101 protein-coding genes (2 of these 101 cut by a window edge) are annotated in these 113,971 nt (G+C 65.7%); 51 read left to right on the forward strand and 50 right to left on the reverse strand.

The annotated features are described in order from the left end of the window. From ABNK63_RS03960 to ABNK63_RS03995, 8 genes are all read left to right on the forward strand, one after another. Positions 1-1,314, forward strand: the 3' portion of a protein-coding gene (locus ABNK63_RS03960) for an ATP-binding protein (RefSeq protein WP_350016758.1). It extends 72 nt beyond the left edge of the window; only the last 1,314 of its 1,386 coding nucleotides appear in the window; its start codon lies off the left edge, out of view; it ends in the stop codon at positions 1,312-1,314. Positions 1,315-1,448: 134 nt separating this feature from the next. Then, the gene (locus ABNK63_RS03965) at positions 1,449-1,925 is read left to right on the forward strand and encodes a hypothetical protein (protein WP_350016759.1); all 477 of its coding nucleotides are present in this window, start codon (positions 1,449-1,451) and stop codon (positions 1,923-1,925) included. A gap of 206 nt (positions 1,926-2,131) precedes the next feature. Then, positions 2,132-3,283, forward strand: a complete 1,152-nt coding sequence (locus tag ABNK63_RS03970; protein WP_350017187.1) for a TolC family protein — start codon at positions 2,132-2,134, stop codon at positions 3,281-3,283. Continuing rightward, positions 3,280-4,377 carry an efflux RND transporter periplasmic adaptor subunit gene (locus ABNK63_RS03975; protein WP_350016760.1) on the forward strand — a complete coding sequence of 366 codons (1,098 nt, stop codon included), beginning with the start codon at positions 3,280-3,282 and terminating at the stop codon, positions 4,375-4,377. Before ABNK63_RS03970 ends, ABNK63_RS03975 begins: the two co-directional genes overlap by 4 nt. Next, complete coding sequence (locus ABNK63_RS03980) at positions 4,377-7,481, forward strand: CusA/CzcA family heavy metal efflux RND transporter (protein ID WP_350016761.1); 3,105 nt, start codon at positions 4,377-4,379, stop codon at positions 7,479-7,481. The genes ABNK63_RS03975 and ABNK63_RS03980 overlap by 1 nt, the downstream gene beginning before the upstream one ends. Before the next feature lie 100 nt (positions 7,482-7,581). Further along, positions 7,582-8,532 (forward strand): SPFH domain-containing protein, encoded by a 951-nt coding sequence (locus tag ABNK63_RS03985; RefSeq protein ID WP_007810059.1) that lies wholly within the window; start codon positions 7,582-7,584, stop codon positions 8,530-8,532. Positions 8,533-8,542: 10 nt separating this feature from the next. Continuing rightward, positions 8,543-8,989 carry an NfeD family protein gene (locus ABNK63_RS03990; RefSeq protein ID WP_350016762.1) on the forward strand — a complete coding sequence of 149 codons (447 nt, stop codon included), beginning with the start codon at positions 8,543-8,545 and terminating at the stop codon, positions 8,987-8,989. Next, positions 8,986-10,269 carry a threonine/serine exporter family protein gene (locus tag ABNK63_RS03995; RefSeq protein WP_007810055.1) on the forward strand — a complete coding sequence of 428 codons (1,284 nt, stop codon included), beginning with the start codon at positions 8,986-8,988 and terminating at the stop codon, positions 10,267-10,269. The genes ABNK63_RS03990 and ABNK63_RS03995 overlap by 4 nt, the downstream gene beginning before the upstream one ends. A 281-nt stretch (positions 10,270-10,550) precedes the next feature. On the opposite strand, the gene ABNK63_RS04000 is transcribed toward ABNK63_RS03995, so the two are convergent. The 3 genes from ABNK63_RS04000 to ABNK63_RS04010 form a co-directional block, all read right to left on the reverse strand. Beyond that, positions 10,551-10,874, reverse strand: coding sequence for an H-NS histone family protein (locus ABNK63_RS04000; RefSeq protein WP_007810053.1), 324 nt, complete (start codon positions 10,872-10,874; stop codon positions 10,551-10,553). A 270-nt stretch (positions 10,875-11,144) separates the two neighbouring features. Continuing rightward, positions 11,145-12,842, reverse strand: coding sequence for a proline--tRNA ligase (locus ABNK63_RS04005; protein WP_350016763.1), 1,698 nt, complete (start codon positions 12,840-12,842; stop codon positions 11,145-11,147). 112 nt (positions 12,843-12,954) lie between these two features. Next, a complete protein-coding gene (locus ABNK63_RS04010) occupies positions 12,955-13,377 on the reverse strand; it encodes a DUF4124 domain-containing protein (protein WP_350016764.1) in 423 nt (140 codons plus the stop codon). A 111-nt stretch (positions 13,378-13,488) separates the two neighbouring features. Here ABNK63_RS04010 and ABNK63_RS04015 point away from each other — a divergent pair, with 111 nt between their 5' ends. The 3 genes from ABNK63_RS04015 to rimI are packed head-to-tail and all read left to right on the forward strand — an operon-like array spanning position 13,489 to position 15,241. Then, positions 13,489-14,268 carry a phosphatidylcholine/phosphatidylserine synthase gene (locus ABNK63_RS04015; RefSeq protein ID WP_007810047.1) on the forward strand — a complete coding sequence of 260 codons (780 nt, stop codon included), beginning with the start codon at positions 13,489-13,491 and terminating at the stop codon, positions 14,266-14,268. After that, a complete protein-coding gene (locus ABNK63_RS04020; RefSeq protein WP_007810046.1) occupies positions 14,265-14,756 on the forward strand; it encodes a hypothetical protein in 492 nt (163 codons plus the stop codon). Before ABNK63_RS04015 ends, ABNK63_RS04020 begins: the two co-directional genes overlap by 4 nt. A gap of 2 nt (positions 14,757-14,758) precedes the next feature. Then, positions 14,759-15,241, forward strand: a complete 483-nt coding sequence (rimI, locus tag ABNK63_RS04025; RefSeq protein WP_350016765.1) for a ribosomal protein S18-alanine N-acetyltransferase — start codon at positions 14,759-14,761, stop codon at positions 15,239-15,241. A gap of 96 nt (positions 15,242-15,337) precedes the next feature. Here the strand turns inward: rimI and ABNK63_RS04030 are convergent, their stop codons facing one another. The 6 genes from ABNK63_RS04030 to ABNK63_RS04055 form a co-directional block, all read right to left on the reverse strand. Beyond that, entirely contained in the window at positions 15,338-18,193 is a 2,856-nt protein-coding gene (locus ABNK63_RS04030) for a valine--tRNA ligase (protein ID WP_350016766.1), read from the reverse strand. A 105-nt stretch (positions 18,194-18,298) separates the two neighbouring features. Further along, complete coding sequence (locus ABNK63_RS04035; RefSeq protein ID WP_007810040.1) at positions 18,299-18,649, reverse strand: DUF3147 family protein; 351 nt, start codon at positions 18,647-18,649, stop codon at positions 18,299-18,301. Between the two features lie 23 nt (positions 18,650-18,672). Further along, a complete protein-coding gene (gene hemE, locus ABNK63_RS04040) occupies positions 18,673-19,740 on the reverse strand; it encodes a uroporphyrinogen decarboxylase (protein WP_007810037.1) in 1,068 nt (355 codons plus the stop codon). A 1-nt stretch (position 19,741) separates the two neighbouring features. Then, positions 19,742-20,002, reverse strand: coding sequence for a WGR domain-containing protein (locus ABNK63_RS04045; protein ID WP_007810035.1), 261 nt, complete (start codon positions 20,000-20,002; stop codon positions 19,742-19,744). Positions 20,003-20,125: 123 nt separating this feature from the next. Further along, complete coding sequence (gene aroB, locus ABNK63_RS04050) at positions 20,126-21,214, reverse strand: 3-dehydroquinate synthase (protein WP_007810033.1); 1,089 nt, start codon at positions 21,212-21,214, stop codon at positions 20,126-20,128. Beyond that, positions 21,211-21,765, reverse strand: coding sequence for a shikimate kinase (locus tag ABNK63_RS04055; RefSeq protein ID WP_007810031.1), 555 nt, complete (start codon positions 21,763-21,765; stop codon positions 21,211-21,213). Before ABNK63_RS04055 ends, aroB begins: the two co-directional genes overlap by 4 nt. 134 nt (positions 21,766-21,899) lie before the next feature. Between ABNK63_RS04055 and ABNK63_RS04060 the strand changes: the two genes are divergently transcribed. From ABNK63_RS04060 to ABNK63_RS04070, 3 genes are all read left to right on the forward strand, one after another. Beyond that, positions 21,900-22,733: an SDR family oxidoreductase gene (locus ABNK63_RS04060; protein ID WP_007810029.1), complete on the forward strand. Its 834-nt coding sequence runs from the start codon at positions 21,900-21,902 to the stop codon at positions 22,731-22,733. A gap of 17 nt (positions 22,734-22,750) precedes the next feature. After that, positions 22,751-23,095 carry a YbjQ family protein gene (locus ABNK63_RS04065; protein WP_007810027.1) on the forward strand — a complete coding sequence of 115 codons (345 nt, stop codon included), beginning with the start codon at positions 22,751-22,753 and terminating at the stop codon, positions 23,093-23,095. Between the two features lie 111 nt (positions 23,096-23,206). Continuing rightward, positions 23,207-23,410: a dodecin family protein gene (locus tag ABNK63_RS04070; RefSeq protein ID WP_007810026.1), complete on the forward strand. Its 204-nt coding sequence runs from the start codon at positions 23,207-23,209 to the stop codon at positions 23,408-23,410. Between the two features lie 72 nt (positions 23,411-23,482). Here the strand turns inward: ABNK63_RS04070 and ABNK63_RS04075 are convergent, their stop codons facing one another. Continuing rightward, positions 23,483-24,313: a hypothetical protein gene (locus tag ABNK63_RS04075; RefSeq protein WP_007810025.1), complete on the reverse strand. Its 831-nt coding sequence runs from the start codon at positions 24,311-24,313 to the stop codon at positions 23,483-23,485. A 232-nt stretch (positions 24,314-24,545) separates the two neighbouring features. On the opposite strand from ABNK63_RS04075, the gene pdxH reads away from it, so the two are divergent. From pdxH to ABNK63_RS04090, 3 genes are read left to right on the forward strand one after another with little or no spacing between them, the layout of a single operon-like run. After that, entirely contained in the window at positions 24,546-25,133 is a 588-nt protein-coding gene (pdxH, locus tag ABNK63_RS04080; protein WP_040673604.1) for a pyridoxamine 5'-phosphate oxidase, read from the forward strand. Beyond that, the gene (locus tag ABNK63_RS04085; protein WP_007810023.1) at positions 25,130-25,570 is read left to right on the forward strand and encodes a secondary thiamine-phosphate synthase enzyme YjbQ; all 441 of its coding nucleotides are present in this window, start codon (positions 25,130-25,132) and stop codon (positions 25,568-25,570) included. The genes pdxH and ABNK63_RS04085 overlap by 4 nt, the downstream gene beginning before the upstream one ends. Positions 25,571-25,574: 4 nt before the next feature. Continuing rightward, on the forward strand, positions 25,575-26,384 hold the full coding sequence (locus ABNK63_RS04090) for a cobalamin-binding protein (RefSeq protein ID WP_350016767.1): 810 nt from the start codon (positions 25,575-25,577) through the stop codon (positions 26,382-26,384). A gap of 891 nt (positions 26,385-27,275) precedes the next feature. Here the strand turns inward: ABNK63_RS04090 and ABNK63_RS04095 are convergent. Beyond that, entirely contained in the window at positions 27,276-27,851 is a 576-nt protein-coding gene (locus tag ABNK63_RS04095) for a YggT family protein (RefSeq protein WP_350016768.1), read from the reverse strand. Continuing rightward, a complete protein-coding gene (gene proC / locus ABNK63_RS04100; protein ID WP_350016769.1) occupies positions 27,848-28,672 on the reverse strand; it encodes a pyrroline-5-carboxylate reductase in 825 nt (274 codons plus the stop codon). Before proC ends, ABNK63_RS04095 begins: the two co-directional genes overlap by 4 nt. A gap of 381 nt (positions 28,673-29,053) precedes the next feature. On the opposite strand from proC, the gene ABNK63_RS04105 reads away from it, so the two are divergent. Continuing rightward, positions 29,054-30,091, forward strand: coding sequence for a type IV pilus twitching motility protein PilT (locus ABNK63_RS04105; RefSeq protein ID WP_007809667.1), 1,038 nt, complete (start codon positions 29,054-29,056; stop codon positions 30,089-30,091). Between the two features lie 153 nt (positions 30,092-30,244). Continuing rightward, complete coding sequence (locus ABNK63_RS04110) at positions 30,245-31,414, forward strand: PilT/PilU family type 4a pilus ATPase (protein ID WP_204110692.1); 1,170 nt, start codon at positions 30,245-30,247, stop codon at positions 31,412-31,414. 83 nt (positions 31,415-31,497) lie between these two features. On the opposite strand, the gene ABNK63_RS04115 is transcribed toward ABNK63_RS04110, so the two are convergent. From ABNK63_RS04115 to gshB, 7 genes are all read right to left on the reverse strand, one after another. After that, complete coding sequence (locus tag ABNK63_RS04115) at positions 31,498-31,866, reverse strand: BON domain-containing protein (protein WP_007809653.1); 369 nt, start codon at positions 31,864-31,866, stop codon at positions 31,498-31,500. Between the two features lie 235 nt (positions 31,867-32,101). Next, the gene (locus ABNK63_RS04120) at positions 32,102-33,883 is read right to left on the reverse strand and encodes a hypothetical protein (protein WP_350016770.1); all 1,782 of its coding nucleotides are present in this window, start codon (positions 33,881-33,883) and stop codon (positions 32,102-32,104) included. Positions 33,884-33,967: 84 nt separating this feature from the next. Beyond that, complete coding sequence (locus tag ABNK63_RS04125) at positions 33,968-34,894, reverse strand: aspartate carbamoyltransferase catalytic subunit (RefSeq protein ID WP_007809648.1); 927 nt, start codon at positions 34,892-34,894, stop codon at positions 33,968-33,970. A gap of 29 nt (positions 34,895-34,923) precedes the next feature. Then, complete coding sequence (gene ruvX, locus ABNK63_RS04130; protein ID WP_007809646.1) at positions 34,924-35,373, reverse strand: Holliday junction resolvase RuvX; 450 nt, start codon at positions 35,371-35,373, stop codon at positions 34,924-34,926. Beyond that, positions 35,370-35,939: a YqgE/AlgH family protein gene (locus ABNK63_RS04135; protein ID WP_007809643.1), complete on the reverse strand. Its 570-nt coding sequence runs from the start codon at positions 35,937-35,939 to the stop codon at positions 35,370-35,372. Before ABNK63_RS04135 ends, ruvX begins: the two co-directional genes overlap by 4 nt. Positions 35,940-35,992: 53 nt before the next feature. After that, positions 35,993-36,862, reverse strand: coding sequence for an energy transducer TonB (locus ABNK63_RS04140; RefSeq protein WP_350016771.1), 870 nt, complete (start codon positions 36,860-36,862; stop codon positions 35,993-35,995). Further along, positions 36,859-37,836, reverse strand: a complete 978-nt coding sequence (gene gshB / locus ABNK63_RS04145) for a glutathione synthase (RefSeq protein WP_007809639.1) — start codon at positions 37,834-37,836, stop codon at positions 36,859-36,861. The genes ABNK63_RS04140 and gshB overlap by 4 nt, the downstream gene beginning before the upstream one ends. A 355-nt stretch (positions 37,837-38,191) precedes the next feature. On the opposite strand from gshB, the gene ABNK63_RS04150 reads away from it, so the two are divergent. From ABNK63_RS04150 to ABNK63_RS04180, 7 genes are all read left to right on the forward strand, one after another. After that, positions 38,192-38,602, forward strand: a complete 411-nt coding sequence (locus tag ABNK63_RS04150; protein WP_274378300.1) for a response regulator — start codon at positions 38,192-38,194, stop codon at positions 38,600-38,602. 22 nt (positions 38,603-38,624) lie between these two features. Then, positions 38,625-38,996, forward strand: coding sequence for a response regulator (locus ABNK63_RS04155; RefSeq protein ID WP_007809635.1), 372 nt, complete (start codon positions 38,625-38,627; stop codon positions 38,994-38,996). Continuing rightward, positions 38,993-39,532: a chemotaxis protein CheW gene (locus ABNK63_RS04160; RefSeq protein ID WP_007809622.1), complete on the forward strand. Its 540-nt coding sequence runs from the start codon at positions 38,993-38,995 to the stop codon at positions 39,530-39,532. Before ABNK63_RS04155 ends, ABNK63_RS04160 begins: the two co-directional genes overlap by 4 nt. A gap of 128 nt (positions 39,533-39,660) precedes the next feature. Then, positions 39,661-41,691 (forward strand): methyl-accepting chemotaxis protein, encoded by a 2,031-nt coding sequence (locus tag ABNK63_RS04165; RefSeq protein ID WP_007809620.1) that lies wholly within the window; start codon positions 39,661-39,663, stop codon positions 41,689-41,691. A 103-nt stretch (positions 41,692-41,794) separates the two neighbouring features. After that, positions 41,795-47,983, forward strand: coding sequence for an Hpt domain-containing protein (locus ABNK63_RS04170; RefSeq protein ID WP_350016772.1), 6,189 nt, complete (start codon positions 41,795-41,797; stop codon positions 47,981-47,983). Next, entirely contained in the window at positions 47,976-49,724 is a 1,749-nt protein-coding gene (locus tag ABNK63_RS04175; protein ID WP_007809616.1) for a chemotaxis protein CheB, read from the forward strand. Before ABNK63_RS04170 ends, ABNK63_RS04175 begins: the two co-directional genes overlap by 8 nt. Beyond that, complete coding sequence (locus tag ABNK63_RS04180) at positions 49,721-50,245, forward strand: chemotaxis protein CheW (RefSeq protein ID WP_007809614.1); 525 nt, start codon at positions 49,721-49,723, stop codon at positions 50,243-50,245. Before ABNK63_RS04175 ends, ABNK63_RS04180 begins: the two co-directional genes overlap by 4 nt. A gap of 62 nt (positions 50,246-50,307) precedes the next feature. Here ABNK63_RS04180 and ABNK63_RS04185 read toward each other — a convergent pair whose 3' ends face one another. Further along, on the reverse strand, positions 50,308-51,042 hold the full coding sequence (locus ABNK63_RS04185; protein WP_350016773.1) for a 16S rRNA (uracil(1498)-N(3))-methyltransferase: 735 nt from the start codon (positions 51,040-51,042) through the stop codon (positions 50,308-50,310). A gap of 72 nt (positions 51,043-51,114) precedes the next feature. Continuing rightward, positions 51,115-52,518 carry an adenosylmethionine--8-amino-7-oxononanoate transaminase gene (locus ABNK63_RS04190; RefSeq protein ID WP_350016774.1) on the reverse strand — a complete coding sequence of 468 codons (1,404 nt, stop codon included), beginning with the start codon at positions 52,516-52,518 and terminating at the stop codon, positions 51,115-51,117. A 67-nt stretch (positions 52,519-52,585) separates the two neighbouring features. On the opposite strand from ABNK63_RS04190, the gene ABNK63_RS04195 reads away from it, so the two are divergent. The 5 genes from ABNK63_RS04195 (at position 52,586) to mazG (ending at position 56,463) form a co-directional block, all read left to right on the forward strand. Further along, positions 52,586-53,371: a type II secretion system protein N gene (locus tag ABNK63_RS04195; RefSeq protein ID WP_350016775.1), complete on the forward strand. Its 786-nt coding sequence runs from the start codon at positions 52,586-52,588 to the stop codon at positions 53,369-53,371. Between the two features lie 15 nt (positions 53,372-53,386). Beyond that, a complete protein-coding gene (locus ABNK63_RS04200; protein WP_350016776.1) occupies positions 53,387-54,163 on the forward strand; it encodes an inositol monophosphatase family protein in 777 nt (258 codons plus the stop codon). A gap of 23 nt (positions 54,164-54,186) precedes the next feature. Continuing rightward, positions 54,187-54,744: an ADP compounds hydrolase NudE gene (gene nudE / locus ABNK63_RS04205; protein ID WP_350016777.1), complete on the forward strand. Its 558-nt coding sequence runs from the start codon at positions 54,187-54,189 to the stop codon at positions 54,742-54,744. Next, entirely contained in the window at positions 54,741-55,553 is an 813-nt protein-coding gene (gene cysQ, locus ABNK63_RS04210) for a 3'(2'),5'-bisphosphate nucleotidase CysQ (RefSeq protein ID WP_350016778.1), read from the forward strand. The genes nudE and cysQ overlap by 4 nt, the downstream gene beginning before the upstream one ends. A gap of 106 nt (positions 55,554-55,659) precedes the next feature. Continuing rightward, positions 55,660-56,463, forward strand: a complete 804-nt coding sequence (gene mazG / locus ABNK63_RS04215) for a nucleoside triphosphate pyrophosphohydrolase (protein ID WP_350016779.1) — start codon at positions 55,660-55,662, stop codon at positions 56,461-56,463. A 50-nt stretch (positions 56,464-56,513) separates the two neighbouring features. Here the strand turns inward: mazG and ABNK63_RS04220 are convergent, their stop codons facing one another. Next, entirely contained in the window at positions 56,514-57,023 is a 510-nt protein-coding gene (locus tag ABNK63_RS04220) for a hypothetical protein (RefSeq protein WP_350016780.1), read from the reverse strand. Positions 57,024-57,173: 150 nt separating this feature from the next. Between ABNK63_RS04220 and ABNK63_RS04225 the strand changes: the two genes are divergently transcribed. Further along, on the forward strand, positions 57,174-57,959 hold the full coding sequence (locus ABNK63_RS04225; protein WP_350016781.1) for a DUF4097 family beta strand repeat-containing protein: 786 nt from the start codon (positions 57,174-57,176) through the stop codon (positions 57,957-57,959). A 162-nt stretch (positions 57,960-58,121) separates the two neighbouring features. On the opposite strand, the gene ABNK63_RS04230 is transcribed toward ABNK63_RS04225, so the two are convergent. The 3 genes from ABNK63_RS04230 to ABNK63_RS04240 form a co-directional block, all read right to left on the reverse strand. Beyond that, complete coding sequence (locus ABNK63_RS04230) at positions 58,122-59,261, reverse strand: SLC13 family permease (protein ID WP_350016782.1); 1,140 nt, start codon at positions 59,259-59,261, stop codon at positions 58,122-58,124. A gap of 126 nt (positions 59,262-59,387) precedes the next feature. After that, positions 59,388-61,865, reverse strand: coding sequence for an FtsX-like permease family protein (locus ABNK63_RS04235; protein ID WP_350016783.1), 2,478 nt, complete (start codon positions 61,863-61,865; stop codon positions 59,388-59,390). A gap of 85 nt (positions 61,866-61,950) precedes the next feature. After that, the gene (locus ABNK63_RS04240; RefSeq protein WP_007809590.1) at positions 61,951-62,649 is read right to left on the reverse strand and encodes an ATP-binding cassette domain-containing protein; all 699 of its coding nucleotides are present in this window, start codon (positions 62,647-62,649) and stop codon (positions 61,951-61,953) included. Between ABNK63_RS04240 and ABNK63_RS04245 the strand changes: the two genes are divergently transcribed. From ABNK63_RS04245 to ABNK63_RS04255, 3 genes are all read left to right on the forward strand, one after another. Then, on the forward strand, positions 62,648-63,295 hold the full coding sequence (locus ABNK63_RS04245; RefSeq protein WP_350016784.1) for an arylesterase: 648 nt from the start codon (positions 62,648-62,650) through the stop codon (positions 63,293-63,295). The genes ABNK63_RS04240 and ABNK63_RS04245 overlap by 2 nt on opposite strands. An 85-nt stretch (positions 63,296-63,380) precedes the next feature. Continuing rightward, entirely contained in the window at positions 63,381-64,112 is a 732-nt protein-coding gene (locus ABNK63_RS04250) for a response regulator transcription factor (RefSeq protein ID WP_007809585.1), read from the forward strand. 70 nt (positions 64,113-64,182) lie between these two features. Further along, the gene (locus ABNK63_RS04255; protein WP_350016785.1) at positions 64,183-65,178 is read left to right on the forward strand and encodes a HAMP domain-containing sensor histidine kinase; all 996 of its coding nucleotides are present in this window, start codon (positions 64,183-64,185) and stop codon (positions 65,176-65,178) included. A gap of 56 nt (positions 65,179-65,234) precedes the next feature. Here ABNK63_RS04255 and ABNK63_RS04260 read toward each other — a convergent pair whose 3' ends face one another. Continuing rightward, positions 65,235-66,590 (reverse strand): 3-oxoacid CoA-transferase, encoded by a 1,356-nt coding sequence (locus ABNK63_RS04260; RefSeq protein WP_350016786.1) that lies wholly within the window; start codon positions 66,588-66,590, stop codon positions 65,235-65,237. 234 nt (positions 66,591-66,824) lie between these two features. Here ABNK63_RS04260 and ABNK63_RS04265 point away from each other — a divergent pair, with 234 nt between their 5' ends. From ABNK63_RS04265 to ABNK63_RS04275, 3 genes are all read left to right on the forward strand, one after another. Then, entirely contained in the window at positions 66,825-67,193 is a 369-nt protein-coding gene (locus tag ABNK63_RS04265) for a BlaI/MecI/CopY family transcriptional regulator (protein ID WP_350016787.1), read from the forward strand. Next, a complete protein-coding gene (locus tag ABNK63_RS04270) occupies positions 67,183-68,715 on the forward strand; it encodes a M56 family metallopeptidase (protein WP_350016788.1) in 1,533 nt (510 codons plus the stop codon). The genes ABNK63_RS04265 and ABNK63_RS04270 overlap by 11 nt, the downstream gene beginning before the upstream one ends. Before the next feature lie 98 nt (positions 68,716-68,813). Further along, the gene (locus ABNK63_RS04275; protein WP_350016789.1) at positions 68,814-69,815 is read left to right on the forward strand and encodes an isoaspartyl peptidase/L-asparaginase; all 1,002 of its coding nucleotides are present in this window, start codon (positions 68,814-68,816) and stop codon (positions 69,813-69,815) included. A 32-nt stretch (positions 69,816-69,847) separates the two neighbouring features. On the opposite strand, the gene ABNK63_RS04280 is transcribed toward ABNK63_RS04275, so the two are convergent. From ABNK63_RS04280 to ABNK63_RS04305, 6 genes are all read right to left on the reverse strand, one after another. Then, complete coding sequence (locus ABNK63_RS04280; protein ID WP_350016790.1) at positions 69,848-70,306, reverse strand: hypothetical protein; 459 nt, start codon at positions 70,304-70,306, stop codon at positions 69,848-69,850. After that, positions 70,303-71,469: a sialidase family protein gene (locus ABNK63_RS04285; RefSeq protein WP_350016791.1), complete on the reverse strand. Its 1,167-nt coding sequence runs from the start codon at positions 71,467-71,469 to the stop codon at positions 70,303-70,305. Before ABNK63_RS04285 ends, ABNK63_RS04280 begins: the two co-directional genes overlap by 4 nt. A 147-nt stretch (positions 71,470-71,616) precedes the next feature. Next, on the reverse strand, positions 71,617-73,872 hold the full coding sequence (locus tag ABNK63_RS04290; protein ID WP_350016792.1) for a TonB-dependent receptor: 2,256 nt from the start codon (positions 73,870-73,872) through the stop codon (positions 71,617-71,619). Positions 73,873-74,112: 240 nt separating this feature from the next. After that, the gene (locus ABNK63_RS04295) at positions 74,113-74,697 is read right to left on the reverse strand and encodes a response regulator transcription factor (RefSeq protein WP_007809567.1); all 585 of its coding nucleotides are present in this window, start codon (positions 74,695-74,697) and stop codon (positions 74,113-74,115) included. A 70-nt stretch (positions 74,698-74,767) separates the two neighbouring features. Continuing rightward, the gene (locus ABNK63_RS04300; RefSeq protein WP_007809566.1) at positions 74,768-76,042 is read right to left on the reverse strand and encodes an ATP-binding protein; all 1,275 of its coding nucleotides are present in this window, start codon (positions 76,040-76,042) and stop codon (positions 74,768-74,770) included. 69 nt (positions 76,043-76,111) lie between these two features. Further along, positions 76,112-77,662, reverse strand: coding sequence for an oligopeptide:H+ symporter (locus ABNK63_RS04305; protein ID WP_007809564.1), 1,551 nt, complete (start codon positions 77,660-77,662; stop codon positions 76,112-76,114). 298 nt (positions 77,663-77,960) lie between these two features. Here ABNK63_RS04305 and ABNK63_RS04310 point away from each other — a divergent pair, with 298 nt between their 5' ends. The 4 genes from ABNK63_RS04310 (at position 77,961) to ABNK63_RS04325 (ending at position 80,417) form a co-directional block, all read left to right on the forward strand. Beyond that, positions 77,961-78,335 carry a diacylglycerol kinase gene (locus ABNK63_RS04310; RefSeq protein ID WP_083846007.1) on the forward strand — a complete coding sequence of 125 codons (375 nt, stop codon included), beginning with the start codon at positions 77,961-77,963 and terminating at the stop codon, positions 78,333-78,335. 83 nt (positions 78,336-78,418) lie between these two features. Next, on the forward strand, positions 78,419-79,036 hold the full coding sequence (locus ABNK63_RS04315) for a LemA family protein (RefSeq protein ID WP_350016793.1): 618 nt from the start codon (positions 78,419-78,421) through the stop codon (positions 79,034-79,036). Next, a complete protein-coding gene (locus tag ABNK63_RS04320) occupies positions 79,036-79,914 on the forward strand; it encodes a TPM domain-containing protein (protein WP_350016794.1) in 879 nt (292 codons plus the stop codon). The genes ABNK63_RS04315 and ABNK63_RS04320 overlap by 1 nt, the downstream gene beginning before the upstream one ends. Continuing rightward, on the forward strand, positions 79,914-80,417 hold the full coding sequence (locus tag ABNK63_RS04325) for a TPM domain-containing protein (protein ID WP_007809557.1): 504 nt from the start codon (positions 79,914-79,916) through the stop codon (positions 80,415-80,417). The genes ABNK63_RS04320 and ABNK63_RS04325 overlap by 1 nt, the downstream gene beginning before the upstream one ends. A gap of 51 nt (positions 80,418-80,468) precedes the next feature. Here the strand turns inward: ABNK63_RS04325 and ABNK63_RS04330 are convergent, their stop codons facing one another. The 4 genes from ABNK63_RS04330 to ABNK63_RS04345 all read right to left on the reverse strand — a co-directional run bounded on the left by ABNK63_RS04330 (position 80,469) and on the right by ABNK63_RS04345 (position 88,577). Then, positions 80,469-81,266, reverse strand: coding sequence for a sel1 repeat family protein (locus tag ABNK63_RS04330; RefSeq protein ID WP_007809555.1), 798 nt, complete (start codon positions 81,264-81,266; stop codon positions 80,469-80,471). A gap of 120 nt (positions 81,267-81,386) precedes the next feature. Then, positions 81,387-84,323 carry a TonB-dependent receptor gene (locus ABNK63_RS04335; protein ID WP_350016795.1) on the reverse strand — a complete coding sequence of 979 codons (2,937 nt, stop codon included), beginning with the start codon at positions 84,321-84,323 and terminating at the stop codon, positions 81,387-81,389. 256 nt (positions 84,324-84,579) lie between these two features. After that, a complete protein-coding gene (locus ABNK63_RS04340; RefSeq protein ID WP_350016796.1) occupies positions 84,580-86,571 on the reverse strand; it encodes a prolyl oligopeptidase family serine peptidase in 1,992 nt (663 codons plus the stop codon). Positions 86,572-86,609: 38 nt separating this feature from the next. Then, positions 86,610-88,577, reverse strand: coding sequence for a S9 family peptidase (locus tag ABNK63_RS04345; RefSeq protein WP_050981464.1), 1,968 nt, complete (start codon positions 88,575-88,577; stop codon positions 86,610-86,612). Between the two features lie 235 nt (positions 88,578-88,812). Between ABNK63_RS04345 and lgt the strand changes: the two genes are divergently transcribed. Further along, positions 88,813-89,631, forward strand: coding sequence for a prolipoprotein diacylglyceryl transferase (gene lgt / locus ABNK63_RS04350; protein ID WP_007809548.1), 819 nt, complete (start codon positions 88,813-88,815; stop codon positions 89,629-89,631). A 34-nt stretch (positions 89,632-89,665) separates the two neighbouring features. Here the strand turns inward: lgt and ABNK63_RS04355 are convergent, their stop codons facing one another. Beyond that, entirely contained in the window at positions 89,666-90,676 is a 1,011-nt protein-coding gene (locus ABNK63_RS04355; RefSeq protein WP_007809546.1) for a TIGR00266 family protein, read from the reverse strand. A gap of 92 nt (positions 90,677-90,768) precedes the next feature. On the opposite strand from ABNK63_RS04355, the gene ABNK63_RS04360 reads away from it, so the two are divergent. From ABNK63_RS04360 to ABNK63_RS04370, 3 genes are all read left to right on the forward strand, one after another. Then, positions 90,769-91,563, forward strand: a complete 795-nt coding sequence (locus ABNK63_RS04360) for a thymidylate synthase (protein WP_007809544.1) — start codon at positions 90,769-90,771, stop codon at positions 91,561-91,563. 146 nt (positions 91,564-91,709) lie between these two features. Next, on the forward strand, positions 91,710-92,198 hold the full coding sequence (locus ABNK63_RS04365; RefSeq protein WP_350016797.1) for a dihydrofolate reductase: 489 nt from the start codon (positions 91,710-91,712) through the stop codon (positions 92,196-92,198). A gap of 29 nt (positions 92,199-92,227) precedes the next feature. Further along, on the forward strand, positions 92,228-93,160 hold the full coding sequence (locus ABNK63_RS04370; RefSeq protein ID WP_007809540.1) for a Nudix family hydrolase: 933 nt from the start codon (positions 92,228-92,230) through the stop codon (positions 93,158-93,160). Between the two features lie 40 nt (positions 93,161-93,200). On the opposite strand, the gene coaE is transcribed toward ABNK63_RS04370, so the two are convergent. The 5 genes from coaE to pilB all read right to left on the reverse strand — a co-directional run bounded on the left by coaE (position 93,201) and on the right by pilB (position 98,281). Further along, the gene (coaE, locus tag ABNK63_RS04375; RefSeq protein ID WP_350016798.1) at positions 93,201-93,824 is read right to left on the reverse strand and encodes a dephospho-CoA kinase; all 624 of its coding nucleotides are present in this window, start codon (positions 93,822-93,824) and stop codon (positions 93,201-93,203) included. Next, the gene (locus ABNK63_RS04380) at positions 93,821-94,678 is read right to left on the reverse strand and encodes an A24 family peptidase (RefSeq protein WP_007809538.1); all 858 of its coding nucleotides are present in this window, start codon (positions 94,676-94,678) and stop codon (positions 93,821-93,823) included. Before ABNK63_RS04380 ends, coaE begins: the two co-directional genes overlap by 4 nt. Positions 94,679-94,693: 15 nt before the next feature. Continuing rightward, the gene (locus ABNK63_RS04385) at positions 94,694-95,086 is read right to left on the reverse strand and encodes an endonuclease domain-containing protein (protein WP_007809537.1); all 393 of its coding nucleotides are present in this window, start codon (positions 95,084-95,086) and stop codon (positions 94,694-94,696) included. A 56-nt stretch (positions 95,087-95,142) separates the two neighbouring features. Then, positions 95,143-96,414: a type II secretion system F family protein gene (locus ABNK63_RS04390; protein WP_007809536.1), complete on the reverse strand. Its 1,272-nt coding sequence runs from the start codon at positions 96,412-96,414 to the stop codon at positions 95,143-95,145. Between the two features lie 142 nt (positions 96,415-96,556). Beyond that, positions 96,557-98,281 (reverse strand): type IV-A pilus assembly ATPase PilB, encoded by a 1,725-nt coding sequence (gene pilB / locus ABNK63_RS04395; protein WP_350016799.1) that lies wholly within the window; start codon positions 98,279-98,281, stop codon positions 96,557-96,559. A gap of 347 nt (positions 98,282-98,628) precedes the next feature. On the opposite strand from pilB, the gene ABNK63_RS04400 reads away from it, so the two are divergent. The 5 genes from ABNK63_RS04400 to ABNK63_RS04420 all read left to right on the forward strand — a co-directional run bounded on the left by ABNK63_RS04400 (position 98,629) and on the right by ABNK63_RS04420 (position 102,558). Continuing rightward, positions 98,629-98,871 carry an AbrB/MazE/SpoVT family DNA-binding domain-containing protein gene (locus tag ABNK63_RS04400; protein WP_007809534.1) on the forward strand — a complete coding sequence of 81 codons (243 nt, stop codon included), beginning with the start codon at positions 98,629-98,631 and terminating at the stop codon, positions 98,869-98,871. After that, positions 98,868-99,263, forward strand: coding sequence for a type II toxin-antitoxin system VapC family toxin (locus tag ABNK63_RS04405; protein ID WP_007809533.1), 396 nt, complete (start codon positions 98,868-98,870; stop codon positions 99,261-99,263). Before ABNK63_RS04400 ends, ABNK63_RS04405 begins: the two co-directional genes overlap by 4 nt. A 331-nt stretch (positions 99,264-99,594) precedes the next feature. Beyond that, a complete protein-coding gene (locus tag ABNK63_RS04410; protein WP_350016800.1) occupies positions 99,595-100,449 on the forward strand; it encodes a glycosyltransferase family 2 protein in 855 nt (284 codons plus the stop codon). After that, the gene (locus ABNK63_RS04415; protein ID WP_350016801.1) at positions 100,442-101,668 is read left to right on the forward strand and encodes a glycosyltransferase; all 1,227 of its coding nucleotides are present in this window, start codon (positions 100,442-100,444) and stop codon (positions 101,666-101,668) included. Before ABNK63_RS04410 ends, ABNK63_RS04415 begins: the two co-directional genes overlap by 8 nt. A gap of 191 nt (positions 101,669-101,859) precedes the next feature. Next, positions 101,860-102,558, forward strand: coding sequence for a class I SAM-dependent methyltransferase (locus tag ABNK63_RS04420; RefSeq protein WP_350016802.1), 699 nt, complete (start codon positions 101,860-101,862; stop codon positions 102,556-102,558). Between the two features lie 136 nt (positions 102,559-102,694). Here the strand turns inward: ABNK63_RS04420 and ABNK63_RS04425 are convergent, their stop codons facing one another. The 8 genes from ABNK63_RS04425 to ABNK63_RS04460 all read right to left on the reverse strand — a co-directional run. Further along, complete coding sequence (locus ABNK63_RS04425) at positions 102,695-103,624, reverse strand: glycosyltransferase (RefSeq protein ID WP_350016803.1); 930 nt, start codon at positions 103,622-103,624, stop codon at positions 102,695-102,697. 5 nt (positions 103,625-103,629) lie between these two features. Next, the gene (locus tag ABNK63_RS04430) at positions 103,630-104,775 is read right to left on the reverse strand and encodes a glycosyltransferase family 4 protein (RefSeq protein WP_350016804.1); all 1,146 of its coding nucleotides are present in this window, start codon (positions 104,773-104,775) and stop codon (positions 103,630-103,632) included. Then, positions 104,775-106,712 (reverse strand): asparagine synthase (glutamine-hydrolyzing), encoded by a 1,938-nt coding sequence (gene asnB / locus ABNK63_RS04435; protein WP_350016805.1) that lies wholly within the window; start codon positions 106,710-106,712, stop codon positions 104,775-104,777. Before asnB ends, ABNK63_RS04430 begins: the two co-directional genes overlap by 1 nt. Before the next feature lie 2 nt (positions 106,713-106,714). Further along, entirely contained in the window at positions 106,715-107,812 is a 1,098-nt protein-coding gene (locus tag ABNK63_RS04440; protein ID WP_350016806.1) for a glycosyltransferase, read from the reverse strand. Further along, positions 107,809-108,615 carry a methyltransferase domain-containing protein gene (locus ABNK63_RS04445; RefSeq protein ID WP_350016807.1) on the reverse strand — a complete coding sequence of 269 codons (807 nt, stop codon included), beginning with the start codon at positions 108,613-108,615 and terminating at the stop codon, positions 107,809-107,811. Before ABNK63_RS04445 ends, ABNK63_RS04440 begins: the two co-directional genes overlap by 4 nt. After that, positions 108,605-109,765, reverse strand: a complete 1,161-nt coding sequence (locus tag ABNK63_RS04450; protein WP_350016808.1) for an oligosaccharide flippase family protein — start codon at positions 109,763-109,765, stop codon at positions 108,605-108,607. The genes ABNK63_RS04445 and ABNK63_RS04450 overlap by 11 nt, the downstream gene beginning before the upstream one ends. Before the next feature lie 286 nt (positions 109,766-110,051). Continuing rightward, complete coding sequence (locus ABNK63_RS04455; protein WP_350016809.1) at positions 110,052-112,160, reverse strand: hypothetical protein; 2,109 nt, start codon at positions 112,158-112,160, stop codon at positions 110,052-110,054. A 232-nt stretch (positions 112,161-112,392) separates the two neighbouring features. Continuing rightward, a protein-coding gene (locus tag ABNK63_RS04460; protein ID WP_350016810.1) for a hypothetical protein crosses the window boundary here: on the reverse strand, positions 112,393-113,971 show its 3' portion. The gene runs 377 nt beyond the window's last position; 1,579 of the gene's 1,956 nt are visible here — the last part of the coding sequence; its start codon lies beyond the right edge, outside the window; it ends in the stop codon at positions 112,393-112,395.

Here is a 113,971-nt window from a genome sequence, read left to right on the forward strand (position 1 = left end):
GCGATCTACGCGGGCGTGACCCAGTGGCCGCTGCCACAACTGCTGGTGTGGATGCGCAAGGACCTGGCCTTGTCCATCCGCGCGCCGATGCAGCTGGGCATCTATGGCGGCCTGCTGGCCAGCGCGATCGTGCTGTTGCCACTGGCGTTCTGGCTGGCCGGTCGGGTGATGGCGCCGGTCAGCCGCCTGCTGCGCGCGCTGGAAGGCGCGGTGGCCAGTTATCGCGACGGCGACTTCAGCTTCTCCATCGCGATCGATCGGCGCGACGAACTCGGTGAGCTGATCCGCATGCACAACGCGTTGGGACAGACGCTGCGCGAGCAGCGCCAGCACCTGGTGCAGCGCGAATTGCTGCTGGACACGGTGGTGCAGAACACCCCGGTGGCCCTGGTGCTGACCGATTCGTCCGGTCGGGTCGCCTACGCCAACATCGCGTCGCGACATCTTTTCAACGATGGCCGCAGCCTGCACGGACTGGATTTCGCTGCGTTGCTCGTGGATGCCCCGGAGACCCTGCGCAAGGCCGTGGAGAGCGGCGAAGATGCCCTGCTCAGCGTGGAGATGGAAGGCAGCGAGGAAATCTTCCACCTGTCGCAGCGTGCGTTTCGTCTGCAGGGGCGCCCGCATCGGCTGCACCTGTTTCGGCGCATGACGCGTGAGTTGTCGCGGCAGGAAGTGGCGACGTGGAAGCGGGTGATCCGGGTGATCAGCCACGAACTCAACAATTCGCTGGCGCCGATCACCTCGCTGTCGCACTCCGGTGCGGAACTGGCCCGGCGCGGCCAGCTCGATCGCTTGCCCGGCGTGTTCGCCACCATCGGCGAACGCGCGCTGCACCTGCATCGTTTCATCGCCGGCTACGCCAGCTTCGCCAAGCTGCCCACGCCGCAGCCGGTGAGCGTGGTCTGGCAGCCGTTCCTGGATGGCCTGGCGCTGCATTGCCGCTACCGCCTGGCCACCGCCGTGCCCGAGCAACCCGGGCATTTCGATGCGGTACAGATCGAACAGGTGCTGATCAACCTGATCAAGAACGCGCACGAGTCCGGCGGCCCGGAAGACGAAGTCACGCTGTCGCTGCTGGAAGTCGGCAACGAGCTGCGCATCGAGGTGGCCGATCGCGGCCCCGGCATGAGCGAGACGGTGCTGGCCCAGGCACTGCTGCCGTTCTACTCGACCAAGCGTTCCGGCACCGGCCTGGGCCTGGCGCTGGCCCGCGAGATCGCGGAGGCGCACGGTGGCCGCGTGCTGCTGGCCAACCGCGAGGGCGGTGGCCTGCGGGTGAGCCTGCGCCTGCCGCAGCTCGTGTCGAAATGACGCAAGGCCCCTGTTGAAGGCACCGCCGGACACGATGTCGCGGCCGGCCGGACGGCGGGCGAGGACGCCGGGCGTCCCCGGGCATTGCCGGTTGCGGGCGCAGCCCGGCCTCCGGGAAAAGCGCGGCTTTCCCTTTGACTGCCTTCCGTCACCTGCCCGGGGTCATTGCGGTCGAGCCGCTTCTGAAATTGTCTAACAGCGCGTTGGCTCGCTACCATCGCGCCATGTCCTGTGCTTCGTCCCCGCTGCTTGCCCGTCTGCGCCGCCATCGCGGCCTGTGGACGCTGGCCTTGGCGGTCATGCTGATCAAGCTGGCGACCGGCACCATCTGTCTGGCCGATGGTCCCGACCTGCGATCTGCTTCCACCGCAGCTGCCGAGGTGCCGGCGCTGGTGGCGACGATGGCCGAGGCATCGGCCCATGACGATTCGAGCCATTGCGTGCTTGGCGAAGCCGGTGGCTGTCATTGCACGTGTGCGCACGCGTTGACCCTGCCGATGACCGCATGGTTGCCCACCGGCACCATGGATGCCCGGTTCGTCGCGCCGGCGATCTCCCCGCAACACATGCCGGCCCTTGCCGGTTCCCTGATACGCCCTCCAATCGCCTGAAACGCGCATGACCCCACGATGTGGCCGCCATGGCGGCGCATCGCTCTGCGACCGTTTCAGGAGATCGTTTCATGTCCGTTTTTCGATCGGTGCCCGCGGGCGCCGCATGCATGCTGTTTGCCACCGCACTGGGCGCCGTGCCGGGGCCGATGCCCACACCCGCATCACCATCTGCAGGCAGGGCTCCCCCATCCCTGCAAGCCGCGGTGCAACGGCTCTGGGATACCAACCCGGAAATACGGGCCGCCAGGGCGCAACGGGATGCGGCGAGCGCACGCGCCGATGCCGCGGCGCAGCCGCTGTACAACCCCGAGCTGGTGCTGGATGCCGAACACGCCGACGTCAACCGGCGCACCGCCGGGCTCAGCCTGACGCTGGACCTGTCCGGCAAGCGACGCGCCCGGGCCGGCCAGGGCAGTGCCGAGCTGCGCGTCAGCGAAGCCCGTTACACCCTGGTCCGCCGCGACATGGCGGCTCGCTGGCTGAAGGCCTGGTCGGTCGCCGCGCTGGCCGAACGCCGGAGCGTCCTGGGCCAGCGTCGGCTGGCGCTGATGCGGCGTTTCGACGAACTCGCGGCGCAGCGATTGAAGGTGGGCGACATCAGCAGTCCGGAGCGTGACCTGGCCGGTCTGGCGCTGGGCGAGGCACAGCTGCAACAAGCCGTGCTGGTGGCGGACGAAGCCGCGGCGCGCGCCGGGCTGCAGGCGATCGGCGCCGGTCGGGTCGCCAGCCTGCCGCCGTTGCCGGACGGCTTGCCGCCGGCGTTGGCGGAGGCTCCCCCGGCCCGGGCCAGCGAGGAACTGCCGGAGCTGGTGCAGGCACGCGCGGAACAGGACAGCGCCGAGGCTGGCCTGCGCATGGCCCGACGCGCCCGCATCCCCGACCCCACCATCAGCCTGACCGGCGGCCAGGTGCGCAATGGCCCGGTCAGTGATCGGGTGGTCGGCCTCGGCATATCGATCCCGTTGCCGGTACTCAACACGGGGCGCGCCGAGGTGGCGGCCGCCCAGGCGCAAGCCGAGGCTGTGGCAGCCAATGCGCGTTCGCGTCGGCTGGGCCTGGAGGCCGCACGGGTCGAGGCACGCACGCGCCATGAAGCGATGCGCAGCGCAGCCGTGGCCTTCCGCGCCGGCCGCGCCGCTGCCTTCGAGGACCGCACGGCACTGCTGGAAAAACTCTGGCGTGCCGGCGAAATCGGGACCTCCGACTACCTCATGCAGCTCAAGCAAAGCCTGGACACCGCGCTGTCCGGCCTCGAGCTGGAAAGCCGGGCCTGGCAGGCCTGGTTCGACTACCTCACCGCCGCGGGCCGGCTGACCGATTGGGTCGATGGCCGCAGCCAGGAGATTTCTCCATGAAGACGTTTCCCCTGGGCCGAGCCCTGCTCGGCTTCGCCTTGCTTGTCGTACTGCATGCGCCCGCGTTGGCACGGGAGCCGACAGCGGCCGATCCGCTGGCGTTGAGTGCGGCGGCGATCAGGGAGGCCGGTATCGTGATCGACAAGGCCGTCCCCCGCACGTTGAGCGACGAACTCAAGGCGCCCGGTGAAGTGAAGGCCGACGCCTATTCCACCGTGTTGGTGGCGCCTCGGGTGGAGTCACAGGTGCTGACCCGCAAGGCGAGGCTCGGTGACGTGGTGAAAGCCGGCCAGCCGCTGGTGGAACTCTCCAGCGTGGCCGTGGCCGAGACGCAGGGCGCGCTGATCGTCGCCGAGCAGGATTGGCAGCGAATTGCCGCGCTGGGTCCGCAAGCGGTCTCGGCGCGGCGCTACAACGAGGCCAGGGTGGCCCGCGACCAGGCTCGTGCCAAGCTGCGCGCCTACGGCTTGTCCGACCGGCAGATCGGCGCGCTGTTGCGCGCCGGCTCGATCAGGGCCGACGGCAGCTACGACCTGCTCGCGCCCACTGCCGGGCGCGTCAGCACCGACCAGTTCCTGGTCGGCGAGCGGGTGGCGGCGGGGCGCACCCTGTTCACGCTGGTGCAGGAGGATTCGGTGTGGGTGGAGGCGCAGCTCCCGCCCGCGGAGGCGGAGAGAGTTCGGCCGGACGATGCGGTGCGCGTGCTCGCGCACGACACGGCCCTGGCTGGTCGCGTGCTGCAGCGCTCGCACCAGACCGACGAGCGGACCCGCACGGTGCCGGTGCGCATCGAACTGAAAAACCGCGGGGATCTGCTGCACCCGGGCGAGCTGGTCGATGCCCGCATCGCCGTGGGCGCCGGCGCGCAGGCGCTGGCGGTGCCATCCGACGCGATCGTGTTGCTGCAGAACCAGCCCACCGTGTTCGTCGCCAGGAGCCGCGACCACTTCGAGGCTGTACCGGTCGTCACCGGCGATACCCGCAATGGCTGGACGGTGGTGAGCGCAGGGCTCGAGCCCGGCACGCCGTACGTGCGCAAGGGCGCTTTCGCGCTCAAGGCGCGTCTGCTGCGTTCGCAACTGGGGGAAGAGTGATGCTGGAACGACTGGTCGAACTCTCCCTGCGTTACAAGGTGCTGGTGCTGATCGCCTTCGCGGTGATCGGCTTCCTCGGCGTACAGGCCGTGCGCCAGCTGCCGATCGACGCGTTCCCCGACGTCACGCCGGTGCAGGTGAACGTGTACACCGAGGCTTCGGGCCTCGCCGCCGAGGACGTCGAGCAACTGCTGACCACGCCGGTGGAATCGGCGCTGGCCGGCTTGCCCAAGGTGCAGGAAATCCGCTCGGTGAGCCTGTTCGGGCTGTCCTACGTGTCGGTGTATTTCGACGACAGCATGGACATCTACTTCGCCCGGCAGCTGGTCAATGAGCGCCTGCAGCAGGTGGGTGACCGCCTGCCGGCCGGTTATGGCAAGCCCGAGATGGGGCCGAACACCTCGGGCCTGGGCCAGGTGTTCTGGTACACCGTCGAGCGCGCCGATGAAAAGCTCAGGCGGGCGCCCAGCGACATGGACCTGCGCACCCTGCAGGACTGGACCATCCGCCTCATCCTGCGCACCGCGCCGGGCGTGGACGATGTCACTTCCTGGGGCGGGCAGGAGACCCAGTACCAGGTGCGCATCGATCCGATGAAGCTGATCGCGCACCAGCTGGGCTTCAAGGACGTGATCGCGGCGCTGCAGGCGAACAATGCCCAGGTCGGTGGCAACTTCGTCGACGTGGGTCGCGAGCAGTACCTGGTGCGCGGCCTGGGGCTGGTGCGGGACGCGAAGGACATCGGCGACATCGTGCTCAAGACCGAAGACGGCACCCCGGTCTACGTGCGCGACGTGGCGAGCATCGCCGAAGCCGGCGCGCCGCGCACGGGCGCGGTCACCCGCGACGGCAGGGAAGTGGTGATGGGCCAGGCGCTGGCGCGCATCGGCGAGAACGCCAAGACCGTGGTGGATGCGGTGAAGGCCAGGTTGGAAACGGTCAAGCGGGCCTTGCCGCCAGGCACGGTGGTCAAGCCGGTTTACGAGCGCACCGAGTTGGTCAACGCAGCCGTCCAGACGGCCGTGCGCGCACTGGTGGAAGGTTCGATCCTGGTCGCCCTCGTGTTGTTCCTGTTCCTCGGCGAGCTGCGCAGCGCCCTGGTGGTGGTGGTCGCCTTGCCGCTGGCCATGCTGATCGCCTTTGTCTGCATGGACCAGGCGGGCCTGTCGGCCAACCTGATGTCGCTGGCCGGCCTGGCGATCGGCATCGGCATGATGGTGGACGGTGCGGTGGTGATGGTGGAGAACGCCTACCGCATCATGGCCGAGCGCAAGGCGCAGGGCTTGCCGGTGGATCGCACCGCGGCGGTGCTGGCGGCCGCGCGCGAGGTGGCCAATCCCATCGCCTTCGCCATCGGCATCATCATCGTGGTGTTCCTGCCGCTGTTCAGCCTGCAGGGGCTGGAAGGCAAGATGTTCAAGCCGATGGCCCTCAACATCAGCTTCGCGATGGCCGGCTCGCTGATCCTCGCCCTGACGCTGATCCCGGTGCTGGCCACGCTGGTGCTCAAGCCCGGCGAAGACAGGGACACGCGGCTGGTCGCCTTCATCAAGCGGCATTACGCGACGCTGCTGGCGTGGTCGCTTGCGCGGCGCAGGCGCGTGCTGGTCATCGCCATGGCGGTGCTGGCCGGCAGCCTCGCGCTGTTCCCGTTCCTCGGCAGGGAATTCATGCCCAACCTGAAGGAAGGCGCCGTCATGTGGCGCATCACCTCGATCCCGTCGGCCTCGCTGGACGAATCCATCGATATCTCCAGGCAGGTCGCGGCACTGGTCAAACAGAAGTTTCCCGAAGTGGAAACCACGCTGGCGATGATCGGTCGGGCCGAAAAGGGCGAGACCGCCGACGTGAACTACATGGAGGTGTACACCCCGCTGAAGCCAAGCTCGCAATGGCGCAAGGGGCAGACGCTGGAGACCATCGAGGTGGCGATGCGGCAGGAACTGTCGGCCGCGCTGCCCACCGCGGTGGTGAGCTACACCCAGCCGATCCAGATGCGCATCGAAGAGCTGATTTCCGGCGTGCGCGCCACGCTGGCCCTGAAGATCTACGGCGAGGATCTGGGCGAGCTGGATCGCTTGAGCGGCAGGATCAAGGACGTGCTGGCTGGCGTGCCCGGCGTGGCCGACCTGGCGCTGGAAGCCAATATCGGCAAGCCGCAGATCCGCATCCAGGTGGATCGCGCGGCGCTGGCGCGCTACGGCCTGAACGCCGACGACGTCCTGGCCGTGGTGAAGAACGGGATCGGCGGCGAGCCGGTCACGACGTTGCTCGACGGCGTGAAGCGCTTCGATATCGCGGTGCGGCTGGACCGGGCCGACAGGGACTCGCTGCCCGCGATCAGGCGCATCCCGATCCGCACGGCCAGCGGCGCGCTGGTGCAGTTGTCGCAGGTGGCCGAGGTCAGCGAGGCCGAAGGCTATTCGTTCATCCGCCGCGAGCAGCTGCAGCGCTACGCGGTGATCCAGATGGACGTGCAGGGCCGCGACATCGACGGCTTCGTCAGGGACGCCGGTGCCGCCATCGCCGGGAAGGTCAAGTTGCCGACCGGTTACTACACGGAGTGGGGTGGCGCGTTCGAGAACCAGCAGCGGGCGTTGAAGCGCCTGTCACTGATCGTGCCGGCCACGATCTTCTTCATCTTCGTGTTGCTCCATACCGCGTTCAATTCGGTGAAGTACGCCGTGCTGATCCTGGCCAACGTGCCGTTCGCCACCATCGGCGGCCTGGTGGGGCTGGCGCTCACCGGGCAGTACCTGTCGGTGCCATCGGCGATCGGTTTCATCGCGGTGTTCGGCGTGGCGATGCTCAACGGCATCGTGCTGGTGAGCTTCCTGAACGAGCAGCGCGAGCGGGGCCTGCCCGTGCGCGAAGCGGTGCTGCGCGGTACCGCCCTGCGGCTGCGTCCGGTGCTGATGACGGCAAGCGTGGCCATTCTCGGTCTGGTGCCGATGCTGCTCTCCGGCGGTGTCGGTGCGGAGACGCAGCGTCCGCTGGCGACGGTGGTGGTGGGCGGCCTGATCACCTCGACCCTGCTGACCCTGGTGCTGCTGCCGGTGCTGTACGACTGGATGGAGGGGCCGGCCGATGAAAGGAAGCGCTGATCGCGCCGCAGCTGCGGCGTGGCTGGTGCGAACCGGTTGATGCTTGCGGAGTGGTCCGCTCGCCTATACTCAGGCCTTCTTCGGGGACAAGGGGTGGGCAATGGGAATCGGACAGCTGCTTGCGCTGGTCATCGTGGCGGTCGTCATCATCGGCGTGGCCAAGCTGGTGCGCATCGTGCCGCAGGGCTTCGAGTGGACGGTGGAAACGTTCGGCAAATACACCCGCACGCTGAGTCCCGGGCTGCACTTCCTGATTCCGATCTACCAGGCGGTCGGGCGCAAGATCAACATGATGGAACAGGTGCTGGACGTGCCCAGCCAGGACGTCATCACCAAGGACAACGCGGTGGTGCGCGTCGACGGCGTGGTGTTCTACCAGGTGCTGGACGCGTCCAAGGCCGCGTATGAAGTGGCCAACCTGGAGGGCGCCGCGCTGGCGCTGATCATGACCAACATCCGCACCGTGCTGGGCTCGATGGATCTGGATGAGTCGCTGAGCCAGCGCGATGCGATCAACGCCAAGCTGCTGGGCGTGGTCGACGAGGCGACCCATCCGTGGGGCGTCAAGGTCAACCGCATCGAGATCAAGGACATCTCGCCGCCGCGCGACCTGGTCGACGCGATGGCGCGGCAGATGAAGGCCGAGCGCGAGAAACGCGCCAACATCCTCGACGCCGAGGGTTTCCGCCAGGCGGCGATCCTCAAGGCCGAGGGCGAGAAGCAGTCAGTGATCCTGGCCGCCGAGGGCGAGAAGGAGGCGGCTTTCCGTGCCGCCGAGGCGCGCGAGCGTTCCGCCGAGGCCGAGGCGAAGGCCACCTCGATGGTGTCCGAGTCGATCGCCAACGGCAACGTCAATGCGCTGAATTATTTCGTCGCCAACAACTACGTCGAGGCACTGAAGGAAATGGCCAAGTCGCCGAACCAGAAGATGCTGCTGCTGCCGATCGAGGCCACCGGCATCCTGGGCTCGCTGGCCGGCATCGCCGAGCTGGCGAAGGAGTCGCTGGGCCAGCAGCAGAAGCCCACCGTCGTCCAGCCGCCGCTGCGCTGAGGGCAAGACCATGTGGGAACTGTCGACGCATTACCTGTGGTGGATCCTCGCGCTGCTGCTGATCGGGGGCGAGCTGCTGTTGCCGGGCTACTTCCTGCTGTGGATCGGCCTGGCCGCCGCTGCGATGGGCGTGGTGCTGTGGGCCGACCCGATGCTGGGAGTGCTGGCCCAGGCGATCGTGTTCGGGCTGCTGGCGTTCGCCTTCTGCGTCGGTTATGCGCGCTGGCTGCGACCGCGGCTGGAGCGTCGCGTGTCCGGCGGCGAGCGTCTCAACCGGCGCGCGGAGCAACTGATCGGCCAGCGTTACCCGCTGATCGAGCCGATCGTCAACGGCCGCGGCAAGGCTCGGGTCGGTGACGGCCAGTGGCTGGTCAGCGGCCCCGACCTGCCCGCGGGCACGGTGGTGGAAGTGGTGGCGGTCGACGGCACCACCTTGCAGGTACGCGCGACGGCATGAGCGCGGGCGACGTCATCAGCCAGCAGCAGTTCGCCACCACGGCCATCACCACGCGCATCGCGTTCGCGCTGGAACTGGCGCGGCGCCTGCACCAGTACGGCACCACCGCGCCGCGGCTGGAGATGGCGGTGGCCGGGGTGGCCCAGCGCCTGGGGCTGTCGGCCGACGTCTGGTCCAGTCCCACCGCCATCATCATTTCCTTCTCCGACCTGGCCCAGGGCGGCGAGGAAGGCGTGGCCCAGACCACCCAGGTGATGCGGCTGGCGCCGGGCGAGGTGAACCTGGAACGGCTGTGCCAGGCCGACGACATCGCCGATCGGGCGATCGCCGGCGAGCTGGACCTGCGCGAGGGATTTCGCCTGATGCGCGAGCTGGGCCGGCCGGACACGCGGCGCGAGAAGATCGGCTCGATCGTCAGTTACGGCCTGTCGGCGGCCAGCATCGCGGCGCTGTTCCTGCACAGTTCCTGGGTCGATCTGGTGGTGGCGGCGGTGATCGGCGTGATCATCGGATGCATCACCCTGCTGGCCGGCAGTAGGCCGCAACTGGCGGTGGCCAGCGACGCCATCTGCGCCCTGGTGGCGACCACGGTGGCGATCGTGGTGAGCGCCTTCGTGGTGCCGCTGGCGATCAAGTCGGTGGTGCTGGCCAGCCTGATCATCCTGGTGCCGGGCATGTCGCTGACCACCGCGGTGCGCGAGATCTCCAGCCAGCACCTGGTCTCCGGCATGGCGCGCATGGGGGGCGCGATGTCGACCCTGCTCAAGCTCACCTTCGGCACCATCGCGGCGACCCAGTTGTGCGCCGCGTTCGGCATCAAGGCGCGCGACTTCGCCTTGCCGGCGCTGCCGACGTGGACCGATTACCCGGCCCTGCTGGTGGCGGCGATCGCCTTCGCGATCCTGTTCCGGGCGGCCAAACGCGACTGGCCGGTGGTGATCGTGGCGGTGGTGGTCGGCTACCTGGCCACGCGCTGGGGCGGCCAGATCTCAAGCTCGCTGTCCGGCGCGCCGGTGGGTGTGTTCCTGGGCGGCCTGCTGCTGGGCGCGATGGCCAACGTCTACGCCCGTTACGCGCAGCGGCCGGGCGCGGTCATCCGCGAGCCCGGCATCCTGCTGCTGGTACCCGGCAGCGTGGGCTTCCGCAGCGTGTCGTTCCTGATGGAGCGCGATACCACGCTGAGCCTCGACACCGGCCTGCTGCTGATCACCCTGCTGGTATCGCTGGTGGCGGGACTGATGTTCGGCGACCTGCTGATCTCGCCAAGACGCTCCCTATAAATCAAAAGTCGATCGAAGTCGCAAACATCGAAATGCCTGCGACCCACCCCGAAGACAAACCCGCACGGCACGATCGCCTCCTCCCCTGCGAGCAGGGGAGGATTGAGGTGGGGTAGCTCTTGCTGGCTCAAGCAAGATCAAGAACGCCCCCTCCTGACCTCCCCCGCGTTGCAGGGGGAGGGACCGCGGATATGCCCCGCGTGGTGAATCGACACCGCATTGTTCAGCACAAAAAAACGCCGGCCCAAGGCCGGCGTTTCGATTACCGCTGAAACCGGCGATCAGATCGCCAGATCCTTTTCCTTCTTGCCGGCCTTCAGCGCGTCGTTGAACCAGTGCGGACGCTTGCCACGGCCGGACCAGGTCTGCGCCGGATTGGCCGGGTTGCGATACTTCGGGGCGACCGTGCCGGTGCTGCGCTTGGCCTTGCCGCGCGGGCTGCCGAAAATGTCTTCGAAGGAATAACCCTCGGCCTTGATCATCGCGTGCACTTTCTCGCGCAGCTTGACCACCTTTTCCTTGCGCAGCTCGTTCTGGCGGACCTGCGCCTTGGAAATGAGGTCATTCAGCTGGTTGTGATTGAGGTTCTTGATATCGACGGCCATGAGTGACTCCCGGTTGAGCTTGTGAATAATGATCTGGTTATGTGCCGAACGCATTATGGGGAATGCGTCGGCGTGACTTGAAATTGTTGCAATTCTTATTCTCGCTTATTCGCCGAATCCTTGTAAAGCGCGCGGCTTTGTGAAACGTCCTTCACATTAACCGGTTAATCGTGCCGCACTCGAATAAGCGATTTGCGACCCGTTTCACCGTTGCGCACAAGGAAACGGCCGCGCAAGGCGGCCGTTCCGGTCGGTGTACCCGTGCCGTGGTCAGGCGAGCAGGGCAAACAGTTCGTCTTCGCCCAGCGAACGGCTTTCGCTGTCCTCGCGACCGCGATATTCCAGCGTGCCGGCAGCCAGCCCGCGCTCGCTGACGACCACCCGATGCGGAATGCCGATCAGCTCCATGTCGGCAAACATGCTGCCGGCGCGCACGCCGCGATCGTCGAGCACGGCCTCGATGCCGCGTTCGCCCAGCGCCTGATACAGCGCTTCGGCGGCCGCGCTGACGGCGGGCGAATGCTTCGGGTTGATCACGCAGACGGCGACGCGCCACGGCGCCATCGCCTCAGGCCAGACGATGCCGGCGTCGTCGTGACGCTGCTCGATCGCCGCGGCGACGATGCGGCTGACGCCGATGCCGTAGCAGCCCATGGTCATCACCTGCAGCTTGCCGGTTTCATCGACCACGCTGGCGTCCAGCGCCTCGGCGTACTTCGTGCCCAGCTGGAACACGTGGCCGACCTCGATGCCGCGGGCGATGTGCAGCACGCCATGACCGTCGGGCGACAGGTCGCCCTCGACCACGTTGCGCAGGTCGGCGATGCGGGTAATGCGGGCATCGCGTTCCCAGTTGGCGCCGCTGTAATGCGTGCGATCGGCATTGCCGCCGCAGACGAAGTCGGCCAGCACGGCGGCGTCGCGATCGACGATGACGGGGATGGATTCGGGCAGGCCGACCGGGCCGATGAAGCCGGGGCGCGTACCGGTGGCGGCGAGGATTTCCTCCTCGCTGGCCAGCACGGACTCATCGGGCAGCTCGGCCAGCTTGCCGGCCTTGACCTCGTTGATCTCGTGATCGCCGCGCAGGCACAGCGCGACCAGGCCGTCGCGACCGCGCACCAGCAAGGTCTTCACGCATTGCCGCGGGCTGACCTTGAGGAAGGCGGAGACGTCGTCGATGGTCTTCTGGGTCGGCGTGTCCACGCGCTGCAGCGTGGCCGCGGGAGCAGGGCGCGCGGCGGCGGGCGCCAGCGCCTCGGCCTTCTCCAGGTTGGCCGCGTAATCGGAGCCGTCGGAAAACGCGATGGCATCCTCGCCCGAATCGGCCAGCACCTGGAATTCATGGCTGGCGTTGCCGCCGATCGCGCCGGTATCGGCCTGCACCGCGCGGAAGGTCAGGCCGAGGCGGGTGAACACGCGCGAATACGCCTGGTACATCGCCGCGTAGGTTTCGGCCAGCGACTCCTGGGTGAGGTGGAAGGAGTAGGCGTCCTTCATCAGGAATTCGCGCGCGCGCATCACGCCGAAACGGGGGCGGATCTCGTCGCGGAACTTGGTCTGGATCTGGTAGAAGTTCACCGGCAGCTGCTTGTAGCTTTTCAGCTCGTTGCGGGCGTAATCGGTGATCACTTCCTCGGCGGTGGGCGCGTAGCAGAATTCCTGCTCCTTGCGATCCCGGATCTTCAGCAACTGCGGACCGAACTTCGCCCAGCGGCCGGTTTCCTCCCACAGCTCGCGGGGCTGGATGGTCGGCATCAGCAATTCGAGCGCCCCGGCGCGATCCATTTCCTCGCGCACGATGCGCTCGACCTTGCGCAGCACGCGCAGACCCAGCGGGCTCCAGGTGTACAGGCCGGAGGCGAGCTTGCGGATCATGCCGGCGCGCAGCATCAGCTGGTGGCTGGCGATTTCGGCGTCGGCAGGGACTTCCTTGACGGTGGCCAGATGGAATTGGCTGAGGCGCATGACGGGTGGTTCCGGCGTGGTGGAAACGCCTAGTGTAGCGGCCGGCCGCCAGTCACGCCCGAGGCGTCATGCCGGCCCGGCCGCCGATTCGCGGCGCCGGGCCGACCACGGCTCAGCGGGCCTGCTGGCAGAACTGGTCGTACTGCGCCTGGGCCGAGGCGACCTGCTGCTTGCGCTGGGCATCATCCAGCGCCACCGACTTGCCGTTCTGCTGCATCACCACCGGGCCGCCGCCCTGCAGTGCGCTGATGTTGGATTTCAGCGTGGTGCACAGGCTGGCCCGGTTTTCCGGGGTATCGGCCACCGGCTGGGCGGGCTGCGCCGGGGCTTCGCGCGCACCGGCCGTTTCGCTGGTCGGTGGCGGAGCCAGCGGCTGCGCGGTGCCGGTGGTGGTCACCTTTTCGAACCTGGTGCCCTGCGCCGGCGGTGCTTCGGAGTAATGCACGGTGCCGCTGGCATCGGTCCATTTGTAGACCTGAGCGGTGGCCAGTGGTGCCAACAGCAACAGCGCCACGGCAATCAGCGAACGACGCATGGTGTTCTCCATTTCCAGGGAATAATCAGGTTTACCTTGTTAACACTCCACCGGTCCGGACTCAAGCACCCGATGGTTTACACTGCGCGCATCCTGTCACGGTCCTGATTCATGAGCGAGCTTTCGCCCGTCCGGCCACCCCGCCACCGGGGTATTTACCTGCTGCCGAACCTGTTCACCACCGGGGCGATGTTCGCGGGTTTCTACGCGATCATCGCCAGCATCGGCGGCCGTTACACCGAGGCCGCCGTCGCCGTGTTCGTCGCCGCGCTGCTGGATGGCCTGGACGGCCGCGTCGCGCGGATGACCGGCACCCAGACCGAGTTCGGCGTGCAGTACGACTCGCTGTCGGACCTGGTCAGCTTCGGACTGGCGCCTTCGCTGGTGATGTATACGTGGTCGCTGTCGGCGCTGCGCGAGTTTGGCCCGCTGTGGGGCAAGCTGGGCTGGGCCGCGGCGTTCGTGTATGCCGCCTGCGCCGCGCTGCGGCTGGCCCGCTTCAACACCCAGGTGGGCGTGGCCGACAAGCGCTATTTCCAGGGGCTGGCCAGCCCGGCCGCGGCGGCGGTGTGCATGTCCTTCGTGTGGAGCGTGGACAAGTTCGGCCTGGCCGGCAGCGATTTCTGTTTCGTCACGCCGGTGATCGCGGTCGTGGTCGGCCTGCTGATGGTCAGCCGGTTCCGCTATTTCAGCTTCAAGTCGCTGCCGATGGGCAAGCACCAGCTGGTGCCGTTCGCCTGGATGGTGGTTGCCGTGCTGCTGATTGCCCTGCTGATCCTGGACACGGCGCGCGTGCTGTTCGCCGGCTTCACGATCTACCTGTTGTCGGGCCCGGTGTGGACGATCTGGGGGCTGGCCACGCATCGACGTGCAAGGCGCAACGCGGCATGAGTGGCCTGGCGCAACAGCCGGTCGACGCCAGCCATCGCGACCGCGTGCTGCGGGCGCTGGGCGTGACACCGTGGGTGCGCAAGGCGATGCCTGCGGCTGCCGTGCCGATGCCCGAAGCGGCGCAGGCGGGTTCCCCGGTCGGCCCGGTGGCGTGCGTGGTGATCCTGCCTCAGGGCTGCGACACGCGTGAGCTGGACCTGATCGGGCGCGCGCTGAATACCTGCGGCGCCGTGCTGGGGCGCGCCGCGCGCCTGGTCGTCAGCGACGGGCAACTCGCCGCGGACGTACCCGAGGCGCAGGCCTATCTGGTGTTCGGCGAGGCGCAGGCGCATGCGCTGGGACGGGCGCTGCCCGCCGCGGTGATGAATCGCGCGCAGATCGTGCTGGCGGACGAACCGGCCCTGGTGCTGGGTCGTGCCGACGCGAAGCGCCGGCTGTGGAATGCGCTGCGCAGCGTGCGCCGCGCGCTGGCCATGGCGGAGCACTGATCGTGGTGGCGGTGATCAAGCCGGCGATCCAGGTGCGTGGCATGCGCCTGGACGACCTGGACACGGTCAGTGCGCTGGAACAGGCCTCCTACGAATTCCCCTGGTCGCCGGGCATCTTCGGCGACTGCGTCAAGGCCGGTCACCCGTGCTGGGTGCTGTGCGTGGACGGGGGGATCGCCGGCTACGGCATCCTGTCGATGGGCGCCGGCGAGGCGCACGTGCTGAACCTCTGCATCGGACCGGACTGGCGCGGCCGCGGACTGGGCCGGCACCTGCTGGGTCGGCTGCTGGACATCGCTCGCTGGAATGGTGCCGAGCGGGTCTTCCTGGAAGTGCGGCCGTCCAATCCGCTGGCGAAGGCGCTGTACGAGTCGGTGGGCTTCAGCGAGATCGGCCGGCGCCCGCGCTATTACCCGGCCCGCGACGGGCGCGAGGATGCGATCGTGATGGCGCTCAATATCGTCAAGGACGATATTGAGAAATAGACGAGGGCACGTCCGCCAGATGCGTGAAGTCGCGTAGGGCGGGCACCAAGCCTGCTTCTCCGATCCGTCAGCGCGGACGCCGCTCTCCCTGGCGACTCATTTCTGCAGCTTCCCCGCCTGCTCGCGCAACGCCCCCAGCGTGGTGTTCCAGTCGGCGATGCGCTGACGCTCCTGCGCCACCACCTCGGCCGGCGCGTTGGCGACGAAGCTGGCATTGCCGAGCTTGCCTTCGCACTTCCTGATCTCGACTTCGATGCGGGCGATCTCCTTGGTCAGGCGGGCCTTTTCCGCGGCCACGTCGATCAGCCCGGCCAGCGGGATCATCACCCGCAGTGTGCCGACCACCGCCGCGGCCGCCGCCGGTTCGTCGGCGCCGGCCTCGATCCACTGCGGCGCTTCGGTGCGGGCCAGGAAGCTGATCTGCGCGGCGAACTTGGCCACCCGCGCGCGATCGCCGTCATCACCGTCGGCGAACAGCAAGGGAATCGTCTTGCCGGGCGAGATGTTCATTTCCGAGCGGATCTGACGCACCTTGCTTACGGTAGCTTTGAGCCAGCTGACTTCTCTGTCTGCCTCAATGCTGTCCAAACGAAGCTCGGCAATTGGATATGGCTGATCAAAGATCGACAGTGTTTCAAAACCGAGCCTTGGCGCGACTTGCTGCCAGATCTCTTCCGTAATGAAGGGAATGATCGGATGGAGAAGCCTGAGTGTGTGCTCCAAGACCTGCAGGGCCGTCTGTGAGACGAAGTCCTTGTTGCCTTCTTTGTCACCAGAAAAGTAGGGTTTACATAGTTCGATGTACCAATCGCAATACTCGTTCCACACAAATTCGTACAAGGTCTGCGCTGCAAGATCGAAGCGATAGGACCGAAAATGTTCTTCGACCTCTCTGATGGTGGCCTGCAACCGACTCAGAATCCAACGGTTGATCAAGAGTCCGCCATCCGAGAAATTCGAGCGCGCGTTGTTCCACTTCCGTTGGTCCGGTTCAACTTGATCAACATTCATCAATACGAAGCGTGAGGCATTCCACAACTTGTTGCAGAACGCCTTGTAGCCTTCGGCGCGCTTGAGGTCGAAGTTGATCGTGCGGCTGTAGCTGGCCAGCGCGGCGAAGGTGAAGCGCAGCGCGTCGGTGCCGATCGCGGGGATGCCGTCGGGGTAATCCTTGCGGATGCGCTTCTCGACCTTGGCGCGCACCTGCGGGATCAGCAGCGACCTGGTGGACTTCTCCACCAGCGGTTCCAGCGCGATGCCGTCGATCAGGTCCAGCGGGTCCAGCGTGTTGCCCTTGGATTTGGACATCTTCTGGCCTTCCGCATCACGCACGATCGCGTTGATGTAGACCTCGCGGAACGGAATCTGCCCGGTGAAATACTTGGTCGCCATCACCATGCGGGCGACCCAGAAGAAGATGATGTCGAAGCCGGTGACCAGCACCGCGCTGGGCAGGAAGATCTTGTCCTGCTCCCAGTTGGCGACGACTTCGCCGCGTTCGTTCTGCACCGGTCCATTGGCCGGCCAGCCGAGCGTGGAGAACGGCCACAGCGCGGAGGAGAACCAGGTGTCGAGCACGTCGTCGTCCTGGCGCAGCGCGCCGACCGGCGCGGTGGCGGCGCTGGCGCGCGCGTCGGCCTCGTCCTCGCCCACGAAGATGTTGCCGGCCTCGTCGTACCAGGCCGGGATGCGGTGGCCCCACCACAGCTGGCGGCTGATGCACCAGTCCTGGATGTTGTCCAGCCACTGCGTATAAGTGGTCGCCCAATTCTCCGGCACGAACCGGATCTCGCCCGAGCGCACGGCATCCAGCGCCGGTTCGGTGATCGCCTTGCGGCCACCGGGACGTCCATCCGCCTGGACATCCGAGGTGAGGTCGACGAACCACTGGTCGGTCAGCATCGGCTCGATCACCGCATCCGAACGCTGGCTCACCGGCACCTGCAGCTTGTGCGGCTTGGTCTCGACCAGCAGGCCGGACGCTTCGAGGTCGGCCAGCACGGCCTTGCGCGCGTCGTAGCGATCGAGCCCGCGGTACTTCTCCGGGGCGTTGTCGTTGACCTTGGCATCCAGCGTGAAGATGGTGATCGGCGCCAGCTTGTGGCGCTGGCCGATCGCGTAGTCGTTGAAGTCGTGCGCCGGGGTGATCTTCACGCAGCCGGTGCCGAACTCGCGGTCGACGTAGTCGTCGGCGATCACCGGGATCTGCCGGCCGGTCAACGGCAGGTGCAGCAGCTGGCCGATCAGGTGCGCGTAGCGTTCGTCCTCCGGATGCACCGCCACGGCCACGTCGCCCAGCATGGTTTCCGGACGCGTGGTGGCGACCACGAGGGAGGCGGCGCCGTCGGTGGTCATGTAGCGGATCGACCACATGTGGCCATCGCGCTCGACGTTGTTCACTTCGAGGTCCGACACCGCCGTGCCCAGCACCGGGTCCCAGTTCACCAGCCGGTTGCCGCGGTAGATCAAACCCGCGCGATACCAGTCGATGAACACCTTGCGCACCGCGGCAGAAAGGCCTTCGTCCATGGTGAAGCGTTCGCGCGACCAGTCGGCGGCGGCGCCGATGCGGCGCATCTGGTTGGTGATGGTGGAGCCGGATTCCTCCTTCCACTTCCATACCCGCTCGACGAATGCATCGCGGCCCAGGTCATGGCGGGTCTTCTGCTCGACCGCCAGCTGGTTTTCCACGATCTTCTGGGTGGCGATGCCGGCGTGGTCGGTGCCGACCTGCCACAGCGTGTTCATCCCGCGCATGCGCTGGTAGCGCACCAGCATGTCCATCACCGTCTGCTGGAACGCATGGCCCATGTGCAGCGTGCCGGTGACGTTCGGCGGCGGCAGCAGGATGCAGTACGGCTCGCCCTGGCCTGACGGCTTGAACGCGCCGCTGGCTTCCCAGCGGGCATACCAGGTGGACTCGATCTGGGCGGGTTCGAAGCTCTTTTCCATGGGGGCTCGCGATGGCGCGCCGCGGGGGCGCGCGGTATGAATGGACTACGGACGGGCCATTGTACGGGCGCGAGCCGGATGGCCCAAGCGCGTTCGGGCGTCCCGTTACAGCAGTTCGATCCCGAACCGCCGCACCAGCAGCGCGAACAGCCAGAAGCACGCCAGCGTGATCACCACGCAGGCCAGCAGGGTCGGCCAGAAGCCGATCCGCGGCAGCAGGACGGGGAAGGCCAGGAACATCGGCAGGGTCGGCACCACGTACCAGAACGTGTACCAGGCGTGGTTGGCGATCTTTACCTGCGGCTGGCGCTCCACCTGCAGCCAGATCAGCGCCAGCACGGTGACCAGCGGCAGCGCGGCGATCAGGCCGCCGAGGCGGTCGCTGCGCTTGGCGACTTCGGAGACGAGCACGACGACGGCTGCGGTGATCAGGTATTTCGTGACGAGCCAGAGCATCCGTCCACCCCCTGGAACATGATTCAGCTTTCGCGCAGCGTGCGCCCGTACGCGTGCACTTCGTCCACCAGCACCTTCACGTGCTCCGGATTCACCTCCGGCGTGATGCCGTGGCCGAGGTTGAACACGTGGCCGGGGTGGTTGCCGTAGGTGTCCAGCACGGCGCGGGCCTCGCGGCGGATCACCTCGGGACTGGCGCGCAGGATCGCCGGATCGAGGTTGCCCTGCAGGGCGACCTTGCCGGCCACGGCGCGGCGGGCGTCGGCCAGATCCATCGTCCAGTCGACGCCGAGCGCGGCGCAGCCGCTGTCGGCCATTTCGGCCAGATGCATGCCGGCGCCCTTGGAGAACAGGATCACCGGCAGCTCGCGCGCGGCAGGGTCGGCTTTCAGCGCAGTCACGATGCGCGTCATGTAGCGCAGCGAGAATTCGCGGAACGGCGCGGGGCCGAGCAGGCCGCCCCAGGTGTCGAAGATCATCAGCGCCTGGGCGCCGGCCTCGGCCTGGGCGATCAGGTAGGCGGCGACGGAGCGGGCCAATGTGTCGAGCAGCTGGTGCGCGAGCTGCGGTTCGTTCCAGCACATCGCCTTCAGCGTGGCGAAATCGCGCGAGCCGTGGCCCTCGACCATGTAGCAGGCCAGCGTCCACGGACTGCCGGAGAAACCGATCAGCGGCACGCGGCCGTGCAGCTCCCGACGGATCAGCCGAAGCGCATCCATTACGTAGCGCAGTTCGCCGTCCATGTCGGGCACGGCGAGTCTGGCGATGTCGGCGGCGGTGCGCAGCGGCCGCGCGAACTGCGGGCCTTCGCCCTGGGCGAACGACAGGCCCAGACCCATCGCATCGGGGATGGTGAGGATGTCGGAGAACAGGATCGCCGCGTCGAGGTCGAAGCGTTCCAGCGGCTGCAGGGTGACTTCGCAGGCGTATTCGGGGTTCTGCGCCAGGCCCATGAAGCTGCCGGCGCGCTCGCGGGTGGCGCGGTATTCGGGCAGGTAGCGACCCGCCTGGCGCATCACCCAGATCGGCGTGGTGTCGGTGGCTTCCCGGCGCAGTGCGCGCAGGAAGCGGTCGTTCTTCAACTCGGTCATTTCAACGTCCGTAAGGGCCTTCGAGGCCCTGGGCAAACATCAGGCGGAAACCGCGCTTGAGCTGGGCATCGCGCGCTTTCTCGAAGGCGCTCACGGCCTCGTCGCGCTCCAGGAACTGCTCGCGTTTCATGGTCGCGCGGCCGCCCTGGGTGCCGGACTCGCGATACAGCGTCCAGCCGCCGAGCAGGTCCTGCTCCAGCGTGATCTGGACGTAGCGGGGTGCTTCGGCAGCGCCGGGCACGGTTTGCAGGTAGAGGCGCATGGATTCCAGGGATCGAGCACGAACGGGCGCGTAGCCGGACGGCACAGTTTATAGGATTTGCGCCCGCGGACCCGCCGGATGGCCGGGGCATGTCGTCACACGCGGGGGCGGACGGCGTCTGCCCTAAGCGGCTTCGGTCAGGATCGCCATGACGTCGGCTTCGTCCACGCCGCCGACGATCTCGGCCCGGCCGATGCCGCGCCACAGGATCAGGCGCAGGCTGCCGGCGCTGTTCTTCTTGTCCAGCCGCATCAGCGCCAGCAGCTGTTGCGGGTCCATGCCGGGCGGAATCGTCACCGGCAGCCCGAGGGTTTCCAGCAGGCGCAGCATGCGGCGGGTGTCGTGCGCGTCGCTCATGTCCAGCCGTTCGGACAGGCGGGCGGCCAGCAGCATGCCGACCGCCACGCCTTCGCCATGCAGCAAGGTGGTGTAGTGGCCGGCGGTTTCCAGCGCATGGCCGAAGGTATGGCCGAGGTTGAGCAGGGCGCGTTCGCCCTGCTCGGTTTCGTCGCGGGCGACCACGCCGGCCTTGTAGGCGACCTTGCGCGCGATCGCCTCCTGCACGGTGGCGGGATCGCGGGCGGCCAGCGCGTCGGCGTGCTGCTCCAGCCAGGCGAAGAACGGCTCGTCGCCGATCGCCGCGCCCTTGATCACCTCGGCCAGGCCGGCGCGGTATTCGCGGTCGGGCAGGGTGGCCAGGGTGTCGATGTCGGCGATCACGGCGCGGGGCTGGTGGAACGCGCCGGCCAGGTTCTTGCCCACCGGCAGGTTCACGCCGGTCTTGCCGCCGACCGAGGAATCGACCATGGCCAGCAAGGTGGTCGGCATCTGGATGAAGTCGATGCCGCGCATCCAGCAGGCGGCGCTGAAACCGGCCAGGTCGCCGACCACGCCGCCGCCCAGCGCGATCACGCAGGCGTCGCGGGTGGCGCCGAGCTGGCCCAGCGCTTCCAGCGCGCGGCCGACGTTGGCAAAGGTCTTGTGCGCCTCGCCGTCGTCGAGCAGGAAGGACGACCAGTGCATGCCGTCCAGCCCCGCTTCGATCCGCGGCAGGTACAGCGGCGCCACCGTGGTGTTGCTGATCACCAGCGCGTGCCGGCCGCGCAGCGTCGCGCGCCAGCGCGCGTGGTCGTCGAGCAGGCCGCTGCCGATCCACACCGGATAGCTGCGCTGGCCCAGCGCGACGTGGAGCTGCTGGATTGCCGGGTTCATGCGGTCTGCCTGGGAAATGCGGAGGGACGTTGCCAGTGCTGGTCGATCAGCGCGATGCAGCGTTCGCTGGCGCTGGCGACGCTGCCATGTTCGCCGGGAACGGCCAGGTCGGCCAGTTCGCGGTAGAGCGGTTCGCGTACCCGGGCCATCGCCTGCAGTCGCTCTTGCCGGTCGGGCACGGCCAGCAATGGACGGCGATGGTCGCGTTCGAGCCGTTCGAGTTGCTGCGCGATCGTGGTCTGCAGCCACACCACGTAGCCGCGCTGGCCCAGTTGGCGACGATTGCCTTCGGCCAGCACCGCGCCGGCGCCGGTGGCCAGCAACACGTCATGCCGGCCGCTGATTTCCTCCAGCAGCGTGCTTTCGCGCTGGCGGAATCCCGCTTCGCCCTCGATCTCGAAAACCGTGTTCACGTCGACGCCGCAGTGCCGCTCGATTTCCTGGTCGAGATCGATGAAAGTCAGGCCATAATGCGCGGCAAGTCGTCGCCCGATCGATGTCTTGCCGGCGCCGGTCGGTCCGATGATGAAAAGGTTGTGCGACGGATTCATGACCGAATGCTAGCAGGCCGATCGGCGGGTCCGACTCGCCCGCCGCTTTCAATTTGCGATACTCGGTGCGCAAGCGCGGGCGTGATCCAGTCAGCCCGATCGATTCATCCCGACAGATCCATGGGAGGGTAGTGGTGAGCGAACGTATCCTGCTGGCCGGATGCGGTGACCTGGGCGAACGCGTGGCGCAGCTTCTGCGCGCGCGCGGCGACGACGTCTGGGCGTTGCGGCGGCATCCACCGGCGCGCGGCGCGTCGGGCGTCCACTGGCTGGGCGGTGACCTGACTGATCCCGCCAGCCTCGGCGTGTTGCCTCGCGGCATCACCCGCGTGGTCTACCTGCCGGCGCCGGATGGGCGGGACAGGGCCAGCTATCGGGCGGTCTTCGTGGATGGCCTGCGTCATCTGCTCGAAGCGCTGGATGGCAGTCGCCTGCAGCGATGCCTGTTCGTGTCATCCAGCGCGGTGTACGGCGAGCACGATGGCGACTGGGTGGATGAAGCCACTTCCGTCGGCCCGCTCGGTTTCAATGGTGCGGTGCTGTGCGAGGCCGAGCAGTGGCTGGCGGAACAGCCGGTGCCCGGCGTGGTGCTGCGACTGGCGGGCCTGTACGGGCCCGGGCGCCTGCAACTGGTGGAGAAGCTTCGCGCGGGGCAACTGCGGGTGCCCCGCGAAGTGCCGCACTGGGCCAACCGCATCCACGTCGACGATGCCGCCGCGGCCATCGTCCACCTGCTGCAGCTGGAGGCGCCGCAATCGCTGTACCTGGGCGTCGACGACACGCCGATGCCGCTGGACGAGTTGTACGACTTCCTGGCCGCGCTGATCGATGCGCCACCACCCGAGGAAGGCGCCGCGCCGGTGGGCGTGGGCAGCAAGCGGCTGAGCAATGCCCGCCTGCGTGCCAGTGGCTGGGCGCCGCAGTGGCCGGATTCGCGCGAAGGCTATGCCGCACTGATCGACAGTTGATTCCACGGAGCACCATCATGGCCAGAACCGTTCCGCACCATCAGGTGAGTACCGCCAACGAGATCCCCGGCTTCCGCATCGTCCGTTCGCTGGGCATCGTGCGGGGCATCACCGTGCGTTCGCGCAGCGTGGTGGGCAATCTCGGCGCGGCGCTGCAGACCATCGTCGGCGGCAACATCTCGATCTATACCGAGCTGTGCGAGAAGGCCCGCGGGGAAGCGTTCGAGCTGATGCTGCAACACGCCGCGGCGATGGGCGCCAATGGCGTAATCGCGATGCGCTACGACGCCAATGAAGTCGCCCAGGGCGTGACCGAGGTGCTCGCCTACGGCACGGCCGTGCAGGTCGAGGCGTCAACGTGACGTGATTTTGCACTGCGGCTTGTCCCTTCCGACAACGGCAGTCCAGACTGGCGCTTCGAACAGGGGAAGCGCATCGTGCCGCTCGCACGGACTCCATGGGAGAGTGACGTCATGTCAGTAGCCAAGGTCATCGAAATCAACGCCTCGTCCGCCAAGGGCGTCGAAGACGCCGTTCAGCACGGCCTGAAGAAAGCCGCCGAGTCGGTGAAGAACATCAAGGGCGCCTGGATCAACGAGATCAAGGTGGTCACCGCAGACGACGGCACGGTGACCGAGTGGCGCGTCAACATGAAGATCAACTTCGTGGTGGATTGATCGGTGCGGGAATCAGGGTCGGGGCAGTGCGATGCTTCCCCGATTCCCGATTCCCGATTCCCGATTCCCGCCTCAGCCGTGACTCAACCCCGTCACGTGCCGGTCGTCGTCGTACTCCACGCAGGTATCGGACAGCACCGGCAAGGTGGCCAGCGCGTGCCGGCTCAGTCGTTCGAAATGGGCGAGGAACCGCTCCATCGCCGCGGCGTCCATCGCCAGCGGCGCGTGGCGCGCCAGCAGATCCTGCTCCTGCTCGCCACGCCAGCGCCGCACGATTTCCCAGCCTGGCGCCTGCAACACGATCAGGGCATCGAACTTGCGCCACAGCGGCTGGTAGCCGCGCAACTGCTTGTTGACCCAATGCCGCCAGCTGCCGTCGGGGTCCTCGCGTCGCTCCAGCTCGTTGACCGGTTTGGCCAGCGCAGCCTGCAACTGCGGACGGATGCCCAGCGCCCAGCCCTCCACGATCACCAGCTTCGGCGGCCGGGTGATCCGCGGCCAGCGCGACGGCGGAAAGCGGGTGTCGCGGCCCTTGTCGAAACGCGGGTGCAGCACCGGCAACCGTTCCGAGGCATGCGGCAGCGCGGCCAGCACCGACATCAGCAACTCGATTTCGTGGGTGCCCGGCACGCCGCGCGTGCGCAGCAGCGGATGAACCTCGCGCGCCAGCGCCTCGCGTTCGCTGCGGGCATAGTAGAAATCGTCCAGCGACAGCACCTCGGTGGCCCAGCCGCGAGCCTCGGCCTGAGCCTTCATCACCCGCGCCAGCGTGCTCTTGCCGCTGCCCTGCAGGCCCGAAAGGCCAAGGATGTAGGGGCGGCGCGAGCGGGCGATGCGCCCTGCGTACTGGTCGAGCAGATGGCCGGCGAGGGCTTCGTTGTGCAGGTCGGCGTGGGACATCATCCGCAAGATACCTTGGTTCCCGGAGGCACTTCCGCCACAGGCAGGCGGTGATCGCCCAGTATCCCCCAAACGGGCGCGTCCCTGCCTGCTTCACGCCGGAAAGGGCAGGGCGGCGCCGTCAGCCGGGCCGGAAAGCTACTGGGGGGGCAGGACATTGCACTATCATCGCTCAGGTTCATCCGCGCCATGATGGCGCGTGTCGGCCACGATGCAAAAGGAAAGTTTCGACATCATGCTCAAACCCGAGATTCTGGACACCTTCCTGCGCCTGCTGGACGAAGCCAGGGCCAGCGGCGACCGCGAGCCGACGGCGATGAACCTTTCCACCGTCGACGCTTCCGGCCGGGTCGCCTCGCGCATCGTGCTGCTCAAGGGCGCCGACGAGCGGGGCTTCCGCTTCTACACCAACTACCAGAGCGACAAGGGCAACCAGCTGGACGCCCACCCGCAGGTGGCGTTGTGCTTCCACTGGAAGCAGCTGCGCGAAGGCGTGCAGGTTCGCGTCGAAGGCGCCGCCCGCAAGCTGCAGGAAGAGGAGTCCGATGCCTATTTCGCCAGCCGCCCGCGCGGCAGCCAGATCGGCGCCTGGGCCTCGCTGCAATCGCAGACCCTGCCCGATCGCGACACCTTCGAGCAGCGCGTGGCGCGCTACGAGCAGCAGTTCGAGGGTCGCGAGGTGAGCCGGCCGCCGCACTGGGGCGGCTTCGTGGTCGAGCCGGACACGCTGGAGTTCTGGTACGGCGCCGAGTTCCGCCTGCACGAGCGGGTGCGCTGGGACCGCCATGGCCAGACCTGGACCAGCCGGATGCTGTATCCGTGAGCCGGCCGCTGCCCGCGCAGCACGTGGCGCAGGGTGGCTTCATCGTGCATACCCGCGGGCGCGGTTTCAGCGACATCACCGCGCAGGTGGCGGATGCGCTGGCGGCCAGCCACGTCCAGCTCGGCATCGCCCATGTCTTCACTGCCCACACCAGTTGCTCCTTGCTGCTCGGCGAGAATGCCGACCCGGCGGTGGGCCGCGACCTGGAGCGCTGGTTCGCCCGCGCCGTGCCCGACGGCGACCCGCTCTTCGAACATGACGCGGAAGGCCCCGACGACATGCCGGCGCATGTCCGCTCGATCCTCACCGGGGTCAGCCTGGTCGTGCCGGTGCACGGGGGCAAGCTGCAGCTGGGTACCTGGCAAGGCATCTACCTGTGGGAACACCGGCTCGACCCGCACCAGCGCAAGGTCACCGTGACCGTGCTGGGGCATTGAACGGATGGTTCACCGCGTGTCCGACCACTGCCCGCAGCGCATCGTCTGCCTTACCGAAGAGCCGACCGAAGTGCTGTACGCACTGGGTGAAGAGCACCGCATCGTCGGCATCTCCGGCTTCACCGTGCGGCCACCACGCGCGCGCAAGGAGAAGCCGAAGGTCTCCGCGTTCACCAGCGCGAAGATCGGCGAGATCATGAAACTGGAACCCGATCTGGCGATCGGCTTCTCGGACATCCAGGCCGACATCGCGCGCGAGCTGATCAAGTGCGGCGTGGAGGTCTGGATCAGCAACCATCGCAGCGTCGACGGCATCCTTGCCTACATCCGGCGGCTGGGCGCGATGGTCGGCGCGCATGAAAAGGCCGAGGCGTACGCGCAACGCGCCGAGCGGCACATTGCCGACATCCGGGCCGCCGTGGCGCAACTGCCGCGGCGGCCGAAGGTGTATTTCGAGGAATGGGACGAGCCGATCATCACCGGCATCCGCTGGGTCGCCGAGATCATCGGCATCGCCGGTGGCGACGACTGTTTCCCCGAACTGGCCCGCGAACCGCTGGCCAAGCAGCGCATCCTGCCTAACGGCGACGAAGTGGTGCGGCGGGCGCCGGACATCATCCTGGGCTCCTGGTGCGGCAAGCGCTTCCGCCCCGGGAAGGTCGCGGCGCGACCGGGCTGGGACACGATCCCCGCGGTGCGCAACGGTGATCTTTACGAGATCAAGTCGCCGATCATCCTGCAGCCGGGACCGGCGACGTTGTTCGACGGACTGGACGAGATCCATCGAATCATCGCCGCGTGGGCGCTGCGCTGAGCTTTTCGCCGTTTGCTGGCTGTGGGTGCCGACGACCGCCAGTTCAGGTTGTCATGTCCGCGAAGGTTGCATTTGCTGTTGCGAGGGACGCTTTCACCTGCCCTTGTGCATCAGAGCGAAAAGCTTTCGTCTGCCTACGGCAGCCGAGCCACCTTTCTCTGTTTGGCCAGAGAAACGTGGCCCAAAGAGAGGCCACCCCGCTTCCGCGCCTTGCGGACATCCTGTCCGCAAGGTTCGCGAGTCGGTGCCGGGCTTTTCGACAGGGCATCCTGCCCTGGCGAAAAGGAGCCGACATCCCTGTCGGCTCCCGCTACGCGGCCTGTCGCTCCCGCCTCGCCGCTGCAGAGGGGCCCCGGGTAGAGCGACGCGCATCCTGCGCGTACTTTTCAGAAGAGCCGGATCAAGAGCAAAGCTGCGGCAACCGAAGCTTTTGCTTCGGCTCCGGCTTTTGCTTTTGGTTTTCAGCTTCATCACCGAGTGCGCGCTGGGAGCGCGCTGCTCTACCCGGGGCCCCTATGGCGCGGCGGGCGGGCGGAGGAAAGGCCCCGCAGGGGTGGCCGGCAGGGATGCCGGCCAGTTCGACGTCAGTCCAGGGATGGACTGTCGGCGAACCCCCGTAGCCCGCCCGCGCACCCGCAGGGCAGGATGCCCGGAGGGCGCGCCATCGGGGTGGCCTTTCTCTTGGGTTACTTTCTCTTTGGCCACTCAAAGAGAAAGTGACTCGGTCGCCGAAGGTGATCGACCGCTCTGCACTTGAAGCTTTTGAAGCTTTTGCTTCTAGGCACATCGAAGCAAGAGGCAGAAAGTGACTCGCCCTCCGAAGGAGGACGAAAGCTCTTGATCTATTTCTTACAGAAGACGGCGGCCAAAGTCACAGTCACAAGAGAAATCTCAAGCGCCCAGTGCCAACCGCACCCCCAGATCCAGCAGCGGTGCGGCGATCAGCAGGCGCGCCAGCAGCAACACGATCATCACCACCATCGGCCCGAAGTCGATCTGCCCGGCGACCAGCTTGCCGCGCAACGGGCGCAGCAGCGGTGCCACCAGGGTTCCGGCCAGTTTGAGCAACGGATGGCGCTGATCCACCGAGAACATGCTCAGCAGGGACCAGCCGAAGATCAGCACCAGATAGAACAGCAGGGTGAAGTCGAGCAGTTCGGCCAGCGCCAGCACGATCAGGCCGAGCGGGTTCGGCATCACCCCGAGCAGGGCGAACAGCAGCAGGCGCTTTAGCAGCATCGCCAGCCAGGCCAGCAGCAGGGCGGCCAGGTTGATCCGGCGCCAGTTCGGCAAGACGCGGCGAATCGGTGCCAGCACCGGGTTGGTGTAGCGGTAGATGAACTGGCTCAGCGGGTTGTGGAAGTCGGCGCGGCAGGCCTCGGCGGCCACGCGCAGCAGCAGCAGGGTGACGGCCGCCTCGAAGACCAGTTCGATCAGCATGGAGAGGGCGTTCAGCAGATAGCTCACGACAGCTTGTCCAGTTCGTTGGCCAGTTCCGCACCGCGCCGGGTGGCGGCGTGGACGGCATGGGCTACGATGCGTGGCAGCCCGTCGGCGGCAAGGCTTTCCAGCGCGGCCTGGGTGGTGCCGTTGGGCGAGGTGACGCGCTGGCGCAGCAGCGCGGGGTCTTCGCCGCCTTCGACCAGCATGCGACCGGCGCCAAGGCAGGTTTGCGCGGCCAGCGCCCGGGCAGTGTCGCGGGGCAGGCCCTGGGCCACGGCGGCCGCTTCCAGCGCCTCGACCAGGGCGAAGAAGTAGGCCGGGCCGGAGCCGGACAAGGCGGTGACGGTGTCCATCAACGCCTCGTCGTCGATCCAGCGGGTGATCCCCGCGGCGTCCAGGATGTGCTGGGCCTGCGCCTTCTGCGCCGGGCTGACCCGGCTGTTGGCGCACAGGCCGGTGGCGCCGGCGCCGATCAGGGCCGGCGTGTTGGGCATGCAGCGCACGATCGGCAAGCCGCTGCCGAACCAGCGTTCCAGCTGATCCAGCCTCACGCCGGCGGCGATCGAGATCAGCAGCGGGCGGTTGCGTTGCAGGGTGTCGCGCAGTTCGGCGTGGATCGCCGGCATGATCTGCGGCTTGACCGCCAGCACGATGACTTCGGCTTCCGCTGCGGCAAGCCGGTTCTCGGCGTAGCAGGCGATGCCGAATTCGCGACCCAGCGTCTGGCGCGCCTCGGCCAGCGGCTCGGCCACGCTCACCGTGGCCGGCGCCACGCCGGTCTTCAGCAGGCCGCCGATCAGGCTGCGCGCCATGTTGCCGCCGCCGATGAAGGCAAGTCGTGTCATGCAGGGTTCCTCGGGTGGGTCAGATGAATCGTCCAGACCGCGTACCTTACCGGAGCCGTCGCGCTACGGGCCGATTCCGCGCCGGGTGCGCCCGGCGACGGCCGCCATCGATTCGCCGGCGAAGGCCGGATCACGGTTTTACGACGGACCGCGCAAACGGGTCGACACTTTGCGCGCCGGTGGCCGGAAAGACTGGCCGCACAGCCGCTTGCGCGAGTAGTATCGACCCGGCTGCAAGGGGATTGGAACGGCTCGTCCGGGCTGCGGGGTGGCGCCAGGCAACATGCGTTGCGGCGCACCACGCCTGCGGACGATCTGCGGTCCCGGTTGCAGTACCCGAATTCATGCCATCCAGACGCTCGGTTTAGGGGAAACGACTTCATGGACATTGCCGAACTGCTTGCCTTCTCGGTAAAGAACAAGGCCTCGGACTTGCATCTGTCCGCCGGCCTGCCACCGATGATCCGCGTTGATGGCGATGTCCGTCGCATCAACATCCCTGCGCTGGAACACAAGCAGGTGCACTCGCTGATCTACGACATCATGTCGGACAAGCAGCGGCGCGACTACGAGGAGTTCTACGAGACCGACTTCTCGTTCGAGATTCCCGGGCTGGCCCGTTTCCGCGTCAACGCGTTCAACCAGAACCGGGGCGCCGGCGCGGTGTTCCGCACCATTCCGTCCGAAGTGCTGACCCTGGAAGACCTGGGTTGCCCCCGGGTGTTCAAGGAGCTGATCGAGCAGCCGCAGGGCCTGATCCTGGTGACCGGCCCGACCGGCTCGGGCAAGTCGACCACGCTGGCGGCGATGGTCGACCACATCAACAAGAACGAATACGGCCACATGCTCTCGGTCGAGGACCCGATCGAGTTCGTGCATACCTCGCAAAAGTGCCTGATCAACCAGCGCGAGGTGCATCGCGACACGCACGGCTTCAACGAGGCGCTGCGCTCGGCGCTGCGCGAGGACCCGGACTACATCCTGGTCGGCGAGTTGCGCGACCTGGAGACCATCCGCCTGGCGCTGACCGCCGCGGAAACCGGCCACCTGGTGTTCGCCACCGTGCACACCAGCTCGGCGGCGAAGACCATCGACCGCATCATCGATGTGTTCCCTGCCGGCGAGAAGCCGATGGTGCGCTCGATGCTGTCCGAGTCGCTGCGCGCGGTCATCTCGCAGTCGCTGCTGAAGAAGGTCGGTGGCGGCCGCGTCGCGGCGCACGAGATCATGGTCGGCATCCCGGCGATCCGCAACCTGATCCGCGAGGACAAGGTCGCGCAGATGTATTCGTCGATCCAGACCGGCCAGCAGTTCGGCATGCAGACGCTGGACCAGTGCCTGCAGGACCTGGTCAAGCGTGGCCTGGTGACCCGTCAGGAGGCCTCGATGTACGCCAAGAACAAGGACAGCTTCAAGTGATGCGGGAAGTCGGGAATGGGGAATCGGACATCGTTGAAAAGTCGCGAGTCCTGCGTGGCTGCGGTTTGAACGCTCGTCTCCCCGCACCGACTTGCGCCGGACATCACCGTTCCGATTCCCTATTCCCCATTCCCTATTCCCGGGGCTAGAGCCATGAGCGATTTTGATTTCACCTCCTTCCTGAAGCTGATGGTGCACAAGAAGGCGTCCGACCTGTTCATCACCGCGGGCGTGGCGCCGTCGATGAAGGTGCAGGGACGCATCGTGCCGATCACGCAGAGCCCGCTCAGCGTGCAGCAGGCACGCGACATGGTGCTCAACGTGATGACGCCGGGCCAGCGCGAGGAGTTCGAGAAGACCCACGAGTGCCAGTTCGCGATCTCCGCCCAGGGCGTGGGGCGCTTCCGCGTCTCGTGCTTCTACCAGCGCAACTGCGTCGGCATGGTGCTGCGCCGGATCGAGTCGAAGATTCCGTCGATCGAGGAGCTGACCCTGCCGCCGGTGCTCAAGCAGCTGGCGATGACCAAGCGCGGCATCATCGTCTTCGTGGGTGCCACCGGCTCGGGCAAATCGACCTCGCTGGCGGCGATGATCGGCTACCGCAACCAGAATTCGACCGGCCACATCATCACCATCGAGGACCCGATCGAATACGTGCACAAGCACGAGGGCTGCATCATCACCCAGCGCGAGGTCGGCATCGACACCGATAGCTGGGACAACGCCCTGAAGAACACCCTGCGCCAGGCGCCGGACGTGATCATGATCGGCGAGGTGCGTACCCGCGAGGGCATGGACCACGCGATTGCCTTTGCCGAAACGGGCCACCTGGTGCTGTGCACCCTGCACGCGAACAACGCGAACCAGGCGATGGACCGCATCCTGCACTTCTTCCCGGAAGACCGTCGCCAGCAGTTGTTGATGGACCTTTCGCTGAACCTGAAGGGCATCGTGGCGCAGATGCTGATCCCCACCCCGGACGGCAAGGCGCGCCGCGTGGCGGTGGAAGTGCTGCTGGGCACGCCGCTGGTGCAGGACTACATCCGCCAGGGCGAGATCCACAAGCTGAAGGAAGTGATGAAGGAGTCCACCCTGTTGGGCATGAAGACGTTCGACCAGGCCCTGGTCGAGCTCTATCACGCTGGCGAGATCAGCTACGAGGACGCGTTGCGTTACGCCGACAGCTCCAACGAGGTGCGCCTGCGCATCAAGCTGGCGCAGGGCGGCGATGCGCATACCCTGTCGCAGGGCCTGGACGGCGTGGAACTGGAGGAGACGCGCGACGGGAACAACCTTGGCGGTGCGAATTTCCTCAATCGCTGAGGCGTCTCCCGGATGAGGAAAAAGGCGCCCTGGGGGCGCCTTTTTCGTTTCAGCGAGGTGGCATCACCACCCTCATGCCGCGATCATTTTTCGGCGACGCCGACGGTCAGCCCACTGGCGTCGACACTCTTGACGCCCTTGACGCTCTTCGCAACGCGCTCGGCGCTGTCTTTCTCCGCGGCGCTGGAAACGGTGCCGCTGAGGGTCACCACCCCGTCATTGGTCGACACCGAGATGTCGGTCGCGGACACGCCCTTGGTGGTGCCGAACTCGGACTTCACCTTGGTGGTGATCCAGGCGTCGGCGGCCTTGTCGGGCACCGTCTGGTTGTCCGACGCCTTCTGCATCTGGCTGGCGTTGTCCTGGGCCATCACCTGGCCGAACGGAATGGCCGCGAAGCCGAACATCATGGCGGTGGCACAGAGGCTGGTGCGGATCTTGGGATGGCGCATATTCGATCTCCCTGACTGGCGGTGGGGGCCTGCCGGTGGCAGGCGGGATGCCATGCAGCGGCTTCCTGAGGACATGGCACCAGCCTCGGGGTGAAATGCATGTCGCCGCGACGCACTCCGTTCAGTGCTCGATCACGGATGCGAACGGGACGTCATCGACATGTTCGGCAGCTGTTCGTCGCAGGCACAAAAAAGCCGGGGCGCGAAGGCGCCCCGGCTTTTGCTCCCGTCGGGATTACTTCAGCACGGTCTGGCTGGTGATCACCATGCCGCTCTTGTCCACGTGCATCTCGGCATCGATGCTGTCGACCCGTTCGGCCTGGGCCTTCATCGCGGCGAACTGCGCCCTGGAACGGGCCAGTTCGTCGGCGGCGTTGGTGGCGTCGCTGCCGTCGTCGATCGACGGCTCGTCACTCTTGCCCAGCGTGGCGGTGGCAGCAGCCAGCGCGTCCAGTTTCTGTTCCATCAATTGCAGCCAGCTGACGTACATGGCGCCGCTGATGTGCATCCGCGTCATCTGGCCGGCGTCGCCGCCGGGCTCCTTCAGCGTGTCGGCCAGGTGGCTGTCTTCGCCGGCACCGACGCCGAGCGCGAGCGCCTTTTCACTCATCGCCACCCATGCAGGCTGGCCCAGCATGCCGACCATGTCCTTGGGCAGCGCCTGCGGCGCGCCGTCGTGGCCCAGCTTCAGCTGGGACAGCGCGGGCACCATCATCTGGCCCATCGCCAGCAGTCCTTCGGGATTGCTGGTGCCGAGCACCAGGCGCCCGGTGAACGAAGGCATGGCGGAATCCTTGCCGGCGCTCAGCGAATCCAGCGCGAGGCGCACTCCCAGCATGTCGCCGAACGGCGGGATCGCCGCCTTCTGCATCGCCGGGCCCAGCTTGGCGAAGCTGTCGTTGAGGTCGGTCAGCGAGGCACACGTGAACGGCTTGGCGGCGACCGCGTCGGCCTGGGCCATCCAGAAGCCGCGCATGCTGGCGATCGGCAGCGCGATGCTGAGGTCGAACGGCGCGCTGCCGGCCTTGCCCAGTCCGGGCAAGGCCACTTTCAGGCCGGCGAAGGCCTGGCTGATGTCGTCCGCCAGGGCGATGTCGACGCGGGCGTCCTGGTGCTTGGCATCGAGCTGCGTGTAGCCGAAGCTGATCGTGGGCACGCGAGCGGCGATGCGCGCCGCGTCCGCACTGCAGCTGGGCGAGGTCTGCAACTGGGTGGCCACCGGCTCGCCGGTCTTGGCCGACACCGCTTGGGCGCGGGCCTTCTGGATCGCATTCACCAGCGGGTCCTTGCCGCTCACCGCCAGCGGCAGCGCGCGGGTGAGGTCGAACTGGCCGACCAGCCACTTCTGGTAGCCCTTGGCCTTGGCCAGGGTGGCCAGGCGACCGTCGTCCTGCAGGCTCTTCTGCGGACGGTCCAGTCCCAGTGCCTGACGCAACAGCGCCGGCGAGGCGTCGCCGGGCAGCAGCGCGGCGACCGCCTGCTTGCCGACGGTGGCCAGGACCATCTGCGTGCCCGAGGCGGCGGAGGTGAAGCGGCGGTAGGACTGCTTGTCGATGCTGGCCACCTCCAGCTTCTTGCCGTAGGCGGTTTCCAGCCGGCCGACGAACGCGTCGAACGCGGCGGGGTCACTCAGGTCGAAGCGCGCGACCGGGGCCAGGCCCAGGCCATAGAACGCGGAGTAGCCCTTGAGATTGATGCCTGCGCCTTCGGCGAAGGTTTCGATGGTCTTGCCCTTGAACTCGGCGTGCAGCGCGCGCAGCAGGCGTGCACCCTCCGGGTCGTTCGCGGCCAGCCGATCGGCTGCGGCATCCAGTTGCGCCAGCTGGGACGGCAGTTGCGCATCGGCCTGCGCGAGCAGGGCGCCACGGGTGCTGTCGTCCATGGTGTCGAGATTGGCCATCACGTACGGCGTGTCCGCCGGAACGTAAGCCAGTGGTGCGTCCTTGTCCTTGTGCCCGCAGGCCGCCAGCATGATGCCGGCGAAGCCCAGCGCGATGTATCGCGTCGTCGATCGCATGATGATCCCCAGTGTGGTGAATGCCGCGCGGGATATTATGCCCGCTTGCCCGGGACCGTGCTGCGGTGCCGTAACCGCTGCGCTTCAGCGTGCCAGCACTTCGTTCAGCACGGCCATGCGCACGAACACGCCATTGCCCACCTGCTCGAGGATGCGCGACTGCGCGCCGTCGGCGACGTCGGAGGCGATTTCGATGCCGCGGTTGATCGGCCCCGGGTGCATCACCAGGCAGCCGGGGGCGGCCCGCGCCAGGCGTCGCCGGTCCAGGCCGTAGTGGGCAAAGTAGGCGGCCTCGTCGGGCAGCTCGATGCTGGCCATGCGCTCTTTCTGCAGGCGCAGCATGATCACCGCATCGGCGCCTTCGATGGCCTCGTCGAAATCGTCATGGCGCGAGCCCTTGGACACCTCGTCGGCATCCGGCATCAGCTCGGCGGGCCCGCACAGGCGGATCTCCTTCACGCCGAGCGCGCTCAAGGCATTGATGTCCGAGCGTGCCACCCGCGAGTGCCTGATGTCGCCGCAGATCACGACGCGCAGGTTCTCCAGGTCCGGCCGGTGCTGGCGGATGGTCAGCGCGTCCAGCAGGCCCTGGGTGGGATGGGCCCGGTTGCCGTCGCCCGCATTGATCACCGACACCCCGCTCATGGCGTGGCGAACCAGCTCGTCCGGCGTGCCGGACTGCTTGTGCCGCACGATGATGGCGTCCAGGTGCATCGCTTCCAGCGTGTGCAGCGTGTCGAACAACTCCTCGCCCTTGCTGGTCGATGACAGCCCGATGTCGAAGTTGACCACGTCGGCGCCCAGCCGCCGCGCCGCCAGCTCGAACGAGGTGCGGGTGCGCGTGGAGGGTTCGAAGAACAGGTTCAGCACCGTGCGCCCGGCCAGCACGTCGAGCTTGCGGGTGCCGTGGGCGCAGGCGTCGCGCAGCGCCTCGGCGCGGTCGAGCAGGCGCTCGATGGTCTCGCGCGGCAGGTTTTCCAGGGTGGTGAGGTGGCGCAGGCGAGGACTCATGGCGGGCGATCTGGAGGTGGAAGGGGGTTCTAGTGATCGGCGCCTGGCGCGCTGCTCGTCGTGGCCATGCCGAGCCAGCGCTCCAGCACGACCGCGGCGGCTTCGGCGTCGATGGCTGCCGCGTCGCGGCGTCGCTTCAGGCCCAGCGCGCGGGCGCCGGCAAAACGCTGGGCGGCTTCCTGCGAGCTGTGTCGCTCGTCGACCAGCACCACGGGCAACCCGTAGCGCTCCTGCAACAGCGCCGCGAAGCGGCGGGCGCGGCGGCTGGCCGGCTGCTCGGCGCCCTCGAGGGTCAGCGGCAGGCCGACCACGAGGGTGTCCGGTTGCCATTCGCGGCGCAGCGTGTCGAGCCGGTTCCAGTCCGGCGTGTCGTCGTGCACGGCCAGCGTGGCCAGCGCACGGGCGCTGGCGGTGAAGCTGTTGCCGATCGCCACGCCGGTGATCTTGCTGCCGACATCGAAGCCGAACGCGCAGCTCATGCGTGGCCCGCGTAACCGGACAGCTGGCGCGGATCGATGCCGACCAGTCCGGCTGCGGCACTCCAGCGCTCTTCCAGCGGCGTGTCGAACACTACTCGGTCGCTGGCTTCGGCGGTCAGCCAGGCATTGGCCATCAGCTCCTGTTCCAGCTGGCCGGCGTCCCAGCCCGCGTAGCCGAGCACCATGATCGCTTGGCGCGGGCCTTCACCGGCCGCCATGGCGACCAGGATGTCGCGCGAGGTGGTGACCGACCAGTGCTCGTTGATGCGGTAGCTGGAATCCCACGGCCCGGGTTCGCGATGCAGCACGAAGCCGCGCTCCTGTTGCACCGGGCCGCCGATCAGGACCGGCGCGTCGGCCAGTTCGCTGTCCGCGCACTCCAGCTTCATCTGGGCCAGCACGTCGCCGAAGCTGTACTCGGATAGCTGGTTGACCAGCAGGCCGACGGCGCCGTCCTCGTCGTGCTGGCACAGCAGGGCGACGCCGCGCGAGAACGGCGGATCGGCCAGGTTGGGCATGGCGATCAGGAAGTGTCCGGTGAGTGTCGATGGCTGCACGGCGGTCATGTGCGCATTGTAAGCGCAGTGCGGGCCGTTCGCCGAACCGCGTGTCGCGAGGTTCAGCGAGTCTGCAGCACGTTGTTAGGCTGGAAGCGCCAGGTGCGGGTGATGTTGAGCTGGTCAATGCGCTCGGCGCTTTTCGGGGCCGGCGGGAACGGGGCCGCCAGGCGCACGATGCGCTCGGCGGCGGCATCGAGCACTTTCTGGCCGGAGCTCTGGATCACTTCGATGGTCTTGATGCTGCCATCGAGGTTGAGCACCACGGTGAGCAGCACGTCGCCGTGCAAGCCCTGGCGGCGGGCTTCTTCCGGGTAGTTGAGGTTGCCCACCCGCTCCACCCGGTCGGACCAGCCCCGCATGTAGGCGGCGTAGGCGTATTCGCGGGTGCTGGCAGTGAGGTACTTCACCTTGGGGCGCTTGGCGTAGTCGACCTTCTTCTTGCGCAGCTCGGCGGCCAGTTGCGCGATGGCCTCGCGGCGCTTCAGCTCTTCCGCCGTCGGCGTCTGCTGCTGGGGGTCCACCTGATCCCGGGCGGTGTCGCTGGTCACCTGGAAGTCGCTGGCGCTGCTGGTGGTGACCATGCGGGTCGGGGTCGCCTCGCGCGGCAGCGGCGTGGTGGCGTCGACCGGTTGCGCCGCGATCCCGGGGTCGGGCTTGGGGATCGCGCCGGAGAACGGCGCCGACGGGCGCGCGGCACGATCGCTCTGGCCGCCGCCGGTGTTGTTGGCCTGGGCCAGGAAGTCCGCCTTGTCCGGCGCCTGCCGGTTGGCCACGTTGACCAGGGTGACGTCGAGCGTGGGCAGGCTCGGCGAGGGCTTCACGAAGTGGAAGGTGATGCCCAGCAGCAACACGCCATGCAGCAGCAGCGAAAACAGGAAAGTGGCGCCGATCGGATCGGCCGGGGAGTTGACGCTTGCAGTGTGGCTCACGCGGCGCGGTTTCCGAAAACGTGCTGCTCGATGACGTCGAACAGCTGACCGGCAATGTTAAGCCCGAACTGGGCATCGAGTTCACGCACACAGGTCGGGGATGTGACGTTGATCTCGGTCAGGTAATCCCCGATCACGTCGAGGCCGACGAACAGCAGGCCGCGCCGGCGCAGTTCCGGCGCCACCTGTTCGACGATCCAGCGGTCGCGATCGGACAGCGGAACCCCTTCGCCCCGCCCGCCGGCGGCGAGGTTGCCGCGGAACTCGTTGCCCTGGGGGATTCGCGCCAGGGCGTAGGGGACCGGTTCGCCGTCGATCACCAGGATGCGCTTGTCGCCTGCGGTGATTTCCGGGATGTACTTCTGGGCGATCGCGAACTGGCGCCCTTCGCCGTGGGCGTCACCGCCCAGCAGCGTCTCCAGCATCGAGTTGAGGTTGCTGTCGCCCGCCCGCGCCCGGAAGATGCCGCGGCCACCCATGCCATCCAGCGGCTTCAGCACCACTTCGCCGTGCTCGGCGGCGAATCGGCGCAATTCGCCGGCATCGCGCGCCACCAGGGTCGGCGCGATGCATTGCCCGAATTGCAGGGCAAACAGCTTTTCATTGCAGTCGCGCAGCGAGCGCGGGTCGTTGACCACCGCCACGCCGCCTTGCCGGGCGACTTCCAGCACCATGGTGTCGTAAATGAACTGCGCATCGACCGGCGGGTCCTTGCGCATCAGCACCACGTCGAGCTGGCGCAGGTCGCGCCATTGCGGCGTGCCCAGGCTGTGCCAGTGGGCCGGATCATCACGGACTTCGAGCGTGGCCATGCGCCCCCACGGATCGCCGTTGCGCAGCGCCAGGTCGCCCTGTTCGAGGTAGTGCAGCGAATGGCCGCGGCGCTGCGCTTCCAGCAGCATCGCGAAGCTGCTGTCCTTTGCCACCTTGATTGCGCCGATGGGGTCCATCAGCACGCCGATCGCGAGGCTCATCGTGATTCTCCGGAATGGGCCGCCGCGCGGAGGGGAGCGGGACGGCAGGCCGCCATATTAAGATGGAAGAGCGTGGAGGCCATCACGCGGCGATGCGGAGAGCAGCGGTCGAGGCTGTCGTCGGTGGCCAGATGGTGCCACTATGGGTCACCTTGTGCGGTCGTCAGACCACACGGGTGATTATTGCTTGACAGTCTCGGCGGGCAGGCAGTAAACAGCAAAGTCATCGGAATCACCGTCCCAGAGCGGTTGCCGATGGCTCGTCAAGAATAAATTTTGCATGCGCACCGTCCGGCATGGACGTTGCATGTCGTGGTGCCTATCCTGAGCTCGGGGCGGGCCGCAGGGGGAGTGAGTGAATTTGAACGTGAGTGCTAACGACTTGGCTGGTCTCAAGGTCATGGTGATCGATGACTCGAAGACCATCCGCCGCACGGCGGAGACCCTTCTGAAGAAGGAGGGCTGCGACGTGCTGACTGCGGTCGACGGGTTCGAGGCCCTGGCCAAGATCTCCGACCAGAAGCCGGCGATCATCTTCGTCGACATCATGATGCCGCGGCTGGACGGTTATCAGACCTGCGCGCTGATCAAGAACAATCCGCAGTTCCGTGCTACGCCGGTGATCATGCTGTCCTCCAAGGACGGCCTGTTCGACAAGGCGCGCGGCCGCATCGTGGGTGCCGAACAGTATCTGACCAAGCCGTTCACGCGTGACGAGCTGCTTGGTGCCATCCATCGCCATGTCAGCACGGTATCGAGCCACTGACTGCAGATTCTGAGGGGGACCTGTGGCCAATATTCTCATCATCGACGACTCGCCGACCGACGTGCGCGTGTTCACCACCCTGCTTGAGCGCGCCGGACACCAGGTGGCGGCGGTGAATACCGCCGAGGAAGGCATCGAGCGCGTACGCAGCGATCTGCCCGGCCTCGTCATCATGGACGTCATCATGCCCGGCATGAACGGTTTCCAGGCAACGCGCACGCTCACGCGCGACCCGAAGACCCAGAACGTGCCGATCGTGATGATCACCACCAAGTCGATGGAAACCGATCGCGTGTGGGGGCTGCGCCAGGGTGCGCGCGCCTTCATCACCAAGCCGGTCAACGAAAAAGAACTGCTGGCCTGCATCAACGAATTGTTGCCGAGCGAGAAATGAACCAGTCCGTCAACCGCACTCCTTTCGAGATCCTCGCCCAGTACGAGCGGCTGTCGCTGGCCCACGCTTCGGATACGCAGGAAAAGTTCGAGGCGCCCGGCCTTTGGCGTGGCATCGGCTTCCGGGTGGGTTCGCGCCTGCTGGTCAGTGGCATCGACGAGATCAACGAATTGCTGGCCGTGCCCGTGCTGACCGCCGTGCCGGGCACCCAGCCCTGGCTGCTTGGCGTGGCCAACGTGCGTGGCAACCTGGTGCCGGTGATCGACTTCGGCCGGTTCCTGTTCGGCGAGCGCACGCAGCACACCGACCGCACCCGCTTGCTGGTGGTGCGTCAGGGTGGCGGCAACGTGGCCCTGCTGGTCGACGAGGTGTTCGGCCAGCGTACGGTCGACGAGGAGCAGCGGCGTGACGCCGGGCGCGAAGATGATCCGCGACTGACGCGTTTCGTCGAAAGCCGGGTGGGCGAGCAACAGATGGCCATTTTCAGCATGAACCGGCTGGTGCGAGCGCCGGATTTCCGCCAGGCCGCCGCCTGAGCAGACGCAGGCGGAAGTGGCATGGAGGGCCGGCGCCGGAACGGGCCGGAAACTTGGGACAACATTCCCTGGCCGGTATCCGCTGTGCGGGGCCGGCAACGCAGACAAGTTAGACGGATGAGGTGAACATGAGCACTACAGGGGGCGTCAGCAGGGAACGCGGTTACACCGCACTCATTGTCCTGCTGCTGATTGCGATCGGTTTCGCGGCACTGGACTTCTTCCTGCTCAACCAGAAGAACAGTGAAGATCGCCAGGCGATCGCGCTGACCACGCAGATCCAGGTGCTGTCACAGCAGACGGCGAAGTTCGCGCTGGAATCGGCCGATGGCAACACCGATTCCTTCAAGGAGCTCGAGTCCACCCGCAACGCGATTGATTCCGCGGTGCAGCGGCTGAACAAGGGCGACCCCAAGAGCGGCATGCAGCCGTACGCGGACAACAACGCCACCCCTGCGGGTCGTGCCGTCAACGCGCTCGATGCTTCCTGGCGGCAGCTCGACGCCGACATCGGCAAGATCCTGTCCAACAAGGCCGTCGTGCTGGACTCCGGACAACGCGCCGCCACGCTTTCGCAGCAGATGCCCCTGCTCAACTCGAGCATGGAACAGGTGGTCAACATCCTGCAGCAGCGCAACGGCAGTTCCGAGCAGATGCTGGGTACCTCACGCCAGATGCTGTCGGCTGACCGAATCATCCGCCGCGTGCAGGAAGTGCTGCAGGGTGGCGACAGCGCCCAGTCTGCGGCTGACGGCCTGTTCCGCGACGCGCAGTTGTACGGCAACGTGCTCAAGGGCCTGATCGAAGGCAACCCGGACAGCGGCGTGAAGCCGATCAACGACGCGAACGCCCGCAAGATCCTGACCGACATGGACGCCAGCTGGAACCAGCTGGCCGACCCGGTTTCCAAGCTGGTCGCCGCTGCCGGCAACATCGCCGACGTGAAGAGCGCAGGCAACCAGGCCTCGCTGGATTCGCAGACCGTGCTGCTGCGTGCGAACGACCTGTCCGAGCAGATCGGCAAGCTGCCGCTGCGCCGGCTGTTCCCGAACGTGTGGTGGGGCCTGCTCGGCGCGATCGCCGCGGTGGCCTTCGCCCTGTTGCTGGTCATCACCCTGGTGCGCGACCAGCGCAAGCGGTTCGCCCAGAGTACCGAGCTGAACCAGCGCAACCAGGAGGCGATCATGCGCCTGCTGGACGAGATGGGCTCGCTGGCGGAAGGTGACCTGACCGTGAAGACCACGGTGTCGGAGGACATCACCGGCGCGATCGCCGACTCGGTGAACTACGCCATCGACGAGCTCCGTTCACTGGTGACCACGATCAACGAGACCTCCGAGCAGGTCTCCTCGTCGGCCCAGGAAACGCAGACCACCGCCCGCCATCTGGCCAACGCGGCGGAACAGCAGGCGCAGCAGATCAGCTCGGCCACCTCGGCCATCAACCAGATCGTGACCTCGATGGACACGGTGTCCAGGGACTCGGCCGAATCGGCCGACGTGGCGGAACGCTCGGTGAAGATCGCCTCGCACGGCGCCGAAGTGGTGCGCGAGACGATCTCGGGCATGGACTCGATCCGCGACCAGATCCAGGAAACCTCCAAGCGCATCAAGCGGCTGGGCGAATCCTCGCAGGAGATCGGCTCGATCGTGGAACTGATCAACGACATCGCCGAGCAGACCAACATCCTCGCGTTGAACGCAGCGATCCAGGCGGCTTCGGCCGGTGAGGCCGGCCGCGGTTTCGCGGTCGTGGCGGACGAAGTGCAGCGACTGGCCGAACGTTCGACCAGCGCCACCAAGCGTATCGAAACGCTGGTGCAGACGATTCAGTCCGATACCAACGAAGCGGTGAACTCGATGGAACAGACCACCGCCGAGGTGGTCGCCGGTGCGCGCCTGGCGGAGGATGCCGGTAGCGCGCTGGGTGACATCGAACGCGTTTCGCACGATCTGTCCGCGCTGATTCAGAACATCTCCACCGCAGCACGCGAGCAGTCCGCGGCGGCGACGGATGTATCCGTCTCGATGAACGCGATTCAGGAAATTACTTCGCAGACCTCGCAGGGTGCCAGCCAGACGGCCGACTCGATCGGTACGCTGGCGCAGCTGGCGAGCGACCTGCGGCGTTCGGTGGCTCACTTCAAGCTGCCGGGTTGACATCGGCCGTGCCGCTTTCCGGCGCGATTGAGAAAAGCACAAGACAGGGGGCAGTCTCGATGGTTGCAGGATGCTGGCGTTGTGCAACCATTGAGAGAGGCGCATGAGACTTCAAGACCACATCGATTTCACGACGCTGCAATGGGTCAAGCCGGAGCTCGACGACACCTTGTCGATCGCCCGCGAGGCACTGGAGTCCTACGTCGACAATCCGGGCAAGCGCGATTTCATGCGCACCTGTGCCGATCACCTGCATCAGGTGCAGGGCACCTTGCAGATGGTCGAGCTGTACGGCGCAGCCATGGTCACCGCGGAGATGGAGACCCTCGCCATCGCGCTGCTGGAGGATCACGTCACCCAGCGTGAGGAAGCGTATGCGGCACTGATGCGCGGCCTGATGCAGTTGCCCGATTACCTCGAACGGCTGTCCAGCGGGCACCGCGACGTGCCGGTGGTGCTGCTGCCGCTGCTGAACGACCTGCGCGCCAGCCGTGGCCAGGAAGCATTGCCCGAATCGGCGATGTTCCATCCCAATCTCGACGCCTTCCTGCCCGAGCAGGCCCCGGCAGCGATGAGCGAGGCCTACGCCGAAGCGCATCGCGCCGAGCTGGTCGACCTGCGCCTGCGCTTCCAGCAGCAACTGCTCGGCTGGTTTCGCGGCCAGAATGCCGCGGTGCAGCTGGTCAACATGCGCAAGACCCTGCTGGCGATCACCGCCCGCTGCTATCACGTGCACGGGCGACGCCTGTGGTGGATCGCCGCCGGCGTTCTCGAAGGCCTCGAACAGGGTGCGTTGAAGGGCTTTGCGGGCGAAGTGCGCCAGCTGATCGGCAAGGTTGACCGCAATATCCGCCTGCTGATCGAGCAGGGTGAACACAGCCTGCGCGGTGGCGAGGCGGATGATGTCGCCTGCAAACTGCTGTACATCGTGGCCCAGGCCAAGCAGCGCAGCCCGCAAATGGAGCTGCTGCGCAGCACCTATGGTCTGGACGCCCTGTTGCCCGACGCCGGCGAGCTTGAGCACGCGCGCGGCTCGATGGCAGGCCACAATCGTGCCCTGCTCGATTCCGTTTCCCGCGCGCTGAAGGACGATCTGCTGCGCGTCAAGGAAGCCCTGGACCTGTTCCTGCGCCAGCAGAATGGCGACCCCGCCCAGCTGGCCGTGCAGGGCGAGGTGCTGGAGCGCGTCGGCGATACCCTGGGCATGCTGGCCCTGGCCGTGCCGCGGCGCGTGGTCACCGAACAGCGTCGGGTGCTTGACGAGATTGCCAACCGGCTGCGCGCCGCCGACGAGGAGACCCTGCTGGATGTCGCCGGGGCCCTGCTTTACGTCGAGGCCTCGCTGGACGATCACATCGAAAGCCTCGGTTCGGACGGCGAACCGGGCGCTGGCGATGCCATGCACGCGTTGCCGCGCAGCGAGGCACTTGGCGTCGTCACCACCCTGATGCAGGAAGCCATCGCCAACACCGGTCGGGTCAAGGACGCGATCGTGGCGTTCGTCGAATCCGGCTGGGAGCACGATCGACTCGCCGGCGCACCGCTGCAGATGGACGAAGTGGCGGGCGCCATGCGCATGCTGTCTTCGCCCCGTCCGGCGGAACTTGCCCAGGGCGTGGGTCGCTTCGTCGACTACGAACTGCTGCAGGATCGACGCGTGCCCAGCGGCACCCAGATGGATCATCTGGCCGATGCCCTGGCTGCCCTGGAGTATTACCTCGAGGCGGCCCGCGAACATCGTGGCGGGCTGGAACACATCCTCGACGTGGCGGAGCACAGCCTCGGCCTGTTGGGTTACTGGCCGGTACCCGCGCAGCGCGAAGTCGGCACTGCCCCCGTCGCCGCGGATGCCATGGCTCCGGCGGAGGTTCCCGCAGGCGTCGACGCGGAACATCCGGAACTGTCCGAGTCGGTCAGCCTGCTGCCTGGCGTCGATCTCACCGGTCTGTTCGTGGGCGACAGCGGTGCATCCGCGGCCCCCGCGCACGATCTCGACGGTCTGCGCCTGGCCCAGACCGAGGCGCCGGCACCGAACATGCTCGTGCGCGGCGACGCCCATGACGACGATGGCGACTGGGTCGAGATCGAGGAGGAGGTGGTCGAGCAGGTGCCGGTGCGCGATGCGCTGGCTGAAAACACCCAATTCAACATCGACGCCGAAGGCATCGATGACGATATCCGCGACATCTTCCTGGAAGAGATGCAGGAAGAGATCGACAACCTGCTCGGTGCCGAGAAGACCTGGCTCGCTGATCCCGCGCAGACGTCGTCGCTGGTCAGCATCCGTCGTTCGTTCCACACGCTGAAGGGCTCGGGTCGCCTGGTCGGTGCCGGCGTGCTGGGCGAGTTCGCCTGGAAAGTCGAGGACATGCTCAACCGCGTGCTCGACAACAGCATCCAGCCCGATGCCAACGTGCAGGCGCTGGTGCGCCATGCCATCGCCGCACTCCCCGGATTGCTCGCCGCCCTCAAGGGCGAGGGCCAGCCGGGCGCTCCGCTCAGCGCGATCATGCACACCGCCGAGCAGCTTGCGGCGGGTCATCCGGCGCGACTGGAAGACCATGCGTCGACGGCTACCGAAACGGTCCGTCGCACCGTTCGCCGGCGGGTGCCGCGTCTCGACTCGAGCGCCGCCTCGGTGCCGACGGCGGGCCTGGCCGGTCTGGCTGGCGCCCCGGCCGAAGACCAGCCTGCCACCCCGGATCACGCGATCGCGATGCCGGTGATGCCTCCGGTCGATCCGGTACTGCTGGAAATCCTGCGCAGCGAAGTGGCCCAGTATCTGCAAACCATTCGTGGCGCGATCCAGCGTTGCGAAGGCGAGCTGCCGATCGGCGAGGAACTGCTGCGGGCCGTGCACACGCTGCACGGGGCGATTGCGATGGTCGACATCCCGTTGCTGACCCAGTTGCTGTCGCCGCTGGAAAGCCTGTTCAAGCGCCTTCGTGCCGCCAGCCTGCCGCTCACCGCCGATGGCGTCCGTCTGTTGGGGCAGTCCATCGATGTGGTCGACCATGTCATGGGACAGTTCGACGCCGCCGAGCCGCAGTTGCCCAACGCCGATGTGCTCACCGCGCAGATCGTCCGCATGCGCGACGACTATCCCGAATCGCGGGTGGCTCACGTCGTGTTCGAGCCGCAGGTCGGCGAGCTCGAGCCGGTGCAGCCGTTGGCCCCGGCCGATCACGCGACGGCCGATCACGCGGGTGTCGACGAAGCGATCATGGCGGCTTCGCTGGAAGCCGGCATGGCCGAGGCCGCTGCTGCGGGGAATGACGCGCAGGACGTCCATCCGGACGAGGCGCACCATGCCGAAGTGACCGCCGAGCTGGCGGCCGCGCTGGACGCATTTGCACCCGAGGAGGCCGCTGCCGAGCGTGCCGCAGAACAGGCTGCCGCCGAGAAGCTGGCCGCCGAGCGGGCCGCTGCGGAACGCGCCGCTGCCGAGAAGCTGGCTGCCGAGCAGGCTGCCGCGGAACAGGCTGCTGCCGAGAAGCTGGCCGCCGAGCAGGCCGCTGCGGACCAGGCTGCTGCCGAGAAGCTGGCTGCCGAGCAGGCTGCCGCGGAACAGGTTGCCGCCGAGAAGCTGGCTGCCGAGCAGGCTGCCGCGGAACAGGCTGCCGCCGAGAAGCTGGCCGCCGAGCAGGCCGCCGCGGAACAGGCTGCCGCCGAGAAGCTGGCTGCCGAGCAGGCCGCTGCGGAACACGCCGCTGCCGAGAAGCTGGCTGCCGAGCAGGCCACCGCGGAACGCGCTGCCGCCGAGAAGCTGGCTGCCGAGCAGGCCGCCGCGGAACACGCTGCCGCCGAGAAGCGGGCTGCCGAGCAGGCTGCCGCGAAGCAGGCGGAATCCGAAGCCGCGGCGAAGGTCGATGCCGCACCGACGCCGGAATCCGCTCATGCCCCGGCAAGCCTCGGCCATATCGATGCCGACCTGCTGGAAGTCTTCATCGACGAGGCCCGCGAGATCCTGGACCACGCCGATGGCGTGCTTGCCCAGTGGCATGCCGATTCGGCCGACCTGTCACACGTGGCCGAATTGCAGCGAGACCTGCATACCCTCAAGGGTGGCGCGCGCATTGCCGGCCTGATGGCGGTGGGCGATCTCAGCCACGCGATCGAAACCCTGCTCGAGAAGCCGATCCGCGATGCGGCCAAGACCGCGCCGCTGATTTCCGCGCTGGAAGCGAGTTTCGACCAGTTGCACTCGATGGTGCAGCAGGTCTCGCAGGGTCAGGTGTCCGACTATCCGCAGGGCATGATCGATCACCTGCTGGCGCTGGCCGGTGAAACCACGTTTGCCGACGACGCCTCGCTGGCTGCCGCAGTCATGGCGACCCCGGCCGTCGCAGCTGTGGCTCCTGCGCCGCGTCAGGGCGCTGCCATCGACTCCGAACTGCCCGAGCTGATGCCCGAGGCCGAGGAAGAGGTTCGGTCGTCGCAGGAGCAGATCCGCGTCCGCGCCGACCTGCTCGACAGCCTGGTCAACCACGCCGGCGAAGTGGCGATCTACCGTTCGCGACTGGAACAGCAGGTTGCCGGTTACCGCTTCAACCTGGTCGAGCTGGAACAGACGGTGGCCCGTCTGCGCAGCCAGCTGCGCATGCTGGAAATCGAGACCGAGGCGCAGATCATCGCGCGCTTCCAGCGCGAGCATCGCGAAGCGGGTCTTACCGTGTTCGATCCGCTCGAGCTCGACCGTTATTCGCAGTTGCAGCAGTATTCGCGTGCGCTGGCCGAGTCGGTCTCCGACCTTGTCTCCATCCAGAACATGCTGGACGAACTGACGCGCCAGGCCGAGACCCTGCTGATCCAGCAGTCGCGGGTCAGTACCGAGCTGCAGGACGGCTTGCTGCGCACCCGCATGCTGCCGTTCGACACGATGGTGCCGAACCTGCGCCGCACCTTGCGTCAGGCGGCGCAGGAAGAGCACAAGCAGGCCCAGCTGTACGTGGACGGTGCCCACGGCGAAATGGACCGCAACCTGCTCGACCGCATCAAGGCTCCGTTCGAGCACATGCTGCGCAACGCGATTGCCCATGGCATCGAGAGCCCGGCCGAGCGCCGCAAGGCGGGCAAGCCGGTCGAGGGGTCGGTGCACATCACGGTGGCCCGCGAGGCAACCGAGGTGGTGGTGCGCGTCAGCGACGACGGCCGCGGCCTGAACCGCGAAGCCATCCGCAAGCGCGGCATCGAGCGCGGCCTGCTGCGTGCCGAGACCAAGCCGACCGACAACCAGTTGCTGTCGCTGATCACCCAGCCGGGCTTCTCCACCGCCAGCACCGTGACTCAGCTAGCCGGTCGTGGTGTGGGCATGGACGTGGTCGCCAACGAGATCAAGCAGCTCGGCGGTTCGCTGTCGATCGAGTCGGAAGAAGGCCAGGGCAGCACCTTCATCCTGCGCCTGCCGTTCACGCTGGCGGTGACCCAGGCCATCCTGGTGCGCATCGGCGAGGCGACGTTCGCGATCCCGATGACATCGGTGCAGGGCGTGGCCCGGGTCAATCCGGAAGAGCTGGCCGCCCTGATGGCGCAGGACGAGCCGTCGTTCAACTATGGCAACGAGGCGTTCGGCATTCACGATCTGGCCGAGCTGCTCGGTCTGCCGCCGGGCCTGCCGGCCGAAGACGAACAGCAGCCACTGCTGCTGACCCGCGCCGGCGACCTGCGCGCGGCAATTCGCATCGACGCCGTGCTGGGTTCGCGCGAGATCGTAGTCAAGTCGGTGGGCCCGCAGATCAGTTCGGTGCCCGGCCTGCTCGGCGCCACGATCATGGGCGACGGCTCGGTGCTGATCATTCTCGATCTGGCACCGCTGGTGCGTCACGGCATGATCCGCCGCGACCAGCGCCTGTCCGAAGGCCTCAGCGCGGTCCAGGCGCCGGTGGTCGAGGAGGTCCAGGTGCGTCCGCTGGTGATGGTGGTCGACGACTCCATCACCATGCGCAAGGTCACCGGCCGCGTGCTGGAACGCCACGAGTACGAGGTCAGCACGGCGAAGGACGGTGTCGATGCGCTGGAGAAGCTGCACGAGCGGGTGCCCGACCTGATGCTGCTCGACATCGAGATGCCGCGCATGGACGGTTACGAGCTGGCGACCCACATGAAGGCCGATCCGCGGCTGCGCGACGTGCCGATCATCATGATCACCTCACGCAGCGGCGACAAGCATCGCCAGCGTGCGTTCGACATCGGCGTGGATCGTTACCTCGGCAAGCCGTATCAGGAAGCGGAGCTGCTGGTGCAGATCGGCGAAGTATTGGAGCAGCGAGCAACGGAGCCTGTTCATGACTGAAATGGCGCCGGCGGTTGCCCTGCTGTTTGACGATACCGAACTGGTTGCCCAGTTGCGCGAGGCGCTGCAGGAGCGTGGCGCACGCATCGTGCACGAGGGAGGCGTTTCCAGCCTGAGTCGCGAATTGCTGCAGCAGGTGGGCGCCGACGTTTTGGTCATCAACCTGGACGACAGTGCCGACGATGCACTCGATCACCTGTATGAGGTGATCGACGATGAACGTCACCGGGTGGTCTTCAATGACGCACAGGCCAGCCGCTCGCTGGCCGGCTGGGATCGCGACCGCTGGGCGCGACACCTGGCCGTCAAGGTACTGGCCGTCGGTGATGTGGATCCGCCGCGCCCGGACGGTCAGCGCCTCATCGACACGCCAGTCGTCGCGACACCGGCACCGCCGGCCACGCCTGCGGCTCCCGTCGCCGTGGCCGCGCCCGTCGAGCCGGCTGCCACGCCGGAACCGCAGATCGACGAAGTGGCGAGCGCTGCTCCATCGCTGGCGGAAGCGGAACCCGAAGCGGAGGATTTCCTGCCCGCACACGACGACGCGGACGGCCAGCACGAACAGATCGCCAGCGCGGAATCGGAGAACCTGGCGGCAGAGCTTGAGGCCTTGCTGGCCTCCGGCGACCTGCCCGCCGAAGACGACATGACATCGGGCCCCGGTTTGCGTTTCGTGGATGACCTCGAGCCGCCGCCGCTCCACGATGGCAATTTCCACGATGCAGGCGCGGCCGGACCGGCAGCGCACTTCGACGTGGTGGCGACCGTTGACGCGCCGCCGGCGGAAGCCGCGCCAGTGCTGGCCAGCGTGACGCCGCCGGCATTCCAGATCGATCATCTCGAACTGTCTGCGCTGGTCGACACCGACGTGGCCACGACGCCGGCTTCGGCCCCCCATCCGGTCATGGCCGGTGGCGTGCCGGGTGTGCGCGCGCCGGATGCATGGAGCCTGGTCGAAGAAGATGCGGCGCCAGCGGCACCCGCAAAGCCCGATGCCGGCATGTTCGGCATCGAGAAGATGAGCGCGGCCGACTTCCTTGCGCCTGACGCCGACGCGGTCGCGGCGGATGTCGAACCGGTGATGAGCCTCGAGCTGGTCTCGATGGAGGAAGCCGTCGCACCGCAGCCTTACGAGCGCGTGCTGGACCACGAAATGGTGCTGGACGAACTCGGCAGCGCGCTGAGCCGGGTGGTGGTGCTCGGCGCCGCCACCGATGGCATCGATTCGGTCTGTGCCTTCCTGGCGGCATTGCCGGCAACCACGCGCCTGACCTTCCTGCATACCCAGCACGTGGGCGAACAGTCCGACGTGGCGCTGGCGGAGAAGTTCAGGACGCACTGCGCCTTGCCCGTGCGACTGGCCGAACAGGGCCGCCGCGCCGGGTCGGGCGAGGTTTTGATGGTGCCGGCGGGTCAGCAGGTGCGCCTGCGCCGCGATGGCAGCATCGAACTGCAGGCCACCGGCGGCGAGTCCGCCGAAGCACCGTCGATCGACGCCAGCCTGACCATGGCGGCGAGCGTGTTTGGCCGTGATGCGCTGGCGATCGTCTTCGCCGGGCGCGGCAACGATGCGGTGGCCGGCGCGCAGGCGGTCCATGATCGCGGCGGCCAGGTCTGGGTAGAGTCGTCGTCCGGAGAACATTTCGCTGACATGGTCAGCGGGATCTTCGCCGAACGGCTGGTGAGTTTTTCCGGCACGCCGACCGAGTTGGCGGCGCGCCTGATCGAGGTGTTTCCATGAGTGATCCGCTGCCGCGTGAAATCCGCTGCGTCCTGGTGCCGGTGGGCAACCAGCGCCTGCTGTTGCCCAACGCCAACATCGCCGAAGTGATCACCCAGAGCACGCCCGAGCCGTTGGCCGGTGCGCCGGCGTGGATGTTGGGACGAATCCAGTGGCGTGGCTGGCGGGTGCCGCTGGTGTCGTTTGCCGAACTGGCCGGGACCGAGGCGGGCGACGCGGATCTGAGCGTGCGCGTGGCCGTGTTGAAGGCGCTTGGTGGCAACCCGAAGCTGCCGTTCATCGCGGTGCTGACCCAGGGCTTTCCGCGCCTGACCACGCTGAATGCCGAGCTGATCATTCCCACCCACGACGGCAAGCCCTTGCAGCCGGGCGTGCGCGCCCATGTGCTGGTGCGCGATGACGTGGCGATGATCCCGGACCTGGAATGGATCGAAGCCACCTTGCTCGACCTGTACGACGATTCCGGGGTGATGGACACCGTCGAGACTGTGGAAGACGGCTCGGTCGACGCCGACGATTGAGAGGTCGCGGCTTTCTCAAGTTGCCGGGGCGAGTCTCGAGGCGGTGATTTCGGGGCGGTGAATCAGCCGTCGCCGTGCAGCGCCTGCAGGGCCGCCATGGCGGCCAGCCCCGCCGTTTCCGTGCGCAGGATGCGCGGGCCCAGCCGCAATCCTTCGAAACCGGCCCGGCTCAGCGCATCGATGTCGCGCTCGCCCAGTCCCCCTTCCGGGCCGATCACCAGCAGGCCGCCGGCGGTGCCGAAGCGCAGCTCGCGGGCCGAACGGGCGCCCTCCGGCAGCAGGGCAAGACGCAACGCACCGTCATCGGCGAGCCCGGCCAGCCAACCGGCCAGCGGTTGTGCCGGGGTGATCTCCGGCAACCGCGCGCGTCCGCATTGTTCGCAGGCGCTGGCCGCGACTGCACGCCAGTGGGCCAGTCGCTTCCCGGCGCGTGCGGGGTCCAGCTTCACCTCCGAACGTTCGGTGAGCAGCGGCACGATGCGGACGGCGCCAAGCTCGGTGGCCTTCTGCACGATCAGGTCCATCTTCTCGCCCCGCGCCACGCCCTGGGCCAGGGTCAGCGGCAGCGGCGATTCGTTCCGCACGAGCAGTTTCGCGTCGATCCGCACCCGCAGGTCGCGCTTGCCCAGCGCCACGATGGTCGCGTCGTAGTCGTTGCCGTCACCGTTGAATACGGTGAGGGGGTCGCCGGCATTCATGCGCAGCACCCGGCCGACATGCTCGGCGGCCTGGGCCGGCAAGGCGACTTCCGCCGAGACGCTGAGTGGCTGGTCGAGGTGGATACGGATCGTGCGCATGGGAACCCGATGGCATGGAGCGGCCGCCCAGCATAGCGCGGGCGCCGACCGCGGGCAGGCCTCGCGCACCGTTCAATGGCTCACGGCGCGTTCGATCCCGGCAATCGCCGTGTCGACCAGCAGGTCGATTTCCGCCGCGCTGACCACGTAGGGCGGCATGAAATAGATCACGTCGCCCAGCGGCCGCAACAGCACGCCGTGCTCCAGGCCGTGCAGGTAGACGCGCAAGCCCCGCCGCTGTTCCGCCGGGAAAGGTCGCCGGCTGGCCTTGTCGGCGACCAGCTCCACCGCCGCGATCATGCCGGTCTGGCGCACGTCGGCGACATGCGGGTGATCGCGCAGGGCCTCCAGGCGGCGACCCAGATGGACGGCCAAATGACGGTTGCGTTCCAGTACCGGCTCGTCGCGGAAGATCGCCAGCGTCTCCAGCGCCACGCGGCAGGCCAGCGGGTTGCCGGTGTAGCTGTGCGAGTGCAGGAATGCCTTGCCGGCAGCGTATTCGGCGTAGAACGCCTGGTAGATCGCCTCGCTGGTCAGCACGGCCGACAGGGGCAGGAAACCGCCGGTCAGTCCCTTCGACAGGCACATGAAATCCGGCGACACACCGCCGCCACGCCCGGATGCTGCAGGGGCCTGTTCGCAGGCGAACAGCGTACCGGTACGGCCGAAGCCCACGGCGATCTCGTCGGCGATGAAGTGCACGGCGAACTCGTCGCACAGCGCGCGCAGGCCGCTGAGATACGCCGGGTGATACATGCGCATGCCGCCGGCGCATTGCACCAGCGGCTCGACGATCACCGCACAGGTCTCGTGCGCGTGCTGCTCGAGCAGCACCCGAAGGGCGGCCAGCGCGCGCATGGCCACCTGTTCGGGCGATTCGCCGGGCTCGGCCTGCCAGGTGTCCGCCGATGGCGCCAGGAACGGCGTCAGCAGCAGCGGCGCGTAGGTCTTGCGGTACAGCGCGACATCGCTGACCGACAGCGCGCCCAGCGTCTCGCCGTGATAGCTGCCGGTCAGCGCGATGAAGCGGGTCTTCTCGCCGTGGCCCTGGTTGAGCCAGTAGTGGAAGCTCATCTTCAGCGCCACTTCGATCGCCGCCGAACCATTGTCGGCGTAGAACACCCGATCCAGTCCGGGCGGCGTGACCCTTGTCAGCTCTTCGGCCAGCGCGATGGCCGGCTCGTGGGTGAAGCCGGCGAAAATCACGTGCTCGAGCGTGCGCGCCTGCTCGGCCAGGGCCGCGGCGATGCGCGGATTGGCATGGCCGAACAGGTTGGTCCACCACGAACTGATGCCATCCAGGTAGCGCTTGCCGTTGGCATCGACGAGCCAGGCACCGTCGCCCCGCACGATCGGCAGCATCGGCACGCTGCCCGAACCGGTGGGGTCGTGATCATGCATCTGGGTGCAGGGGTGCCAGACATGGCGCAGGTCGCGCGCCGCGAGCGCAGTGTTGCCGTTTGCGAGGTTGGTCATCCGGCTATCATCGGTGCAGCGCGACGGTCGCTCAAGCCCGTGCATCGTCCCACCTGGAATTCCCCGCTTGAAGCCATTGCGAACTTGCCTGATCGGTTTCGTCCTGTTGCTGGTGCTGGCCGGCGCGCTGCTGTGCTTCCTGCCCGCGCGCTGGGCATTGCCGTGGATCGAGCCGTCGCTGCACGGTATCCGGCTGCAGCAGGTCAGCGGCAGCGTGTGGAACGGCCGTGCCGGCGCGGTGATCGCGGCGGACGGGCGGACCCGCGGCCAGTTGCAATGGCAGCTGTCACGAAGCGCTCTGCTGGGCCAGCCGCGCCTGCGCCTGGATTTCGATGGGCCGCAGCTGCATCTTTCGGGCGGGCTGGAACGTCTGCCCGGTGATGAAGTGGACGTGCGCGACGCCAGCGTCCGGGCAAGCTCGACGGCGATCGGTCACGAACTCGCCACGCCCTGGGGGAAACCGCGGGGCGAACTGCAACTGCAGGTTGCCCACGCGCGGCTGCGCGCAGGCTGGCCGATGCAGCTGGACGCGCAGGCGAGCTGGCACGACGCGGTCATGCGGACGCCGCAGGGCGACGTCGCCCTGGGCGAATTGCAGGCCACCGCACAGGCACGGGGCGGAGTCATCGACGTGCAGCTGCGCGACGCCGGCAGCGGTCCGCTGCAGCTTGCCGGCGGGTTGCAGCTCAGTCCGCTGGGTTGGCGACTGGACGCCACGTTGCGCAGCCGACAGACTGATCCGATGCTGCGTCGCTGGCTGGCCACGCTGGCGGCACCGGCAGCGGACGGCAGTACGCATATCCGGCGCCATGGCGGACTGGCCGCCAATGCGCCGCCAGCGCCCACCCTTTGAAGGAACGAGACCGGCATGACTCCCGATATCGCCGCAACAGCCCTGTCAGCCGCCCGCGACGCGGCCGCGGCGGCCGCCGAGGTGATCCGCCACTACTGGCGTCGTGGCGTCGAGGTGGAACTGAAGTCCGACGCCACGCCGGTCACCGTGGCCGATCGCGAAGCCGAGCAGGCGATCCGGAAGATCCTGCAGGCCGCGTTGCCGCAGGCATCGATCTACGGCGAGGAGTTCGGCCTGGACGGCGAGCGCGGCGGCCTGCTGTGGCTGGTCGATCCGCTGGACGGCACCAAGAGCTTCGTGCGCCGCACGCCGTTCTTCTCCACCCAGATCGCCCTGATGGATGGCGACGAGCTGGTGCTCGGCGTGTCGAGCGCGCCGGTCTACGGCGAGACGATGTGGGCCAGCGCCGGCGAAGGTGCCTGGCTGGACGGCGAACGCGTGCGCGTGGCGGCGACCGGCGAAATGGGCGCGGCCTCGATTTCCACCGGCAACATCCGGACCCTCACCGGCGACTCCCGCTGGGATGCGCTGGGCGCGCTGATCCGCGACAGCAACCGGATCCGCGGCTATGGCGACTTCTGCCACTACCACCTGCTGGCGCGCGGCAGCCTCGATCTGGTGATCGAGTCGGACGTGAACATCCTCGACGTGGCGGCACTGGCGGTGATCGTGCGCGAGGCCGGCGGCGTGTTCACCGACCTGGACGGCGCTGCGCCGGGTCTGGACACGCGCAGCGTGCTGGCCGGCACGCCCGCGATCCACGCGCAGGCGCTGCAGCGCCTGCGGCGCTGAGCCACGCGAGCTAGAATGGGCGGATGCGCAAACTACCGATCATCCACGCGACCCGCGACGTCACCGACAGCCATTTCCTGCATGTGGAGCAGGTCGACCTGGAGTTTTCCAACGGCGAGCGCCGCACCTACGAGCGGCTGAAGGGAAGCGGCCTGGGTGCCGTCATCATCGTGCCGATGCTGGATGACGAGACGGTGCTGCTGGTGCGCGAATACGGCGGTGGCGTGGGACGCTACGAACTCGGCCTGCCCAAGGGCAGGCTGGACCAGGACGAGACCGCCGAGCAGGGCGCCGAGCGCGAGCTGAAGGAGGAGATCGGCTACGGCGCGCACAAGCTGAAGATCCTGCACAACCTGTCGCTGTCGCCGTCGTACATGACGCACATGGCGCACGTGGTGCTGGCCCAGGACCTGTATCCCGAGAAACTGGTCGGCGACGAACCGGAGGAACTTGAAGTGGTGCGATGGAAGATGTCCGAACTGCACACCTTGCTCGGCCGTGACGACGTCACCGAAGGGCGCTCGATCGCCGCGCTGTTCATGGCCCGCGAATATCTGGCCGGAAGGTTCCGGAAATCATGAGCATGCCGCCCGAACTGGCAAGGAAGATCGGCGTCATCGCACGCGCGGCGGGAGTGGCCATCCTGGATGTCTACCACGGCGATTTCGCGGTGCAGATGAAGGACGACGCGTCGCCATTGACCGCGGCCGACCTCGCCGCCCAGCAGGCCATCATGGCGGGCCTGTCTGCGCTCGATGAGCAATGGCCGGTGCTGTCGGAGGAAGCCAGCGCGCGGCCGTGGTCCGAGCGCCGGCAATGGTCGCGCTACTGGCTGGTCGATCCGCTCGACGGCACTCGCGAGTTCGTCAAGCGCAACGGCGAATTCACCGTCAACATCGCCCTGATCGACGATCGCCGCAGCGTGCTCGGCGTCGTGCTGGCGCCGGTGACCGGCGAGTTGTACGTCGCCGCGCAAGGCCAGGGCGCCTGGCTGCAGACGCAGGCGGACGGCGCGTGGCAGCGCATCCATGCGCGGGCGCTGGCGCAGCCGCCGACGGTGGCCGGCAGCCGTTCGCACGGTGGAGCGCAGGGCGAGGTGTTGCAACGCCTGATCGGCGACGACTACCGGATGGTGCCGCTGGGCTCGTCGCTGAAATTCTGCCTGATCGCCCGTGGCGATGCGGACGTCTATCTGCGCCTGGGCCCCACCAGCGAATGGGATACCGCCGCGGCACAATGCGTGCTCGACGAGGCCGGCGGCGCCGTGCTGGATCTGGCCGGCCAGCCGTTCCGCTACAACCGGGGCGAATCGCTGCTGAATCCGGAGTTCATCGCGGTGGGCGATCGTGCGATCGACTGGGCCGCACGGCTGCTCAAAGGCGAGGAGTGAGTGAAAGGGGCGAGTAGCGAGAGGGGCTCACGCTCCATCCCGCTCCCTCACGCCGGCTTCTTGGCTTTCTCTCACTCCTCACTCCTCTCCACTCGCTTTTCATCTCATGACCAAACACAGCCTCGATGACCTGCTAGCCATCATGGCGCGCCTGCGCGATCCGCAGAACGGTTGTCCGTGGGATGTGCAACAGGACTTTTCCTCGATCGCGGCCTATACCATCGAGGAGGCCTACGAGGTCGCCGATGCGATCGATCGGCAGGACTGGACCGACCTTTGCGACGAACTCGGCGACCTGCTGCTGCAGGTGGTTTTCCACGCCCAGATGGCCTCCGAGCGCGGCCTGTTCGAGTTCGCCGACGTGGCCCACGCGATCAGCGCGAAGATGCTGCGCCGCCACCCCCACGTGTTCGGCGACACGCGCTACGCCGACCTTACCGAGCAGATGCAGGCGTGGGAGCAGATCAAGTCGGCCGAGCGCGCGGCGAAAGGCGCGTCGATGGACGACAGTGCGCTGGCCGGCATCTCGACGGGCCTGCCGGAATGGAAGCGCGCGTACAAGCTCCAGCAGCGCGCCGCGGACACCGGTTTCGAATGGCCCGGCCCGGAGCCGGTGCTGGAGAAGCTGGCCGAGGAAGTGGAAGAGGTGCGGGTCGAGTTCGCCAAGGGTGCCGATCCGGCGCGCCTGCAGGACGAAATCGGCGACGTGCTGTTCGTGATGGTGAACCTGGCGCGCCACGCCGGCGTCGACTTCTCGCAGGCGCTGCGCCATGCCAATGCGAAGTTCGAACGCCGTTTCCGGCAGATGGAACAGCTGGCCGCGGCCGAGGGCGCGGCGTTCGCCGAGCGCACGCTCGATGAACAGGAGCAACTGTGGCAGCGCGCCAAGCAGGCCGAGCGGACACCCTGAAACGGCGCGATGGCGGAAACCATCGCGCCGGTTCCTCGCCTCGGCGGAACCTACCTGGCCGCGGGGGTGGCCTGGCCGGCACGCTGCTGCCAGGCAGCGCGCATCTTGTCGTGCTCGGCACGCATCTTCGCCTCGTTGGCCAGGTTTTCATCAAGCCCCTTGCGCAGGGTGGCGATCGCCTGATCCACGTTCGCCGGCTGCGCCTGCAGGCGAGCCAGGCGCCGGTAGACGTAGTCACGCACCTGCGGGTCCTGCGACTTGGCCAGCACGTCGTTGTAGACCGCAGCCATCTCCTTGCCGCGGCCGGCCTGCGTGTACAGCCGTTCCAGCGCATGCAGGTCGCCGATCACCCCGTCGTGCCCGCGGCCGTGCCCGCGATCGAACCCGTGCGAGCGCATGTGCATGCGCATCGCATCGTCATGGTCGCCCGGGAGGATGTGCATGGACTTGCCGGTCTTGGCGGGCGGTGCCGGCGGCGGCGTATTCTGGGCCATCACGAAGGTGGCCGATCCGGCGATCATCAGGGCCAGCGTGGAAGCGAGCAGGGTCTTGCGATGCATGGTCTGTCTCCGTGATGGGTACCAGGCAGGAACGCGGCGGGGCGGCCCGGGTTGACCGGCGCGCTCGTGCCGCCCGCTTGCAACCCTTTGGCGGGCAGCGGCATCCCAACCGGTGTCGACCCATCGCGTCCATCCCTCAAGGAGAGTTCCATGCGCCGTATTCTCACCGCAGCCCTGCTGCTCGCCCCATTCGCCTGCTTCGCCACCAGCCCCTGCAAATATGAGGCGCCGCGCAACCTGCAGCTGGACCTGGCCGGCGTGCACGGCGTCCAGATCGATGTGCACAGCCAGGATCTGCACCTGACCGGCAGCGGCGGCAACAAGGGGCTGACCCTGACCGGCCGTGCCTGCGCATCGAGCCAGGCGGTGCTGGACAAGTTGCAGGTCACCCAGCGCCGCGACGGCGACCAGCTGCTGGTCGACATCGGTGGCGATGGCGGCGGTTTCAGCTTCAACCTGTTCGGCGGCGACTCCTACGCCAGCCTCGAAGTCACCGTGCAGTTGCCCGCCAACCTGCCGGTGACCTTGCGCGTCGGCTCCGGCGACGCCGACGTGGCCGGCATGCAACAGCTGCAGGCCAGCGTGGGCTCCGGCGACCTGCACGTGCGCCAGCTGTCGGGCAAGTTCGGCGCCAGCGTGGGTTCGGGCGATATCGACGCCACCGACATCGGCAGCCTCGACCTGGGCTCGGTCGGCTCCGGCGATTTCAAGGCCGACGGCGTCAAGGGCGATGCCCGCATCGGCAGCATCGGTTCGGGCGACGTCACCCTGCGCCAGGTCGGTGGCAGCGTGCGCGCCGACACGCTGGGTTCCGGCGATCTCGACGTCAGCGACGTGGGTGGCGATTTCAACTTGGGCGCCAAGGGCAGCGGCGACGTGAGCCACTCCGGCGTGAAGGGCAAGGTCAGCGTGCCGCACGACAACGACGACGATTGACCGGGCCGGTCAGAGCCTGTGAAGAAAACCACTTCCTGCGGTTTTCTTCCATCGCACGTCCGGTACGTGCCCGGACGTGCTCACGCGGATCAGTCACTTGCGTGACCGATCCGCGCCCGGCCATCCATGGCCGGGCTTCGAGGTTGAAAAAACCACAACCTCTCAGCCCAGCCAGCGCCACGCCAGATAGGCCAGCGGCGCACAGACCAGCAGGAACGGTATCGAGACCCGGTGCAGCAGCCGCAGCCCCCGCGGCTGCTTCGCCAGGCGCAGGGCGATCAGGTTGGCCAGCGAACCGATCGCCACGCCAAAGCCGCCCACGTTCACCGCGACCGCCAGCGCGATCGGGTCCGTTGTGCGCTCCAGCAACAGCACCGTCGCCGGCACGTTGCTGATCAACTGGGCGGCGACGATGCCGCTGGCATACAGGGTCAGCGGATGATCGAGGTCGAGCCGATCCAGCGCCTGCTGCACCAGCGGCAGGCTGGAAAAATGGCCGAGCCCGACGAAGATCGCGGCGAAGGTGGCCAGCAGCAGCCAGTCGATCCGCAGCAGGCTGGGCCGCGCCAGCAGCGCATACGACAGCAGCAACAACCCGGCCCCCAGGGGCGCCTGGCCGTATTCCATGGCGAGCACCATGCCGAGCAGGGCGGCCATCGACCACGTGCCCAGCCGCGTCGACGTGACGGCGCCGTCGATCCGTTGCGGATTCAACGCCACGCGCTCACGCGGCAGCCACAGCCAGGCAAATCCGGCGACCAGCACCAGCATCACCATCGCCGCCGGCAGCATCGCCGCGGCGAAGTGCAGGAACGGCAGCTTCGAGTGCTGCCACAACAGCAGGTTCTGCGGATTGCCGATCGGGCTCAGGGTGGAGCCCGCGTTCACCGCCAGGGCCTCCAGCACCACCATGCGCAGCACCGGCAGGTTGGAGACGCTGCCGATCGCCAGGGTCAGCGGCACGATCAGGAACAGGCTCACGTCATTGGTCAGCCCCATCGACAGCAGCGCCGTCGCCACCACCAGCAGCAGGCCCAGGCTGCGCAGCGAATGCGCGCGCGCCACCACGGCGACGGCGGCATGCTGCACCAGGCCGCTGTCGCGGATGCCCTGGATCGCGATCAGCAGGCCGGTGAGGCCCGCCAGCGTGGGCAGCTGCAGCCAGTGCCGATAGCGGCCGGCCGGCTGCGGATCGAAGATCGCCAGCGCGATGGCCAGCACCGCGAACAGGCACAGCAGCCACTCGTCCGCGAGGCGCTGGCGCAGGGTTGCAGTCGTCGGCGGGTTCGGGCGGGAGGGCATCGGTGCAACTTTATCAGCCGCGCCGGGCGTTCCGTTCAGAGCTTGGGAGGAAAACCGCTTCCTGTGGTTTTCCTCCAGCGCACGCCCGGCCATGTCCGGCCTGAGAGCTTGAAAGACTCAAACCGCTCACCCCTCGCGCAGCAGGCGCATCGGCGGCGTGCGACTGACCTTGCGGGTGCCGGCCAGCCCCAGCAGCATCACCACGAAGGCCGCGAGCAACGCCGCCAGTGCCAGCGGCGCGAGCGGCGGCGCGAAGCCGTCGATATGGAACACGGCCTGGCCCAGCCACAGGCCGGCTCCCGCCGCACCGAGCGCGGCGGTCAGCCCGGCCACCAGGCCGAGCAGGGCGAATTCGCAGGCGGCGGCCACGCGCAATTGCCCCCGACGGGCCCCCAGCGTGCGCAGCAGCGCGGCTTCGTGGCGTCTTTCCGCCGCGCTGGAGGCGAGCGCCGCGATCAACACCAGCGCGCCGGCGAGCAGGCTGAAGCCGAGTATCCAGCGCACCGCATTGCCGACCCGCTCGATGATCTCGCGCACCCGATCGAGCAGCGCATCGACGTCGACCAGGCTGAGGTTCGGATAGTCGCGCGACAGCTGCGCCAGCTGCGTGGCATGGCCACGGGCAAGGTGGAAGCTGGCCAGCCAGCTGTGCGGCAGGTCGCCCGCGTGGACCGGGTCCAGCAGCAGGAAGAAGTTGACCCGGAACGAACTCCAGTCCACCTTGCGCACGCTGCTGACGGTGGCGTCGATGCGGCCTTCGCCCACGTCGAAACTCATCGTGTCGCCCGGCTTCAGGGCGAACATGTCGCGCCACATGGTGTCGACCGAGACCTCGGCCCGCGCCGGATGCGCGCCCTGCCAATGGCCGGCGACCACTTCGTTCGCCGGTGGCAGCTCGGCCGACCAGGACAGGCGCAGCTGGCGGTCGACCCATTCCTTCGCGCGGGGGTCTTCGAAGTGCAACTGGTCGATCGGCCGCCCGTTGATCGCGGTGAGCTTGCCCACGGCCAGCGGCAGCATGTTCAGCTGGTCGCCGCCCATCGCGGCCAGCGATTGCGCGAAACCCGGGCGCTGGTCGTCCTGCAGGTTCAGCGCGAACCAGTTCGGCGCGTCCGCCGGCAGCTCCTGGCGCCAGCCCTGCAGCAGCGAAGGCGCGACCACGGCCAGCAACAGCAGCGCGCACAGCCCCAGGCTGAGCGCGGTGGCCTGGATCACGCTCAACGCGGGGCGTCGCGCCAGCGCGGCCAGACCCAGGCGCAAGGCCGGATGCGCGCCGGGCGCAATGCGGCGGGCCAGCCACAGCAGCGCACCGGAAAGCAGCGCCGCGATCAGCGCCACGCCGAGCAGGCTGGCGGCGAGGATGCCGGCCAGCTGCAGCGAGCTGCTCTGGCTCCAGATCAGGCCCAGCGCCACCAGCAGCGGAATCAGGTACAGCGCGTCGAAGCGGCGTACCCGTCGCTGCAGGCTCTGGCGGAACACCGCCACCGGCGGCACCTCGGCCAGCCGCGCCAGTGGTGGCAGGGCGAAGCCGACCAGCACGGCGATCCCCATCGCCGCGGCGGCGAATGCCGGCAGCAGCGGCAGCAGGGTCGGCACGTTGCCGAACAGCTGGCTGGCCAGTAGCCAGGCCAGCTGCGACAGCCCCAGCGCCAGCACGATGCCCAGTGAAGTTGCCGGCACGGCCAGGGCGGCGAGCGTGCCCAGCAGCAGCGCCAGCACGCGCCGTCGCGGCGTGCCCAGGGCACGCAGCAGGGCGACTTCGGCGGTCTTGCGACGGGCGTAGCGCTGCGCGGACAGCGCGATCGCGATGCCCGCCAGCAGCGCCGAGAGCAGGGCGGTCAGGCGCAGGAAGGCGCCGGCACGGTCGAAGGCGCTGCGCATGCGTTCCTGGGTCTGCTCGGGCGTGATCAGTTGCGCGCCCTGCGGCAGGCCGGTCGACTGCGTCCAGTCACGCCAGCGTTGCACGGCCGTGGGCGGACCGGCCAACAGCAGCCGATGACGGGCGCGACTGCCGACGCCGAGCAGGCCGGCCTGTTCGGCGTCGGCCAGGTTCATCAGGGCGCGCGGCGCCAGTGCCAGCAGCTCGCCGCCATCGGGCTGGCGGATCAGTTCGGCGGCGATGGTCAGTTCGCGGCCGCCCAGCTGCAGCGGCTGGCCGACCTTCAGATTCAGTGCGACAAGGGCGCGATGGTCGAGATAGACCTCGCCACTCGCCGGTCCGCCGCTGCGGCGCCCGGCGGTGCTGCCCAGTTCCAGCGTGCCCCGCAGCGGATAGCTCGCATCGACCGCTTGCACGTCGAGCAGCTGGGCCTGTTCATGGGCGAACGCCACGCTGGGAAAACTGGCGGTGCGGGACAGCGACAGGCCGTCGACGCGCGCCTGCTCCGCGTAGGTCGGGGGCAAGGCCTGTGGCGAGGAGATGCCCAGGTCGCCGCCGATCAGTTCGGCCGCGCTGGCCAGCATGCCCCGTTCGATCCGCGTGGCGAGGGTGGCGACCACGCCGAGCGCGACCACGGCAAGCACCAGCGACGCGGCCAGCGTGCGCAGCTCGGGCAGATGCCACTCGCGGCGCAGGCTGCGCAGGGACAGGCGCCACAGGTTCATGGGCGAGCCCCCCACCCCAACCCTTCCCTGCGACCGCAGGAAGCCCCTTTGGGGTGCGCGGGGGAAGGAGCAAAGCCGATGCCATTCATGCGGCTTCTCCGGAGCTGGCCAGCACCCGCCCTTCTTCCAGCTCGATGCGCCGATCGCAGCGTGCGGCCAGCGTGGCGTCATGGGTGACCAGCACCAGGGTGGTGTGGTGGTCGTGGTTCAGGGCGAACAACAGATCGCAGATGTGGTGGCCGGTGCGCTGGTCGAGATTGCCGGTGGGTTCGTCGGCGAACAGCACGCGGGGGCGGTGGACGAAGGCACGGGCGATCGCCACGCGCTGCTGCTCGCCACCGGAGAGCTGTGCGGGGTAGTGCCGGCGGCGCGAGCCCAGTCCTACCGCTTCCAGCGCGTCGCGGGCGCGGGAGCGCGCGTCGCTCGCGCCCTCCAGCTCCAGCGGCAGCATCACGTTCTCCTCGGCGGTCAGCGCCGGCAGCAGATGGAACGACTGGAACACGAAGCCGACCAGCCGCCGGCGCAGGTCGGCGCGGGCTTCCTCGTCCAGCGTCTGCAGCGCATGGCCGTCCAGCACGACGCCGCCGCTGTCCGGTGTGTCCAGTCCGGCCAACAGTCCGAGCAGGGTGGTCTTGCCGGAACCGGAGGCACCCACGATGGCGAAGCTTTCGCCGGGGCGAATCTGCAGGCTGACCTTGTCGAGGATGTCCAGCCTTCCTTCGGGGCCATCGACCGACTTGCTAACATCGCGGGCTTCAAGCAGCGGTCGGGAAGAATCACTCATGCGTCGAAGCCTTTGCTGGTGGTTGTGCGGCGGGTTGTTGTTCGGTTGGCTCGGCACGGCGCAGGCCGCCACGCCAAACACCGTGCTGGTCCTGGGTGATTCACTGTCTGCCGCGCACAACATCCCGGTCGAGTCCGGCTGGGTGCATCTGCTGGATGCGCGTCTGTCCACCATGGTGCCGAAATGGACCGCGGTCAATGCCAGCATCAGCGGCGAGACGTCATTGAGCGGACGCAACCGCCTGCCGACCCTGCTGAAGAAGTACCGCCCCGGCGTGCTGGTGCTTGAACTGGGCGCCAACGACGGCCTGCGTGGCCTGCCGTTGCCCGCGCTGCGCGCCAATCTCGACGCGATGATCGCGGCGGCACAGCAGGCGAAAGTGCGCGTGCTGCTGGTCGGCATCGAGCTGCCGGTGAACTACGGACCGCAATATCGCGATGGCCTGCGAGCGATCTATGCCGAGCTCGCGCACAGCCGCGGCACGGCGCTGGTGCCGTTCCTGCTGGAAGGCATCGCACTCGACCCGGCGAAGATGCAGGCTGACGGCATGCATCCGGTGGCGGCGGCCCAGCCGCAGGTGCTCGACACCGTGTGGCAACAGCTGGAACCGCTGCTGCGCGGGGAAGCCAAACCCAACGGTCTCTGAATCGTCGCCGTTCGTTTCACATTACCCTCACCCCGACGCCGCTTTCATCTTCACTTATGTGAAATCACGGATGGGGATCGACGACATGACCGTACACGACGAGCAAGCGGGCCTGATTCTGCTGGTGGAAGACAACCGCCAGATCGCCGAGATGGTCGGCGAATTTCTCGAGCGCCGTGGCTATTCCGTCGATTACGCAGCCGATGGGGTCAGCGGCCTGCACCTGGCGGTGGCCAACAGCTATGACGTGCTCGTGCTGGACCTGATGTTGCCGGGCCTGGACGGGCTGGAGGTCTGCCGCAAGCTGCGCAAGGAGGCCAAGAAGTCCACCCCGGTGCTGATGCTGACCGCGCGCGACACGCTGGAGGACAAGCTGGCCGGGCTGGAAGCCGGGGCCGATGACTACCTGGTCAAGCCGTTCGAGGTGCGCGAGCTGGAAGCCCGGGTACGCGCCCTGATCCGCCGCGACCGTCGCCAGGTCTCTACCGAAGTGCTCACGGTGGGCGACATGACGCTGGATACCGCCACCCTGCAACTGACCCGCGAGGGCCAGGAGCTCACCGTCTCGCCGATCGGCCTGAAACTGCTGGCGATCCTGATGCGCGAGTCGCCCCGCGTGGTCAGTCGACGGGACATCGAGCGCGAGATCTGGGGCGATACGCTGCCCGATTCCGACACCTTGCGTTCGCATCTGTACAACCTGCGCCGGGTCATCGACAAACCCTTCGCGCGCCCCCTGTTACACACCATCCATTCGGCAGGTTATCGCCTCGCGGATCTGGAATCCGAAGTCGCCTCCTCACCCGAGACGGCGTGACCCGGGATGAGCGTGACAGAGATGGCCATGACTGAGATGGCAAGTACAGGTAATGGATAGCCGGGTCACCATGGCCTCAACGCCCACGGGTGCGTTCCGTCGACGCATTGCCATGGTTTTCGCCTTGCAGTTCGTGACCGTGGTCTTCGTCTGCGTGCTGGGCATGTACAACGTGGTTTCCACGCCCCTGGTGATTGCGGTGATCGTGGTGATCACCGCGCTGGCCTGGTTCATCACCCGGCGTGAATGGCGGCCGGTGCGGGCGCTGGCACGCGTGGTGAATCGCTGGGACGGCCAGTCGCCCGATCCCGGGCTGCTGCGGGTGGAACAGTTGTCGGCGCATACCGATGCAGATGTGGCCTCACTTACCCGCGGGTTGCACGGCTTCGCCGTGCGCCTGGCCAACTACAACCAGCGCGAGCGCAACTTCACCCGTGACGCCAGCCACGAATTGCGCAGCCCGCTCACCGTGATCAAGATGTCGGTCGACATGCTGGCCGAGGAAGAAGGGCTGAGCGACTTCGGCAACCGCTCGGTGCGCCGCATCAAGCGCGCCACGCGCGAGATGGAAGTCCTGGTGGAGGCCCTGCTGGTGCTGGCACGCGAAGCGGACAGCCCGATGGACGATCGTCATTTCATCGTCAACGACGTCCTGCAGGAAGAACTGGAGGCCGCCCGCGAGATGCTGTCGGGGCGGCCGATCGAATTGCTGCTGGAAGAGCCTGCGCGGTTCGCCCTGCAGGGCTCGCCACAGGCCTTGTCGGTGTTGTGCTGGCAGCTGATCCGCAACGCGTCCCAGCAGACCGAGCAGGGCCGGGTGGTGATCAGCGTGCTGCCGGGGATGATCAGCGTGCGCAACCATGCCGAGGTGCTGGAAACGGGCCCCGCCCATTCCCCGCCGGTGGAAAACGTGGATCGGCACGGTTTCGAACTGGCCATCGCCCAACGGATCAGCGACCGTTTCGCCTGGTCGCTGGAACTGCAGACTTTGCCCGGCAGGGAAAACGTGGCGAGTATCCGCTTTCCGCATCCGCTGCCTGCCGAGGTGGCGGAAGCCGGCGTGTAGGCGAACACCGGCATGTCCGCAGCAGCGAGGCGGGTCGTTCCCGCCTCGCCTGGTCATTACGGGGTCGACAGCGCCACGTCGAACGCGCAACCCGTCTTCGCCTTCACGTCATCCAGGCTCACGCCTTCGTTGAGTTCGAGCAGGGTCAGGCCCTTGCCCTTCTCCACCGCGAACACGCACAGGTCGGTGATGATCAGGTCGACCACCTGCTTGCCGGTCAGCGGCAGCTCGCACTGGTCCTTGATCTTCGGCGAGCCGTCCTTCGCGCAGTGCTCCATCAGCACCACCACGCGCTTGACGCCGCTGACCAGATCCATCGCGCCGCCCGGGCCCTTGACCATCTTGCCCGGCACCATCCAGTTGGCCAGGTCGCCGTGCGCGGAGACTTCCAGCCCGCCAAGGATCGACAGGTCGATGTGGCCGCCGCGGATCATCGCGAACGAATCGGCACTGGAGAAGAAGCTGGAGCCGGGCAGGGTGGTGATGGTCTGCTTGCCGGCGTTGATCAGGTCGGGATCGAGCTGGTCCTCGGTCGGGAACGGGCCGATGCCGAGCAGGCCGTTCTCCGACTGCAGGGTGACGTTGACCCCGTCGGGGATGTAGTTCGCCACCATGGTGGGGATGCCGATGCCAAGGTTCACGTAGAAGCCGTCCTGCAGCTCCTGCGCCGCGCGCTTGGCCATCGCCACGCGGATCGGGCTTTCCTTCGCGCCGACCACGCCGGCGAGGGTGCGGAACTCGATGCGCTTCTCGTACTTCGCGCCCTGCACGATGCGGTCGACGTAGATGCCCGGCACGTGGATGTTGTTCGGGTCCAGCTCGCCCACCGGCACCAGGTGCTCGACCTCCGCCACGCAGGCCTTGCCGCAGGTGGCGATCATCGGGTTGAAATTGCGCGCGGTCTCGCGGAACACCAGGTTGCCATGCGCGTCGCCCTTCCACGCCTTCACGATCGACAGGTCGGCGGTGATGGATTCCTCCAGCACGTATTCCTTGCCGCCGAACACCTTGGTCTCCTTGCCCTCGGCCAATTTGGTGCCGAACGCGGTGCGCGTGTAGAAACCGGGGATGCCGGCACCGCCCGCACGCAGCTTCTCGGCCAGCGTGCCCTGCGGGGTCAGGTGCAGTTCGAGTTCGCCGGCCAGCGTCTGTCGCTCGAATTCCTTGTTCTCGCCAACGTACGACGCGTAGACGCGCTTTACCTGATGCGTCTTCAGCAGCGGGCCCATGCCGAAATCGTCCACGCCGGCGTTGTTGCCGACGATGGTGAGCTCCTTGGTGCCGGCTTCGAGCAGCGCGCCGATCAGGTTCTCGGGGATGCCGCACAGGCCGAAACCGCCGGCCGCGATGGTCATGCCATCGAACAACAAACCATCAAGGGCGTTTGCGGCGCTGGGATAAACCTTGTCCATTGCTGTGCCTTCCTGCAGGGAGAGTCAGCTGACAAGGATACGACGGATTGCGCCGGGTCGACCTTGTACCAAGGTCCGAGGCCCGCGCGTTCTCATCGGAACCGCATCGTTGCGGCGAACCCTGCATCGGGTTCCTGCGCTGCGGCGAAGCGGCTCCCGTCCGGGCGAAACAGGCTTGACGCCATCAATTACGCGTGTAAACATCAAATCACTTACACATGTAAACGGTGACCCATGGCAATCAGCGAAGCCGAAGCCGTCGTGATGGACGTGTTGTGGCGCGAAGCGCCACGTACCGCCGAAGAAATCCTCACCGAGGTCGGCCCGGCGCAAAGCTGGCAGGAAGGCACGGTGAAGTCCCTGCTGAACCGCCTGCTGCGCAAGAAGGCCGTGCACGCCGAGCGCGACGGCCGCCGCTACCTCTATACGCCGCTGCTGAGCCGCGAGCAGTACGTACAGCAGGAGAGCAAGGGCCTGCTCGACCGCCTGTTCGGCGGTCGCGTGGCACCGCTGGTGGCGCACTTCTCCGAGCAGCGCAAGCTGTCGAAGAAGGACATCGCCGAATTGCGCAAGCTGCTGAAGGAGCTCGACGATGAACAGTGAAGCCGCGATCGAATGGCTCGGGCGTGGCTGGTTGCTGATCCTCGCCTTCACCGTCGCCGTGCTGGTGGCCGCCCTGCTGCGCCGGCCATGCCGCCGACTGTTCGGCGCCGAGCGGGCGTTCCAGCTGTGGCTGTTGCCGCCATTGGCGATGCTGGCCAGCCAGCTGCCGCATGCGGCTGAAGCGCCGGTCGTGGTGTTGTCGCCGGTGGTGATCGCGATCACCTCGGCGGCGACCGTACTGCCGGGATACGTGGCCCGGTCCGGCGCCATCGACTGGCGCGTCCTTGCGATGCTGGCCTGGATCGCCGGCAGCGTGTGCAGTCTGGTGCTGGCCGCGCTGATGCAGCAGCGCTACCGGCGCTGCCTGCGCGGAGCTACCGCCATGCCCGTCTCTTCGTCGCGCTGGCCCGTATTGCGGGCCGTCGGCAGGGATGTCGGCCCGGCCCTGGTCGGCGCCTGGCGCACGCGCATCGTGCTGCCGGCGGATTTCGAACAGCGCTACGACGCCAGCGAACGCATGCTGATCCTCGCGCACGAGACGGCGCATGCGCGCCGCCACGATGGCTGGTGGTGCCTGTTCGCCCAGCTGACGGTCGCGCTGTTCTGGTTCCACCCGCTGGCCTGGTGGGCGCTTTCTGTACTTCGCCACGACCAGGAACTGGCCTGCGACGCCGCCGTGCTGCGCGACCACGGCGAGCAGCGGCGCTGCTATGCGAACGCGATGTTGAAGACCCAGTCGGCCGCATTCGCGGTGCCGGTGGGTTGCGCCTGGTCCCCCCGTCATCCACTCACGGAGCGTATTGCCATGTTGAAACAGTCTTCGCCGAACCGTCGTTGCCAGGAGGTTGGGGCCGTCGCCGGTTTCGCTCTCGCCATCATCGTGGGCGGTTCGGTCTATGCCGCCAGCGCACCGCCGGCGACGCACACGAATCCGCCAGTCGCGGGAACGCAGTACCAGCTCGACATGCAGGTCGAATTGTCGACCGACGACGGACACAAGCGTCATGCGGAAACAGCGGCGATGGCGCTGTGCACGCTGCCGGGCAAGACGGCGACGGCAAGCGTGGGTGGAGTGATGGTGGAAGCAACCGCCGTGCCTGTCGATGGTCAGCTGCGCATCGATCTGGCGGTGGGCAGCATCGGCACCGCGTCGCTTGCGCATAGCCGGTTGCGCGGCGCGTTGGGACAGACCTTGCACGCCACGGGCAAGGGCGTGGACGGCAAGCAGGCTTATGTCATCGACATCACGCCCCAGGCTGGCTGCCCGGCCCAGGTGCTCGCCGAGGCATCGCCGATCAGGGTGACCGAGCACATCACGAACGGCACCACGCGCGCTGTGGCGGAATCGATCGCAAAGAAGGCGGGCTGGACTCTCGTCAATCCGGACGCGCTGGGGCAGGGTGCCGTGACGCTGTCGTTCAACGACATGCCGGCCGGCACGGCATTGCAGCGGGTGGCCAACCTTGCCGGCGTGAAGGTTGAGCTGGAGGGCAAAAAACGGGTGCACTTCGCGCCGAAGTGAGGTGGAAGGATGGCTATACTCGCCGGGTCACCGTCCGGGAGTGTGTCGTGAAATCGCGTCATCTGTTTGCCGCCCTTGCAGCCATCGGAATCACCGCCATGAGCCACGCCGCCGTGTCACCCGTCCTGGTGATCCACGGCGGTGCCGGGGTGATCAAGCGCGACATGACGCCGGCCAGGGAGCAGGCGGTACGCGCGGCGATGACGCAGGCCTTGCAGAACGGCTACGCCGAGCTCAAGGCGGGCAAGCCGGCGCTGGACGCGGTGGCCGCCGCGCTGACCGTGCTGGAGGACGATCCGAACTTCAACGCCGGCAAGGGCGCGGTGTTCACCCATGACGGCAGGAACGAGCTGGATGCGGCAATCATGGACGGCTATACGCTGCGTGCCGGCGCGGTGGCCGGGGTGCGGCGGGTGAAGAATCCGATCCTGCTGGCGCGCGCGGTGATGGAGCATTCGCCCCATGTGATGCTTTCCGGTGATGGCGCCGAGGCGTTTGCGCAGGAGCAGGGCTTCACCCTGGTCGATCCCGCCTATTTCCGCACCGAGGAGCGCTGGCAGCAGTTGCAGAAGGCGTTGAAGGAGGATGCCGCGAAGCAGCCGCATGCGGACGTCGAGACGGCCAGACATTTCGGCACCGTGGGCGCGGTGGCGCTGGATGCGCAGGGCCACCTGGCTGCCGGCACCTCCACTGGCGGCATGACCGACAAGCGCTGGGGCCGCATCGGCGATTCGCCGATCATCGGCGCCGGCACTTATGCCAACTCGGGTTGCGCGGTGTCCGGTACGGGCTGGGGCGAGTTCTACATCCGCACCGTGGCCGCGCACGAGATCTGCATGAAGGTGACCCAGATGCGCGTGCCGCTGAAGCGCGCCGCCGCCGAGGTGATCAACCAGGAAATCCCGTCGATGGGCGGCAACGGCGGCGCGATCGCGCTGGATGCGGAAGGCCACATCTCGATCCCGTTCAACACCGATGGCATGTACCGCGGCTGGATCGGCGCCGACGGCGTGCCGCACGTGGCGCTGTACGGCGACGAGGACGATGGCACCACCGAGATCCCCGAGCCGGCTCCGGCCGACAGCGTCGCCCAGCCGTAGCATGTTGCCGCCCGAGGCTGGCGGGGTTGGCGCTACCGAAGTTTGTCCAGCTGCGCGGGCGTCAGCGCGCCGCTGATGCCGAGCCGGCTGCCGTCGGCGCGGATCACCAGCACGCGCGGTGTCTCGCCACCCCAGTGCGGGTCGAGCAGGAAGTTGATGCGTTCGGGCGACGCTTCGGCGTAGGCGCGGTTCGGATAGCCGTCCATCTTCATCCCGTGCAGGCGCGCCTCGATCGTCGCGGCCTGCTCGATGCCGTCGGTGGTCACCAGCACCAGCTCGATCTCGTCGGGATGCTGGTCGCGCAGCCTGGCCAGCGCCTGCAGGTTCGGTTCGCAGTAGGCGCAATCGAGGGCCCACAGCGCGATGATGCGTTCGCCGTGCGCCGGTGGCTCAAGCAGGGTGGCGACGTCATTGGCGGCCAGCGGCTGCAGCGAACCGGCGCAGGCCAGCGCGGGCAACAGCAGGAACAGCAGCGGCAGCAGGCGCTTCATGGTGCAACACCGATCAGGCGAAATCCCTGCGCCGTGTTCCAGGCCACGAAGGCCTGGCCCGACTTCGTCAGCAACTGCGGTGAGCCGACCGCGCCGCCGCTGTGCGCGATGGCGCGTTCCGCGTCGAAGTGCGCGCCGTTGTCGGTCGAGCGGCGCAGCATCAGCGTGTAGCCATCCGCGCCGACCTGGTTCCACACCACCCACACGGTATGGCCGTGCACGGCCACGTCGGCGTGGCTGGCGCCGGCGGCGGCGATCGTCGTCGCGTGTTGCGGTGGGTGGCCGCGGTCGAGCTGGCCGTAGTGGATCGTGGGCGCGCTCTTCGCCTCGTACCACACCGCGTGGCGGACACCGTCAGCGCCGATCGCCAGGCCGGGGCCGTGGTGCGGGCAGCCGGCGATATGCCACTCGCTGAAGGTGGCACGCCGGACCGTGCTGTCCTGGCCATCCGTGCGCAGCACGGCATAGGCGTGGTCGCGGATGTTGTCGCCGTAGATGCTGCGGAAGAACGCTGCGACGTGCCCGTCGGGCCTGCGCGCCAGCGCGATGCGGCAGCATTCGCAACTCTGGTCGACCAGCTTGCGCTCGGGCAAGAAGCTGGCGCCGCCGTCCTCCGACCAGCTGTAGTAGACCGCGGCGCCGAGGTAGGGCTTGTTCGCGGCGTCGGCGGCGACCAGGTCGCGCTTGTCGATCCAGGCGATCACGATGCGGCCCTTGCCGTCGACCGCCAGCGCGTCGAAGCGGTGGGTGATCTCCGCGCGGTCGTGGTGCACGGTCAGCGGTTCGCTGAAATGCTCGCCGCGATCCGTCGAACGGGCGAAGCGCACGAATCCGGTCCACGGTGCGGTGCGCGGCTGCGACCAGCTGACGTAGATCGCGTCGTGGGGACCGAACGCGAGCTTCGGCCGGTTCTCGCCTTCGGCGTAGATGCGTTCCGCCACGGCGTTCACCTCGATCGGCGCACTCAGCGTGCGGCCGTCGTCATCGGAGTGGCGCAGCCGCACGTGACCGTCCGCCGCGTCCACCACGTACAGCCGACCATGACTGTCGAACGCGGCGCTGGCGCCAAGCTCGGGGCCCCTGGGCATGTCCATGTGCATGCCGTCGTGGGCGGATAGGGCGGGCGAGAGCAGGCAGAGCAGGGTGATCAGCAGGTGGCGCATGAATGCTCCTCGGGTTTTGCTCCTCCCCCTGCTTTCAGGGGGAGGTTGGGAGGGGGTGCTTTTGACTTTGGCGATCAAGAGCGACCCCACCCCAACCCTCCCCTGCGAGCAGGGGAGGGAGTATCGCGCGCGGGGTCCGACAGCTCTTCACAACTCCCAGCGCAGCTCGCCGAACCAGGTGCGGCCAGCGTACGGATGGTAGACCCAGTAACGTTCGTTGGTCAGGTTGTCGACGCCGAGCGCGGCGGTCCAGCCGTGCGCAAAGGACCAGCGCAGCCGGGCGTCGGCCACGGTGAAGCGGCTCACCGCGCCGTAGCTGTCGATGTGGTCGCTGTTGTCCAGCGTGCCGTACTGGCGGCCGGAATGGCGGATGCCCAGCGAGGCGTCCCATTGCGGCGCGAAGCGGTAGTCGGCGAACACGCTGGCGCGGATTTTCGGGATGCGCGGAAACACCTTGCCGTTGGCCAGCGGATACTGGCTGTCGTCCAGGGTGCGCGCGTGGTTGAAGGCCACGCTGGCCTGCACGTCGAGTCCGTCCAACCACAGGTCGGTGAGGGTGATCTCGCCCTCGAGCCCGCGGCTGCGCATGCAGTCGATGTTCTGCACACTGGTCACGGTGGGGGTGACGGTGATGTCGGTCTGCGAGTACAGCGAATCGGCGATGCGGTCCTGGTACAGCGAAATGCGCCAGTGGCCGTTTTCCAGGTGGCGGTTCAGCGTGAGGTCGGTGGATTCGTCGATCTCGGGCCGGAGGTCCGGGTTGTTGTTGACGATCGCATTGGCCGACAGGCTGCCCTGGAACAGTTCGTTCACGGTTGGGTAGCGCACCGCCTTGCCATGGGCCAGTCGCAGTTCCCAGTCTTCGGCGAAGTCCCAGCTCAGCGCGGCCTTGGGCGAGAAGTCGGTGCGTTGGCGGTCGGCGTAGCGCAACGCGGTGTTGCCGTTGCCGCGCAGGCCGTCGTAGGCCCGCCATTGTTCCAGCCGGCCGCCCAGGGTCAGCGCCCATGCGTCGGCGAAACTCCACACATCCTGCAGATACAGCGCGCGGGTCTGGCTGCGACCGCCGAACGCGCTGACCCGCGCGCCGTCGGCATCGCCCAGCCAGTGGCTGGCGTTGCGCAGCTGGCTGTCCAGCACGTAACGATCGGCATGGATGCCGGCGTACAGCATGTGACGATCGCCGATGGGACCGGAACTGCGCAGGTCGAGGGTGTCCCAGCCCGAGCCGGCCTTGTTGGCGACCGTGCCCGGGCCGTTGACGGGCCGGCCGGGTTCGGCGTTGTTCGCGCTGCCGGCCAGCGAGCGCAGGAAGTCGTAGTGGCTGGCTACCGCGGTCCAGCGCCAGCCGTTGTCGAGATGGCCGTTCAACTCGATGCCGTACAGCATGTGCGTGTCGCTGGCCGAGGACGGCGCCAGCCCGCTGGCCGGCAGCGTCCAGGTCTGCCCGCCTGCGCTGATGACGCCACCATTGACCAGGTTGCCGTGGCCATCCCGGATCAGGCTGCGGGTGAAGTCCTCGGCGCGGTTGTGCCACCAGCCCACGGTGAACAGCGCTGCGACGTGCTCGCTCAGGTCGACGCCCACTTTCAGCTTGGCCTGGTCCTGCACGGTGTGTTCGATGCTGTTGGCGCCGTAGACCAGCCGCGCGCTGCCGTTCGGGTTGCGATCAGCGGTGGCGCCGGTTACCGGCACGGCCAGGGCGGGGTTGCCACCGGCCCTGGCCGTGGCGTACTGCATCGGTTGGCCGCGGTTGTCGAGTCGGCTGTATTCGAGCAGCCAGCTCCAGCGGCCCTGCCTGTTGCCCAGCGTGGCGGCGGCCTGGTGGCCGTTGTAGTGGCCGCCGGCGCCGTATGCGTCGTGGTAGTCCTGGCTGAAGAACTGGGTGCTCACGCTGGCGGTCAGCCGCTGCGGCAGCACGGTGTGGATCAGCACGGTGCTGCCCAGCGAGTTGCCCGGATACAGCGCGGAGTAGGGGCCGTACAGGATGTCGACGGCGCCGACTTCCTGCGGTGCCACCATGCCCCAGCGCGGTGCGCCATCCCAGCCGTTGGTCATCAGGTTGGACAGCAGCAGGCCGTCGGCATAGACCAGGCTGCGTGCGCTTTGCAGGGTGCCGGCGTTGCGGCCGCTGATCACCGCGTTCGGATCGCCGATGTAGCGCTTGCGCACCATCATGTTCGGCGCGTACTTCAACGCGTCGGCGCTTTCGGTGACGTTCTGCTGCTGCAGCTTCTGGCGAGTGACGCGAACCTGCACGCTAGGCGTTTCCGTCACCATGGTGTCGCTGGCGTGCACCGAGACCGGCGTGAGGGTGGTGGTTTGCAGCGGAACGTCGGCAGCCGGCGAGGGGCCGGCGACCACGGCAGCGGCAAGTGCGCAAAGGCCGAACGGGATGGCGTTCAAGCGATACTCTGGATGGGGGTCTAGAGTTGCAAGGATAGTCCGCTGTCGGCCACGCGAAAGATGGCGCGTTGTCGCAGCGGGGGCGGCCATGAGATGCGCGGGCGCGGCGAAAGGTGCCGGCGGCACGCAGGGCGGACGCGGTCCGCCGGTTCCTGCAATTCCGGGAGTAGCGGCGGGCAATGCCTGCGCTGGCATTTCGATGACCGCCTGGACGTCAGTCCTCGCGATCAGCCTTCGCGATCAGTCCTCGCGGTCGGGGCGTTCTCGCACCGGGTGCTTGCTCAGCTTGCGCTGCAGGGTGCGGCGGTGCATGCCGAGGCGGCGGGCGGTCTCGGAGATGTTGCCGTCGCATTCGGTCAGCACGCGCTGGATGTGTTCCCACTCCAGTCGGCGCAGGGCAAGCGGCTGTTCCGGCGTGTCGGGCAAGTCGGCGTCATCGGCGTCGCTGTCGCCGTCGAGCAGGGCGCGCACCACGGCGTCGGCGTCGACCGGCTTGGCCAGGTAGTCGTGCGCGCCGCGCTTGATCGCCTCCACCGCGGTGGCGATCGAGGCGTAGCCGGTCAGCAGCAGCACGCGCAGGTCGGGCACCAGGGTATGCAGTTCGGGGATCAGGCGCAGGCCGTTTTCCTCGCCCAGCTTGAGGTCGAGCACGCAGTAGCGCGGATGGTGCCGGCGCGTCAGGGCGCGGGCCTCGTCGAAATTGCTGGCGGTGATCACCTCGAAGCCGCGTGAGCCCAGCGCACGCGCCAGCACGCGCAGGAAGGTCACATCGTCGTCGACCAGCAGCAGCGGACGTGCCGTGGCGGCTTGGGGCAACTCGGTCATCGCGGGGGTTCCTGATGGTGATCCAGCGCCCATTCTTGCCGGAAGCGGCGCGACTTGCACGCACGCCGGGCTATTTTTCGGCGATCACCGCCAGCGGCAGGCGCAGGCAGACCCGGGCGCCGTGTCCGGTATTGCCGGCGACCAGCTCGCCGTTGAGTCGCTCCGCAGTGGCTTCGGCCAGCGCCAGGCCGATGCCCAGCCCGGTCTGCTTGTGCGAATGCCCCAGCGCGGTGATCTCGGGATCATCATCGAAGCCCGGGCCGTGATCGCGCACGCACAACTGCAGCCATGATCCGTCGCGCGAAACCTCCAGGGCTATCGCGTCGGACCGATTGGCAGCCGAGGCGTCGACGGCGTTGTTGAGCAGGTTGATCAGCGCATGGCGAAGCCCCGGAGGCGTACGCAGGACGGTGCCGGCCAGTTCCGGATCGAGTGTCACCGTCAGCTCGGCTTCCGGCCGCAGCAACTGGAAGCGCTCCAGGCAGCCGTGGATGAACTGGTCCAGCCGCAGCCGCTCCGGTTCCTGCGACAGCTGCGCCTTGCCGAACGCGACCATCTCGCGAAGTATCGTGCGGCAGCGATCGACCTGGCTTTCGAGCAGCTCGAGGTCTTCGGACAGCGTGGGCTCGCCGGCATGTTCGCGGCGCAGTTCCGGCAGCAGGGTGCGCATCGTCGACAGCGGCGTGTTGAGTTCGTGCGCCGCGCCGGCGGCCTGGGTAGCGATGGCCAGGATGCCTTCGTCGCGCAGGGCGCGTTCGCGTATCCGCTGCACTTCGAGCTGCTGCAAGCGCAGCACGCGGGCCAGCCGGCTGATGAAAAAGCCCAGCAGCACCGCGCTGATCACGAAGTTCACGCCCATCCCGGCGACGTGCAGCGAGAAGCGGTTCGGCGAGTCCCCGTGCACCGACATCGGCAGCGGCACATGCCGGTAGAGCAGGAGCACGTACGCAATGCCTGCCAGCGCCGCCACGGCCAGCACCGCCCGCGCCGACAGTGCCGCTGCGCTCAAGGCGATCGGCACCAGCAGCAGGGTGATGAACGGATTGCTGGCGCCGCCGCTGAAATACAGCAGGTAGCCGAGCACCAGGGTGTCGAAGGCGATGTGTCCCACCGCCTCCCACTCGCCGAGCGGCCACGGCTGGGTCAGCCGCCAGGCGGCGAATACCGAGAACACCGCCAGCACGCCGATGCCGATCAGCAGGGGCAGCAGCGGCACGTTCAAATGCATCCACAGCGCGCAGACCAGCACCGCCGTGCTCTGCCCGGCGATGGCGCAGATCCGCAGCCAGGCCAGCGTCCGCGTCAATGCAAACGGGCCGATGCGTTGGGCGGACCGGTGAGGCATGGCGATCTTCCTGGCTGAATCTGTTCGGACGAAACCCGCCGAGCTGCGCGGCGGGTTTCCATGCTTCGTTTACGGCGTGTTGTATTCCTCGCTGTGCACCGGCGGCAGCGGCTTGTTGTTGGTCGCCGCATCGGAGTGGCTGGCCGACAGCTTGCTCATCAGCGGCAGCATCGCGATGGCGATCACCGTGCAGCCCACGCCGGCAAGGCCGAGCTTGTTGAACAGCGAGGTGTAGATCGGCAGCGACACCAGTGGGTCCTTGATGTCGGTGGGGATGCTGGCGAAGTTCGCCACCACACTGCCCAGGTACTGCGAGATGCCGGAAGCCACGTAGTACGCGCCCATCATGAAGCCGCCCATGCGCGCCGGCACGTAGCGGGCGATCATCGCCAGGCCCAGGCCGCTGACCAGCAGCTCGCCCAGCGAGTACAGGCCGTAACCCCACACCATGATCCACGACGACACCTGGCCATTCACCGCGAAGCGGGCGCCCACGCCGTAAATGAAGAATCCGATCGCCACCGCGGCGAAACCCCAGGCGAACTTCGCGGCCACCGACGGATTCTTGCCGACCCTGCCCATGCTGTTGTAGATGAACACCAGCACCGGGCTCAGCAGCACGATCCAGATCGCGTTGAGCGACTGGAACTGCTCGGGAATCCAGTTGAACAGGTGCCAGCCGAACAGGTCGAACGAGAGGTCGACGTTGCGCTGGGCGAACAGGTTCAGCGAGGTCGACATCTGCTGGTAGAAGATGAAGAAGAAGATCGTCTGCGCGACCAGCACGAGGGCGGCGACCAGGCCGGCCCGCTCATGATGTTCGCTGCTGCGGATCAGGTGGATGAAGATGCCCAGGATCACCACGCCGGCGGCATACACGCAGATCCGCGCCACCATTTCATTCTGCAGGATGAAGGCCGACACGAAGACCATGCCGATGGCCGCCAGAGCCAGCAGCCCCAGCTTCCTCAAGTCGACCCGCTCGTCGTCGGCCGGCGAGCCGATGTGCTGCAGCGTGCGGTACATCAGCGAGTAGTTGATCAGGCCCAGCACCAGGCCGATCGCGCAGACGCCGAAGGCGGTGTGCCAGCCCCAGGCGTCGCCATACTTCGCGCCCACGTAATCGCGGATCCACGGAGTCAGCAGCATCGAGATGGTCGAGCCGATGTTCACCGCCATGTAGTAGATGGTGAAGGCGCTGTCGATCTTGGTGTCGTCGCCCTCGTAGATCTTTCGCACGAGGTTGCCGGCGTTCGGCTTGAAGAAGCCGTTGCCGACGATGATCACGCCCAGCGCCACGTACAGAAAGTAGGCGTTGTTGGTCGGGATCCACAACATCGCGTAGCCCAGCGCAAGCACGACGGCACCGATCAGCATCGTGCGGCGCGTGCCGATCAGCTTGTCACCCACCCAGCCACCGATGGCCGGCGTCGCGTAGATCAGCGCCGCGGCGGCGCCCCAGATCAGGTTGGCCTTGCTGTCGACGAAGCCGAGCTTCTTCACCATGTAGGTGACCATCAACACCTGCATGCCGTAGAAGCCGAAGCGCTCCCACATTTCGATCAGGAAGACGGTACTGAAGGACTTCGTCTGCGAGACGGGCGGGTTCTGGGTTGCCATAGATTTTCCGTGCGGGTTTCAGACCATGGCGACGTGCTGGCACGCGCCTTCGGCTTGTGATCCTGAACGGACCACAACCGACGAAGCCTAACCCATCCGTCGGCAGGGTGTAGCTGCACTGCGACATGACAGGTACCTGCCGCAGGTGCTTGGGAGGGCGCAGCGGCCGTATGCCGCTGGCCGCTTGTGGCATCATCAGACGCCCGCCATCACCGCTTCCCGGAGCCCGGCCCACCATGCCTCAACCCGATGTCACCCTGTCACGACAGCGACCACCGGCCGGATGGCGGGTCCGCTGATGGCCGCCGAAGGTTTTCGTGGTCCGAAGCAGGTCTGGAACGCATTCCGCTGGTCGATGAAGGGCTTGCGCGCCGGCTGGAAGCACGAGGCATCCTTTCGCCTGGAAGCCTGCCTGGCCATCGTGATGGTGCCGCTGGGCCTGTGGCTGGGCCATGGCGGCCTGGAGAAGTTCGCGCTGATCCTGGCCCCGTTGCTGGTGCTGTCGGCCGAGCTGCTGAACTCGGCGATCGAGGCGGTGGTCGACAAGGTCAGCCCGGAATTCAACGAACTGGCCGGGCGGGCCAAGGACATGGGCTCGGCCGCGGTGTTCGTGCTGCTGATGCTGGTGGTGCTGAGCTGGGCGCTGATCCTGCTGCCGCGCTGGCTCGGCTAGCTGTCCCTTCACTCCGTGCCGACACGGTGGCAGTGTCACGCATGGGATGATCGAATGAATCCTGCAACGGATCGGAGCCATCCATGAAGACCCTGCGTCATCTCGTATTGCTGTTGCTCGTGGTCATGCTGTCGGGCTGCGGCTACAACGCCATCCAGAAGCAGGACGAGGCGGTCAAGGCCGCCTGGTCCGAAGTGCTCAATCAGTACCAGCGGCGTGCCGACCTGGTGCCGAACCTGGTCAACACGGTCAAGGGCTACGCCCAGCACGAGGAGAAGGTCTTCGTCGAGGTGACCGAGGCCCGTGCCAAGGTGGGCAGCCTGCAGGTCAACGCCGACTCGCTCAACGATCCGCAGAAGCTGCAGCAGTTCCAGGCCGCCCAGGGCGAGCTGGGCAATGCGCTGTCGCGGCTGATGGTGGTCAGCGAGAACTACCCGCAGCTGAAGGCCGACGGCCTGTTCCAGAACCTGCAGGCGCAGCTGGAAGGCACCGAGAACCGGGTCACCGTGGCGCGCAACCGCTACGTGCAGACGGTGCAGGAATACAACAGCATGATCCGCACCTTCCCCAACAACATGACCGCGAAGATCTTCGGCTACCAGGTCAAGCCGAACTTCAGCGTGCAGAACGAACAGGCCATTTCCACGGCACCGAAGGTCGACTTCGGCACCACCGCACCGGCGCCAGCGGCGACGCACTGATGACGGCCGGGCGCCGGTCTCGCCACTGGCTGCTGGTGCTGCTCCTGCTGCTGCAGGCCGGGCTGTACGCGGCGGATGCCGTGCCGAGGCTGGCGCGGCATGTCACCGACCTCACCGGCACGCTGAGCGCGCAGCAGGTCGACCAGCTCGACGCGCAGCTGGTGGCGCTGGAAAAGGCCAAGGGCGCCCAACTGGTGGTGCTGATGGTCGGCAGCACCGGCGACCAGGACATCGAAGGCTATTCGCTGGCGGTGGCCGAGGCCAACGGGATCGGCCGCAAGGGCACCGATGACGGCGTGCTCTTGCTGATCGCCAGGAACGATCGCAGGGTACGCATCGAAGTGGGCTACGGCCTCGAGGGCGCGATCCCTGACGCAGCCACGGCCCGGATCATCCGCGAATACATCGCGCCGAAATTCCGCGGCAACGATTATTTCGGCGGCATCAGCGACGCAGTCGGTGCGTTGACCCAGCTGATCAATGGCGAACCGCTGCCGCCGCCGGTCCGCGGTTCGCCCGCGGGCGAACATGGCGGCCTCGACCTGCAGACCGGCCTGATGATTGCCGTGTTCGCGGCACTGTTCCTGCGCGGGATCTTCGCACGCGCCCCGGCATGGCTGCGTGCGTCGCTGGGTGCGCTGGCGATCGGCGGCCTGCTGTGGCTGCTGATCTCGGTGGGTGCAGGCCTGATCGGCGCGCTGGTCGGCGGCGTGCTGATGCTGCTCCCGGCCGGCGCCGGCCGTTCGATCGGCGGTGGCGGCTGGGGCGGGCTTGGCGGCGGAGGTTGGGGCGGGGGAAGCTCCGGTGGCGGTTTTGGCGGCGGCTTCAGCGGTGGCGGCGGCAGCTTCGGCGGCGGCGGTTCCTCGGGGAGCTGGTGATGGAGCGCATGCGACGGCTGTGGCTGAATCTGTCCGGTGACTGGTTTCGCCTGTCACGCCGCTTTTCGCCAGCCTTGCTGGACGAGATGGCCGCGGCGATCGCGGCGGGCGAACGCACCCACCTGGGCGAGATCCGTTTTGCGGTCGAGTCGCGACTGGCACTGGCGGACGTGCTGGGCGGCCTCGACGCACCGACCCGCGCGCGGCAGCTGTTCACGCAGCTGCGTGTGTGGGACACCGAGCACAATTGCGGCGTGCTGCTCTACGTGCTGATGGCCGAGCATCGCATCGAGGTCGTCGCCGACCGCGGCATCGCGGCGAAGGTCCCGGCCGAAGAATGGAGCGCGATCTGCGCGCGCATGCGCGAGTGCTATGCCGGTGGCGACTGGCGCGCGGGCAGTCTTGCCGGCATCGCTGCGGCAAGCGAGTTGCTGGAACGTCATTTTCCCGGGAATGAGGGGGCCCGTCCCGACGAGTTGCCCAACCGGCCGGTATTGCTCTGATCCGGCAGTGCTGCCTGGCTGGCGTGAATGCATGCCGACACAGCAGATGCCTCATTTTCCGTCGATGTGTCCATCTGCTGGCGTCCGGACAGCATTCCTGGTCGGCGGAACCGTCACTGGCTGCACGTCGCCGACGGTAACCTTCCCTTTCCAGTTCGAATCCACGACCGAGTAGTAGGTTTTTGGATCCCAGCGCCATCTCGCGTACACGTCGCCGCCGCATCCGGCGATCGGAACGTTGCCCAGGGTACGGCGAGCACAGTTCGCGCTAGGTACGCCGCCGGATAGCATGGCCTTGTCCACGTGCTGCACCCCGCTGTCGAAACCGATGTGCGAGCCGGTCATCTGCGTACGCCAGTAGTTGAGTTCGCGAGTCATCCTCGGCTTGGCCACGCTGTCGCCGTACTCGGCGGTGATGATCGTCTGGGCCCTTATGGCCTCGACTTGCTGCGATGGCGTCAGCGACGCCCATATCCGGTCACGTGTTGCCACGAACTGAGGATAGCCCCGTTCCGCGGAGACTGCGGTCCATGCATAGGCGAGTATCAGATTCGTAGCGACGCCGTCGCCATGCAGGTACATCAGCCCGATGCTCAGTTGCGAAAGCTTGTCGGCGTACTTCGCACCGATCAGGAAGTACTTCAACGCGTCGGCGTATTCTCCCTTGGCGTAGCGCTGCATGCCTGCGTACTGGCCGAACTGGTCGGGATGTCCCCAGGTGGATGCATCGCTCATGGCACGCAAGGTATCGCGCATGTCCTGGTCGACAACCGGTGTTCCGGTGGCTGCGAGGGTGCAACCGACGCTGGCACTCAACAGCAAGCTGGCGAATTGCAGTCGAAATTTCATGCGCATCCTCCTTGTTCTGCTCAAATTCTCCGGGTTGCGACTATACGCCACCGCACGCGAAACCAAAGAAGAAGGGCCGGCACGAGCCGACCCTTCTTCTTTGCAGCGGGTGAGTTGTCGTCAGAACAGCTTCCACTCAAGCTCGGCGAAGATCGAGCGACCGTAGCCGTTGTAGTTGAAGCCGTCGTAGAACGGGTAGGCGGTGTAGGTGCTGTCACGCGGTGGCCGCTTGTTCAGCAGATTGTTGGAGATCAGCGATACCTTCACTTCGTCGTTCACCTGCAACTGGATGCTCGCGTTGTAGGTGATCCACGGGCCCACGGTGCCGGTTTCCTTGTAGTTCATCGTCGGACCGTTGCGAAGACCGTAGAGCGTGGTGCTCACTGGGCCCTTGGTCCAGTTGATGGTGGCACTTTCGCGATGTTTGAACTCTCGGGGGAAGGTGCGGTACGAGAGCAGATCCAGCGTCGGATCACCCGGGTACTGCTGGTAGGTGTGATCCAGGGTGACGTTGTAGTCAGCCGAGAAATTGAAGTCGCCAAAACGACCGGCATCCCAGTGGTATTGCGCACCGGCCGTGGCACCAGTCACCTTTTCCTGGGAGATGTTGATCGGATAGGTGCTCACGCTGTTGATGCCCGACTGCAGCGGATTTGCAGGATCGTTGTTGCGGTCAATCAACGCCAGTGCCTCTACGCAACGCGGCGAGTTGATATCCACTGGCGACCCGCCGATGGTGTGACCAAGCCGGCAGTCGGCCTCCAGAGACAGGATGCCGTTGATGCTGCGCTGGGACACCTCGTTGCTGATGTTGACCCGATAGTAGTCGGCGTGAATGTTGAAGTTCGAACTGGGCGACCACACGATGCCGCCAGTCAGCGACTTCGCCGTGATGTTCTTCAGGTTCTTGTTGCCTGCCTGGCTGCCTTGAACCTGCTCGTTGTTGTACGGGCAGGTGTCGACGTCGAACTGGTCGCCATCTTCCACGCGGCAGCGGTAGTAATCCACCACGTTGGTGTAGAAGCCGCTCTCGCCCTGGAACAGGCCTGCCATGTCCGGTGCGCGGAACGCGGTAGCGTAGGTGCCGCGGACAAGCAGGGTATCGACCGGGCGCCATTCCAGCCCCATCTTGAAGGTAGCTTTCGAGTCGGTGCGGCCGGCGGCCTTGTAAGTGTCATAGCGGGCCGACGCGCTGGCAGTCAGCCAGGTGGTTACCGGCAGGCTCAACTCCGTGGCGGCGGCATAGCGATCTCGCGTGCCCTCGCCCTGGGTACCGGTGAGGCCCCAGAAGTAGCCGTTGATCAGCCGCGGATCCGTCGGGTTCTCCCACTTCTGATTGCCGTACTGCATCAACACTGCCAGTCCCGCCGAGCCACCAGGCAGATCGAACAAGTTCGTGTTGGTGACCGTGCCGGTCACTTCCTGGGTGTAGGTGTGTGATCGGGTGCGGATCTGTTCGCTGAGGGAGTTATAGACCTCGGGCGTCATCAGCGAATAGAAGCGATCGAGGTTGAGGTTGAACACCGGGTAGTAGTCGAAGACCGGGTCGTAACCGATCTGGTCACCCAGGAAGTAGTTGTCGACCTTGTCGGCCACCAGGTGCAACTGGCGGGTGGTGATCACGTTGTCGGAGCGGTGGTAGTAGGCATCGTAGGCCCAATCGGAATCACCGAACGTGCCGCGGAAACCCACGTTGGCAACGTAGGAGCGGTTGAGATCCGTTTCATTGGCCGCGTTGCCAATGCCATTGGCGGAGCTGTCGATGGTGTACTGGGTCTGGATGAAGGAGCCGGGGCCGTCGTCGGCAGAGCCGTTGTCGACGTTGGCACCGTAAATTACGCCGTAATCCTGGCCGGACCCCCACCAGGTATAGTTGGTTCCGACGTAATAATCGGTCTTGCTCACGTTCAACAGGCCGTTTGCATAGAACTGAGCATTCGGTGAGATGTCGTACGAGAAGTTCAGATAGCCCGTGCCAGCCTTTGCACCATTCATGATGGTGGAATATGCAGGCGAATTCGGACTGCCGCAGAAATTGCCGCGGCCGGCAGCATCCGTCGCATAGACGGTGGTGTTGTCGGAGCCGCCCGCCACCCGGTCACAACTGGCCTTGCCCCCCGGCACGAAGAATTGATCGGTGCCGATCTGGTCGTAGAACAGGTCGACCAGCAAGTAGTCCAGCGCCGGCCGGCTCTGGCCGGCGGCCAGGCCCGGACGGTCGTTGTTGGAATCGAACCAGCGGCGCTGGTAACGATAGATCGGACGCTGATTGCGCAATTCCAGGCTGTAGGTCAGCTTGGCCTTTTCCCAATCGTGACCGCCGGTAAGCTGGAAGCGCTGGCTGCCACCGCCGCCTTCGCTGAAGCCGCCGCCTCGCAGGTTCATGGTGACGCCCTGGACGTGCTGCTTCAGGATGATGTTCACCACGCCGGCGATCGCGCTGGAGCCGTAAATCGCAGACTGGTTGCCGGGAACGATGTCGATGTGGTCGACCATCGCCATCGGGATCGTTGAGATGTCCACGAAATTCCCCGAGCCGTTGTACAGCAGGGGGTAGTCAGCCATCGGCTTGCCGTCGATGAGGAACAGGGTGAAGCCGGGATCGAGACCGAGCAGGCTGATGGTCTGCGCGCCCTGGGTGAAGCCGCCCGAGAACTGCGCCCCTTGCACGGAACCCGTGGCTTGCGGCAAGGCTTGCAGGGCATCGGCAACGGTGGTGAAACCCTGCTTGGTGATGTCTTCGGCCGTGATCTGGATCGTCGGCGTGGCCGTCTCGATCTGTGAGCGTGGCAGCAGGGAGCCGGTGACCTGGATGCTCTTCAGCTTCGTGGCATTCTTCTCGTTTGCCTGGCTGCTGGATTGATCGGTTTGAGTGGTGTCCTGACTGGAACTGCTGCCGTCCTGGCTTTGCGCCTTGGCAGCGTTCGCCCACAAGGGCAGGACCAGCGAAGCACAGATGGCGCTTGCGAGAAGCTTGCGATGCATGAATATCCCCTTTGCTGACAGGAATGTCCGCGCGTTACCAGTCGCGGACCTTCGACGGATGTCCCCCGACATCCAGATTCGCGATCGGTCGCCCGTATGGTGCGGCCGATCACGATTTCGACGATAACGCAAGGTTTACAGCGCCGCAACAAGGTGTCAGGGCAATTGTAGCGACGGCTTCCGTTGCGCTTGGAAACAGAGCGGGATTCGACCTGCACTGTCAGCTGGCCTGCAATCAGCTGCGCCGGCCGCCCGTCCACCAGCCTTGGGCACAGGAAGGGCGGCGGATCGTCGACGTTGCAGCAAGCCAGTGGGAGGATGATGTCTCTCAGTGCACGTCCTTGCCGATGTGCTTGTCAAGGAACGCCTGCAGAGTCTCGTAGAACGCAAGATTGTTCTCTTCGCTGTAGAAGCCGTGCTGTTCCTTGTCGCGCACCAGCCACTCATACGGCTTTCCAGCCTTGTCCAGCGCCGAGCGCAATTCGGTTGCGTTCTCGTAAGGGACCCGCGGGTCGTCCTTGCCATGAATGATCAGCACCGGGATAGTGAATTTGTCCAGGTGGTAGATCGGTGAGATCTCGCGAATCGTGGCGTCGTCCGTGCCGATTGCCTGGACGAAATAGTTTCGGCCACCCGCAGAGCGCCGGGTGTCGCTGCGGTGCAGTTCGATCGCGTAGTCGGAAACGCCGGCATAATCCACCGCGCACTTGAACATGCCCGGCGCGCGGATCGGTGCCATCAGCGAGGAGTACCCGCCGAAGCTGGCGCCGAAGATGCATACGCGCCCGGCATCGGCGTAGCCCTGCTGGATGGCCCACTTCACGCCGTCGATCAGATCCTGCTGGATGCCGGTGCCGAATTGCTTGTAACCCGAGTGTTCGAAGTTGGTGCCGCGACCACCCGAGCCCCGATAATTGACCTGCAATACGCCATAGCCGCGATTGGCCAGGAACTGGGACCAGGGGTCGTAGCTCCACGAATCGGCCACACCGATCGGTCCGCCATGTGGCAGCAGTACCAGCGGTACGGGTTTGCCGGCACTGTTTGACGGCATGGTCAGGAAGCCGGCCAGTTGAGTGCCGTCGCTGGCCGTAAACGTGATGGGCTTGCGGGCCACCATTTGTTGCGGGTCGATCCAAGGCAGGCTGCGGAACAGTGGCTTGAGGTTCATCGTGGCGCGATCGAACAGGGCATAGGTTCCCGGGTCACGATCACTGCGTGCGCCGATGATCAGTTGCATGCCGTCCTGGCTGGCGTTGGCCACCGTGAGGAACTCATCGGGAAACTTCTGGGCCAGCGCTGCGCTGATCTGTGCAAAGACGCCCTCATCAAGGTACTTGATGTGAGGCTTCCCGGTATCAAATACCACGGCATAAGGCTGGTAGGGATATGGCGTCCAGAGCACATCGCTGACGGACGCGAAGTCATCGCTGGCAAGCACCTTGCGGTCGCTGCCGTCGAGATTGCTTATCACCAGCTGGTCGGGACCGCCGTTGGCGCTGTACAACGAATAGAGATGCTTGCCATCGGCACTGATGTGCATCGGCACCAGCCGTTTGCCGGTGACGTTGCCCGGCAGCAGCTTCCATGGGGCCTCGGCATTTTCGCGACTGTAGACATCGATGCGATATGGATCATCCTGATTGCTGCCGTACGCAAAGCGCGCCACGTCGTCGTGCAACACAAACGTCATCCCGGCTTCGTCGATCTCTCCCATCAGGCGTGGGTAGCCACTGGTCGTCTCGACGTCGTAGATCAGTGACTGTCCGCTGTCGCGTGTTCCGCTGCTGGCGTGGGTGCGAAACGGGCTGACACTGATGTAGACGTGACCGTTTAGCTGGTGCGGCGTGCCGGCGATGAAGCCAGCACCCCGGACCATCCCCAGGACGTTCATGTTGGCGCCCTTGGTATCGCGCACGCGCCAGCTGTAGAGCACGCGTTTGTGCGAGCCATCGAAGTCGACCGCGACCACCTCACCGGTACCCTGGGGTGCCTCGAGCGTGCCGTTCTCTTCGCCCAGGCCCATCACCAGTCGGGTATTGCTGACCCAGGTGATATCGATGGGCAGGGTTCGCGCAGCCATGTTCAGGCGGCTGACCGGTTTCAAGTCCGGTAACGTAAGCACGCCGAGCTGGTAGCTGCCATCCTCATTGTGCAGCGAGACGGCGAGATGCCTGCCATCGGGAGAGATCACCGGGTTCGTCAGCGATGGATGCCGGGCGAAATCCTTGTACGGTATCTCTGCAGCCTGGACGGACATCTGCGTCCAGAAATACAACAGGGCAAGCGTGGTCAGTCGAACAAAACGGTGAATGGTCACGATCTTCTCCACTACTGGACGGGTTCGTCCGACACAAGTCAATGCGTGGTCGTCACGCCTGGGCCAATGTTCTTTTCAAGGAACGCCTGCAGCTTCGTATAGAGCTCGACGTTGTTCTTCTCGTCGTAGAACCCGTGGCCTTCTCCCGGCTTGCTCAGCCATTCGTATGGCTTGTGGGCGGCTTCGAGCGCAGCCCGCATCGCCTTGGCATGGGCAAATGGCGCCCGCTGGTCGTCTTCTCCGTGGATCAGGAACACGGGAACGTCGATCTTGCCGGCCAGGTTCACCGGTGAGTTGGCAGCCAGTTCGGCCGGGTTGTCGCCCATCTGGATGCGCAAGGCATTGCGACCGGCCTTGCTTTCCTGCGTGTCACCCTTCTTGTAGCGCAGACCCATGTCATAGATGCCTGCGTAGCCAACCGCACACTTGAACATGCCGGGCGCGCGAATGGGCGCCATCAGTGCCGAGTAGCCACCGAAGCTGGCGCCGTAGACGCAGACGCGCTGGGGATCGGCATAGTTTTCGGCGATCGCCCATTTGACGGCATCAATGAGATCCTGCTGGATTCCGGTACCCCACTGGCGGTATCCGGCGTCCCGGAAGTTCACGCCGCGACCGCTTGAACCTCGGTAATTCACCTGCAGCACGAGGTAACCGCGGTTGGCCAGAAACTGGGCGTCGCCATCGTAGAACCAGTCGTCCTGCACATCGATCGGACCACCATGAGGCATCAGCACCATCGGCAGCTTTGCAAGGTCGGCACCCTTGGGGATGGTGAGGATGGCTTCCAGCTCCATGCCGTCGCGAGCCTTGAAATGCAGCGGGCGCCGTTCGGCCATCTTGCCCGGATCGATCCACGGCTCGGCTGAGAACAGCTTGATGACCTTGTAGTTCCTGGTATCGATCAGGAAATAGCTGCCCGGGTCACGGTCGCTGCTGACGGAGAACAGCAGCTTCCCGCCATCCTCGCTGAAGTTGACGAAGTGCACGTAGCTCCCGGGAAACTTCAGGCTGAGTGCCCGATGGAGCTTGGCTATCGGTGCGTTGGGGTCGACATAGTTGGGCTGGGGTATACCGGTGGCCAGCGTGGTGGCGAAGGGCCGGTAGGGATGAGGGGTGATCTCCATGATGCCGATGCTGGCAAAGCTGTCGCTGGCCAGGACCTTGCGGTTGCCACCCAGTTCGTCCTGCTCGATCAGTGATGCCGGGCCGCCGTCGACAGACTGACTGGCGTAGATGCGCTGCCGGTCCGGGGTGAAGAAAAGCGGGGTGAAAGTCCCGCCAGCCTGGCTGGGATTCATCTGCGTCCAGTTGCCACCTTGCGAGTGATAGATGACGTAGTCCCAGTTGTCGTTGCGACCGAAGGCATAGTGAGCCTTGCCATCAGGCCCGACCATGAAGCTCAGGCCGCCCACCTTGATCTGGCCGACCAGGTGCCGGGTGTTCCTGCCGGCATCGACATCGTACAGGGTGCTGTAATCCTGGTTGTCCCAGCTGTACGTGGTCATGAAGAAGTTGCCGTTGGCGAGTTCCGGCAGGCCGGCCACGAAACCCCAGCCCCGGTCGGTGCCGCGCGTGCCTGCGCGGGTGCCGTAGTTGCTTTCGGGGCCGTACAGGTAGTCCTGGTGCTTACCGTCGATGTCGGTGGCGATCACCTCGCCGGTTGCCACTGGCTTGTCAATCGAACCCTGTTGTCTGCCCTTTTCCACCACCAACCGCGTGTTGCTGACCCAGGAGATGTCGACGGCCAGTTCGTACTTGGGCAGGCGCAACATGCTGATCGGCTTGCTCATGTCGGCTACGTCATAAACCACCAGGGCGTGCGAATCGCCGTCGGCAAGGTTCATGTTGACGGCGAAGTGCTTTCCGTCCGGGGAAAGGCTGGGCATCGTCAGTGGTGCGTGGCGCGCGAAGTCCTCCGCGGGCACCACATCGGCCGCCACGGCGGCGAGCGGCAATAGCAGGCAAGTAGCGGACAGCAGTGTCCGCGCGAAGTGACAGGACATCGATTTCCCCTTGATGCGATCCGAGTGCAATGAATCAGGCCATGCGACCATGCTTGCATGGTCGGGCCGTGATCTTCCCCGACAGCGGCGCGATTCCCGTTTCCCCGACGCGCGCGGTGCTGTCTGTGGAGGATTCTAGCCCGCGCGGAGCCAGCGTCAAAAGTGGCGGCGGTGGATGTCCGTTGCGCCCTGCCGGCCCGCTACACTTGCTTTTCTTTACCAGTACGCCTCCGTCATGTCCCAGCCCTACATCGTCGATATCAATCCCGTCGCGTTTCATCTCGGCCCGGTGCAGGTGCACTGGTATGGCCTGATGTATCTGTTGGGCTTCTTTTTCGTGGCCGTGCTGGGCGAGTACCGGCGCCGGCGCGGACGGCTTCCGGTCACCCGCGATGCGCTGGGGGATCTGCTGTTCTACGGCATGCTCGGCGTGATCGCGGGCGGGCGCATCTGGTACATGCTGTTCTATGCCGACATCGACTGGATCTGGACCGCACCGCTGACCCTGTTCAAGGTGTGGGACGGCGGGATGAGCTTCCACGGCGGCCTGCTCGGCGTGCTGGCGGCGGGCTGGTGGTGGTCGCGGCGGCAGAAACTGCATTTCTTCGACACCATCGATTTCGTGGCGCCGCTGGTGCCGATCGGGCTGGGGCTGGGTCGTCTGGGCAACTTCATCAATGGCGAGCTGTGGGGCAAGCCGACTGACGTGCCGTGGGCGATGATCTTCCCCCAAGCGCCGGACCGGCTGCCGCGGCACCCTTCGCAGTTGTACGAAATGCTGCTGGAGGGCGTGGTGCTGTTCGCGGTGTTGTGGCTGGTTTCGCTGAAGCCGCGGCCGCGCTACCTGGTGTCGGGCCTGTTCGCGCTGCTATACGGCTGTTTCCGCTTCGCTGTGGAATTCGTGCGCGTGCCCGACGCGCAACTCGGCTACCTGTTCGGCACGTCGTGGGTGACGATGGGACAGATGCAGTCGTTGCCGCTGATCGCCGTCGGGCTGGGGCTGATCGCGATGTCGCGCCGGGCGCCGACGCTGCCGCTGGCTTCCGCTCCGTAAGGCGGGCACGGCCCGCCCTGCGGAACGCAGTCACTCAGAAATTCCGGTCGCCGCCCAGGATGTCGCCCAGTCCGCCGAGGATCGAGCCCTCGCCACGGCGCTGGCCACCGCCTTGCGGTGCCGCGGCCAGCATGCGGCCGGCCATGCGCGAGAACGGCAGCGATTGCAGCCACACCGTGCCCGGTCCGGTGAGCGTGGCGAGGAACACGCCTTCGCCGCCGAACAGCATGCTCTTGATGCCGCCGACCGGCCTGACGTCCATGTTCACCGTGTCGTGGAAGGCGACCACGCAGCCGGTATCCACGTCGAGCCGTTCGCCGGCTTTCAGCTCGCGCTGCACCACGGTGCCGCCGGCGTGCACGAACACCCAGCCGTCGCCTTCAAGCTTCTGCATGATGAAGCCTTCGCCGCCGAACAGGCCGGTAAGGATCTTGCGCTGGAAGAAGATGCCCAGCTGCACGCCGCGGGCGCCGGCCAGGAACGCATCTTTCTGGCAGATCAGCCGGCCGCCGTGGTCGGACAGCTTCATCGCCATCACGGTGCCGGGGTAGGGCGCGGCGAACGCGACCTTCGCCTTGCCCTGGCCGGTGTGGGTGAACACGGTGGTGAACAGGCTTTCGCCGGTGATCACCCGCTTGCCGGCGGACAGCAGCTTGTCCATCAGGCCGCCGCTCTGGCCGCCGCTGGAGCCGTCGCCGAACACGGTGTCCATCCGCACGGCGGCTTCCTTGTACATCAGCGCGCCGGCCTCGGCGATCGCGCTTTCGCCCGGGTCCAGCTCGATCTCGACGAACTGCATGTCGGTGCCGACGATGCGGTAGTCGATCTCGTCGGCGCGGCCGCCGCCCATCGACGCCGGCATCGGCGGTGGCGCCAGCGGCATGCCGCCGAATTCCGCCACGCTGCGGATCGGCTTCCACTCGGTGAAGCCCTCGCTCCAGCAGTAGCCGTCGGGTTGGCGTCGGGCCTGTTCCCGTGCTGCGGCGTCATCAAGCGGGCCGATCCGGTCGGTGTTCTTGCCGTAGCTGAAAAACCACTGGGCCATGCTCGTCTCCTCGCTGGAAAAGCCCGAGTCTATGTCGTGTCGGCGCGCGGCGGCAGTGACCGTTGTCATGCCCCTCGGGCTAGAATCGGCGGATGCGCGCCTACCTCGACCTGCTTCGCCACGTTCTCGACCATGGCACCGAAAAGACCGATCGCACCGGCACCGGCACGCGCAGCGTGTTCGGCTGGCAGATGCGCTTCGATCTCAACCGGGGCTTTCCGCTGGTCACCACCAAGAAGCTGCACCTGAAGTCGATCGTGCACGAGCTGATCTGGTTCCTGCGAGGTGACACCAACATCGGTTACCTGAAAGAACATGGCGTGCGGATCTGGGACGAGTGGGCCGACCCGAACGGCGACCTCGGTCCGGTTTACGGCGAACAGTGGCGCGCCTGGCGCACGGCCGACGGCGGCGTGGTCGACCAGATCGCCTGGGTGATCGACGAGATCAGGCGCAACCCGGACTCGCGGCGGCTGATCGTCAACGCCTGGAACGTGGGCGAGCTGCCGAAGATGGCGTTGCTGCCCTGTCACACGATGTTCCAGTTCTACGTGGCGGATGGAAAGCTCAGCTGCCAGCTGTACCAGCGCTCCGGCGACATCTTCCTGGGCGTGCCGTTCAACATCGCCAGTTACGCGCTGCTGACCCACATGGTGGCCCAGGTCTGCGGGTTGGGCGTCGGCGATTTCGTGCACACCCTGGGTGACGCGCATCTGTACAACAACCACCTGGAACAGGCGCGACTGCAGCTGAGCCGCGACGAGCTGCCGTTGCCGCAGCTGAAGCTCAATCCGGCGGTGGGTTCGATCTTCGATTTCCGCTACGAGGACGTCACGATCGAAGGCTACCGGTCGCACCCGGCGATCAAGGCCGAAGTCGCGGTCTAGGCCTGCGGCTGGAGCCTGCCGAGGCCGGCCTGGAAGGGTGGAATGTCGTCGCAGCCCTGGCGCGGCCTGTTAATATCCAGAGCGATTCGACGGCATCTTCCCCGGATGCCGGTCGCCCCCATGAACCAGCCCTACAAGGATTCTCCATGGCCATCTCGCTGATTGCTGCACTCGACGAAAACTTCGCGATCGGCCGCAAGGGACAGCTGCCCTGGCATCTGCCCGATGACCTGCGCTGGTTCAAGCAACTGACCACCGGCAAGAACGTGTTGATGGGCTACAACACGGCGCTGTCGATCGGCCGCGCACTGCCGGACCGGGTCAACCTGGTGCTCAGCCGCTGCCACGAGGCGCCGTTTCCCGGGCAGATCACGGTACGCTCCATCGAAGAGGCGCAGGCGCGCTGCGACAACACCGGGCTGATGGTGATCGGCGGCGGCATGGTGTTCCACGAAGCCCTGCAGCGCGCGCGCCGCATGTATCTGACCTGGGTCAGCGCCGCCGTCGATGGCGCCGACACGTTCTTCCCGGGCGTGCATTTCAGCGAGTGGACCGAGGTGTCGCGCGTGCACCACAAGGCCGATGCGGACCATGCCTACGATTTCGACATGGTCGAGTACCTGCGCAACAACTGACTACCATGCCGGTCGAGCCGAAACCGGTCATGCACGTGATGGCCGCGGTCATGCTCGATGCGCTGGGTCGCGTGCTGCTGGCGCAGCGACCGCCGGGCAAGCATCTGGCCGGCCTGTGGGAGTTTCCCGGCGGCAAGCTGGAGGCGGACGAGACACCCTTCGAGGCGCTGGCGCGGGAGTTGCGCGAGGAGATCGGCGTCACCCTGCTGCGCGCGGAGCCGCTGATCCGCGTGCCCTGCCACTATCCCGATCGCGAGCTGCTGCTGGATACCTGGCAGACCGAGCAATGGGAAGGGGAGCCGCGGTCGCTGGAAGGGCAGGCCTTGCAATGGCTGCCGCCGGAGCAGGTCGATCCGTCCATGCTGACCCGGGCCGATCGCGCGATCCTGCAGGCGTTGCGCCTGCCCTCCCGCTACGCCATCACCCCGGTCGACGTGCCGCCGGAGCAGGCCGGCGCGTGGTTCGAGCGGATCGGCCAGGCGATCGAACGCAGCGCGCAACTGGTGCAGTTGCACTTGCCGCTGTGGCCGCGCGAGATGGTGCGCGAACTCGCTGCCGGGCTGCTGCCACTGGCCCGCCGCCATGGTTCGCAACTGCTGCTGCACGGTGACATCGAAGGTGCGCAGCTGCTGGATATCGGCGTGCAGCTGCGCAATCGCGAGGTGGCGGCGCTTGGCGGGCGCCCCCTGCCGCCGTCGCAGTTGATCGGTGCCAGCTGCCATGACGCGGCTGACCTGGCCCGGGCCGGGCAGCTGGGTGTGGATTTCGCCACCCTGGCGCCGGTCGCCGCCACGCCTGCCCATCTGCAGATTCCGCCTCTGGGTTGGACCTGCTTCCAGTCGCTGGCGGAAGCAGCGGCATTGCCCGTCTACGCCTTGGGCGGCCTGGCGCCGGCGCACGTCGCCCAGGCCCGCGCCAACAGCGGTCAGGGCGTTGCGGGAACCCGCGAGTTCTGGCCGTGACGTAGCGGTCGCGGGCACCGCCCGCCGGTTTGCCGCCGCATCAGGAAACGCGGCGTGCCAGTTCCAGATAGCGCTGGTGCAGATGGACAACTGCCTGGTCGAGGGCGGCTTCGTCGCCGCTGTTGTCGATGACGTCGTGGGCGATGGCGAGGCGTTCTTCGCGCACGGCCTGGTTGGCCAGCATGCGACGGGCCAGGGTTTCGTCAATGCCGTCTCGCGCCGTCAGGCGGGCAAGCTGGGTCGCTTCGGGCGCATCGACCAGCAGGACGCGATCGATCCAGCGGTAGTGTTCGATGTTCTCGACCAGCAGCGGAATGGCCAGCAGGCAATAAGGGCCCGCTTCGGCCATCGCGCGGTCGTGCAGCCACTGCCGCACGCGCGGATGGATGATGGCCTCCAGCGTGCGGCGCGCGCCCGGGTCGGCGAAGACGCGCTGGCGCATGGCGGCGCGATCCAGGCGACCGGCATCGTCCAGCACGTCGGCCCCGAATGCCGCGACCACTTCGGCCAGGCCCGACGTGCCGGGTTCGATCACGTCGCGGGCTGCCACGTCGGCATCATGCACGTGCACGCCCAGCGCCTCGAAGCGTCGCGTCACCGCGGTCTTGCCGGCGGCGATGCCACCGGTGAGCCCGATCACCAGCGCCGCTCGATGCCCGGTCATCGCATGCCGGTCAGATGCAGATAGCCGTCCAGCAGATCCGGGCCGGCCACGAACCAGACCCAGCCCGCGGCAGCGATGAACGGGCCGAACGGCATCGGGATCTCGCGCTCATGCTTGCGCAGTGCGATCAGGCTGCCGCCCACCAGCGCGCCGATCAGCGAGGACAGCAGCACGATCGGCAGCAGCGCGACCGGGCCCATCCACGCGCCCAGGGCCGCCAACAGCTTGAAATCGCCGTAACCCATGCCTTCCTTGCCGGTCAGCAGCTTGAATCCCCAGTACACGCTCCACAGGCTGAGGTAGCCGATCGCCGCGGCAAGAATCGCGCTGGGTGCGCTGACGAACATCGGCAGCAACGACAGCAACAGACCAAGCCACAACAGCGGCAAGGTCAGCTGATCGGGCAGCAATTGAGTGCGGAAGTCGATGCCGGCTGCCGCGATCAAGACCCAGGTGAACCCCAGTCCCGCCAGCGCGGCCCACGAGGGCCCGAACTTCCACACGATCACCGCGCTCAGGATGCCGCTGAGCAATTCCACCAGCGGGTACTGGATCGAGATTTTCGTCTGGCAATAGCGGCAGCGTCCGCGCAGCAGCAGCCAGCCGAACAGCGGGATGTTGTCCAGCGCCGACAGCGGATGCTTGCAGTGCGGGCAGTGTGACGGCTCGCGCACGATGCCCGGGGGCATGGGTTCGGCGTCGCCCTCGATCTTCAGCACGTCACGGGCTTCGTGGCGCCAGGCCGCAGCCATGCGCTCGGGCAGGCGCAGGATCACCACGTTGAGAAAGCTGCCCACCAGCAGGCCGAGCACGGCGGCCAGGGCAATCCAGAGGGCGAACGGAAGATCGGGCATGCGTCAGCCTTGCTTTTAAGGCCCCTCTCCCTGCGGGAGAGGGGGTGGGGAGAGGGTGCGGCCCCTAGCGAAGTTCAAAATCGCCTCAAGCACCGCCTCGATTTCCTGCAAAACCTGATTGTCCCAGAATCTCAGCACCACGAGGCCTTGTCGCTCCAGCGCACGCGTACGGATGCTGTCCGTTTCCTCGTCGTGTTGCGAACCATCGATCTCGACGACCAGCCTGAGTTCTTCGCAGAAGAAGTCGGCGATATACGGCGGGATGGGGTGCTGACGGCGGAACTTGAGCCCGGCGAGGCGTTTGGCGCGCAGGTGATACCAGAGTTTGAGTTCGGCGTCGGTGCTGGCGGTGCGCAGCAACTTTGCGGTAGTCAACGTTCTGGTGGGCAGAGGCGGTTTGTGGCGCATCGCTTGAACCGCACCCTCTCCCCAGCCCCTCTCCCGAAGGGAGAGGGGCTCTTCGGTCAGACCGTACCGGCGAGCTTGAAGATCGGCAAGTACAGCGCCACCACCATGCCGCCCACGATACCGCCCAGCACCACCATGATGATCGGCTCGAGCAGGGTGGACAGGGTGTCGACCGCGTTCTCCACTTCTTCCTCGTAGAACTCGGCCACCTTGAACAGCATGTTGTCCAGTGCGCCGGATTCCTCGCCGATGGCGGTCATCTGCACCACCATGTTCGGGAACAGGCCGGTCTGCTTCATCGCCAGCTGCAGCTGGTGGCCGACCGAGATGTCGTCGCGCATCTGCCTGACCGCGTCGCCGTAGACGATGCTGCCGGTGGCGCCCGACACGGCCTCCAGCGCCTCGACCAGGGGCACGCCGGCGCGGAAAGTCACGCCCAGCGTGCGCGAGAAGCGGGCGATCGCCGAGTTGCGCACGATGTTGCCCATCACCGGCAGCTTCAGCGACAGCCGGTCCAGGAAGTGGGCGAACTTCAGCGAGCGCTTCTTGGCGAAGACAATCGCCACGATGCTGCCCACGATGATGCCGATCACCAGCCACCAGTAGCTCTGCATGAACTCCGACATGTTCACCAGCACCTGGGTCGGCGCGGGCAGGTCGGCGCCGGCGTCCTGGAAGGTCTTGGAGAACACCGGCACCACGAACAGCAGCATGATCAGCATGACCAGGAACACGACGGCCAGCACCATCATGGGGTAGAACAGTGCCTTCTTGATCTTCTTCTTGATCGCCTCGGTGCGTTCCTTGTAGGTCGCCACGGTGTCCAGCACGGTGTCCAGCACGCCGGAGGCTTCGCCGGCATGGACCAGGTTGCAGTAGAGCTCGTCGAACTGGACCGGGTAGCGGCCCAGCGCCTCATGCAGGGACGCGCCACCCTCGATGTTCTGCTTCACGTCCAGCAGGATGTTCTTGAAGCGGACGTTCTTCTGGCCATCGGCGATGATGTCGAAGGCCTGCACCATCGGCACGCCGGACGCCATCATGGTGGCGATCTGGCGGCTGAAGACGGCCACGTCGCCCGGCTTCACCGTGCTGCCGGAGGAACCGAACAGGGGCTTGGAGCGCTCGCGCACCGTCTGCGGATTCATGCCCTGGCGGCGCAGTTCGGCCTTCACCAGCGAGGCGTTCTTCGCCGGCATGTCCCCCTTCATGCGCTTGCCGCGCTTGTCCAGCGCCACCCACTCGTAGGTGGTCAGCTTGCTGACTTCGGCACGTTGGGCGCCCAGCGCGCGCGCCTTGTCGATATTCGTTGCGGTAGCCGTGGCCATGCGCATCTTCCCCCAGTGGTCCAGTCCCGGCGCCGTCCCCGCGGGCGGCAAACAAGATATTCGTGAAGCTTATGTCATTTTTGCCCCGCCAAACCGTGGCGCCGGACGCAACTTCGGTGCGGCGGCGGTCGCGGTTCGCCGCTTATTCCTTGGTCACGCGGTCGATCTCGATCAGGCTGGTCAGGCCCTGCTTCACCTTCAGCAGGGCCGAAGCGCGCAGGTCGTTCACCCCGGCAGCCTTGGCCGCTGCCGCGATCTCCATGGTGTTGCCGCCCTGCAGGATGATCTTCTGGATCTCCTCCAGCATCGGCATCACCTGGTAAATGCCCACGCGGCCCTTGTAGCCGTCATTGCAGCCGTCGCAACCGCCGGCCTCGTAGATCGTCATCCCCTCGTCGATATCGGCCTGGCTGAAGCCGGCGGCCAGCAGCACCTGCGGCGGCAGATCCATCGGCTTCTTGCAGTCGTGCAGGCGCCGCGCCAGGCGCTGGGCGATGATCAGGGTGACCGACGAGGTGATGTTGTACGGGGCGATGCCCATGTTCATCAGGCGCGAAACCGTCTGCGCCGCGTCGTTGGTATGCAGGGTGGACAGCACCATGTGACCGGTCTGCGCGGCCTTGATGGCGATTTCGGCGGTTTCCAGGTCGCGGATTTCGCCGACCATGATCACGTCCGGGTCCTGGCGCAGGAACGAGCGCAGCGCGCTGGCGAAGGTCATGCCGCGCTTGACGTTCTGCTGCACCTGGTTGATGCCTTCCACGCGGATTTCCACCGGGTCTTCCACGGTGGAAATGTTGCGTTCGGGCGTATTGAGCATGTTCAGGCCGGTGTACAGCGACACCGTCTTGCCCGAGCCGGTGGGGCCGGTGACCAGCACCAGGCCGTACGGCTTGTGGATGGCGTCGATGTAGAGCTTCTGCTGATCCGGCTCGTAGCCCAGCTTCTCGATGCCGATCTTGGCCGAGGAGCCGTCCAGGATACGCATCACGATCTTCTCGCCGAACAGCGTGGGCAGCACGCTGACACGGAAGTCGACCGCGCGGGTCTTGGACAGGTTGAGCTTGATGCGGCCGTCCTGCGGCACGCGCTTCTCGGCGATATCCAGCTGCGACATCACCTTGATGCGCGACGAGATGCGGTTGGCCATCTTCATCGGCGGGTTGGCCACCGTGCTGAGGATGCCATCCATGCGCACGCGCACCCGGTACTGCGTTTCGAACGGCTCGAAATGGATGTCCGAGGCGCCCCGGCGGATCGCGTCGACCAGCACCTTGTTGACGAACTTCACCACCGGTGCATCGTCGTTGCCGGTGGCATCGACGCCGCTGCTTGATTCGTTCTCGCCGTCACCAGCCTCGATATCGAGCTCGTCGAGGTCGCCGCCACCCATGTCCGGCATGGTGTTGCGAAGGTTGTTCAGCAGGCTTTCGATTACCTTCTGCAGCGAGTTCCGCTCCACCAGGATCGGCTCGACCATGCAGTTGGAGTGGAACTTGATCTCGTCCAGCGCGTGCGACTGCATCGGGTCGGCGATGCCCACGTACAGGCGCTTGCCCCGCCGGAACAGCGGCAGCGCCTGGTGCTTGGTGATCAGCGCCTCGCTGATCAGGTCCAGCGGCATCGTGGCCGGGTTCAGCGAAGCCACGTCCATCATCGGCATGCCGAATTCCACCGACGCCACCCGCGTCAGTTCCGAACTGTCGACCAAGCCGTGATCCAGCAACCAGGTACCCAGCGCAGCCTTCTGCTGCCCGCTGTCCGCCATGGCCTTGCGAACCACATCCTCCGCCATCACGCCTTCGGACACCAGCCGGCGCGCCATGCCGGACAGACCCGTAAGCGACGGTTGCAATTGAGATGACATAAACGGCTCGACCTTGCCCCTGTATGTTGTTGAATCTACCGCAGTCCGCCCCGCAGGTCACCCACTGAATGCAATTCCCCGCGGGTCACCGCCGGATAGCTCGACGCAGCGCACAAACGCACACCTGCTGCACTCCCCCATGGTTGGGCGACGCCACCGGACCGATTCCTCCCCCTGCTTGCAGGGGGAGGGCAGGAGGGGGTTGGCTCTTGACTTTGCGCTTGCCGCGCAGAGCGACCCCACCCCAACCCTCCCCTGCTTGTTGCAGGGGAGGGAGCAAAGCGCGCAGCTTTGCTCCCGGAGTAAAAATTCCTTACACTAATGTAAGGAAACAACGGGAGATCACCATGACTACCGCCAGCGTCACCAGCAAAGGCCAGATCACGATCCCGGCCGCCGTACGTGCGGCGATGCATGTGCGTGCCGGGGATCGGGTGGAATTTGTGGAAATCGAACCGGGCAGGTATGAATTCATGGCTGCCACGCGCCCCGTGACCGCACTGAAGGGCATGTTCGGCAAACCGGCCAAGCGGGTGTCGATCGAGCAGATGAACGCAACGATCGCAGCGGCGGGCGCGGCAGCCAAATGATCGGCCTGGATACCAACGTCCTTGTGCGCTACATCATGCAGGATGATGCGGCACAGTCGGCCAAAGCCTCTGCCTTGCTCGATGCGCTGACTGTCGAAGATCCAGGCTGGATTTCGATCGTATCCGTGGTCGAGTTGGCCTGGGTGCTTGGTGCGGCGTACGGGCTGAACCGCACGCAGCTCACGGAAGCGCTGGAAGCCCTGTTGCGCACCAAGGAATTGAGCGTGGAGCGCGCCGCGACCGTCTGGAAAGCGGTGCGCGTGTACCGCGATTCCAAGGCGGATTTCGCCGATTGCCTGATCGCCTGCACCGCGATGTCCGCCGGCTGCGAACGAACCATGACATTTGACCGTGGCGCCGCAAAACACGCGGGCATGACCTTGCTACCGTAGGAACGCTGTTCCCGTCTCCCGTAGGGCGGACACCGTCCGCCGCACCCGCCCGAACCCAGTGACCCTGCGCAGGAGCGCACCCTGTGCGCGAGCCCTCGATCTTCCTCTACTCAAGGCGAACCACCCCGCGCCCCGGTTCCTCCCCAGCTTTCGCAGAGGAGGGAGCAAGGCGCGCAGCTACGGAACCGGTTCCTCCCCCTGCTAGCAGGGGGAGGGCAGGAGGGGGTCAAGCTCTTGATCCAATCCCCGAGATCCCCGCGCTGCCAACTTCCCGCCTGACCCCATCCCCCCTTCACGCTATGATCCCGGGGTCATCCGGGGGAGCCACCTGTTGAACCGCCTCAGCATCATCCTGCCTGCCAAGAACGAAGCGCCCGCCCTGGCGGCCCTCCTGCCGCAGCTGCGCGCCGCCCACCCCGATGCGGAAATCATCGTGGTCGACGACGGCTCCACCGACGACACCCGCAGTATCTGCAAGGGCAACGACATCACCTGCCTCAGCGCGCCGTACTCCATGGGCAACGGCGCGGCGATCAAGCGCGGCGCCCGGGCCGCCAGCGGCGACATCCTGGTGTTCATGGACGGCGACGGCCAGCACGATCCCGCCGACATCAAGCGCCTGCTCGACCAGCTGAACCGCGGTTACGACATGGTCGTCGGCGCCCGTGACTGGGACAGCCAGGCCGGCGTCGGCCGCGGCCTGGCCAACACCTTGTACAACTGGCTCGCCACCCGCATGACCGGCCATCCGGTGCTCGATCTCACCTCCGGCTTCCGTGCCGTACGCGCGGACAAGTTCCGCGAATTCCTGCACCTGCTGCCCAACGGTTTCAGCTACCCCACCACCAGCACCATGGCGTTCTTCCGCAGCGCCTACGCCGTGGCCTACATCCCCATCAAGGCCGCCCAGCGCGTGGGCAAGAGCCACATCAAGCCACTACGCGACGGCCTGCGCTTCCTGCTGATCATCTTCAAGATCGCCACGCTGTACTCGCCGCTGAAGTTGTTCGTGCCGGCGAGCGTGGTGTTCTTTCTGCTGGGCTGTGCGAATTATGCGTGGACATTCATGCATGATGGCCGACTGACAAACATGAGCACGCTGCTGTGGAGCGCCTCGGTAATTGTGTTTCTGATCGGACTGGTATCCGAACAGATCACCGGACTGATGTACCGACGCGATGCCTGACACGATTATGCACGAGCGACCCACGCTCGTTGTATTGGCGTCGACCTATCCTCGTTGGAGTGGTGACCCCGAGCCTGGGTTCGTTCACGAGTTGGCCAAGCGCCTCACCGATCGATTCCATGTCGTCGCCCTGGTGCCCAGCGCGCCCGGTGCTGCGAAACGCGAGATGCTTGATGGTGTCGAAGTGATTCGATATCGCTATGCACCCAGGCGCTTCGAAACGCTCGTCAACGGTGGTGGCATCGTCAACAACCTGCGCCGCAACCGCTGGAAGATGTTCTTGGTGCCCACCTTCGTGCTGGCGCAGGCATGGCGAATCTGGTGCTTGTTGCGCAGCAGAAAAGTTGATGTGATTCATGCCCATTGGCTGCTTCCTCAGGGCCTGATCGTCGCACTGCTGGGCAAGCTGTCCCGACAGGCACCACCTTTCCTGGTCACCTCGCACGGAGCCGATCTGTTTGCCCTGCGAGGCAAGGTACTGAACGCACTCAAACGATTTGTCATTCGCCGGGCTGCATCGACCACCGTGGTCAGCGAAGCCATGCGCGAGGAACTGGCACGGCTCGGAGCAGATGTGGATGCCGTTGCCGTCCAGCCCATGGGAGTCGATTTGATCTCGCGGTTCATTCCCGACATCGCCACGGAGCGATCCCGCGATGAAATTCTCTTCGTGGGGAGGCTGGTGGAGAAAAAGGGATTGCGCCATCTGATAGGCGCCATGCCGTCAATCCTGGATACGTTTCCCTCTGCGCATCTGACGGTGGTGGGCTTTGGCCCGGAAGAGACGGAACGTCGGGCACAGGTGGAAGGCCTTGACCTGCAAGACAAGATTCACTTCATTGGCGCCTTGTCTCAGAGGGACTTGCCAGCCCGCTATCAACGTGCAGCGGTGTTTGTGGCTCCCTTTGTAGAAGCATCCTCAGGTGATCAGGAAGGGCTCGGCCTAGTATGTCTGGAAGCTGCCGGCTGTGGTTGCCCGGTTGTCGTATCCGATTTGCCGGCGACGCGGAAGGTACTGCCGGAGGGTGCGGGATGTATCCGCGTTGCTCCTAATGACAGCGAGGCGTTGGCTGAAGCCGTGGCGGATATTCTTGTCCGCCGGGATACTCATCTCCGCGGCGTCGAGGTATGCCGGAAAGAAATCATCCGGTGCTTCGATTGGCTACCAGTAAGCCGAAGTTACGCAGAAATTCTCGAGGCATGCATTGACCGTGGATAACGAAACTTCCATTGATCGAAAGCCGCACCTTTCGAGGGAGTGGAATGTTGCGTGATTCATGCGGGACTTATGCAGCACAGTTTGCTTGGCCAAGGTATGGTGATGGCATGCGCAAGCGGCTTCCCTGACTGCGAGGTTGACGGGCTAGATGCAGGTGATAGGTACTGAAGAATGCGCTGGAGGCGAATAACATGCTCAGACAATGGGCGAAGCTGTTGGCTCGTACCCCGCTGCATCCGCAATGGCTGCTGGGCAGGCGAGATGGCCCGAGAGGCGTCGAGCAAGTATCTGGAAGGCTGCTTGACGTGGGGGCCGCGGATCGCTGGGTGGAAAGCTTGGTGCCAGCCGAGGTGCAATATGTGGCGCTGGATTATCCTGCTACTGGCAAAGTGTTGTACGGCGCACAGCCTCATGTATTCGCCGATGCTGCCAGCTTGCCGTTCGTGGATCACTGCTTCGATGCGGTGACGTGTCTCGAGGTGCTGGAGCATGTCGCTGAACCCGAGCGGGTGATGGGAGAAATCAGTCGGGTGCTCAAGCCCGGTGGGCGCGCGTGGCTCAGCATGCCATTTCTCTATCCCTTGCATGACGCCCCTTTCGATTTTCAACGTTACACTGAATTCGGGCTCAGGCGCAGCGCACGTCAGGCGGGACTTGAGGTGGCTTGTCTCTGCAAGGATATGCATGCCCTGCGCACGGCGGGTTTGTTGGTTTGCTTGGCGCTGGCTGGCGGTGTGTCCGCGCGCAAAGGACCGAGCCTCTGGTTGGGGATGCCGATTGCCGCCGCGTTGGTGACAATGATCAATTTGACTACGTGGTCTTTGAGTTTCATCTGGCCCGACTGGTCACACATGACTCGAGGTTATGTGGTGGAGCTGATGAAGGAATAGATTCGAGTTCCGGGCTACGTCAATTGCATGGGTGTGTTGAGGTAGCGATGTGTCGCTAACGTGGATAGTTTTTCTGGAGCGGGTGTGATGGCGGTGGTGTACTTCAAGATTGAATTCGCCGGCGATATGACTGACCTCAACGTTGTTTTCCAAGGCTGCACTCTTGATTCGTGACCATCGTGCCCTGCAGAAAGGCAAGTGCACTCAGCGTCTTCACGCTGGCGGCGGCCACGGAGTAGGGTACCCAGCGCTGATCCAGAACTCGATCCAGCAGGCCAGCTTTGCGGACCAAAGGTGCAGTAACGTAACCCAAAGCCTTCAGCCAAGGATGCAGGCGGGTATCTAGCGCACTGAAGCCAAGCGCTCGGTAAGCATCGGCATGATCACCTGAAAACTTTTCAGCCGAGGGGCCGGCCGCCCGCTGCATCTTGACCAGAACGCTCTTGATCGTAAGAAGGTCGAGATGTTGCATCGTGGCTTCAGCGCACCAAACCACTTCCCCTATACGGGAAAGGCGAATCAGAATGTCTCGATCCTCGAAGCCGTAGTGGCGGTAGCCTTCATCGAAACCGCCAACGCTAAAAAAAGCACTTGCGAGAACGGCGAGATTAGCAGTGGTACCCGCATACGGCACGCCGTTTTCGTATTGCTTCTGGCGACGGCGCGATGCCGCTTCTTGGTAACGCCCCCAGAAACCTTTCTCACGACCAGAGGTCGGGCCACAACTCGCCACGCACCCTTGTGACAGCATGGCTACATGGCGCGCAAGAAGGTCGTGGGACTGTGGAAGGCAATCGCAGTCAATAAAGGCCAAAATTTCGCCCAGTGCAACTTTGGCACCAAGGTTGCGTACGGCTGCACGTCCCCGATTTTCCGATAGCGTAATCACACGGAGTAACGGTATTTGAGCTTGGGTAAGCCGCTCCGCGGTGTTGTCGCCCGAACCATCATCCACGGCAATGATTTCGAGTGAGTGCCCGTCAGGTAGTGATTGCGAAATGAGCGTACGTGCCAAGCGGAGTGCGGCGTCGGCGTTTCGATAAACGGGAATGATGACGGTCAACATGGCTTTCAATGGGTACGCCGCGCCGCAATGACACTCTTGAAAAGATCAGCATAACGTGCTGCGATCATCGTGATGTCAAAATGCTGGAGTGCAGTAGTCCGATTGCGCTCTCCCATCATGGCAAGCAACTCCGGAGTGCTGCTCATGGCCATGTTTAGCGCTTGGGCTAGAGCCTGACTGTCCTCTGATGGGATTACCCAACCCATATCAGGTTGAATATAGGTATCCAGGCCACCGCAGCGCGTGATTAGCAATGCGAGGCCGCGTTCCATAGCCTCCAGTCCCGCGTTGGACATTCCCTCATAGCGTGATGGGAGCACGAATACGCGTGCGTTACTCAGTTCGTGCATTACGTCAGCGTGGTCGAGTTCGCCCACCCATGTGATGGCTTTCGCGACGCCAAGCGTCTCGGCCAGCGCGATCAACTTTTCTTTCTCTGGACCATCACCCACGATACGTAGAATGCCTGGCGAAAGGGGGGGCGGGAGTGCGGCCAAGGCGGCGATTAGTAGGTCGTAGCCTTTCTGGGCCGCGATTCGTCCTACCGTAATGGCACAGTGTGGGCGCTCTCGGTAAACGGGGGGCTGGTGGCAAACGATGACGCCATTGGGAATGTGCGCGAAGCGTTTCCCCGAAAAGCCATTGCAGCGCAACTCATTCGCCATGGCGGGAGCAATGAGGTTGATGGCGTCACACTGTGTGTCCAGCAGGTGCACCAGCTGTCGATGAAAGCCCAGTCCGGCAAAAAGGCTCAAGTCGCCGCCGTTCGAGCCGGTGCTTGCAGGGGTCGCCACCAGTGCAACATTCAACAGTCCCGTCCGCTTCAACAAACTCACGGTCAAGGCCGCCTCGCCGAGAAAGCGGGTATAGATCACGTCGAAGCAGCGACGGTGCTGCAGTAACAATCCAGCTAGCGATAGAAGATAGCTAATTCCCCGCAGCAGACGACCGAATCGCTGAATGGTGCCTATGCGTCGTACGGGAACTTCATGTCGCCCCAGACGCACAGATCCACAACCAGAACCCATGCGGCGACCAAAACAGTTCACCTCATGGCCGTTATCCATCCAAGCCTCGATGAGATTGGCTGCTTGCTTCTCCGCACCGCCAGTGACGAATTGCGGAAGGTCTGACAGGACGAGGATGCGCATTAGCCGCTAACCCCGAAATGGTCGCGCCAGTTGGCAAGCATCAGCACGTTCCACAGCGTGGACGCTGCGTTCATGCGCCCGCTGCAGTGCGCTTTCCAGAGTGCGCGTACGGCTTTTGCGTCCAGCATTGGCAATTCGCGCAACGAAACCTCGGACAGTCGTGTCTCGGCCCAGTCGCGCAAGGGACCCCGCAGCCAAGTGTCCATGGGAGGGCTAAAGCCCTGCTTGGGGCGGTCAACGAGCGCATGCGGCACAAATTGCTCTAGTAGATGGCGCAGCGGCAGCTTGCCATGCCGTTTGCCGGCGAGCGATGTGGAGGTGAATCGCCAAGACAGTTCCACGACACGGTGATCAAGCAAAGGTATTCGTGTTTCCAAGCCAAACGCCATGGCGGCGCGATCCACCTTGAACAAGATGTCATCAGGCAGGTAATCGCTTTGATCGCCAAACATCAAAGTTTGTCTGGGGTCGACAATGGCTTTCGGTATCTGGCAGCGGTGCGTGCGTGCATCGCCCTTATTGGTGATTCGGGCATGGCCGGCACCGCCAATGAACGACATGCGCATAGCCTCAAGATCTGGCGTGATTAGTCTTTCGGCCAGTCGCTCGATGCGAAATGAAAGTGGGCCTGCCGGGCTGTTGCTCATGGGGAATGCCGCCGCCAGATTGGCTGCGAGACGTCCTGTTGCGGCCATGCCGAACCGCACTGGCTTGGGCAGTACGCGCAGCCAGCGCCATAGCTGTGTAATTGCGGAATAGCGGGAGTAGCCTCCAAATAGCTCGTCTCCACCATCTCCACTCAATGCCACGGTTACACTCTGGCGGGCGAGTTTTGAAACCAGCAAAGTCGGTAACTGCGAAAAGTCCGCGAAAGGCTCATCGAACCGTTCTGCGAGTGATGGGATGAGATCGAGGGCGGCGCCAGCATCGACGTACAGCTCCGTGTGAGCAGTACCGAGGTGCTTCGCCACCGCACGGGCAAAAGGGGCTTCGTCGTGACTTGTCTCGTCAAAGCCAATACTGAACGTGCGCACCGGGCGAGTGCTTTGCGTCTGCATCAAAGCGGTTACAAGACTGGAGTCGATACCACCGGATAGAAACGCGCCCAGCGGGACGTCTGCTTCCATACGTAGAGCAACCGCATCGCGCAACAAAACCTCCAGTTCTGTCGTGGCAGCCACAATGTCCCGCAACGGTGCCGACACTCCAGCGGTAGCCGTGTTCACCAAGGACCAGTACGCACGCGTCCTAGATCTCAGCCACGCCCAATCACGAGGGCTTGCCATGTCATCAAGCGAAAGGTTCAGTACGCAGCCGGCCGGCAGGCGAAAGATCCCTGCCAAGGCCGACTCCGCCCCGTGCACATAGCCTGTACGCAGGAAGCCGCTGATAGCAGATGGGTGCATCTGCGGATGCCATCCGGGGACGGCGGTAAATGCCTTCAGCTCCGATGCGAAGGCAAAGCGTTTTGCGATCCAACCGAAATAGAGTGGCTTCTCACCCATGCGATCGCGCGCCAGAGTCAGTACGCGGTGCTGCCTATCCCAGCAGGCAAAGGCGAACATGCCGTTGCTACGCTTCAGAGCATCCTCGATGCCCCAGGTGTCGAAGGCAGCGAGCAAAGTTTCCGTGTCGGATTTGCCGCGCCACGCAACATGCGATCCCGCCGATTCAAGTTCTCGTCGCAAATCAGCGTGGTTGTAGATTTCGCCGTTGTAGACGAGTACGTATCGTTGGCTAGCCGATGCCATCGGCTGATGCCCTGCGGTACTGAGATCAATGATGGAGAGTCTGCGGTGGCCAAGTGTCATACCACAGGCGTCATCCCGCCAAGAGCCACCGTCATCCGGTCCGCGGTTAGTGAGATACGCCGTCATCCGCTGCAGTGTGGGCAGGGCAGCACTCGTGAGGTCGAGTAGACCAGTGATTCCGCACATGATCAGGTACCTTTCCGGTCTTGTGGGAACAGTAGTTTGAGGTACGTGTCCGTAACAACTTCAATGTCGAACTTTCGCAAGTGTTCACTAGCATTAGGAAAGCGCATCTTTCCCTGGAGCACGTCAATAATCGCCGTGGCCATGGCATTGTCGTCACCTACGGGGACGAGCGTTCCGTATTTGCCGTCGGCCAATATTTCCCGAGTGCCGCCGGGGCAATCGGTGGCCACAATGGCGCATCCACACGTGAGTGCTTCCATGAGCACGTTGCTCATGCCTTCGTGACGTGATGAATGCACAAATACCGTCGACCTGTACATCCACTGTTGGGGATCCGAACTGAAGCCGACAAAGCTGACCCGTTCATCAATACCGAAGTCCCTAGCTTGCCTTTGCAGTGTTTCCAGTAGCGATCCTTCACCCAAGATTGCAAGCTTTGCATCACAGTGCTTCCGCACCTTGGTGAAGGCGCGCAGGAGCGTTGTATAGTCCTTCTGTGCTTCGAGTCTGCCGCACGCAAGTACAAGTGGCAGGCTCGAAGCGTGGACGCGTGACTCATTCACTACTGTCGCCGGAGATGCTGGATTGCGGATCACATGGATTGCTGATTGGTGGGCTAGGCGCGTTCGAATTAGGCTGCTTTTAACGGAATCTGAGACGGCAATTACCGCATACGCGCGATGATATAGAAAGTATCCAAAAATATAATTGGCCCAAGTCTTTATACGTTTTCCGCCACCGATGACCATGTGAGTTTGGTCGGCTTCGCGCAGCGCTACTCGGATAGTTCGGGGTGCCATCATTGCGGCAAGCATTGCGGTGATATTCGCCGAGAAGATCGTGCTCAGCAGTACTTGTGGGCGCTCGCGCCGAAGATAATTGGCTAACGCGAATGTCGAGGCAAGGGTCTTTTTCTTTCCAAGCTTTATCATGCGAACCCCTTCTGGGATCTGATCCAGAAGCTGCCCTTTGTTGATGGCAATCACTAGGTCGCACTGTACGCCGCGTGCGACAAAGCGTTCAGCGAGTGCCAGCATCACCTTTTCGGCACCGCCTCCGTCGAGTGAAGGAAGGAAGATGGAAATGTGGCGTTGTGTCAATTCGTTAAACCAGTTCGGCGGCGAAAGACGAACTCATTGCATCCGATGCCGCCGGCTTGTGTCGTGAAGTCGACCAACTCGAACTCTCGTTCGCGGAAGAAATGAAATACTTGTTCAGGCTTGGCGACTTCGAACGGATAACCGCCGATCCAGTCGATGAGGTCGTGCTTTGCAGACATCCCGCGATGATCGCCGTAGTTATTTTTCCAACGTTTCAAAGGCTCTCCGCGAAGAGCGTCGGCAACAAATTTCACGCCCCATAAGCGCGCCCATGCGCCAGCAATCAGCAATGGGCGGAGCCATGCATACTTGTTGTAAGCGCGTTTGACGACCGCCCAGCGTTTGCTTGCCTTCCCCTGGTCATTGTAGATGGAGACAACCAGATCGCCGTGGCAGCATGGTATTAGGTTTTGCAGAGCACGCCACATGTCTCCTGTGTGGTGGGCGACACCCCAGCAGTACACGATATCGAATGAGCCAAGGGAGCGAAGAAATTCCTGGTCAAGGAGGCTGCCTTGGAGAATGTCCCACGTAGCTTCCGGGGTCTGTTGTCGCATCGCTTTCGTGCATGAAACAGAGGCAGGGTCGTAGTCAAAAGACGTCACATTCGCGCCGAGGGAGGCGGCGGCTTTGGAAAAGGCACCACTGCCGGATCCCGCATCTAGGAAGCGTTTGCCTGATAGGCATTCTTGGCCGAAACGTGCGATCAATGAAGCTCGGTGAGCTTCGAGTCTTTGTTGATCTAGAAGGGATAGGTAGCTTTCCCAGTTCTTTCCAAAATTGAACCTCAGATCATCGCTCATGCAGGGTCTCGGATTGATTGTTTTTCCGCACGCGGGTGGCTCCGCCAAGAATGATGACAGTATCGCTGATTGCTACAGCTAAAACGGCGCCAGAGGTGCCTAGTATCGGTACTAGAGCGAACAGCGCCACAAGTGAAATGCACACTCCGCTAATCTCAATCACATTGCGGCTGGCTTGTAAGTCACGCGTTGTCAATAGTGCAGTGATGTATTGGCGCAAGCTGCCAGTGACGATGATGATGCATAGTGCGCGCAGCAGGGGGGCTGCCTTGTCGAAACCTTTGCCCAGTAGCCAAGGCGCAAAAGGGGCAAGCAGCCACAGCGCGGCAGCGGCAATTCCTGCGTAGCCCAATACCGTCGCTAACATGATGGCCGCAAGGCGGGTGTTGCTGGCAGAGGATGCGCGGAACAGGCGCGGTACAGTGGCAAGAATCAAAGCATTGACAGGTAGCGTGGCAGCTGAGGCGATGCGATAGGCGGCGGCATACGGTCCGGTCACGGCTTCACCGGCGAGGCGCAGCAGCACAGTTTTGTCTAGTTCGCTTCCGGCGGTCAGGGCGACTCCGCTGATCGCGTATGGCAAGCCCTCTCGGATGGCTTGTCGAGTGTTGCAAGTGGTTGAGTTATCTCCACGAGGCCAAGTGGCGTACAACGTGAAGGCGACGGTCGGAACGAGCCAAGTCAGATACAGTTGAGCGAAGCTTGCGATGTCATGCAAATTCAGAAAGGCAGCCGAGGCGATGGCCGCCAGCCGTGCCATGGGGGCAAGCGTACCAATAGCACTAGATAGGAACATGCGTTCTTGTGCCTGATAGCGATAGGCCAGTGGCGAAAGCGCCGGTGCGATCAAAATTTCCGCAATGGCAAAACTGGCTAGCGCCGCAGGGGGTACGACTGAGCCGAGAAGGATGATTGCCAGTGGAAGAACCAGAGAAAGCAGCACCAGTCCACTTAGCAGATAGATTCGCTCGGTGACGGCGAAGCGGCCATACAGCTCTCCGCCTCGGGCCATGTGGCGAACCAGGGCCACGCCACTACCCAACCCCGAAAGCTGGCCGAAAGTCATGAACAAGGCCACCGATCCAGCGAGCGCACCGTAGCCTGCTGCGCCAAGCACTCGCGCGGTCAGTATCAGGCTTACAGCCTGCAAGCCGATACGGGCTAGGTTCCAAATGCTCGCGTGGGCTGTGTTGCGAGCAATGCGTCCAGGGCGCCAACGTGCCAACTGGGTGAGAGTGAGGATCGGGCGCAAGAGAAATACACGACGATGGCGGGATACTTCATTGTGCCTGTATGGCGTTCTGTGCGGAACGGTAGAATGCCACTTCCGGTTCACGGGAAGTCGGAACGCCGACATGTATGCGTCAGGCTGGCGCCTTGACCGTCTACAACAGCTGTCGGCGATGGCTTCGGGTGTGCCCCGGGAAGATGGTTGCCTACGGCAAAGCCAACAGGGCGTGCAGTTCACTCAAGTTCCGGTCTAGGCGGCCGCCGATGTTCAACGCTTCCAGCTCTTGCAGTGCCGTGCGGGCTTCCTGCTTGCGGCCTTGGGCGACCAACATGCGGATCAGGGTGATCCGGTAGGCGGGTTCGTCAGGAGTGGTTTCGACGGCCCGTTCGGTCAGGCGCTCACCGAGGGCGTGTTCATCCAACACGTTCCAGGCGTAGTCGCCATAGGTGGCCAGCAGGCGTGAACCGGGGTTTGGATGTGCCAAGGCTGCGTCGAATGCCGCCATCATGCGCTGCGCCGGCAGGGCGCAGCGGCGGTCCCGCGCACACTGGGTCAGGGCGCCGAGTGAGCTTTCGTCCTGCACCCCGGGCGTGCGGGCTTTCAGCTTGGCAATCATGCTGTCCCACCAAGTGTCCTTCAGCGGGAGGCCCATGCGTGCGTTCATGAAGATCAGCGCCTGCTCTGGCAGGATCGACGAGTTGGGCAACGCAGCGGACGCTTCCAGTGGCGCGTAGGCCAAGTGTGTGAAGGGCGAGGCAGGGTCGTAGTGCGAGTAGATGATGTAGGTGCGGCCCAGTTCGTATTGCGCGCGTGGCGATTGGGGTGCGCGTGAGGCTAGATCCTCGGCGAGTCGCAGCGGATCGCCCCAAGCGTGGGCCGTGTACGCGGTCAGTGCGGTCCAGCAAAGCATGAGTCCGGCCAGCAGCACATGACGAAGCAGCGCCATCGGGAGCCCGCTTTCTTTGAAATCGCTTGCCGATGGATCGGCACCCGCGGCCGTTGTTGGGGTGGTCGGGCGGGCGGGCGCGGCCAACAACGGTACCACCGCCAGCAGCAGCCCGAAGCTGGCGAAGTAGTTGCGATGCTCGTAGATCAGTTCCAGCGGCAGGATGGTGCCGGTAAGCAATTGGCAACCCAGGAACAGCGTGATGCCGAGCGACGCCAGTGGGCGCCGCTTCCTTAGCCATATTGTCAGCGCGACCAATGCACCCAGGAACAAGATGCTGGCAAGCGTGGTCGGTGGCGTCAGCAGGCCGCTCGATACCTGGAAGTCGTCGTGATAGAACGACAGCGCATTCGGTGTCGGCAGCAGCGTCCATACGAGGTAGTCGACGATGATGCGCGCTTCACTGAGCAGGCGTGTGCCCAGGTCGAAGTTGCGGGTGGCCCAGGCTTCCGGCTTCAAGACCTGCGGCAGCAGCCATGCCATGCCGAGTACCATCGGGAGTGCCAGCACCAGCACAAAAAGTAGGGCTATGCGCCAGTCACGGCGCCTTGGCATCGATGCAGAGTCCGGCGCTGAAAAGCTGAATATCACCCATTCGATCAGTGCGGCATACAGCGGCAGCATCACCGCCGTTTCCTTGGCCAGCAGGCCGAGCGCCGTGGGGATGATGATGCTGGCCACACATAGCGCGAAGCCACACCACATTCGTTGCCTTCGATCCGGGTTGCCGTCGCATTGCGCCGGAATGGCGAGCATACAGCGCCTGCCCGCGACATAACCGAGCAGACCCAGCAACACGAAAAAATTGGCCATGCTCTCCATGCGCTGCACCACGTATAGCACGGCGGTGAGGTTGATCGGCAGCAGCATCCATGTGCCAGCAATCAACGCGGCGAGGAAACCCGCTCTCCTTGCTGTGGGAACGTACCCTGTGCGCGATGCTTTTCGATCATGCATGCCCGCAGGAAGTCCTTCTTGCACGGAACCTGCCTCGAACTCGATCCGGGAAAGCGCTCTTGCGGAAGCCGCAAGTAGCCCGCGTGCCAGCAGGAAAATCAGCACGCCGTTCATCAGGTGGATGATCAGGTTGGTCAGCTTCCAACCGTACGGATCGAGGCCGCTGGCAAAGTAGTTCGCTGCGAAACTCAGCGATGCGAGCGGGCGCTTGAATTCGCTGGCAGGTGAAGACAATGCTGCGCGGACAAGGCTGGAAATACTGGCATCGACGGGTTGCACTCCGGGGTTGTCGACGATGTTCGGATAGTCGTCGAACAGCCAACCGCCATGGAGGCCAGGCCAGTAGACTAGCGTGGTCACGACGAGTGCCAGTACCAGAATCCACGGGCCAAGGCGACGGATACGTGACACGGCCATTACTCAGTGGTTTCCGGATACCGTCCAGCGCAAAGTTGGCGCGGGCGGCTTGGCGTCGACATCTTCGTGCGTTCCCTTAGTGTGGATCGATTCAATGTCGCGCATATTGGCCGCTCAGGTGACTGCTCGCAATTGCGTGAATCAGGTTCTCGCGCCTGCGCTGTGGGACTACTTTGCTCGCTGCAATGTTTGCGCGAGTGAGGCCTATTGGATCGTGCCGGAACTTTCAATTTGCTTCGGCACTTCCTTGGATGTCTTGGTCAGCCTTCGTTCGCAGTGCCACCAAGGTGAGATCATGTTGAAGGCTCGGCCGAAGGGCTTGCGCTTTGGCAATTACGGCGAGCATTTCATGGGGGCGATGCAGTTCGGTCAGATGCGTCGCAAGGCGCTTGATGTAGGACGAGTCACCCACCTTGAGTTCCACCGCAGTTTCCAAATGTTTGATCGCCAAGCCCCTGTCGCGAAGCACGGTTGTCGCGACATCCGCGTATTGGACATGCAGAGTGGCGTTGTCTGGTGAGCGTTGCAACACGGTCAGGTAGGCTTCGCTGAGGCGCTGCGGGTCAAGAGCGAGGCCATCGTTGATCGCCGCGCCCCCCAGCTCTTGCAACGTTTGGAGCTCCTGTGATCCGACGGGTCGCTCTTGCAGTTTATGAATCAGACTGTTCCACCATTCGGGACGCTGTGGCAGGCCAGCCGCGGCAGCTGTCATTAGCAAGCCTTGTTCGGCGAGCGGAGAGGACTTCGGCAATGCCGCACCGCGTTCCAGTTCGCGAATGCCACGGGCGAACATGGATGATTCAGGATTGTCGTTAGCCATGGCCATGTAGTAGCGCGCAAGGCCGAGACTGGCGCGCGGCGACATTGGGTTGTCCTGCGCAAGGGTGGTGGCAAGTAGCAGCGGATTGCCCCAAGTAGAAGCGCGTAGCAAAGTAAAGAAGCCCATCGCAACCAGAAAGATGGTTGCAACAATGGCTGGAAGCCGTGGATGGGCGTGGCGAGTGGCGAGCCAGATAAGGTCAGTGATGGCCAACAATACGCCAAACAGTGCCGGGTAGTTTCGGTGTTCAAATACCAGTTCAAGTGAGAACGGTGCGCTGGTAAGTGCGTGTGCCATGAGGAACCAGCCGATACCGAGCGCGAGTAATGGCCGCTTTCTTCGCACTGACCAAGCAACTGCAACAAGGGCAAGCAGGAAAAGTCCTCCGGCCAGCGTAGTTGTTGGGCTTAGCCAGCCCGTGGAAATCGGATAGTTGTCATAGTAGAAGTGCATCGCACGAGGAAGCGGCAAAATGCACCAGCCCAGATACATGGGAAGTACTCGCAGTTGGGTCAATTCACGCTGCATGGGCGTGAAGTCCCGATAGCTGAAGTACTCGGAGGTGCCATAGTGCGGTACTACGTACAAGGCGAGAACCAGCACCGCTAGTACGCTGCCTGACGCGTAAAAGATTTTCCACGCAAGGGTCTTGGCAACAGAGTCTGTTTCAAAGCGCAGTATTGTCAATTCCAGCAGTAGTGCATACCCGGCCACCAATACGACGGTTTCCTTGGCTCCGAGTCCCACAATGGTCGCCCCAAGGCTTGCGAGCAGCCACGGCCAGCCTCGCTGCCCAGCTTGCTGGCGGCGGCGTGCACGCAGATATGCCAGTAGCGCCAGTAGGGTGAAGGTGAAGCCCAGAATCTCCATGCGCTGCACGACGTACAACACGGTGGATACCTGCAGCGGATGAATAGCCCATGCTGTCGCAAGCGATATGGCCCAGAGGCGTGTCCGTGAGTCGAACGTTGCGTCAGCATGTGTG

It is taken from the genome of Rhodanobacter sp. IGA1.0, assembly GCF_040208325.1.
GTDB lineage: Bacteria > Pseudomonadota > Gammaproteobacteria > Xanthomonadales > Rhodanobacteraceae > Rhodanobacter > Rhodanobacter spathiphylli.

Excerpts from the sequence above, each read along its gene's own strand:
- ABNK63_RS04320 (WP_350016794.1), top strand. The coding sequence starts at position 79,036 with ATGACGGCCGGGCGCCGGTCTCGCCACTGGCTGCTGGTGCTGCTCCTG.
- ABNK63_RS04295 (WP_007809567.1), bottom strand. The coding sequence starts at position 74,697 with ATGACCGAGTTGCCCCAAGCCGCCACGGCACGTCCGCTGCTGCTGGTC.
- ruvX (WP_007809646.1), bottom strand. The coding sequence starts at position 35,373 with ATGAGCTGCGCGTTCGGCTTCGATGTCGGCAGCAAGATCACCGGCGTG.
- pdxH (WP_040673604.1), top strand. The coding sequence starts at position 24,546 with ATGCTCAAACCCGAGATTCTGGACACCTTCCTGCGCCTGCTGGACGAA.
- ABNK63_RS04365 (WP_350016797.1), top strand. The coding sequence starts at position 91,710 with ATGGCCATCTCGCTGATTGCTGCACTCGACGAAAACTTCGCGATCGGC.
- ABNK63_RS04065 (WP_007810027.1), top strand. The coding sequence starts at position 22,751 with ATGGCCAGAACCGTTCCGCACCATCAGGTGAGTACCGCCAACGAGATC.
- ABNK63_RS04405 (WP_007809533.1), top strand. The coding sequence starts at position 98,868 with ATGATCGGCCTGGATACCAACGTCCTTGTGCGCTACATCATGCAGGAT.
- ABNK63_RS04445 (WP_350016807.1), bottom strand. The coding sequence starts at position 108,615 with ATGAGCGATGATCTGAGGTTCAATTTTGGAAAGAACTGGGAAAGCTAC.
- ABNK63_RS04330 (WP_007809555.1), bottom strand. The coding sequence starts at position 81,266 with ATGAAATTTCGACTGCAATTCGCCAGCTTGCTGTTGAGTGCCAGCGTC.
- ABNK63_RS04245 (WP_350016784.1), top strand. The coding sequence starts at position 62,648 with ATGCGTCGAAGCCTTTGCTGGTGGTTGTGCGGCGGGTTGTTGTTCGGT.
- ABNK63_RS04300 (WP_007809566.1), bottom strand. The coding sequence starts at position 76,042 with ATGCCTCACCGGTCCGCCCAACGCATCGGCCCGTTTGCATTGACGCGG.
- proC (WP_350016769.1), bottom strand. The coding sequence starts at position 28,672 with ATGACACGACTTGCCTTCATCGGCGGCGGCAACATGGCGCGCAGCCTG.
- ABNK63_RS04185 (WP_350016773.1), bottom strand. The coding sequence starts at position 51,042 with ATGCGCACGATCCGTATCCACCTCGACCAGCCACTCAGCGTCTCGGCG.
- ABNK63_RS04220 (WP_350016780.1), bottom strand. The coding sequence starts at position 57,023 with ATGCATCGCAAGACCCTGCTCGCTTCCACGCTGGCCCTGATGATCGCC.
- ABNK63_RS04325 (WP_007809557.1), top strand. The coding sequence starts at position 79,914 with ATGGAGCGCATGCGACGGCTGTGGCTGAATCTGTCCGGTGACTGGTTT.
- ABNK63_RS04240 (WP_007809590.1), bottom strand. The coding sequence starts at position 62,649 with ATGAGTGATTCTTCCCGACCGCTGCTTGAAGCCCGCGATGTTAGCAAG.
- gshB (WP_007809639.1), bottom strand. The coding sequence starts at position 37,836 with ATGAGCCTCGCGATCGGCGTGCTGATGGACCCCATCGGCGCAATCAAG.
- hemE (WP_007810037.1), bottom strand. The coding sequence starts at position 19,740 with ATGACCGAGTTGAAGAACGACCGCTTCCTGCGCGCACTGCGCCGGGAA.
- ABNK63_RS04425 (WP_350016803.1), bottom strand. The coding sequence starts at position 103,624 with ATGTTGACCGTCATCATTCCCGTTTATCGAAACGCCGACGCCGCACTC.
- ABNK63_RS04200 (WP_350016776.1), top strand. The coding sequence starts at position 53,387 with ATGACTCCCGATATCGCCGCAACAGCCCTGTCAGCCGCCCGCGACGCG.
- cysQ (WP_350016778.1), top strand. The coding sequence starts at position 54,741 with ATGAGCATGCCGCCCGAACTGGCAAGGAAGATCGGCGTCATCGCACGC.
- lgt (WP_007809548.1), top strand. The coding sequence starts at position 88,813 with ATGTCCCAGCCCTACATCGTCGATATCAATCCCGTCGCGTTTCATCTC.
- ABNK63_RS04275 (WP_350016789.1), top strand. The coding sequence starts at position 68,814 with ATGAGCCACGCCGCCGTGTCACCCGTCCTGGTGATCCACGGCGGTGCC.
- ABNK63_RS04380 (WP_007809538.1), bottom strand. The coding sequence starts at position 94,678 with ATGCCCGATCTTCCGTTCGCCCTCTGGATTGCCCTGGCCGCCGTGCTC.
- nudE (WP_350016777.1), top strand. The coding sequence starts at position 54,187 with ATGCGCAAACTACCGATCATCCACGCGACCCGCGACGTCACCGACAGC.
- ABNK63_RS04280 (WP_350016790.1), bottom strand. The coding sequence starts at position 70,306 with ATGAAGCGCCTGCTGCCGCTGCTGTTCCTGCTGTTGCCCGCGCTGGCC.
- ABNK63_RS04105 (WP_007809667.1), top strand. The coding sequence starts at position 29,054 with ATGGACATTGCCGAACTGCTTGCCTTCTCGGTAAAGAACAAGGCCTCG.
- ABNK63_RS04125 (WP_007809648.1), bottom strand. The coding sequence starts at position 34,894 with ATGAGTCCTCGCCTGCGCCACCTCACCACCCTGGAAAACCTGCCGCGC.
- ABNK63_RS04335 (WP_350016795.1), bottom strand. The coding sequence starts at position 84,323 with ATGTCGGGGGACATCCGTCGAAGGTCCGCGACTGGTAACGCGCGGACA.
- ABNK63_RS04045 (WP_007810035.1), bottom strand. The coding sequence starts at position 20,002 with ATGCGCCTCTACCTGCAAACCGTGCCCGGCGCTGCCGAAGCACCCCGC.
- ABNK63_RS04170 (WP_350016772.1), top strand. The coding sequence starts at position 41,795 with ATGAGACTTCAAGACCACATCGATTTCACGACGCTGCAATGGGTCAAG.
- ABNK63_RS04115 (WP_007809653.1), bottom strand. The coding sequence starts at position 31,866 with ATGCGCCATCCCAAGATCCGCACCAGCCTCTGTGCCACCGCCATGATG.
- aroB (WP_007810033.1), bottom strand. The coding sequence starts at position 21,214 with ATGAACCCGGCAATCCAGCAGCTCCACGTCGCGCTGGGCCAGCGCAGC.
- ABNK63_RS04165 (WP_007809620.1), top strand. The coding sequence starts at position 39,661 with ATGAGCACTACAGGGGGCGTCAGCAGGGAACGCGGTTACACCGCACTC.
- ABNK63_RS04110 (WP_204110692.1), top strand. The coding sequence starts at position 30,245 with ATGAGCGATTTTGATTTCACCTCCTTCCTGAAGCTGATGGTGCACAAG.
- ABNK63_RS04075 (WP_007810025.1), bottom strand. The coding sequence starts at position 24,313 with ATGATGTCCCACGCCGACCTGCACAACGAAGCCCTCGCCGGCCATCTG.
- ABNK63_RS04015 (WP_007810047.1), top strand. The coding sequence starts at position 13,489 with ATGAGCGAGCTTTCGCCCGTCCGGCCACCCCGCCACCGGGGTATTTAC.
- ABNK63_RS04285 (WP_350016791.1), bottom strand. The coding sequence starts at position 71,469 with ATGCGCCACCTGCTGATCACCCTGCTCTGCCTGCTCTCGCCCGCCCTA.
- ABNK63_RS04360 (WP_007809544.1), top strand. The coding sequence starts at position 90,769 with ATGCGCGCCTACCTCGACCTGCTTCGCCACGTTCTCGACCATGGCACC.
- ABNK63_RS03990 (WP_350016762.1), top strand. The coding sequence starts at position 8,543 with ATGTGGGAACTGTCGACGCATTACCTGTGGTGGATCCTCGCGCTGCTG.
- ABNK63_RS04310 (WP_083846007.1), top strand. The coding sequence starts at position 77,961 with ATGGCCGCCGAAGGTTTTCGTGGTCCGAAGCAGGTCTGGAACGCATTC.
- ABNK63_RS04430 (WP_350016804.1), bottom strand. The coding sequence starts at position 104,775 with ATGCGCATCCTCGTCCTGTCAGACCTTCCGCAATTCGTCACTGGCGGT.
- ABNK63_RS04250 (WP_007809585.1), top strand. The coding sequence starts at position 63,381 with ATGACCGTACACGACGAGCAAGCGGGCCTGATTCTGCTGGTGGAAGAC.
- ABNK63_RS04270 (WP_350016788.1), top strand. The coding sequence starts at position 67,183 with ATGAACAGTGAAGCCGCGATCGAATGGCTCGGGCGTGGCTGGTTGCTG.
- ABNK63_RS04180 (WP_007809614.1), top strand. The coding sequence starts at position 49,721 with ATGAGTGATCCGCTGCCGCGTGAAATCCGCTGCGTCCTGGTGCCGGTG.
- ABNK63_RS04120 (WP_350016770.1), bottom strand. The coding sequence starts at position 33,883 with ATGCGATCGACGACGCGATACATCGCGCTGGGCTTCGCCGGCATCATG.
- ABNK63_RS04135 (WP_007809643.1), bottom strand. The coding sequence starts at position 35,939 with ATGACCGCCGTGCAGCCATCGACACTCACCGGACACTTCCTGATCGCC.
- ABNK63_RS04175 (WP_007809616.1), top strand. The coding sequence starts at position 47,976 with ATGACTGAAATGGCGCCGGCGGTTGCCCTGCTGTTTGACGATACCGAA.
- ABNK63_RS04000 (WP_007810053.1), bottom strand. The coding sequence starts at position 10,874 with ATGGCCGTCGATATCAAGAACCTCAATCACAACCAGCTGAATGACCTC.
- ABNK63_RS03980 (WP_350016761.1), top strand. The coding sequence starts at position 4,377 with ATGCTGGAACGACTGGTCGAACTCTCCCTGCGTTACAAGGTGCTGGTG.
- mazG (WP_350016779.1), top strand. The coding sequence starts at position 55,660 with ATGACCAAACACAGCCTCGATGACCTGCTAGCCATCATGGCGCGCCTG.
- ABNK63_RS04160 (WP_007809622.1), top strand. The coding sequence starts at position 38,993 with ATGAACCAGTCCGTCAACCGCACTCCTTTCGAGATCCTCGCCCAGTAC.
- ABNK63_RS03995 (WP_007810055.1), top strand. The coding sequence starts at position 8,986 with ATGAGCGCGGGCGACGTCATCAGCCAGCAGCAGTTCGCCACCACGGCC.
- ABNK63_RS04090 (WP_350016767.1), top strand. The coding sequence starts at position 25,575 with ATGGTTCACCGCGTGTCCGACCACTGCCCGCAGCGCATCGTCTGCCTT.
- asnB (WP_350016805.1), bottom strand. The coding sequence starts at position 106,712 with ATGTGCGGAATCACTGGTCTACTCGACCTCACGAGTGCTGCCCTGCCC.
- ABNK63_RS04345 (WP_050981464.1), bottom strand. The coding sequence starts at position 88,577 with ATGTCCTGTCACTTCGCGCGGACACTGCTGTCCGCTACTTGCCTGCTA.
- ABNK63_RS04400 (WP_007809534.1), top strand. The coding sequence starts at position 98,629 with ATGACTACCGCCAGCGTCACCAGCAAAGGCCAGATCACGATCCCGGCC.
- ABNK63_RS04355 (WP_007809546.1), bottom strand. The coding sequence starts at position 90,676 with ATGGCCCAGTGGTTTTTCAGCTACGGCAAGAACACCGACCGGATCGGC.
- ABNK63_RS04035 (WP_007810040.1), bottom strand. The coding sequence starts at position 18,649 with ATGCTCTGGCTCGTCACGAAATACCTGATCACCGCAGCCGTCGTCGTG.
- ABNK63_RS04385 (WP_007809537.1), bottom strand. The coding sequence starts at position 95,086 with ATGCGCCACAAACCGCCTCTGCCCACCAGAACGTTGACTACCGCAAAG.
- ABNK63_RS03975 (WP_350016760.1), top strand. The coding sequence starts at position 3,280 with ATGAAGACGTTTCCCCTGGGCCGAGCCCTGCTCGGCTTCGCCTTGCTT.
- ABNK63_RS04370 (WP_007809540.1), top strand. The coding sequence starts at position 92,228 with ATGCACGTGATGGCCGCGGTCATGCTCGATGCGCTGGGTCGCGTGCTG.
- ABNK63_RS04235 (WP_350016783.1), bottom strand. The coding sequence starts at position 61,865 with ATGAACCTGTGGCGCCTGTCCCTGCGCAGCCTGCGCCGCGAGTGGCAT.
- ABNK63_RS04230 (WP_350016782.1), bottom strand. The coding sequence starts at position 59,261 with ATGCCCTCCCGCCCGAACCCGCCGACGACTGCAACCCTGCGCCAGCGC.
- ABNK63_RS04020 (WP_007810046.1), top strand. The coding sequence starts at position 14,265 with ATGAGTGGCCTGGCGCAACAGCCGGTCGACGCCAGCCATCGCGACCGC.
- ABNK63_RS04190 (WP_350016774.1), bottom strand. The coding sequence starts at position 52,518 with ATGACCAACCTCGCAAACGGCAACACTGCGCTCGCGGCGCGCGACCTG.
- ABNK63_RS04055 (WP_007810031.1), bottom strand. The coding sequence starts at position 21,765 with ATGAATCCGTCGCACAACCTTTTCATCATCGGACCGACCGGCGCCGGC.
- ABNK63_RS04420 (WP_350016802.1), top strand. The coding sequence starts at position 101,860 with ATGCTCAGACAATGGGCGAAGCTGTTGGCTCGTACCCCGCTGCATCCG.
- pilB (WP_350016799.1), bottom strand. The coding sequence starts at position 98,281 with ATGTCATCTCAATTGCAACCGTCGCTTACGGGTCTGTCCGGCATGGCG.
- ABNK63_RS04265 (WP_350016787.1), top strand. The coding sequence starts at position 66,825 with ATGGCAATCAGCGAAGCCGAAGCCGTCGTGATGGACGTGTTGTGGCGC.
- ABNK63_RS04010 (WP_350016764.1), bottom strand. The coding sequence starts at position 13,377 with ATGCGTCGTTCGCTGATTGCCGTGGCGCTGTTGCTGTTGGCACCACTG.
- ABNK63_RS04315 (WP_350016793.1), top strand. The coding sequence starts at position 78,419 with ATGAAGACCCTGCGTCATCTCGTATTGCTGTTGCTCGTGGTCATGCTG.
- ABNK63_RS04305 (WP_007809564.1), bottom strand. The coding sequence starts at position 77,662 with ATGGCAACCCAGAACCCGCCCGTCTCGCAGACGAAGTCCTTCAGTACC.
- coaE (WP_350016798.1), bottom strand. The coding sequence starts at position 93,824 with ATGACCGGGCATCGAGCGGCGCTGGTGATCGGGCTCACCGGTGGCATC.
- ABNK63_RS04255 (WP_350016785.1), top strand. The coding sequence starts at position 64,183 with ATGGCCTCAACGCCCACGGGTGCGTTCCGTCGACGCATTGCCATGGTT.
- ABNK63_RS04070 (WP_007810026.1), top strand. The coding sequence starts at position 23,207 with ATGTCAGTAGCCAAGGTCATCGAAATCAACGCCTCGTCCGCCAAGGGC.
- ABNK63_RS04005 (WP_350016763.1), bottom strand. The coding sequence starts at position 12,842 with ATGCGCCTCAGCCAATTCCATCTGGCCACCGTCAAGGAAGTCCCTGCC.
- ABNK63_RS04260 (WP_350016786.1), bottom strand. The coding sequence starts at position 66,590 with ATGGACAAGGTTTATCCCAGCGCCGCAAACGCCCTTGATGGTTTGTTG.
- ABNK63_RS04030 (WP_350016766.1), bottom strand. The coding sequence starts at position 18,193 with ATGGAAAAGAGCTTCGAACCCGCCCAGATCGAGTCCACCTGGTATGCC.
- ABNK63_RS04390 (WP_007809536.1), bottom strand. The coding sequence starts at position 96,414 with ATGGCCACGGCTACCGCAACGAATATCGACAAGGCGCGCGCGCTGGGC.
- ABNK63_RS03985 (WP_007810059.1), top strand. The coding sequence starts at position 7,582 with ATGGGAATCGGACAGCTGCTTGCGCTGGTCATCGTGGCGGTCGTCATC.
- ABNK63_RS04225 (WP_350016781.1), top strand. The coding sequence starts at position 57,174 with ATGCGCCGTATTCTCACCGCAGCCCTGCTGCTCGCCCCATTCGCCTGC.
- ABNK63_RS04415 (WP_350016801.1), top strand. The coding sequence starts at position 100,442 with ATGCCTGACACGATTATGCACGAGCGACCCACGCTCGTTGTATTGGCG.